The 103,030-nt window shown below is 73.1% G+C and carries 95 protein-coding genes, 4 tRNA genes, 1 pseudogene and 1 riboswitch; of the genes and pseudogenes, 43 read left to right on the top strand and 57 right to left on the bottom strand.

Annotated features, from left to right (window positions below; translation table 11 throughout):
- Window positions 1-316: 316 nt before the first annotated feature.
- The gene (locus IE265_RS32400) at window positions 317-1,372 is read right to left on the bottom strand and encodes a LacI family DNA-binding transcriptional regulator (protein WP_190039320.1); all 1,056 of its coding nucleotides are present in this window, start codon (window positions 1,370-1,372) and stop codon (window positions 317-319) included.
- A 428-nt stretch (window positions 1,373-1,800) separates the two neighbouring features.
- Here IE265_RS32400 and IE265_RS32395 point away from each other — a divergent pair, with 428 nt between their 5' ends.
- The 4 genes from IE265_RS32395 to IE265_RS32380 all read left to right on the top strand — a co-directional run bounded on the left by IE265_RS32395 (window position 1,801) and on the right by IE265_RS32380 (window position 6,692).
- Complete coding sequence (locus IE265_RS32395) at window positions 1,801-3,117, top strand: ABC transporter substrate-binding protein (protein WP_190039319.1); 1,317 nt, start codon at window positions 1,801-1,803, stop codon at window positions 3,115-3,117.
- Window positions 3,118-3,122: 5 nt separating this feature from the next.
- Window positions 3,123-4,136: a carbohydrate ABC transporter permease gene (locus IE265_RS32390; protein ID WP_190039330.1), complete on the top strand. Its 1,014-nt coding sequence runs from the start codon at window positions 3,123-3,125 to the stop codon at window positions 4,134-4,136.
- 12 nt (window positions 4,137-4,148) lie between these two features.
- Complete coding sequence (locus tag IE265_RS32385) at window positions 4,149-5,048, top strand: carbohydrate ABC transporter permease (RefSeq protein ID WP_190039318.1); 900 nt, start codon at window positions 4,149-4,151, stop codon at window positions 5,046-5,048.
- A gap of 222 nt (window positions 5,049-5,270) precedes the next feature.
- Window positions 5,271-6,692: a GH1 family beta-glucosidase gene (locus IE265_RS32380; protein WP_190039317.1), complete on the top strand. Its 1,422-nt coding sequence runs from the start codon at window positions 5,271-5,273 to the stop codon at window positions 6,690-6,692.
- A gap of 255 nt (window positions 6,693-6,947) precedes the next feature.
- Here IE265_RS32380 and IE265_RS32375 read toward each other — a convergent pair whose 3' ends face one another.
- The 3 genes from IE265_RS32375 to IE265_RS32365 form a co-directional block, all read right to left on the bottom strand.
- The gene (locus IE265_RS32375; RefSeq protein WP_190039316.1) at window positions 6,948-8,426 is read right to left on the bottom strand and encodes a glycoside hydrolase family 18 protein; all 1,479 of its coding nucleotides are present in this window, start codon (window positions 8,424-8,426) and stop codon (window positions 6,948-6,950) included.
- 126 nt (window positions 8,427-8,552) lie between these two features.
- Complete coding sequence (locus IE265_RS32370) at window positions 8,553-9,956, bottom strand: sensor histidine kinase (protein ID WP_190039315.1); 1,404 nt, start codon at window positions 9,954-9,956, stop codon at window positions 8,553-8,555.
- Window positions 9,953-10,675, bottom strand: coding sequence for a response regulator transcription factor (locus IE265_RS32365; protein WP_190039314.1), 723 nt, complete (start codon window positions 10,673-10,675; stop codon window positions 9,953-9,955). Before IE265_RS32365 ends, IE265_RS32370 begins: the two co-directional genes overlap by 4 nt.
- Window positions 10,676-10,806: 131 nt before the next feature.
- On the opposite strand from IE265_RS32365, the gene IE265_RS32360 reads away from it, so the two are divergent.
- On the top strand, window positions 10,807-11,352 hold the full coding sequence (locus IE265_RS32360) for a hypothetical protein (protein WP_190039313.1): 546 nt from the start codon (window positions 10,807-10,809) through the stop codon (window positions 11,350-11,352).
- A 92-nt stretch (window positions 11,353-11,444) separates the two neighbouring features.
- Here IE265_RS32360 and IE265_RS32355 read toward each other — a convergent pair whose 3' ends face one another.
- The gene (locus IE265_RS32355) at window positions 11,445-12,350 is read right to left on the bottom strand and encodes a spermidine synthase (RefSeq protein WP_229916767.1); all 906 of its coding nucleotides are present in this window, start codon (window positions 12,348-12,350) and stop codon (window positions 11,445-11,447) included.
- 168 nt (window positions 12,351-12,518) lie between these two features.
- Window positions 12,519-12,974: a hypothetical protein gene (locus IE265_RS32350; protein ID WP_373303077.1), complete on the bottom strand. Its 456-nt coding sequence runs from the start codon at window positions 12,972-12,974 to the stop codon at window positions 12,519-12,521.
- Between the two features lie 274 nt (window positions 12,975-13,248).
- Here IE265_RS32350 and IE265_RS32345 point away from each other — a divergent pair, with 274 nt between their 5' ends.
- Window positions 13,249-14,733 carry an NsdA family TPR-like regulatory protein gene (locus IE265_RS32345; RefSeq protein ID WP_190039311.1) on the top strand — a complete coding sequence of 495 codons (1,485 nt, stop codon included), beginning with the start codon at window positions 13,249-13,251 and terminating at the stop codon, window positions 14,731-14,733.
- Window positions 14,734-15,039: 306 nt separating this feature from the next.
- On the opposite strand, the gene IE265_RS32340 is transcribed toward IE265_RS32345, so the two are convergent.
- Window positions 15,040-15,636, bottom strand: a complete 597-nt coding sequence (locus IE265_RS32340) for a histidine phosphatase family protein (protein WP_190039310.1) — start codon at window positions 15,634-15,636, stop codon at window positions 15,040-15,042.
- Between the two features lie 323 nt (window positions 15,637-15,959).
- Between IE265_RS32340 and IE265_RS32335 the strand changes: the two genes are divergently transcribed.
- The 7 genes from IE265_RS32335 to IE265_RS32305 all read left to right on the top strand — a co-directional run bounded on the left by IE265_RS32335 (window position 15,960) and on the right by IE265_RS32305 (window position 22,653).
- Window positions 15,960-16,931 carry a phosphatase PAP2 family protein gene (locus IE265_RS32335; RefSeq protein WP_190039309.1) on the top strand — a complete coding sequence of 324 codons (972 nt, stop codon included), beginning with the start codon at window positions 15,960-15,962 and terminating at the stop codon, window positions 16,929-16,931.
- A gap of 1 nt (window position 16,932) precedes the next feature.
- Window positions 16,933-18,033 carry a hypothetical protein gene (locus IE265_RS32330; protein WP_190039328.1) on the top strand — a complete coding sequence of 367 codons (1,101 nt, stop codon included), beginning with the start codon at window positions 16,933-16,935 and terminating at the stop codon, window positions 18,031-18,033.
- Window positions 18,024-19,613, top strand: coding sequence for a hypothetical protein (locus tag IE265_RS32325; protein WP_190039308.1), 1,590 nt, complete (start codon window positions 18,024-18,026; stop codon window positions 19,611-19,613). Before IE265_RS32330 ends, IE265_RS32325 begins: the two co-directional genes overlap by 10 nt.
- Window positions 19,610-20,944, top strand: coding sequence for an AAA domain-containing protein (locus IE265_RS32320; RefSeq protein WP_190039307.1), 1,335 nt, complete (start codon window positions 19,610-19,612; stop codon window positions 20,942-20,944). Before IE265_RS32325 ends, IE265_RS32320 begins: the two co-directional genes overlap by 4 nt.
- A gap of 139 nt (window positions 20,945-21,083) precedes the next feature.
- Window positions 21,084-21,449, top strand: coding sequence for a DUF8844 domain-containing protein (locus IE265_RS32315; RefSeq protein ID WP_190039306.1), 366 nt, complete (start codon window positions 21,084-21,086; stop codon window positions 21,447-21,449).
- 441 nt (window positions 21,450-21,890) lie between these two features.
- Complete coding sequence (locus tag IE265_RS32310; protein ID WP_190039305.1) at window positions 21,891-22,589, top strand: bifunctional DNA primase/polymerase; 699 nt, start codon at window positions 21,891-21,893, stop codon at window positions 22,587-22,589.
- Window positions 22,580-22,653: transfer RNA gene (locus IE265_RS32305), tRNA-Lys, on the top strand. The genes IE265_RS32310 and IE265_RS32305 overlap by 10 nt, the downstream gene beginning before the upstream one ends.
- A gap of 134 nt (window positions 22,654-22,787) precedes the next feature.
- On the opposite strand, the gene IE265_RS32300 is transcribed toward IE265_RS32305, so the two are convergent.
- Entirely contained in the window at window positions 22,788-24,197 is a 1,410-nt protein-coding gene (locus IE265_RS32300; RefSeq protein ID WP_190039304.1) for a M6 family metalloprotease domain-containing protein, read from the bottom strand.
- A gap of 614 nt (window positions 24,198-24,811) precedes the next feature.
- Here IE265_RS32300 and IE265_RS32295 point away from each other — a divergent pair.
- Window positions 24,812-26,740 (top strand): putative bifunctional diguanylate cyclase/phosphodiesterase, encoded by a 1,929-nt coding sequence (locus IE265_RS32295; RefSeq protein ID WP_373303075.1) that lies wholly within the window; start codon window positions 24,812-24,814, stop codon window positions 26,738-26,740.
- A gap of 67 nt (window positions 26,741-26,807) precedes the next feature.
- Here the strand turns inward: IE265_RS32295 and IE265_RS32290 are convergent, their stop codons facing one another.
- The 3 genes from IE265_RS32290 to IE265_RS32280 form a co-directional block, all read right to left on the bottom strand.
- On the bottom strand, window positions 26,808-27,935 hold the full coding sequence (locus IE265_RS32290) for an LLM class flavin-dependent oxidoreductase (RefSeq protein ID WP_190039302.1): 1,128 nt from the start codon (window positions 27,933-27,935) through the stop codon (window positions 26,808-26,810).
- 93 nt (window positions 27,936-28,028) lie between these two features.
- A complete protein-coding gene (locus IE265_RS32285; protein ID WP_190039301.1) occupies window positions 28,029-28,760 on the bottom strand; it encodes a maleate cis-trans isomerase family protein in 732 nt (243 codons plus the stop codon).
- Window positions 28,757-29,545, bottom strand: a complete 789-nt coding sequence (locus IE265_RS32280; protein WP_190039327.1) for a maleate cis-trans isomerase family protein — start codon at window positions 29,543-29,545, stop codon at window positions 28,757-28,759. Before IE265_RS32280 ends, IE265_RS32285 begins: the two co-directional genes overlap by 4 nt.
- A 195-nt stretch (window positions 29,546-29,740) precedes the next feature.
- Here IE265_RS32280 and IE265_RS32275 point away from each other — a divergent pair, with 195 nt between their 5' ends.
- The gene (locus IE265_RS32275) at window positions 29,741-30,715 is read left to right on the top strand and encodes a D-2-hydroxyacid dehydrogenase (RefSeq protein ID WP_190039300.1); all 975 of its coding nucleotides are present in this window, start codon (window positions 29,741-29,743) and stop codon (window positions 30,713-30,715) included.
- Window positions 30,716-30,742: 27 nt separating this feature from the next.
- Window positions 30,743-32,146: an amidase gene (locus tag IE265_RS32270; protein ID WP_373303074.1), complete on the top strand. Its 1,404-nt coding sequence runs from the start codon at window positions 30,743-30,745 to the stop codon at window positions 32,144-32,146.
- A gap of 97 nt (window positions 32,147-32,243) precedes the next feature.
- On the opposite strand, the gene IE265_RS32265 is transcribed toward IE265_RS32270, so the two are convergent.
- Window positions 32,244-32,744 carry a DUF3830 family protein gene (locus tag IE265_RS32265; protein WP_190039298.1) on the bottom strand — a complete coding sequence of 167 codons (501 nt, stop codon included), beginning with the start codon at window positions 32,742-32,744 and terminating at the stop codon, window positions 32,244-32,246.
- A 97-nt stretch (window positions 32,745-32,841) separates the two neighbouring features.
- On the opposite strand from IE265_RS32265, the gene ehuB reads away from it, so the two are divergent.
- The 6 genes from ehuB (at window position 32,842) to IE265_RS32235 (ending at window position 37,490) form a co-directional block, all read left to right on the top strand.
- A complete protein-coding gene (gene ehuB / locus IE265_RS32260; protein ID WP_190039297.1) occupies window positions 32,842-33,747 on the top strand; it encodes an ectoine/hydroxyectoine ABC transporter substrate-binding protein EhuB in 906 nt (301 codons plus the stop codon).
- Window positions 33,744-34,463: an ectoine/hydroxyectoine ABC transporter permease subunit EhuC gene (ehuC, locus tag IE265_RS32255; RefSeq protein WP_190039296.1), complete on the top strand. Its 720-nt coding sequence runs from the start codon at window positions 33,744-33,746 to the stop codon at window positions 34,461-34,463. The genes ehuB and ehuC overlap by 4 nt, the downstream gene beginning before the upstream one ends.
- Entirely contained in the window at window positions 34,460-35,110 is a 651-nt protein-coding gene (gene ehuD / locus IE265_RS32250) for an ectoine/hydroxyectoine ABC transporter permease subunit EhuD (protein ID WP_190039295.1), read from the top strand. The genes ehuC and ehuD overlap by 4 nt, the downstream gene beginning before the upstream one ends.
- A 10-nt stretch (window positions 35,111-35,120) precedes the next feature.
- On the top strand, window positions 35,121-35,930 hold the full coding sequence (ehuA, locus tag IE265_RS32245; protein ID WP_190039326.1) for an ectoine/hydroxyectoine ABC transporter ATP-binding protein EhuA: 810 nt from the start codon (window positions 35,121-35,123) through the stop codon (window positions 35,928-35,930).
- A gap of 632 nt (window positions 35,931-36,562) precedes the next feature.
- Window positions 36,563-37,321 (top strand): IclR family transcriptional regulator, encoded by a 759-nt coding sequence (locus IE265_RS32240; protein ID WP_190039294.1) that lies wholly within the window; start codon window positions 36,563-36,565, stop codon window positions 37,319-37,321.
- Between the two features lie 95 nt (window positions 37,322-37,416).
- A tRNA-Lys gene (locus IE265_RS32235) sits at window positions 37,417-37,490 on the top strand.
- A 97-nt stretch (window positions 37,491-37,587) separates the two neighbouring features.
- Here the strand turns inward: IE265_RS32235 and IE265_RS32230 are convergent.
- From IE265_RS32230 to IE265_RS32200, 7 genes are all read right to left on the bottom strand, one after another.
- On the bottom strand, window positions 37,588-38,241 hold the full coding sequence (locus IE265_RS32230; RefSeq protein ID WP_190039293.1) for a response regulator: 654 nt from the start codon (window positions 38,239-38,241) through the stop codon (window positions 37,588-37,590).
- Window positions 38,226-39,491: a sensor histidine kinase gene (locus IE265_RS32225; protein WP_190039292.1), complete on the bottom strand. Its 1,266-nt coding sequence runs from the start codon at window positions 39,489-39,491 to the stop codon at window positions 38,226-38,228. The genes IE265_RS32230 and IE265_RS32225 overlap by 16 nt, the downstream gene beginning before the upstream one ends.
- Before the next feature lie 41 nt (window positions 39,492-39,532).
- Window positions 39,533-41,260, bottom strand: coding sequence for an AMP-binding protein (locus IE265_RS32220; RefSeq protein WP_190039291.1), 1,728 nt, complete (start codon window positions 41,258-41,260; stop codon window positions 39,533-39,535).
- A gap of 225 nt (window positions 41,261-41,485) precedes the next feature.
- A complete protein-coding gene (locus IE265_RS32215; protein ID WP_190039290.1) occupies window positions 41,486-42,088 on the bottom strand; it encodes a lytic polysaccharide monooxygenase auxiliary activity family 9 protein in 603 nt (200 codons plus the stop codon).
- A 96-nt stretch (window positions 42,089-42,184) separates the two neighbouring features.
- Window positions 42,185-43,054 carry a nucleoside/nucleotide kinase family protein gene (locus IE265_RS32210; RefSeq protein ID WP_229916765.1) on the bottom strand — a complete coding sequence of 290 codons (870 nt, stop codon included), beginning with the start codon at window positions 43,052-43,054 and terminating at the stop codon, window positions 42,185-42,187.
- A complete protein-coding gene (locus tag IE265_RS32205) occupies window positions 43,041-44,198 on the bottom strand; it encodes an SPFH domain-containing protein (protein WP_190039289.1) in 1,158 nt (385 codons plus the stop codon). The genes IE265_RS32210 and IE265_RS32205 overlap by 14 nt, the downstream gene beginning before the upstream one ends.
- Window positions 44,199-44,406: 208 nt before the next feature.
- Window positions 44,407-45,732 carry a peptidoglycan-binding protein gene (locus tag IE265_RS32200; protein ID WP_190039288.1) on the bottom strand — a complete coding sequence of 442 codons (1,326 nt, stop codon included), beginning with the start codon at window positions 45,730-45,732 and terminating at the stop codon, window positions 44,407-44,409.
- Between the two features lie 182 nt (window positions 45,733-45,914).
- On the opposite strand from IE265_RS32200, the gene IE265_RS32195 reads away from it, so the two are divergent.
- From IE265_RS32195 to glxA, 3 genes are all read left to right on the top strand, one after another.
- A tRNA-Lys gene (locus tag IE265_RS32195) sits at window positions 45,915-45,988 on the top strand.
- Between the two features lie 822 nt (window positions 45,989-46,810).
- Window positions 46,811-48,796, top strand: coding sequence for a glycosyltransferase family 2 protein (locus tag IE265_RS32190; protein WP_190039287.1), 1,986 nt, complete (start codon window positions 46,811-46,813; stop codon window positions 48,794-48,796).
- Between the two features lie 80 nt (window positions 48,797-48,876).
- The gene (glxA, locus tag IE265_RS32185; RefSeq protein WP_190039286.1) at window positions 48,877-50,814 is read left to right on the top strand and encodes a radical copper oxidase GlxA; all 1,938 of its coding nucleotides are present in this window, start codon (window positions 48,877-48,879) and stop codon (window positions 50,812-50,814) included.
- A 112-nt stretch (window positions 50,815-50,926) separates the two neighbouring features.
- On the opposite strand, the gene IE265_RS32180 is transcribed toward glxA, so the two are convergent.
- From IE265_RS32180 to IE265_RS32155, 6 genes are all read right to left on the bottom strand, one after another.
- Window positions 50,927-51,943: a glycoside hydrolase family 6 protein gene (locus IE265_RS32180; protein ID WP_190039285.1), complete on the bottom strand. Its 1,017-nt coding sequence runs from the start codon at window positions 51,941-51,943 to the stop codon at window positions 50,927-50,929.
- Between the two features lie 918 nt (window positions 51,944-52,861).
- On the bottom strand, window positions 52,862-53,545 hold the full coding sequence (locus IE265_RS32175; RefSeq protein ID WP_190039284.1) for a class F sortase: 684 nt from the start codon (window positions 53,543-53,545) through the stop codon (window positions 52,862-52,864).
- A 6-nt stretch (window positions 53,546-53,551) separates the two neighbouring features.
- A complete protein-coding gene (locus IE265_RS32170) occupies window positions 53,552-54,289 on the bottom strand; it encodes a hypothetical protein (protein ID WP_190039283.1) in 738 nt (245 codons plus the stop codon).
- A gap of 137 nt (window positions 54,290-54,426) precedes the next feature.
- Window positions 54,427-55,206, bottom strand: a complete 780-nt coding sequence (locus tag IE265_RS32165; RefSeq protein ID WP_190039282.1) for an HAD-IIA family hydrolase — start codon at window positions 55,204-55,206, stop codon at window positions 54,427-54,429.
- Between the two features lie 319 nt (window positions 55,207-55,525).
- A complete protein-coding gene (locus IE265_RS32160) occupies window positions 55,526-56,503 on the bottom strand; it encodes a hypothetical protein (protein WP_190039281.1) in 978 nt (325 codons plus the stop codon).
- A gap of 974 nt (window positions 56,504-57,477) precedes the next feature.
- The gene (locus IE265_RS32155) at window positions 57,478-58,746 is read right to left on the bottom strand and encodes an ROK family transcriptional regulator (RefSeq protein ID WP_190039280.1); all 1,269 of its coding nucleotides are present in this window, start codon (window positions 58,744-58,746) and stop codon (window positions 57,478-57,480) included.
- Between the two features lie 85 nt (window positions 58,747-58,831).
- Between IE265_RS32155 and IE265_RS32150 the strand changes: the two genes are divergently transcribed.
- The gene (locus IE265_RS32150; protein ID WP_190039279.1) at window positions 58,832-59,923 is read left to right on the top strand and encodes a Gfo/Idh/MocA family oxidoreductase; all 1,092 of its coding nucleotides are present in this window, start codon (window positions 58,832-58,834) and stop codon (window positions 59,921-59,923) included.
- Window positions 59,920-60,393 carry a heme-degrading domain-containing protein gene (locus IE265_RS32145; RefSeq protein ID WP_190039278.1) on the top strand — a complete coding sequence of 158 codons (474 nt, stop codon included), beginning with the start codon at window positions 59,920-59,922 and terminating at the stop codon, window positions 60,391-60,393. The genes IE265_RS32150 and IE265_RS32145 overlap by 4 nt, the downstream gene beginning before the upstream one ends.
- Window positions 60,394-60,591: 198 nt before the next feature.
- On the opposite strand, the gene IE265_RS32140 is transcribed toward IE265_RS32145, so the two are convergent.
- The 4 genes from IE265_RS32140 to IE265_RS32125 form a co-directional block, all read right to left on the bottom strand.
- On the bottom strand, window positions 60,592-61,449 hold the full coding sequence (locus tag IE265_RS32140; protein WP_190039277.1) for a fumarylacetoacetate hydrolase family protein: 858 nt from the start codon (window positions 61,447-61,449) through the stop codon (window positions 60,592-60,594).
- Window positions 61,450-61,646: 197 nt separating this feature from the next.
- On the bottom strand, window positions 61,647-62,423 hold the full coding sequence (locus IE265_RS32135; RefSeq protein WP_190039324.1) for a YidC/Oxa1 family membrane protein insertase: 777 nt from the start codon (window positions 62,421-62,423) through the stop codon (window positions 61,647-61,649).
- Between the two features lie 137 nt (window positions 62,424-62,560).
- Window positions 62,561-62,869, bottom strand: a complete 309-nt coding sequence (locus tag IE265_RS32130; protein ID WP_190039276.1) for a DUF6412 domain-containing protein — start codon at window positions 62,867-62,869, stop codon at window positions 62,561-62,563.
- Between the two features lie 157 nt (window positions 62,870-63,026).
- Window positions 63,027-63,593, bottom strand: coding sequence for a winged helix-turn-helix transcriptional regulator (locus tag IE265_RS32125; protein WP_190039275.1), 567 nt, complete (start codon window positions 63,591-63,593; stop codon window positions 63,027-63,029).
- A 205-nt stretch (window positions 63,594-63,798) separates the two neighbouring features.
- On the opposite strand from IE265_RS32125, the gene IE265_RS32120 reads away from it, so the two are divergent.
- Complete coding sequence (locus IE265_RS32120; RefSeq protein WP_190039274.1) at window positions 63,799-65,187, top strand: MFS transporter; 1,389 nt, start codon at window positions 63,799-63,801, stop codon at window positions 65,185-65,187.
- Window positions 65,188-65,322: 135 nt separating this feature from the next.
- Here the strand turns inward: IE265_RS32120 and IE265_RS32115 are convergent, their stop codons facing one another.
- The gene (locus IE265_RS32115; protein ID WP_190039273.1) at window positions 65,323-66,141 is read right to left on the bottom strand and encodes a class E sortase; all 819 of its coding nucleotides are present in this window, start codon (window positions 66,139-66,141) and stop codon (window positions 65,323-65,325) included.
- Between the two features lie 294 nt (window positions 66,142-66,435).
- Here IE265_RS32115 and IE265_RS32110 point away from each other — a divergent pair, with 294 nt between their 5' ends.
- Both IE265_RS32110 and IE265_RS32105 read left to right on the top strand, forming a co-directional pair.
- Window positions 66,436-67,455 carry an SEC-C domain-containing protein gene (locus IE265_RS32110; protein WP_190039272.1) on the top strand — a complete coding sequence of 340 codons (1,020 nt, stop codon included), beginning with the start codon at window positions 66,436-66,438 and terminating at the stop codon, window positions 67,453-67,455.
- 71 nt (window positions 67,456-67,526) lie between these two features.
- The gene (locus tag IE265_RS32105; protein ID WP_229916763.1) at window positions 67,527-67,973 is read left to right on the top strand and encodes a very short patch repair endonuclease; all 447 of its coding nucleotides are present in this window, start codon (window positions 67,527-67,529) and stop codon (window positions 67,971-67,973) included.
- Between the two features lie 93 nt (window positions 67,974-68,066).
- On the opposite strand, the gene IE265_RS32100 is transcribed toward IE265_RS32105, so the two are convergent.
- Window positions 68,067-68,339, bottom strand: coding sequence for a DUF1876 domain-containing protein (locus IE265_RS32100; RefSeq protein WP_190039271.1), 273 nt, complete (start codon window positions 68,337-68,339; stop codon window positions 68,067-68,069).
- 123 nt (window positions 68,340-68,462) lie between these two features.
- On the opposite strand from IE265_RS32100, the gene IE265_RS32095 reads away from it, so the two are divergent.
- Both IE265_RS32095 and IE265_RS32090 read left to right on the top strand, forming a co-directional pair.
- Window positions 68,463-69,188 carry a hypothetical protein gene (locus IE265_RS32095; protein WP_190039270.1) on the top strand — a complete coding sequence of 242 codons (726 nt, stop codon included), beginning with the start codon at window positions 68,463-68,465 and terminating at the stop codon, window positions 69,186-69,188.
- Between the two features lie 133 nt (window positions 69,189-69,321).
- Window positions 69,322-69,624, top strand: coding sequence for a hypothetical protein (locus tag IE265_RS32090; protein WP_190039269.1), 303 nt, complete (start codon window positions 69,322-69,324; stop codon window positions 69,622-69,624).
- A gap of 155 nt (window positions 69,625-69,779) precedes the next feature.
- Here the strand turns inward: IE265_RS32090 and IE265_RS32085 are convergent, their stop codons facing one another.
- The gene (locus IE265_RS32085) at window positions 69,780-70,733 is read right to left on the bottom strand and encodes a GlxA family transcriptional regulator (RefSeq protein ID WP_190039268.1); all 954 of its coding nucleotides are present in this window, start codon (window positions 70,731-70,733) and stop codon (window positions 69,780-69,782) included.
- A gap of 218 nt (window positions 70,734-70,951) precedes the next feature.
- Here IE265_RS32085 and IE265_RS32080 point away from each other — a divergent pair, with 218 nt between their 5' ends.
- The gene (locus IE265_RS32080; protein WP_190039267.1) at window positions 70,952-71,578 is read left to right on the top strand and encodes a protease; all 627 of its coding nucleotides are present in this window, start codon (window positions 70,952-70,954) and stop codon (window positions 71,576-71,578) included.
- A gap of 6 nt (window positions 71,579-71,584) precedes the next feature.
- On the opposite strand, the gene IE265_RS32075 is transcribed toward IE265_RS32080, so the two are convergent.
- From IE265_RS32075 to IE265_RS32065, 4 genes and pseudogenes are all read right to left on the bottom strand, one after another.
- Entirely contained in the window at window positions 71,585-71,944 is a 360-nt protein-coding gene (locus IE265_RS32075) for a VOC family protein (protein WP_190039266.1), read from the bottom strand.
- A complete protein-coding gene (locus IE265_RS32070; protein WP_190039265.1) occupies window positions 71,941-72,423 on the bottom strand; it encodes a hypothetical protein in 483 nt (160 codons plus the stop codon). The genes IE265_RS32075 and IE265_RS32070 overlap by 4 nt, the downstream gene beginning before the upstream one ends.
- 174 nt (window positions 72,424-72,597) lie before the next feature.
- Window positions 72,598-72,843, bottom strand: a pseudogene (locus IE265_RS38750) (MFS transporter); the annotation flags it as partial.
- Window positions 72,844-72,994: 151 nt separating this feature from the next.
- Window positions 72,995-74,362 carry a DUF445 domain-containing protein gene (locus tag IE265_RS32065; protein WP_190039264.1) on the bottom strand — a complete coding sequence of 456 codons (1,368 nt, stop codon included), beginning with the start codon at window positions 74,360-74,362 and terminating at the stop codon, window positions 72,995-72,997.
- A 208-nt stretch (window positions 74,363-74,570) separates the two neighbouring features.
- On the opposite strand from IE265_RS32065, the gene IE265_RS32060 reads away from it, so the two are divergent.
- Window positions 74,571-75,893: an SGNH/GDSL hydrolase family protein gene (locus IE265_RS32060; RefSeq protein ID WP_190039263.1), complete on the top strand. Its 1,323-nt coding sequence runs from the start codon at window positions 74,571-74,573 to the stop codon at window positions 75,891-75,893.
- A 185-nt stretch (window positions 75,894-76,078) separates the two neighbouring features.
- Here the strand turns inward: IE265_RS32060 and IE265_RS32055 are convergent, their stop codons facing one another.
- The 4 genes from IE265_RS32055 to IE265_RS32040 form a co-directional block, all read right to left on the bottom strand.
- On the bottom strand, window positions 76,079-77,005 hold the full coding sequence (locus IE265_RS32055) for a DUF1707 SHOCT-like domain-containing protein (RefSeq protein WP_190039262.1): 927 nt from the start codon (window positions 77,003-77,005) through the stop codon (window positions 76,079-76,081).
- A gap of 10 nt (window positions 77,006-77,015) precedes the next feature.
- The gene (locus tag IE265_RS32050) at window positions 77,016-77,966 is read right to left on the bottom strand and encodes an ABC transporter ATP-binding protein (RefSeq protein ID WP_190039322.1); all 951 of its coding nucleotides are present in this window, start codon (window positions 77,964-77,966) and stop codon (window positions 77,016-77,018) included.
- Window positions 77,967-78,090: 124 nt separating this feature from the next.
- Complete coding sequence (locus tag IE265_RS32045) at window positions 78,091-78,963, bottom strand: ABC transporter permease (protein WP_373303071.1); 873 nt, start codon at window positions 78,961-78,963, stop codon at window positions 78,091-78,093.
- Entirely contained in the window at window positions 78,956-79,765 is an 810-nt protein-coding gene (locus tag IE265_RS32040; RefSeq protein ID WP_190039261.1) for an ABC transporter permease, read from the bottom strand. Before IE265_RS32040 ends, IE265_RS32045 begins: the two co-directional genes overlap by 8 nt.
- A 197-nt stretch (window positions 79,766-79,962) precedes the next feature.
- Here IE265_RS32040 and IE265_RS32035 point away from each other — a divergent pair, with 197 nt between their 5' ends.
- Window positions 79,963-82,311: a transglycosylase domain-containing protein gene (locus IE265_RS32035; RefSeq protein ID WP_190039260.1), complete on the top strand. Its 2,349-nt coding sequence runs from the start codon at window positions 79,963-79,965 to the stop codon at window positions 82,309-82,311.
- 52 nt (window positions 82,312-82,363) lie between these two features.
- On the opposite strand, the gene IE265_RS32030 is transcribed toward IE265_RS32035, so the two are convergent.
- From IE265_RS32030 to IE265_RS32020, 3 genes are all read right to left on the bottom strand, one after another.
- Complete coding sequence (locus IE265_RS32030; RefSeq protein WP_190039259.1) at window positions 82,364-82,684, bottom strand: DMT family transporter; 321 nt, start codon at window positions 82,682-82,684, stop codon at window positions 82,364-82,366.
- A gap of 34 nt (window positions 82,685-82,718) precedes the next feature.
- Window positions 82,719-82,780, bottom strand: a riboswitch (guanidine-III (ykkC-III) riboswitch).
- Between the two features lie 56 nt (window positions 82,781-82,836).
- The gene (locus IE265_RS32025; RefSeq protein ID WP_051707732.1) at window positions 82,837-83,139 is read right to left on the bottom strand and encodes a GroES family chaperonin; all 303 of its coding nucleotides are present in this window, start codon (window positions 83,137-83,139) and stop codon (window positions 82,837-82,839) included.
- 107 nt (window positions 83,140-83,246) lie between these two features.
- A complete protein-coding gene (locus IE265_RS32020; RefSeq protein ID WP_190039257.1) occupies window positions 83,247-83,585 on the bottom strand; it encodes a DUF3618 domain-containing protein in 339 nt (112 codons plus the stop codon).
- Between the two features lie 156 nt (window positions 83,586-83,741).
- Here IE265_RS32020 and bcp point away from each other — a divergent pair, with 156 nt between their 5' ends.
- Both bcp and IE265_RS32010 read left to right on the top strand, forming a co-directional pair.
- Complete coding sequence (gene bcp / locus IE265_RS32015) at window positions 83,742-84,209, top strand: thioredoxin-dependent thiol peroxidase (protein ID WP_190039256.1); 468 nt, start codon at window positions 83,742-83,744, stop codon at window positions 84,207-84,209.
- A 176-nt stretch (window positions 84,210-84,385) separates the two neighbouring features.
- A tRNA-Leu gene (locus IE265_RS32010) sits at window positions 84,386-84,470 on the top strand.
- Between the two features lie 74 nt (window positions 84,471-84,544).
- Here IE265_RS32010 and rdgB read toward each other — a convergent pair.
- The 4 genes from rdgB to IE265_RS31990 all read right to left on the bottom strand — a co-directional run bounded on the left by rdgB (window position 84,545) and on the right by IE265_RS31990 (window position 87,117).
- Window positions 84,545-85,147, bottom strand: a complete 603-nt coding sequence (gene rdgB / locus IE265_RS32005) for an RdgB/HAM1 family non-canonical purine NTP pyrophosphatase (protein WP_190039255.1) — start codon at window positions 85,145-85,147, stop codon at window positions 84,545-84,547.
- A 305-nt stretch (window positions 85,148-85,452) separates the two neighbouring features.
- Window positions 85,453-85,854 (bottom strand): hypothetical protein, encoded by a 402-nt coding sequence (locus tag IE265_RS32000; protein WP_190039254.1) that lies wholly within the window; start codon window positions 85,852-85,854, stop codon window positions 85,453-85,455.
- Between the two features lie 143 nt (window positions 85,855-85,997).
- Window positions 85,998-86,735, bottom strand: coding sequence for a ribonuclease PH (rph, locus tag IE265_RS31995; RefSeq protein WP_190039253.1), 738 nt, complete (start codon window positions 86,733-86,735; stop codon window positions 85,998-86,000).
- A gap of 148 nt (window positions 86,736-86,883) precedes the next feature.
- Complete coding sequence (locus IE265_RS31990; protein ID WP_190039252.1) at window positions 86,884-87,117, bottom strand: PTS sugar transporter subunit IIB; 234 nt, start codon at window positions 87,115-87,117, stop codon at window positions 86,884-86,886.
- A gap of 204 nt (window positions 87,118-87,321) precedes the next feature.
- Between IE265_RS31990 and IE265_RS31985 the strand changes: the two genes are divergently transcribed.
- Window positions 87,322-88,608: a PTS transporter subunit EIIC gene (locus IE265_RS31985; RefSeq protein ID WP_190039251.1), complete on the top strand. Its 1,287-nt coding sequence runs from the start codon at window positions 87,322-87,324 to the stop codon at window positions 88,606-88,608.
- 301 nt (window positions 88,609-88,909) lie between these two features.
- Entirely contained in the window at window positions 88,910-90,157 is a 1,248-nt protein-coding gene (locus IE265_RS31980; RefSeq protein WP_190039250.1) for a PTS transporter subunit EIIC, read from the top strand.
- Window positions 90,158-90,240: 83 nt separating this feature from the next.
- Here the strand turns inward: IE265_RS31980 and IE265_RS31975 are convergent, their stop codons facing one another.
- Window positions 90,241-90,993 carry an MBL fold metallo-hydrolase gene (locus IE265_RS31975; protein WP_190039249.1) on the bottom strand — a complete coding sequence of 251 codons (753 nt, stop codon included), beginning with the start codon at window positions 90,991-90,993 and terminating at the stop codon, window positions 90,241-90,243.
- A 187-nt stretch (window positions 90,994-91,180) separates the two neighbouring features.
- Here IE265_RS31975 and IE265_RS31970 point away from each other — a divergent pair, with 187 nt between their 5' ends.
- Window positions 91,181-91,630 carry a type II toxin-antitoxin system PemK/MazF family toxin gene (locus tag IE265_RS31970; protein WP_190039248.1) on the top strand — a complete coding sequence of 150 codons (450 nt, stop codon included), beginning with the start codon at window positions 91,181-91,183 and terminating at the stop codon, window positions 91,628-91,630.
- Window positions 91,631-91,661: 31 nt separating this feature from the next.
- Here IE265_RS31970 and IE265_RS31965 read toward each other — a convergent pair whose 3' ends face one another.
- The 7 genes from IE265_RS31965 to clpS form a co-directional block, all read right to left on the bottom strand.
- The gene (locus IE265_RS31965; protein ID WP_190039247.1) at window positions 91,662-92,612 is read right to left on the bottom strand and encodes a PLP-dependent cysteine synthase family protein; all 951 of its coding nucleotides are present in this window, start codon (window positions 92,610-92,612) and stop codon (window positions 91,662-91,664) included.
- 17 nt (window positions 92,613-92,629) lie between these two features.
- Window positions 92,630-92,908 carry a MoaD/ThiS family protein gene (locus IE265_RS31960; protein ID WP_190039246.1) on the bottom strand — a complete coding sequence of 93 codons (279 nt, stop codon included), beginning with the start codon at window positions 92,906-92,908 and terminating at the stop codon, window positions 92,630-92,632.
- A gap of 124 nt (window positions 92,909-93,032) precedes the next feature.
- Entirely contained in the window at window positions 93,033-93,134 is a 102-nt protein-coding gene (locus tag IE265_RS39400; RefSeq protein ID WP_359310061.1) for a putative leader peptide, read from the bottom strand.
- A 230-nt stretch (window positions 93,135-93,364) separates the two neighbouring features.
- Complete coding sequence (locus IE265_RS31955; RefSeq protein WP_190039245.1) at window positions 93,365-93,787, bottom strand: M67 family metallopeptidase; 423 nt, start codon at window positions 93,785-93,787, stop codon at window positions 93,365-93,367.
- Window positions 93,788-93,896: 109 nt separating this feature from the next.
- The gene (locus tag IE265_RS31950) at window positions 93,897-95,348 is read right to left on the bottom strand and encodes an amino acid permease (RefSeq protein WP_190039244.1); all 1,452 of its coding nucleotides are present in this window, start codon (window positions 95,346-95,348) and stop codon (window positions 93,897-93,899) included.
- A gap of 312 nt (window positions 95,349-95,660) precedes the next feature.
- A complete protein-coding gene (locus IE265_RS31945) occupies window positions 95,661-96,266 on the bottom strand; it encodes a DUF2017 domain-containing protein (RefSeq protein ID WP_190039243.1) in 606 nt (201 codons plus the stop codon).
- Window positions 96,267-96,355: 89 nt separating this feature from the next.
- The gene (gene clpS / locus IE265_RS31940; protein ID WP_190039242.1) at window positions 96,356-96,673 is read right to left on the bottom strand and encodes an ATP-dependent Clp protease adapter ClpS; all 318 of its coding nucleotides are present in this window, start codon (window positions 96,671-96,673) and stop codon (window positions 96,356-96,358) included.
- Between the two features lie 81 nt (window positions 96,674-96,754).
- On the opposite strand from clpS, the gene IE265_RS31935 reads away from it, so the two are divergent.
- Window positions 96,755-98,083 carry a nicotinate phosphoribosyltransferase gene (locus IE265_RS31935; RefSeq protein WP_190039241.1) on the top strand — a complete coding sequence of 443 codons (1,329 nt, stop codon included), beginning with the start codon at window positions 96,755-96,757 and terminating at the stop codon, window positions 98,081-98,083.
- Window positions 98,084-98,336: 253 nt separating this feature from the next.
- Entirely contained in the window at window positions 98,337-98,921 is a 585-nt protein-coding gene (locus tag IE265_RS31930) for an isochorismatase family protein (RefSeq protein ID WP_190039240.1), read from the top strand.
- Between the two features lie 438 nt (window positions 98,922-99,359).
- Here the strand turns inward: IE265_RS31930 and IE265_RS31925 are convergent, their stop codons facing one another.
- Both IE265_RS31925 and IE265_RS31920 read right to left on the bottom strand, forming a co-directional pair.
- A complete protein-coding gene (locus tag IE265_RS31925) occupies window positions 99,360-99,692 on the bottom strand; it encodes a hypothetical protein (protein ID WP_190039239.1) in 333 nt (110 codons plus the stop codon).
- Window positions 99,693-99,814: 122 nt separating this feature from the next.
- On the bottom strand, window positions 99,815-102,163 hold the full coding sequence (locus tag IE265_RS31920; protein WP_190039238.1) for an immune inhibitor A domain-containing protein: 2,349 nt from the start codon (window positions 102,161-102,163) through the stop codon (window positions 99,815-99,817).
- 478 nt (window positions 102,164-102,641) lie between these two features.
- Between IE265_RS31920 and IE265_RS31915 the strand changes: the two genes are divergently transcribed.
- Entirely contained in the window at window positions 102,642-102,938 is a 297-nt protein-coding gene (locus tag IE265_RS31915) for a hypothetical protein (RefSeq protein WP_190039237.1), read from the top strand.
- Window positions 102,939-103,030: the final 92 nt, after the last annotated feature.

Below are 103,030 nucleotides of genomic sequence, written 5' to 3'. Positions count from 1 at the left end.
CCCCGCATCGTCGCAGGTCAAAAGTGGGTAACAGAAAGGGTTCAAGTCCCGTCACTCACCCTGATGGTCCGAGGGCCGGTCCGCTTAGAGCGGACCGGCCCTCGGTCGTTCCCGCGGTCCGCCCGGAAGCCGGCGCCGCTCCGGCGGGACTCCCCCTGACTCCACCGGCTCCCCGCCGGACCTCGCGGTGGGCTTGTGAAGCCGTGCGGGGCGGCCGCTTCGCACGGCCCGGAACACGGAAGCGGCCCCGTACGTCTCGTACGGGACCGCCGTGCGCGCTCCTCCGCCGGTCCGCGTCACCCGCGGGCCGGCGCGCCTACGACGAGGCGCGCGCGACCAACTCGGTCGGCAGGACCACCTGCCGCCTCTCCAGCCCCCGGGAGACCGCGGGACGCCGGTCCGCGATCTCGTCCATCAGCAGGTCCAGCATCGCCCGGCCCATCTCCTCTATCGGCTGGCGCACGCTGGTCAGCGGCGGGTCCATGTGCCGGGCGATGGCCGAGTCGTCGTACCCGACCAGCGCCACGTCCTCCGGTATGCGGCGGCCGGCCTCGCGCAGCACCTGCCGGGCACCGGCCGCCATGACGTCGGAGCCCGCGAAGACCGCGTCCAGGTTCGGGCAGCGTGCGAGCAGCTCCGCCATCCCGCGGCGCCCGCCCTCCTCGGTGAAGTCGCCCGGCACGATGAGGCGTTCGTCGACCTCGTGGCCCGCGTCGCGCAGCGCCGCCCGGTAGCCGTCGACCCGGCGCTGGGCGCCGAACACGTCCAGCCGGCCCGCGAGGTGGGCTATGGTGCGCCGGCCCTGGGAGAGGAGGTGTTCCACGGCGAACCTGCCGCCGCCGTAGTTGTCCGAGTCCACGGACGGCAGCGTCTCGTCGGCGGAGCGCCGGCCGCTGATCACGGCCGGGATCTCCAGCTGGGAGAGCAGGTCCGGCAGCGGGTCGTCCGCGTGGACCGAGACCAGCAGGACCCCGTCGACCCGGTGCGCCGCCAAGTACTGGGCCAGCCGCTGCCGCTCCCGGTCGCTGCCCGCGAAGATCAGCAGGAGCTGCATCTCCGTGTCGGAGAGCGCCGCGCCCACACCCCGCAGCATGTCGGAGAAGTAGGGCTCGGCGAAGAAGCGCGTCTCGGGCTCGGGGACGACCAGGGCGATGGCGTCCGTGCGGTTGGCCGCGAGGGCACGGGCCGCGGTGTTCGGCACGTAGCCCAGTTCCGCGACCGCCGCCTCCACGGCCGCCCGGGTGGCGTCGCTGACCCGCGGGGAGCCGTTGATCACGCGGGAGACCGTGCCGCGGCCCACACCGGCACGTGCGGCGACCTCTTCCAGGGTCGGCCGCCCGCCGCTCCGGCCCCGCACTCCGTGGACTGCCATGGTCCGCCTCCCGTCCGACGCGGTTCGCACCGCGTTTGGCCTGGAATCTAACAGCCGTGATCGGGGCGGGGCTCCCGCGCGGAGTGCCGCCGTGCCACGATCGCACCTCCCCGGCACCTCGTCACGGGACCCGCCGAGCCCCGTCCGGGAGCGCGCGGGACCCGTCCCGGGACGCCGGGGGACCCTCCTGCCCGATCCCCGCCGCCGTTAGCTAACGGCCCGATAACTGAAGACATATCTCTATGCCCTCTCCCTTGACACCCCCGCGCCGAGCGGCGAACCTTCAACACATCACCTGTGGGAGCGCTCCCACAGTACCTGACACATACACATCCCGCACGTTCCCCGCCCGAGCCGCAGCGTGAACTAACGGGCCCAACAATGCAGTTGGCCGGGGGGTCGGCACGTCAGGGCAACAGGAGGACGCAATGCGAGCACGTACCCGTTTCGCCCGCCGGACGGCGGTCGTCGCGGCCGTCACCGCGCTGGGCGCCGGGCTGCTGGCCGGCTGTGCCGACGACGGTGACGACGGCGACTCGACGGACACCGGCGGCGGAAAGACCAAGATCACCCTGGGTCTGTTCGGCAGCTTCGGCTTCGAGGAGGCAGGCCTCTACAAGGAGTACGAGAAGCTCAACCCGGACGTCGACGTCCAGCAGACGGTGATCGAGCGGAACGAGAACTACTACCCGCCGCTGCTGAACCACCTCACCACCAACAGCGGTCTGGCCGACATCCAGGGCGTCGAGGTCGGCAACATCAGCGAGATCGTCACCACCCAGGGCGACAAGCTGATGGACCTCTCCAAGGTCAAGGGCGTCAACAAGGGCGACTTCCTCGACTGGAAGTGGGCGCAGGCCACCTCGAAGAGCGGGCAGACCGTCGGACTCGGCACGGACGTCGGCCCGATGGCGATCTGCTACCGCAAGGACCTGTTCGAGAAGGCGGGCCTGCCCACCGACCGCGAGGAACTCGCGAAGCTGTGGGCCGGCGACTGGAACAAGCTCGTCGACGTCGGCGCGGACTACAAGAAGAAGGCGCCGAAGGGCACCACCTTCATGGACTCCCCCGGCGGCCTCCTGAACGCGGTCCTCGGCAGCGAGGCCACGCGCTTCTACGACGACAACGGCGAGGTCATCTACAAGACCAACCCTAAGGTGAAGGCGGCGTTCGACCTGACCGCGAAGGCGGCCAAGGACGGACTGGTCGGCAAGTACACCCAGTTCCAGCCCACCTGGGACCAGGCGTTCGCCAACGACAAGTTCGCCGCCGTCTCCTGCCCGCCCTGGATGCTCGGCTACATCGCCGAGAAGGCCAACAAGGACACCAAGGGCAAGTGGGACGTCGCGAAGGCGCCCGTCGGCGGAAACTGGGGCGGCTCGTTCCTCGTCGTCCCCAAGAGCGGCAAGAACGCCGAGGCAGCGGCCAAGCTCGCCGCCTGGCTGACCGCCCCGGCGCAGCAGGCGAAGCTCTTCGGTGAGCGGGGCAGTTTCCCGAGCGCGCAGGCCGCGTACAGTTCGTCCGAGGTGACCAGCGCCAAGAACGACTTCTTCGGTGACGCTCCGATCGGCACCATCTTCGCGGCGGCCGCCAAGGACAGCCCGGTGCAGGTGATCGGCCCGAAGGACCAGATCATCCAGCAGGGTCTGACCGACAACGGCGTCTTCCTGGTGACGAAGGGCAAGTCCGCGGCGGAGGCCTGGGAGACGGCCACCAAGACCATCGACAACAACCTGGAGAAGTGACCGGTATGGCAACCCGGCACGACACCGCCGTGCCCCCCACGAAAGAGGGGGGCACGGCCCCGGGCCGAGCACCGGCCGATGTCCCGCCGTCCGAGGCGGCCAAGCGCCGGGACCGGCTCTCACGCCGCTGGCAGCGGGACGTGCGCTGGAGCCCGTACGCCTTCGTCTCCCCGTTCTTCCTGCTGTTCGTCGCCTTCGGGCTCTTCCCGCTGATCTACACCGGCTGGGCGTCGCTCCACACCGTGGAGCTGACCGCGCCGACCGACATGGACTGGGTGGGGCTGCGCAACTACACGCGCATCTTCGACGACGAGTTCTTCTGGAACGCGGCGCAGAACACCCTGACCATCGGCATCATCTCGACGGTCCCGCAGCTCGTGATGGCGCTCGGTCTGGCGCACATCCTCAACTACAAGCTGCGCGGGTCGACCTTCTACCGGGTCGTGATGCTCGCGCCGTACGCCACCTCGATCGCCGCCGCGTCCCTCGTCTTCGTGCTCCTCTTCGGACGCGACTACGGAATGATCAACTGGGGCCTCGGCATGGTCGGTTTCGACCACGTCGACTGGCAGCTCGACAAGTGGCCCTCGCAGTTCGCGGTCTCCACGATCGTCATATGGCGCTGGACCGGCTACAACGCGCTCATCTACCTGGCGGCGATGCAGGCCATCCCCCAGGACCTGTACGAGTCCGCGGCCCTTGACGGGGCCTCGCGCTGGCGGCAGTTCATCCATGTGACGCTGCCCTCGCTGCGGCCGACGATCCTGTTCACGGTCGTCGTCTCGACCATCGGCGCCTCCCAGCTCTTCGGCGAGCCGCTGCTGTTCGACGAGAACAAGGGAGCGTCCGGCGGCGCCGAGCACCAGTTCCAGACGCTCGGGCTCTACCTGTACGAACAGGGCTGGATCAACCAGCACCTGGGCCGGGCCTCCGCCATCGCCTGGACGATGTTCCTGATCCTCATCGTGATCGGAGTCATCAACTACGTCATCTCGCGCCGGCTGCGCGCCAGTAGTTAAGGAGAACCGGCCGTGACGACGACACTGACGAAACCGACCGCACCGGAGGAAGCCCCTCCCAAGAGGCGGGCCAAGGCGCTGCGCGCCGGCGGGCAGCTGCACGCCGGACCGATCGCCTACGTGATCCTCGCCCTCTTCACCATCGGCTCGCTGTTCCCGCTGGTGTGGACGGCGATCGCCGCCTCGCGCGACAACAACCGCCTCGCGCAGACCCCGCCGCCGTTCTGGTTCGGCGGGAACCTGCTCGACAAGCTCGAACTCGCCTGGACCGACGCGAACCTGGGCGAGGCGTTCTTCAACACCACCCTCGTGGCGGGCATCTCGGCGATCACCATCGTGTTCCTGTCCACGATCGCCGGCTTCGCCTTCGCCAAGCTGCGCTTCAAGGGCCGGGGCGCGCTGATGCTGATCGTGATCGGCACGATGATGGTGCCGCCGCAGCTCAGCATCATCCCGCTGTACATGATGGTCGCCGAACTCGGCTGGACCGACCAGCTCCAGGCCGTGATCCTGCCCTCCCTGGTGAGCGCCTTCGGCGTGTTCTTCATGCGGCAGTACCTCATCCAGGCACTGCCCGACGAGATCATCGAGGCCGCCCGGGTGGACGGCGCGAGCAGTTGGCGCGTGATCTGGCACATCGTGTTCCCGGCGGCCCGGCCCGCGATGGCCGTGCTCGGGATGCTGATGTTCGTACAGACGTGGAACGACTTCCTGTGGCCGTTCCTCGTGCTCACGCAGACGGGCAGCCCGACCGTGCAGGTCGCGGTCGCGGGCCTCGGCCGGGGCTACACGCCCGACCAGGCGCTGATCATGGCCGGCGCGCTGCTCGGCACACTGCCGCTGCTGCTCGTCTTCGCCCTCTTCGGCAAGCAGATCGTCGGCGGCATCATGCAGGGCGCGGTCAAGGGCTGACCCTCCGGTGAGGGCCCGCGGACCGGGCCCTCCCTTCGGGGCCTGTCCGCGGGCGCCCCGCCCGCCGGCCCGCCGCGGGCCGGTGCGCGCCGCCGCCCGCAGCCGTCGCGGACCACCTTCTCGCGGACCCTTTCGCGGGCCGGGCCACCGTAGCCCCGGCCCCGGGCCCCTCCCCCTACTCGTCGGTCTCCACGACCCCTCGGCCCTTATGGGAGCGCTTCCATGCCTGAGCCTGTGACCTTCCCGCCCGCCTTCCTCTGGGGCGCGGCCACCTCCGCGTACCAGATCGAGGGGGCGGTGCGGGAAGACGGCCGCACACCCTCGATCTGGGACACCTTCAGCCATACGCCCGGCAGGACGGCCGGTGGCGAGAACGGCGACATCGCCAACGACCACTACCACCTCTACCGCGACGACGTGGCGCTCATGGCGGACCTCGGCCTGACCGCGTACCGCTTCTCGGTGTCCTGGTCGCGCGTGCAGCCCACGGGCCGCGGCCCCGCCGTCCAGCGCGGCCTGGACTTCTACCGGCGGCTGGTCGACGAGCTGCTGGCCAAGGGCATAAAGCCCGCGGTCACCCTCTACCACTGGGACCTCCCCCAGGAGCTGGAGGACGCGGGCGGCTGGCCCGAGCGCGACACCGCGCTGCGCTTCGCCGAGTACGCGCACATCGTCGGCGAGGCCCTCGGCGACCGCGTCGAGCAGTGGATCACCCTCAACGAGCCGTGGTGCAGCGCGTTCCTGGGCTACGCCTCCGGGGTGCACGCGCCGGGCCGCACCGACCCGGTGGCGTCCCTGCGGGCCGCGCACCACCTGAACCTGGCCCACGGACTGGGCACCTCCGCGCTGCGGTCGGCGATGCCCGCGCGCAACAGCGTCGCGGTGAGCCTCAACTCCTCGGTGGTCAGGCCGCTGACGCAGAGCCCGGGCGACCTTGCGGCGGCGCAGCGCATCGACGACCTCGCCAACGGGATCTTCCACGGCCCGATGCTGCACGGCGCGTACCCGCGGACGCTGTTCGCGGCGACGGCCGGACTGACGGACTGGTCGTACGTCGAGGACGGGGACCTCGCGCTGATCCACCAGCCGGTGGACGCGCTCGGCCTCAACTACTACACGCCGACCCTGGTCGGCGCCGCGGACCCGGCCGCCGACGGTCCGCGCGCCGACGGCCACGGGGCCAGCGAGCACTCGCCGTGGCCCGGCGCGGACGACGTGATGTTCCACCAGACGCCGGGCGACCGGACCGCGATGGGCTGGACCGTCGACCCGACGGGCCTGCACGAGCTGATCATGCGGTACACGCGGGAGTCGCCCGGGCTGCCCCTGTACATCACGGAGAACGGCGCCGCGTACGACGACAAGCCGGAGCCCGACGGCAGCGTGCACGACCCGGAGCGCGTCGCGTACCTGCACGGCCACCTCGCCGCCGTACGCCGTGCCATCACCGACGGCGCCGACGTCCGCGGGTACTACCTGTGGTCCCTGATGGACAACTTCGAGTGGGCGTACGGCTACGACAAGCGCTTCGGCGCGGTGTACGTGGACTACGCGACCCAGGCGCGTACGCCGAAGTCGAGCGCGCTCTGGTACGGGGAGGCGGCGCGCACGGGCGCGCTGCCGCCGACGACCGCGGCCGAGTAGGCCCGAGGGACGACCCGCGGGGGAAGCGGGCGGGGTGGGAGCGGGGGCGCGGCATCCGGAGGGGGGTGCCGCGCCCCCGTCCGTCCGGGCCGGGCCGTGTCCGGTGCGACACGTGCGCCCCGGCCGGGTGGGGGGGAAGGCCGGCCGGGGCGCGTGCCCCTCCGCGAGGGAGGGTCTTCCTGTGGGGGGCTGCGGGGCCGTCCGCCGGGGAGAGCCCGGACGCGGGGCGCCCGGCACGGACCGCCCGGTCGGCGGCTACTCGTAGGCGGCGAAGGCCTTCGTGAAGGCGTGCGTGCCCTGGAGGATCGAGCTGCAGGTCGCGTCGGCCGACGGCCTGGCGCCGCCGGGGCACTGCCTGTCGCGGGTCGCGGACCACATGGACAGCCAGCCGATCCCCTTCGACTCGGCGAAGTCCACGAGCTGGGTGGCGTCGTCCACCGTGAAGATCTCCGTCACGACGTCGTTGACACCGATCATCGGGGTGACGGCCACCGTCCTCCAGGCCGCGGAGTCGGAGAGCCCCAGCACACCCTTGATCTGGGCCTGGGTCGCCGTCGCGGCCTGCACGGCGTAGGTGCCCATGTCCCCGTCGTACGCGGGTCCGTAGTCCATCGCCATGATGTTGACGGCACTGACGGCGACACCGTTGGACCTCGCGTCGGACAGCAGGTCCACCCCGTCCTGGGTGAGTCCCTCCGGCATCACCGGCAGGGTGAACGAGACGTCCAGGCCCGGGTGCTGCTTCTGGAGCTTCGCGACGGCCCTCGCCCGGCGGGTGTTGGCGGCCGCGTCGGGAAGGGCGCCGCCCTCCACGTCGAAGTCGACCTTGGTGAGTCCGTACGCGTCCACCGCCCTGCCGTACGCGGCGGCGAGCGCGTCAACGGAGGCGCAGTTCAGGGCCAGTTCGGAGCCCGCCGCGCCGCCGAAGGAGACCCGCACGTCACCGCCCGCGGCACGCAGCGCGCCGATCTGCGCGGCCACCGCGTCGGTGCCGAGGTCCGTCACGCCGCCCCACTTGGGGGTGCAGCCGCCGCCGTCGGTGACGAAGGCGAGGTTGAAGTCCTTCACACCGGTGGCCGTGGCGGTGGCGAGCAGGTCGAAGGCGGGGTGCAGGGAGGTGTCGACGAAGGGCGCGAAGCCGGCCGCCGCGGGGCTTCCGGTGCCGGCGGACTCCGAGGGGGACGCGCCCGGGCTCCGCGTCGGGGCGGCGGTGGCGGTCGCCGTCGGTGCGGCGGTCGCGGTGGCCGTGGGGGAGGCCGTCGCTGCCGGGGTGTCCGCGGGGCGGCCGGTGGGCTCCGGGGTCGCCCCGTCGTCCACCGAGCACGAGGCTCCGTCGATGCGGCAACCGGTTGGGTCCCCCGCGCCGTTGACCACGAAGCCGACGGTGACCGACTCGCCCGCGGCCAGCCCGTCCTTGTCCCAGCCCGGCGGCTTCACCGTGACGTGCCGGCCGTCCACGCTCTGCTCGCCGTTCCAGAGGGAGCCGATCCGGGCACCGGACGGCAGGTCGAACTCCAGCGTCCAGTCCCCCTTGGCCGCGGCGCCGCCGTTCGTGACCACGTACTGGGCGGTGTAGCCCGTCGACCAGGCGCTGGTCAGGGCGTAGACGGCGCCGACACCGGCCGCCTGCGCCGACCCGGAGAACACGAGGGCGCCACCGCCGGCCACGGCCGCCGCGACCACGCCCGAGATCGCCCTGCTCCTGCCACTGATGCCGCGCCGGTGCGTGCTCATCACGTGCCTGCCTTCGCTGTTCACGGGGTTCACTGGGATCCCGAGGGGGGACGCGGCAGCACGCTAGCGATCCGGATTCGGGCAAAGCGCCGGATCCGGGCAGCGGGCGAGGATCTTAGGGCTCGCTTAAGGAAGGGATCGGGGACGGTTAAAGGTCGAGACCAATTTGCCGGGCCTGCGCCTTCGCACGGAGCCCCGGTGGCCCCGCCGCACCGGCTCCCGCCCGTCGAGCTGTATCCAGATCCGGACCTCGGTCCCGCCGAGCACCGAGCGCCCGATCCGCACGTCGCCGCCCGTCGCCTCCGCGAGCCGGCGCACGATGTCCAGACCGAGCCCCGTGGACCCGTCGCTGCCCGACCCCCGGCCACGCGCCATGGCGGACTCCGGGTCGGCTATCCCGGGCCCGGAGTCCGAGACCAGCACGATCACGGCGTCCTCGCCGTTGTGCACGTCGACCGCGAAGGCCGTGCCCTCGGCCGTGTGCCGGAACACGTTCCCCAGCAGTGCGTCGAGCGCCGCCACCAGGTCGGCCCGGGCCACGGGTATCCGCACCGGCCGGTCGACTCCGGCCACCCGCACCTTGCGCCCCTCGTCCTCCGCGAGCGCCGACCAGAAGTCCATCCGCTCCCGGACGACCTCGGCCGCGTCGCATCCGGCCCCGGCCCCGGGCGCCGCCGTCTGCGGCTTGGCGTCCCGGGCGGTGCGGATGATGGTGTCGACCTCGCGCTCCAGCTGCGCGACGGCGGCGCGGGTCTGCTCAGCGGCCGGCCCGTCGCCCAGCGAGGCCGCGTTGAGCCGCAGCACGGTCAGCGGCGTACGCAGCCGGTGCGAGAGATCGGCGGCCAGCTCCCTCTCGTTGGCGAGGAGTTGGACGACCTGGTCGGCCATGGAGTTGAATGCGACCGCGGCCAGACGCAGTTCGGCGGGGCCCTCCTCGGGCACCCGGGCGCCCAACTGCCCCTCCCCCAGCTCGTGCGCGCTCTCCACCAGCCGCTTCGCGGGCTGCACCATCCGTACGCCGAGCCGGTCGGCCACCGCGACCGAGCCGACGATGAGCGCGACACCGACGCCGGCGAGCACCGCCCAGGCCGTGCCCACGCCGTTGGTGACCTCCGCCTCGGGGACGTACACCTCGACGACCGCGATCTCGCCCGAGCTGAGCGCGACGGGCTGGAGCAGCGTGGAACCGCCGGACACCTCCGTGGTGGAGGCCCGGCCAAGCCTGCGGGTCGCCTCGATGTCCTCGGCGGCGGCGCGGCGGCGCCCGATGTCCGTCGCCCCCGCTCCGTCGCCCGCCGGTATGTGCACGGCCATCCCCGCGTCCGAGCCCGCGGAGGCGACGACCCGCTCCAACTCGTCCCGGTCGGTGGTGATGGACAGCGCGGGCGCGATCGCCGCCGCCTCCCGCTCGGCGTTGGAGAACGCCCGGTCCCTGGCCATCTCCCTGATGACGAGACCGAGCGGCACCGCGAACGCGACCACGACCATGGCGGTGACCGCCACGCACACCTTGACCAGCGCCCACCTCATCGCGACGGCTCCGCGCCCGCCGCCCCCGACTGCGCCGGGGGCTCCAGCTTGACGCCGACCCCGCGCAGGGTGTGCAGATAGCGGGGCCTGGCCGCGGTCTCGCCCAACTTCCTTCGCAGCCAGGAGAGATGGACGTCGATGGTCTGGTCGTCCCCGTACGACTGCTGCCACACCTCGGCGAGCAGCTCCTTGCGCGCCACGACCACACCGGGCCGCCCGGCGAGGAAGGCCAGCAGGTCGAACTCGCGCCGCGTCAGGTCGAGGCGCACACCGTCCAGCACGGCCTGCCTGCGCAGCGGGTCGATGGCGAGGCCGCCGACCCGGATCTCCGGCGAGGGAGCGGGCTCCCCGGCGGAGGAACGGGCGCGGCGCAGCACGGCGGCCATCCGGGCCGACAGGTGCTCGACCGAGAACGGCTTGGTCAGGTAGTCGTCCGCGCCGTCGTTGAGCAGCCGGACGATCTCCGTCTCGTCGTCGCGCGCGGTCGCGATGATGACGGGCACGTCCGTGATGCCGCGCAGCATCTTCAGCGCCTCCGACCCGTCCAGGTCGGGCAGGCCGAGATCCAGGATCACGACGTCGAAGCGGAAATGGGCGACCTCGCGCAGCGCCTCCAGGGCGGTGCCGACACTGCGCACGGTGTGCGCGGCCTCGGTCAGATGCCGGATGAGGGCCGAGCGTACGAACTGGTCGTCCTCGACGACGAGCACACTTGCCATGGCCCGCACCGTACGCCATCCGGGGGACGCCGGTCCGGGGCCTGTGGACAACTGCCCCGGCCGGGCCCGCGCGGGACTCCGTCCACCCGGACGGGCGACACGTGCGGGGCGCGTGAGGCAGTATGGCCGCGATGCGCAGAGGACTCGTACACGCTTTGGCCTGGTCGCTCGCCACGGGCGCGGCGGTCACGCTGTCGTGGTGGGGTGTCCACACCGTGATGACCGGGACCGCCTACGACCCGCCGCGCGCCCTGCCCGTCGCGGCCGGCGGGACGATCGCCCAGGGGGCCGGGCCGCTCACCACGCCGACCGGCCGGCCGCGGGCCGAGCCGGACCCCGGTGCCGCGTCCGGGTCACCGGAGCCGGCGCGGGACGAGCCGGAGGCGAGCGTCAGGCCGAGCGCGAGCCCGTCGCCGGCGAAGAAGCCGAACCCCCGTCCGAGGCCCACCGCGTCCGGCGATGTGCGGAGTTACGACACCGACGGCGGCCGGGTCGTCTTCGACCTGGGGCGGGTCTCCGCGTCGCTGGTGTCCGCGACGCCCGCGTCCGGATGGTCCATGCAGGTGTGGAAGACGGAGACATGGATCCGGGTGGAGTTCTCCTCCGGGGCGGACCGGGTGTCGGTGTTCTGCACCTGGCACGACTCCGCGCCGCGCGTGGAGATCAACGACTACTGAGACGACGGCTGGGACGACAGCTGGGACGACGGCTCGGGACGGCTGCGGGGCGTCCGCCGACGTGACCGCCGGCGTGACCGCCGGCGCGGCCGCTAGCGGAAGACCGAGGGCGGCGGCGCGGGTGAGGCCACCGCGGTCGCGTCCGTGACCGGTACCGCTCCCCCGGTGAAGTCCGTGAGCGCCCTGCCGTGTTCGACCCGGGCGGGGTGGGGGTCGGAGGCCGCCCGGCGGGTCAGTTCGGCGACCGGCAGCGGCTGCGCGGAGCCGACCAGCACGGCGTTGCCGAAGCGCTTGCCGCGCAGGACCGTCGGGTCCGCCACCAGGGCGAGTTCGGGGAAGACGCCCGCCGCCGTGGCGATCTGGCCCCGCAGATGGGCGAGCGGCGGGCCGTCGGCGAGGTTGGCGGCGTACAGGCCCTCCGGCCTCAGCACCCTGCGGACGTCTGTGAGGAACTCGGCGGAGGTCAGGTGCGCGGGGGTCCGCGCGCCGCTGAACACGTCGGCGACGACCAGGTCCGCCCAGCCGTCCGGCACCTTGGCGAGACCCTCGCGCGCGTCGGTGGACCGCACCCGGATACGGGCGTTCGGGTCCAACGGCAGCTCCCGCCGCACTAGTTGGACCAGGGCCGCGTCCCGCTCCACGACCTGCTGGGTGGACCGGGGGCGGGTGGCCGCCACGTACCGGGCGAGGGTGAGGGCCCCGCCGCCCAGGTGCACCGCGTGCACGGGCCTGCCGGGCGGGGCGACGAGGTCGATGACGTGGCCGAGTCTGCGCTGGTACTCGAAGCCGAGGTGGGCGGGGTCGTCCAGGTCCACGTGCGACTGCGGGGCGCCGTCGATGAGCAGGGTCCAGGCCCGTGCCCGGTCGCGGTCGGGGATCAGCTCGGCGAGGCCGCCGTCGACCGCCTCGACCACGGCCTCGGCCGCCGCACGCCTGTCGCCCGGCCTCCGGTCGTCCGCGCGTCCGTCGTCCGACCGTTTCTTCCGCGACCTCGCCATCCGCCCATTATCGGCCCCCGCACCGGTGTCGGCGCAGCGGCCGTGGGGCGGCTCCGGCACAGGCCGTGCAGGTGGGCACGGGGCCGCGCCCGCACCGCCGCGGCGGCCCCGTCCGGCCCCGGGTCCGGGCGGCCCGCGCGGGTGCCGGCGCACGACCCGCGCGCGGCCTCAACGGCAGTTGTCCGCCGCCTCGATGAGCCGCGCGGCCTCACCCAGCGCTGCCCTCAGGACCGCCGGATCGGTGGCCGGTTCGGCCTCCCCGGGCGGCAGGAGCCAGTCCGAGCCCTCGACCGGCGGCTCGGGCTCGAGGCTCACCAGGCTGATCCCGCGCCCGTCGGTCTGCGTGCACGTGCTGCCGGGGACGTCCCAGGCGTCGGCCGTGCCCGGCGGCACCAGGAAGCCGAGCGTGTCGCAGCTGTCGTCGTGCAGTACGGGCCCGACCGCCTCGGCCGAGGCCCCCCGGCGCAGGATGTCGACGGCCTCCAGGCCCTGCCTGGCCGGAACGGTGACGAGGTCGCAGCAGTCCCCGGCCCGCCCGCCGAGCACCGCTCCGGGGTCCGGGGCGACCCCCCGCGCCAACGCCGGGAGCGGCGCACGGGGATCGATGCTCTGCCCGGTCTCCATCCTGGCCTCCACCACGGAACCCTCCTCGGTCGGACTCACCGCATGGTTCAACGCCTCAGCGCGTCAAGGGCTACGGCGAAACTCGGCCGCAAAGGATGGCAGTTCATGGCAGATCAGGGATGAGATATCCGGTTTGTAGCCAAACTCCGCGTGCCGGGCTCGTCACAGCGGGTACGTTCATGCCCGCCGGAAACACCGGTGAGGACGATCGCTGACGTGATCAACTCGCCCTGGTTCCGGCGTGGTTCCACGGTTCGTGAGAGAGGGCCCGGCCATGGCGTCGTCACCGCTGACCTCGTCGTCCCAGTCACCCAGGCCACCGAGGCCGAATCTCGCCTTCCGGCGGCTGCGCGGACGGCGCTCGCCGGGCGAGTTCGCCGCGGCGGTGCGGCGGGCCGCCCGGGAGATCGGCGAGCGGGTCAGCTGCGACGCGCGCTACATCGGGCGGGTCGAGGCGGGCGAGATCCGTTGCCCCAACTACGCGTACGAGCGGGTGTTCCTGCACATGTTCCCCGGCCGGACACTGACCGACCTGGGGTTCGCGCCCCGCTCGGCGGTACGCGGCAGGGGGGCGCGCGCGGTTGACGGGGCGCCCGCCCCGCACGCCACGGGCCTGTCGCACGCCCCGCATGAGACGGACGGGGCGCATGAGCCGTATGAGACCACGCACGACCGGCACCACCCGCACGACCCGCACGACCCGTACGAGCACGACCATCAGAACCACAAGGAGAGCGACGTGCAGCGTCGCGCATTCATGGCGGGCGGCACGGCCACAGTGGCGGCCGCCTCGCTGAGCCCCCTGGGGCTCGCCCTGAGCGGTCCCGCCGTGGCGTCGGAGCGCTCCGTGCGCCGGGCCGGCGAGGCCGAGGCCGGGGCACTGGAAGAGGCCGTACGCAAGATCCGGCTGCTCGACGACCGGCACGGCGCCGACGGGCTCTACCGCAGGGCGGCGGCTCCACTGCGGACCGCGTACGCCCTGCTGGACGCGGGCACGACCCGGCGGACGACGGCGGAGCGCCTGCACACGGGGGCGGGCGAACTGGCCATCTCCGTGGGCTGGCTGGCCCATGACTCGGGGCGCTACGAGGACGCCCGCTCGCACTACGCGGAGGCCCTGGCGACCGCCAGAGTGGCCGGAGACCCGGCGCTGGAGGCGCACGCCTTCTGCAACACGTCGTTCCTCGCGCGGGACGCGGGGCGGCCGCGCGAGGCGGTCCGGGCGGCGCAGGCGGCCCAGTACGCGGCACGGCCGCTGGGCTCGGCCCGCCTGATGTCGCTCCTCTCGCTGCGAGAGGCGGGCGGCTGGGCGGGGCTCGCCGACCGCGCCGCCTGCGAGCACGCGCTGGCCCGCGCGCAGGCGCTGTACGGGCGCGGGCCGTGCGACGCCGACCCGGAGTGGATGAGCTTCTACGGCGACGCGGAACTCGCGGGCCTGGAGGCCCAGTGCTGGTCGACGCTGGGCGACTGGTCGCGTGCGGCCCACCAGGCACGGCGTGCCGCACGGCTCCAGGACCCGCACTTCACCCGCAACATCGCGCTCTACACGGCCGAGCTGGCCGACGACCTGGCCCGCGCCGGGCACCCCGACGAGGCGGCCGCGGCGGGGATGCGCGTGCTGGACCTGCTGGACGAGGTCCAGTCGTCCCGCGTGCAGAGGATGCTGGCGGGCACGGCGAGGGTGCTCATGCCTCACCGCCGCGCCTCGGGAGTGGCGGACTTCCTGGAGCGTCACGGGGCGCTGCCACGACCCGCCTAGCCCCACTGCCCGCCTGGCCCCACTGCCCGCCTGGCCCCACGACCCGTCCGGCCGCCTCCGGTGCGGTGCGGTCCGTCCGGGACGGCGGCCCGGCGGGCCCTCGGGGTCGCGGGACCGGCCGGACCTGCGGGCCGTTCGGCGGTGGTCCGGAAGGGAGCGGTGCCGTCGGCGGCCGTGATCCGTGCGGGGGACGACGGTCAGGCCGGGCACGGTCCGGTCGGCGCGACCGCGCGCCGGGGGGAGGCGGCGCTCCCGTCGGAATGTGCAGTCCTTCGCGGCGGGCGGGCACCCCGGGCGGCGGTCCCGCTACGCGGCGAGGTGACCGCAGTCGTTCCACGTCTCGATCGCGGGCTCCCCGTAGGCCCAGCCCAGCGCCGAGAGCGAGGTCGGGTTGAGGCGGATACGGGCCGCGAAGCCGAGGTCCAGACCGAGCCAGCGGGCGCCGATGGACCGCAGGATGTGGCCGTGGGCGAAGACCAGCACGTCCCGGTCTGCGGAGCGGGCCCACGCGACGACCTCGTCCGCACGCGCCGCGACCTCGGCGATCGTCTCGCCCCGCGGCACTCCGTCCCGCCAGATCAGCCAGTCCGGACGGTCCGTACGGATCTCCTCCGGGGTCATGCCCTCGTAGGCGCCGTAGTCCCACTCCATGAGCGTGTCCCAGAGCTCCACCCGGTCGCCGAACCCGGCGATCTCGCACGTCTCACGCGCGCGTGCCAGCGGACTGGTGCGCACCTCCACCCCGGGGAGCCCGTACAGAGGCGCCCGGCGCAGCCGCTCGCCCAGCAGCTCGGCACCGCGCCTGCCCTCCTTCAGCAGCGGCACGTCGGTCCTGCCGGTGTGCTTGCCGGACAGTGACCACTCCGTCTGTCCGTGCCGGGCCAGCAGGATGCGCGGTGCCATGGAGAGGGGCCTTTCCGGGAGAAGCGGGGAGGAACCGAAGTGCCGAAGGCTCGAAGAACCGGCGAACCGGCGAACCGGGGCGGGACGAGCAACCGAGGAGGATGGGGACGAGGACGGGGCCGGGGCCCGCGGGGGACAAGGGGCCCGGGGCGACGAGCGGACGACCGGGTGATCCCCCCATCATCTCTCACGTGCCGCCGGAGCAACCCGCCGGGCGATCTCTGCGTCTATGAGCACCGGGGGCGCCCCCGCAGGGGCGGCGCGAAGACCGTAAATTGGGCCCGGTCACGAACGGCCGGCGAGCTCGGAGGGGGAGGAATCGGATGCTGCGGACCGATGCACCGCGCACGGAGGCGCCGCCGAGCGCGCGCCTCCGCTGGTGGACCGAGCTGCCCCTGATCCTCCTGGTGTACGGGGCGTACTCGGGCGGCCGGCTCCTCGCGCGCGGGGACGTGAGCACCGCCGTCGACCACGGCCTGGCGATCCTGCGCGTCGAGAAGTTCCTGTTCCTCAACGCCGAGCACCCGCTGAACCGTCTCTTCACCCGTGAGCCCTGGATAGGGATACCGGCCGACTTCTGGTACGCCTCGCTCCACTACCTGGTGACGCCCGCCGTACTGGTGTGGCTCTTCCGTTCCCGGACCGTGCGCTACCGGGCCGCCAGGACCTGGCTGATGGCGTCCACCTTCATCGGCCTGATCGGCTTCACCCTGCTGCCGACCTGCCCGCCGCGGCTGCTGTCGGCGGGACACGGGTTCGTCGACACGATGGCCCAGTACAGCGACTACGGCTGGTGGGGCGGCGAGGCCAGCGCCCCGCGCGGCCTGGGCGGCATGACGAACCAGTACGCGGCGATGCCGAGCCTGCACTGCGGCTGGGCACTGTGGTGCGGTGTGATGCTCTGGATGTACGGGGGCACGCGGCTCACCAGGGTCGCGGCGGTCCTGTACCCGCTGATCACCACGATCGTGGTGATGGGCACGGCCAACCACTACTTCCTCGATGCCCTCGCCGGCTTCGCCGTGATGGGGGTCGGCCTGCTGCTGACCAGGCCGGTGCTGCGGCTCGCGGACAGCCTGCGGAGCCGGTTCGGCATCCGGCCGTTCGCAGCGGTCCCGGAGGCCCCGCCGGGCGCAGGTTCCTCAATTGTCAGTGCGGGGTGCCAGACTTCCCCGGGTGAGCGAATTCCCCGACAGCGCAAGGTCCCAGCCACCCCGGGTACCGCCGAGCCGGGAGCCGAACAGGGAGCCAGTCCCACCGACGCGGGGGACGGGGCTCCGGCAGCGGCTCGCTGAGCTGCGCGGCCCCTCGGTCGCGCCCCAGCCGCTCGACGCGCGCGCCCTGGCGGCGCTCGCCGCGAACCCCGGCTGCCGTCGGCGCGCGATCCTCGACGGGGCCGGGGTGAACAAGGCGACGCTGGCGAGCGCGCTCGGTTCGCCGTCGGCCTTCGGGCAGTCGCAGTTCGCGTTCATGCGGGGAAACGCCTTCGAGGCGCGGGTCAAGGCCGACGGCGGCGCGGAGCTGCTGCGGCTCGTGCACGAACGGCTGGACCCCGAGGCGCCGCCGCCGAAGGGCGGAGCGGTCCCCGACCTCGGCGCCTCCGGACCCGAGGGCCGCACGGCCCGCACGGCCCTCGCCCTGCGGGAGGCCACCGGGACGGGCGGCTGGACGCTGCTCGACCATCCGCTGCTCGCGCTGGACGTGGCCGGGTCGCCGGCGTTCCTGGAGCCGGACGCCGTGGTCGTCCACCCCGACGGCAGCTGGACGGTCGTGGAGATCAAGTCCTTCCCGATGCTCGACGGCTCCGCGGACGCGGCGAAGGTGGGCGCGGCGGCCCGCCAGTCCGCGGTGTACGTGCTGGCCCTGGAGCAGGTCGCCGCCCACGTGGACCCCGCGCCGCGGGTGCGGCACACGGTGCTGCTCGTCTGCCCGAAGGACTTCTCCAACCTGCCCACCGCGTCCGCGGTCGACGTCCGCAAGCAGCGCTCGGTGACCCGGCGGCAGCTGGAGCGCCTCACCCGCATCGAGGAGATCGCCGACTCACTCCCCGAGGGCACCTGCTTCGCACCCGACCTGCCCCCCGACCGGCTGACGGCCGCGGTGGAGTCGGTGCCCGCGACCTACGCCCCGGAGTGCCTGTCCGCGTGCGAACTCGCCTTCCACTGCCGCGACCGCGCCCGCGCGCAGGACGCGGTGACCTCGCTGGGCCGGTCCCTGCGGGCCGAGCTGGGCGGGCTGACCACCGTCGGGAGTGTGCTCGCGGCGGCCCGCGGCGAGTCGGGCGACCCGGACGACCCCGCCGTCGCCGCACTGCGCAGGGCGGCGGCCCTCCGGTCGGAGGCCCTCGGCGGCGTCGCCGCGCCGCGCGCCGCCGCGGAGGCCGTCCCGTGTCCCTGATCAGCACCCTGGCCCGGCTCGAGGCCGTCGAGACCGGCCGCGCGCAGCCCGTGGCCACCGTGCGGCACCGGCATCTGACCGGGCGGCCACTGGTCTGCGTGCCGCTCACGACCGCGGGAGAGGCCGGAGCGCCGCTCGGGGCGCTCGTCGGCACGGACCGCGACGCGCCCCGGCTGCTGGTCGTGCCGCAGCCCAGGGACCGTGACCTGCGGTTCGCGTTCCTCGCCGAGCTGGCGGACGTCGTCCTCCCGTACATCGACTCGTACGCGGCGGACGTCGAGGCGGCCGAGCGCAGCGAGACCGACCCGGAGACCGGCAAGCGGGTCAAGGTCGAGGTCGAGCTGTGCGCGGACGCCCCGCAGCTCATCGTGCCGAGCCGGGCGGGCATCGACTTCGTACGGCTGCTCGGGCGGTCCATGCGCTTCCGGCGCACCGCCGAGCAGGACCCGGAGGCCCCGCATCCGGCGCCCCCGCGCGTGCCCCTGCTCGGACGCTGGCTGACGCACTACGGGGAGCGGGCCAGGGTGCCCGGCTCCGCGCTGCTGCTGGCCCTGACGGACGTGCTGTCCCGGCACTGGGCGACCGGGCAGAGCAGTCTGGAGGACCAGCACCTCGGGGCGCTCCTCGCCTGGATCGATCCGCCGGAGGGCGAGTCGGGCGCCGGGGCCGCGCTCCGGGCGGAGCTGCTGCGGGACGGCAGGGGGCAGCTCGTCTGCCCGCCCGCCGGTCCGGCCACCGACCCGGCCTTCGACAACAAGCTCCTCGCCCCCGCGATCGAGCGGTACGACCGCGCGCGTACGGCCCTCGCGGCCGCCGAGGACGGCGTGGAGGCAGACGACCGGCTCGGTGAACTCACGGCGGCGGAGCAGCACATCCGCGAGCTGGTGGCGAGCCGCACGCGTCCGACCTGGGACGCGGTGTGGCAGGGCCTCGACCTGCTGCGGGCGCTGCCCGAGGGCGGGCACGCGGCCGACCGGTGGACGCGCGACCGCTGGTCGTTCACCGGCCACCGGGACCGGGTGCTGGCCGGCGAGCCCCCGCAGCCGCGCCGCGACGACGCGGTCACCGCCGCGAACAAGCTGGCGACGCGCGAGCGCGAGCAGGCCCGTCTGGAGGCCCAGGAGGCGCTCGACGACCCGCTGGTCATGGCCGGGCGCAGGCTCGCGGGCGAGGCCTTCGCGGGCGAGGTCACGGATGTCGTCATGGCGTACGGCGAGGGCAGGCGTCCCGTCCCGCGCCCGCTGGTGACCGTCCGCACCGACGACCGGCCGCAGCCGGCCGAGCGTGCCAGGGTCTACCGCTCGCTGGGCGGCAGGCCGCAGGCGGCCGAGTTCGTGGGGCACGAGGACGACGGCGCCCTGGTCGTGCTGCGCATCGTGGACAAGATGGGCCGCGGCAAGGAGCCCGAACCGGGGTCCCTGCCGGAGAAGGGCGACCGGGTCTGCTTCACGCTCTTCGAGCACGAGCAGCGCGGCGGCGCGAAGCTGCCCGATCCGGAGGAGACGCCGTGGACGCACGGCGGTCCGCCCGGGGACGGTTCCCCGCCGCCCGACGCCGTGACCGAAGAGGATGTGCTGTGACCGCCGTGTTCGATCCGGGCGCCGAGGCCGCCCGCGCCACCGACGCGATCCTGCGCGACACCCTGCGCGGCACGCACCGCGGTGTCGTCGTGGACTCGCCGCCGGGCGCCGGCAAGTCCACGCTCGTCGTGCGGGCCGCACTGGAACTGGCGGCCGCCGGGCGCCCCCTGATGGTCATCGCGCAGACCAACGCTCAGGTGGACGACCTGGTTCTGCGGCTCGCCGAGAAGAACCCGGACCTGCCGGTCGGCCGACTGCACAGCAGCGACGCCGACCCGTACGACAAGGCACTGGACGACCTGCCGAACGTCCGCAAGTCCGCCAAGGCCGGTGAGCTGGCCGGGCTCGACGTCGTCATCTCGACGGCCGCGAAGTGGGCGCACGTGAAGGGCGTCGAGCCCTGGGGGCACGCGATCGTCGACGAGGCGTACCAGATGCGCTCGGACGCGCTGCTCGCGGTCGCGAACCTCTTCGAGCGGGCCCTGTTCGTGGGTGACCCCGGCCAGCTGGACCCGTTCGCGATCGTCGGCTCGGAGCAGTGGGCGGGGCTGTCGTACGACCCGTCGGCCTCCGCCGTGACGACCCTGCTCGCCCACAACCCCGAGCTGCCCCAGCACCGGCTGCCCGTCTCGTGGCGGCTCCCCGCGTCGGCGGCGCCGCTGGTCTCGGACGCGTTCTACCCCTTCACCCCGTTCCGCAGCGGCACCGGTCACGGCGACCGCCGGCTCGCGTTCGCGGTCCCCTCGGACGGGTCGGGACCCGACCGGGTCATCGACGAGGCGGCGGAGTCCGGCTGGGGCCTGCTGGAGCTGCCCGCCCGGCACACGCCCCGCACGGACCCGGAGGTGGTCCGCGCGCTGGCCCTGGTCGTGCGCCGGCTGCTGGACCGGGGCGGGGCCGCGACCTCCGAGCGCTCGGACGGACCCGTCCCGCTCACCGCGGACCGGATCGCGGTCGGCACGGCCCACCGGGACCAGGCGGCGGCCGTCCGCGCGGCTCTCGCGGAGCTGGGCGTCCAGGAGGTGACGGTCGACACGGCGAACCGGCTCCAGGGCCGGGAGTTCGACGTGACGGTCGTGCTGCACCCGCTGTCGGGGCGCCCGGACGCCACCGCCTTCCACCTGGAGACCGGCCGGCTGTGCGTCCTGGCCTCGCGCCACCGGCACGCGTGCATCGTCGTGTGCCGTTCCGGTGTCGCCGACCTCCTGGACGACCATCCGTCCACGGAACCGGTCCAGCTCGGCGTGATGGTGAAGTTCCCGGACGGCTGGGAGGCGAATCACGCGGTGCTGTCCCACCTGTCCGAGCACCGGGTGCGCTGGGAGCCCTGAACAGCGGGCGCACGGGTGTGAAAGGGGCGCGTCCGGGCCGGTCACACGGGCTTTGGGGCCCTCTTGCGCGGCCGAGGGAGAATGGACGATGGCCCACCGGGTACGGACGGGTCGACCACTTTCACGAGGAGGAGAAGTCATGGCGGAGCCCTCGCCGCGTCGGAACGAGCCGCGGCTTCGCCCCGCGCCACTGCTCTTCGAGCCCGCGGAGGCCGTCGCCGATCCGGAGCACTTCTTCGACCTGGAGTCGATCGACGACCCCCGGGCGCTGCTGGACCGGGCCACGGAGCTGACGCTCGCGTTCCGCGCGGCCACGGACCGCGCGATCGAGTTCCAGGCGATGGCCGCCGCGCAGCTCGCCGACCCCCGGCGCTTCGACCGGCTCACCCCGGCCGCGATCGCGGAGCAGGCGGAGTGGACCGAGGACTACGCGAAGCGGATGGTGGAGTTCGGGCGCGAGCTGCTGCGCGGGGCCGACGCGGAGGGGTACGCGGACCCCGTCTGAGCCGGCCGCGGGGCGCGGAGGCGGTACGAACCGCCCCGCGACGGCCCGTCGCGGTCGACGCCCAGCGGCGCCCGGATCCCCCGCCTCGCAGCACCCCGGGCCCGGCGCCCTGCCGGGCACGGTCCCGCCGCCGCGCAGCACCCCCGTCCCGCCGCCCCGGGGCCGATGGCCCCGGCCCAGGCGACCACGCCGGCAACGGCGATGCCTCTGCGGCGGAGAACCTCCCCGGTGCGGGACACCCGTGAGGAACACCCCGTACGGGCACCCGGCCGCGGGAGCCGTTCCCCGGCGGCTTGCCGGGTCGGCCGCGCCGCCGTCGGCGCCCCGCACCCACGTTCTGGCATATGCCGGTCCGGCAAGATACTCCAGCGGGTACAACCTTGTCCCCAATTCCCGCAACCCTCAGGAACGGAACGCTCACAGCCGGTACACATGGGTGCCATGAAGAGCGACCGGAACCCGGCAGGCACCGTCCCGCACCGCGCCGTCGAGCCCCTCCCGTACCGGTTCGACGTCTCGGAAGTCGCTTTCGACGTCTCGGGGGTCACCTCCGAGGGTGCGACCTGGCTCGCCTCGGCGGGCGGGTATCCGCGCAGCACCCGGGCCCTCTGGGCGGACCGGCCCACGGCGCCGGTGGTGATCCCGTGCGGCTCCGCCTTCGACGTGGTCAGCGCACCGGCGATCTTCGGCCGCCGGATGCTGGACCGGCTGTGGGACGAGGGGCCGGGCTCCGGCCCGGTGGCCGCCCACCGCGGCCGGATCCTCCTGTTCGCCGCCCCGGGCACCGCGCAGCGCCTGCCCTCGCTCCTGGAGTGGGAGGAGTGGGGTTCGGGCGGCACCTCGGGGCGCGGCAGCGCGGTCCCGCCGCTCCTGTGCCACGGCACCGGCGACGCCGTGACGGTCCCGGCCCTCGCCGCCCCGCCCGCCGACGGGTCGCGCCAGGACTCCCGCTGGCTCGTCGCCCCGGACACCCGAGCGCCCTGGCTGCCCACCCCGGAGATCCTCGTGTGGGCGGCGGTCAGGGCAGACCGGCGGGCGGCCCTGCGGAAGATCGTCGAGCCCGTCCCCGGAGCCCCGATATCGATTTTTCCTCCCCCGGATCAGGATGCTAAGGTCTACGACGTCAGCAGGCGCCGCTAGCTCAGTTGGTTAGAGCAGCTGACTCTTAATCAGCGGGTCCGGGGTTCGAGTCCCTGGCGGCGCACAGCGACAATGGCGGGACTGGTCTGCGAAAGCCGACCGTCTCGCCATTTTCATTTGGCCGCCGCCCCTTCCTCGTGACGCCCCTCACGACGCCTCCGTGACGACGCCCGCCGCCCCGGGTGCACCGCCGGACGGTCAGCGGGTCGAGATGGACACCGTCCACGCGCCCGAGGCCGTCCGGTCCTCGACCGCGATCCGCACGTCCTCGCCGGGCACGCTGAAGCTCTCGCCGAGCGCGACCGGGGCGTCCGCGAGCGGCGGGTAGACGGAGTCGTCCCAGCAGGCCTCCGTCGCGGGGTGCGCGTCCACGACCTCGATCGGACCGCCCCCCGAGGGCGTCGTGCCGCGGATGCGGTAGACGAGCACACCCTGGGAGCACGCGGCCACGTCGTTCCCGACCGGCCCCCGCGCCTCGAAGGCGATCGCGCTGTCCCGTCCGGTGCGCACGACCGCGAGCTTCGTCCCGCCGCCCGAACCGAATCCGACCGCTCCGGCCTCCGGCGCCCACGAACCGGCCCCCGGCACCCCGGGGCGGGCGGCAGGCGCACCCGCCGCGTACGTGCCGGGTCCGACGGCCAGCGGCTCCAGCGTCAGCCGCATTCCCCCCGCGCCCGCGCCCCGCACGCACACCACCTGGCGCGGTTCCAGCCATCCGAGCTTCCACTTGTGCCAGCCGAACAGGTCCGGAGCGAGACCGAACTGACTGCCCATGAGGTCCCAGTCGCCGACATGGGTGTCCCACTCCCCCGCGCTGTCGTCGGGGCGGTGGTAGAGGTCCGGCAGGTCGAAGACGTGGCCGGTCTCGTGGGCGAGCACCAGCCGGTCCGGCGGGTGGTCCTCGAAGACCGTGACGACGCGGCGGATGTCCGTCCCGTCCGCCCGCAGCGGCGTGTCCAGGTTCACCACCTTCGTCGCGTCCGAGTCGACCCCGGGCGCGGTCGGGTCGGCGACGAAGTAGACGACGTCGTAGCGGGAGAAGTCGACGCTCGGGTCCGCCGCGGCCAGGGCGTCGCGCAGATACGTGGAGCGCTCCGCGGCCCCCCAGTCGCGCTGTATGGCGTACGCGGTGGAGGACTTCGGCATCCGGATCCACTCGCGGAGGGGATGCGCGCGCAGCCGGAACTTCCCGTACGAGGCCCGGTCGAAGTAGCGGCTGGTGGCCGGGAAGTGATCGGCGGTCAGCTCGGCGGGCGTGGTCATCGGTTCGGCGTCCGGGAAGGACAGGAAGACCATCACCGCGTCGAGCCGGCGGGTGGGGCGCGGGTAGGCGGCGTTCCAGGTGTCGAGTCCCTCCGAGTGGTGGGCCTGGGTCCGCTTCAGGGCGCACGGCGTCGACAGGGGGACGGCGACCGAGGGGTCGGCGAACAGCGAGGTGGCGGCCAGGGCGGACATCGAGGTGAACACGGCCGCGGGTGCACGCCAGTCCGTGCGCCGGGCCAGGCCCCGCCAACGGGGCCGGCCCCCGCCACGGGTGAGCCCCTTGAGGGGGAGCAGACGCGGCACGTCGACCTCCGGGTGCGGAATTCGGGATACCGCACCCAGCATGTGCCGGTTTAGTCATATAAGCGCTGTTTATCTGATCCAAAGGAGTGAGGAGGCCGACATCCGACCGAGACTCGGGGTGGGTACGAAGAGGGTGTCGGGGCACGCCGACACCCCGAGCACTCACGGAACGTCACAAGCGATCGGGTCGAGAAGGAACCCGTCCAGGTGCGGGCAGAAACGATCTGTCACAGAAGGGCGTTCATCCGGGACACTGGGCAGTAGCTGGAAGGCCCTACGGCCAGCCTCTATGATCGGCACACTTTCCTGCGCGGACACGGCTGGAGCGGCCGTCCACCACCGGCCGACCCCCGACGAGACCTGTACGACGAACGAGTGCACAGCGGGAGCGAACGGTGAGCGGAACGTCCGATGGGCCGGCGCCCGCGACAGATCTCGTCCGGCCGGCCCTCACAGAGAGTCACGCACCGACCCCTCCCCGGGCCGGGAACCCCCCTCACGAGGAACGGGCTCCCCACCTGGAGTCCCTGGTCGAACCCCCTGTCGACCTCGCGGCCGGGTTCCCCGCCGAACTCGCGGCGGGCCTTCCGGCGCTGCTCGCCCCCGACGTCCCGGCCACCCTGTTCCCGCTGTCATCCGGAACCCGGGGCGTGCCCGTGAACGGCGCCGCCGCCCCGAACGGGGACACGGTCCCGAACGGGGACACGGTCCCGAACGGGAGCGCGCCCGTCGACGGGAGCACCTCCGTGAACGGGAGCGCGGCCTCCCCGGGGAGCGCCGGCGTGCACGGGGACACGAGCGGGACGGACGACGCGCCCGGGGCCGAGGGGCCTGCCGGGGCCGGCACCCGTACGTTCCGCGCCATTTTCGCCGCCGCCCCGCTGGCGATGGCCGTGGTGGACCGGGAGGGCCGGGTGGTCACGGCCAACGACACGATGGCCGCGCTGCTCGGCACCGAACCCGCCGCACTCACCGGGCGGCCCGCTGCCGACCTGCTGGACCTCGGGTCGGACGCCCGCACCTGGCACGCGTACCGCGAAGTGCTCCGGGGCCGCCAGGCGAGACTGCGCTGCACCCGCCGCCTCAAGCACCCCGAAGGCCACTCCCTCTGGGCCCAGGTGACGGTCGGTCCGCTGCCCGAGGAGGAGCGGGCGGTGCTGCTCTCCGTGTCCGACATCAGCGCGCGCCGCGAACTGCAGGCGCGGCTGCGGCACTTGCAGATGCACGACCCGGTCACCCGGCTGCCCAACCGCACCCTGTTCTTCGAGCGGCTGTCGGCCGCGCTGGAGGCCGAGGCGAACGCGGAGTCCGGGACCGGCCGGATCGGCCTGTGCTATCTGGACCTCGACGGGTTCAAGGCCGTCAACGACACGCTCGGCCACCGCGTCGGCGACCGGCTGCTCGCCGCCGTCGCCGAGCGGCTGAGGCGCTGCGCCAACGAGGCGGGCTTCGGGAGGACGGTCACCCCGCTGGTCGCGCGGCTCGGCGGCGACGAGTTCGCCGTGCTGGTCGAGGAGTCGACGGGCACGGAACAGCTCGCGGAGCTGGCCGAATCCGTACTGGAGGCCCTTCAGGCGCCCTTCGACCTGTCCGGGCAGCGGCTGTCCGTGTCGGCGTCGATCGGAGTGGTCGAGCGGCGCGCCGCCGGGACCACCGCGACGGGGCTGATGCAGGCCGCCGACACCACGCTGTACTGGGCGAAGGCCGACGGGAAGTCCCGCTGGACCCTGTTCGACCCGGAGCGCAACGCCCATCGCATCACCCGCCAGGCCCTGTCCTCCACGCTGCGGCCAGCCGTCGAACGCGGCGAGTTCGCCCTGGAGTACCAGCCGCTGGTGTGCATGGAGGACGGCGGGGTGAGCGGGGTCGAGGCACTGGTGCGCTGGAACCACCCCCAGTTCGGCACCCTGACGCCGAATCGGTTCATCGGACTCGCCGAGGAGGACGGCTCGATCGTTCAGCTCGGCCGCTGGGTCCTGGCCACCGCCTGCCGGCAGGCCCGCCGCTGGCAGCTGGACCACCCGGACGCCGAGCCGATCTTCGTCAGCGTGAACGTGGCCGTGCGCCAGGTCTGGGACTCCGACCTGGTCGCCGACGTGGCGGCGACGCTCGCGGAGACCGGGCTGGCCCCGCACCTGCTCCAGCTGGAGCTGACCGAGTCCGCCGTGATGGGCTCGGCGGGCCGGCCGCTCCAGACCCTCCAGGCCCTCAGCGACATGGGCGTGCGCATCGCCATCGACGACTTCGGCACGGGCTACTCGAACCTCGCCTACCTGAGCCGGCTGCCGGTCTCGGTGCTGAAGCTGGACGGTTCGTTCGTGCGCGGCTTCCAGTTCGAGAGCGCCGAGAACGGAGCGGGTGCCGACGCCCGTTCCAACCCGGCCGACGAGGTCGTCGTCGAGGCGATGATCCAGCTCGCCCACCGGCTGGGCCTGACGGTCACCGCGGAGTGCGTGGAGACGGCCGGACAGGCCTCCCGCCTGCGCCGCATCGGCTGCGACACCGGCCAGGGGTGGCTGTACTCCCGGCCGGTGACGCCGGACCGCATCTCCGCGCTGCTGCGCTCCGCCTGCGCCCGGACCTGAGCACCCGCGCCGGGCGTCCGCCCGCCGGGACCCCGGAGCCCGCGGCGGGCCCCGCCGTGCCGGCCGGTCAGACGGCGTCGGCGGCGTCGGCCGCCCCCGTCGGCAGTCCGTAGGCGTCCGCGATCAGTTCGTACGAGCGCAGGCGCACCTCCCCGCTGTGCGCGTTGGCCGTGAGCATCAGCTCGTCGGCTCCGGTGCGCTTGTGCAGGTCGTCCAGACCGGCGCGGACCTCGTCCGCGGTGCCGTGGACGACGTTCTTGTTCCAGGAGTCGACGAACTCCCGCTCCATCGGGCTGAACTCGTACGCCTCCGCCTCCTCCGGGGTGGGGACGAGGCCGGGGCGGCCCGTGCGCAGGCGGACCATGCTCAGCGCGCCCGCCATGATCTGCCGGCGGGCCTCCCTCTCGTCGTCGGCCGCGAGGGCTGCCACGCCGATGAGCGCGTAAGGGGCGTCCAGGACCTCGGAGGGCCGGAAGGACTCCCGGTAGAGGTCCAGCGCCGGAATCGTGTTGTGGGCCGAGAAGTGGTGCGCGAAGGCGAAGGGCAGGCCGAGCGAGCCCGCGAGCCGGGCGCTGAAGCCGGAGGAGCCGAGCAGCCAGACGGGCGGGCGGTGCCGGGACTGCACGCCGCCGGGGGCGGTGGCCTGCACCGGCCCGGGGACGGCGTGGATGCGGGCGTACGGGTGCCCGTCCGGGAAGTCGTCGTCGAGGAAGCGGGTGAGTTCCGCGAGCTGCTGGGGGAAGTCGTCCGCCCCCTCGTTCAGGCGGTCCGTGCGGCGCAGGGCCGCGGCCGTGGCGCCGTCCGTGCCCGGGGCCCGGCCGAGGCCGAGGTCGACGCGGCCCGGGGCCAGTGCCTCCAGGGTGCCGAACTGCTCCGCGATGACCAGCGGCGCGTGGTTCGGGAGCATGACGCCGCCCGAGCCGAGGCGGACCCGGGTCGTGTGGGCGGCGATGTGGGCGAGGATCACGGCGGGGGACGACGAGGCCACGCCCGGCATGGAGTGGTGCTCCGCGACCCAGTAGCGGTGGAATCCGCGGTCCTCCGCGAGCCGGGACAGCTCGACGCCCGTCCGCAGCGCGTCGGACGCGGTGCGGCCCGCGCCGACGGTCGCCAGGTCCAGGACGGACAGCGGCACCGGGGCCGTGCCCCGCGCCGTGCCTCGGATGTCGTCGGGCGTGTGGTCCGCTGGCGCCACGGGGGCCTCCTGTTTCGTACGTCGTTCTCTCCGCCCCGTACTAACAGGAGGTCGACTCCGTTTGTTCCCGGTCGCGGGCCCGGGCGGCGGCGCTCAGACCTGCACGATCGGCTCCTTGGTGAAGAGCGCCCCCAGCTCCGGGGCGTTCACCCTGCGGTCGGTCAGGCGCAGCGCCTCCCAGACGGTGACCTGGTTCGCCGTGAGGACCGGCTTGCCCAGCTCCTTCTCCAGGGCCGGTACGTGGGAGGCGGTGTGGAGCGCGGTGTCGGGCAGCAGGACGACCTCCGCCTCGGGGTGGTCGCCCTCGCGCGCCAGGGCCAGCACCTGCTCCTCACCCCATGTGCCGGCCTCCGCGGCCGTGACGATGCCCGAGCCGCGCACGGAGAGCACCTCCGCGCCCGCGTCCCGCAGGAACGCGGCGAAGAGGGCCGCGATGTCCTCCGGGTAGGTGGCGGCGACGGCGACCCGCCGGGCGCCCAGCTCGCGCAGGGCGTGGGTGAAGGCGAACGACGTGGACGAGGCGGGCAGGCCCGCCGCCGTGGCCAGGGCGCGGACCTGGTCGTGGGCGCCCTGCCACCCGTGTACGAAACTGCCGCTCGTGCAGGCCCAGACCACCGCCTCCGCGCCGGCCAGCCGCAGCTCCCCGACCCCGGCGGCCAGCCGGTCGGGCGAACCCATCTCCACCAGCGCGTCCACGCGGTGGGCGTCCTCGCCGATGTCCGTGTGGACGACCTGGAGGCGGATGTCGCTGCCCAGGAGCTGCTCGATGCGCGGGTAGTCGTCCTCGGCCGAGTGGCCCGGGTAGAGGAATCCGAGAGCGGTCATGCCCAACCTTCCTGTTCTTCCGGCAGTGCCGGCGGTACGGGCCGCTGTCGCGCCGACGCGTCGATCAGCGCCTGGTACGGCCCTACAGCCCGAGTACCCAGATGGCGCAGGGCCGCCCACATCGTCACCTGGTTGGCCGAGATCACCGGGATGCGCAGCTCGGCCTCCAGCTGGGGTATGACGTCGTAGGTCGGAAGGTTGGTGCAGCTGATGAAGAGGGCTCCGGCACTGCCCCGTACCGCACCTCGGGCCATGTCCACGACATTGCGGTAGGGGACTTTCCAGATGTGCCGGGTCAGGCCCATGTGGGCGCGGCCGGTGACCGTGACACCGGCACCGGCGAGGTAGTCCTCCAGGGCCCGGGTGACCGAGACGGTGTACGGCGTCACCAGGGCGATCCGGCGGACTCCCAGTTCCTCCAGCGCCCGGAGGAGGGCGCCCGAGGTGGTCAGGGAGGGCACCGCCCCGGCCCGGGTCATCGCCTCGCACATCGCGCGTTCGCCCGGGATGCCGCCGACGAAGCTGCCGGAGGTGCAGGCGTAGGCGACGACCTCCGGCTCCACGGCGTTCAGCGCGCGCACCGCCTCGCGGAGCGTCTCGTGCTCGCTGACCAGCCGTGCCAGGTCGAGGCTCACCTCCACGGGGACGAACGGGGTGCGGGTGAGGTGCAGGGAGACCTCGTCGGGCACCCAGCGCCACAGCTCGCGGTCGAGGGCGAAGTCGAACGGGGCGACGACGCCGACACCGCGCTGCGGGTGCGGTCCACCGAGGAAGGAGACGTCCATGGCAGGCACCGGCCTCACTGTGGGAAGGGAGGGGGCAACGGACCGTACGTCCGGCCGTGTTGACGAAGGTAGGTTCGGGTGCGAGCGTGGTCAATCCGCGCATCTCAGACAGTTCCGGGAGCCGTGCGCGCCCCCCGGAAGCCCTGGCGACCCCCTCAGAGAAGCGGACCCGCGTTGCGAAACGGTTTCCCTCCGATGTCCGCGCCCCCGTCACCGGACCCGGCCGGGAGGACGACCCTGCTGGTGCTGGGGGCCGAGCCGCCGCCCCGGCTCGGCAGGCTCACCGGACGCATGCGGATCGAGTACGCGGACGAGGCGACGCTCGCCGGACTGCTGCCCGCCGCGGACGTGCTGCTGGTCTGGGACTTCGCGTCGCGCGCGGTGCCGCGGGCCTGGCCGGGCGAGGGGCCGCGGCCGCGCTGGGTACACACGGCGAGCGCCGGGGTGGACCACCTGATGTGCCCCGAACTCGCCGCCTCGGACACCGTGGTGACGAACGCCCGCGGTGTCTTCGAAGGGCCGATCGCCGAGTACGTGGCCGCGCTCGTCCTCGCCATGGCCAAGGACCTGCACCGCAGTTGGGAGCTCCAGCGGGCCCGGGAGTGGCGGCACCGCGAGTCGCAGCGGGTGGCGGGCACCCGCGCGTGCGTGGTGGGCTCCGGTCCGATCGGGCGCGCGATCGCGGGGACGCTCCGGGCCCTCGGCGTCACGGCCGCCCTGGTGGGGCGCTCGGCGCGGGCCGGGGTGCACGGCCCGGAGGACCTCGACCGGCTGATGGCCCGCGCCGACTGGGTGGTGTCCGCGGCACCGCTGACTCCCGCGACCCGCGGCATGTTCGACGAGCGGCGGTTCGGGCTGATGCAGCCCTCGGCGCGCTTCGTGAACGTCGGACGGGGGCAGCTCGTGGTCGAGGAGGCGCTCGCCCAGGCCCTGACGAACCGGTGGATCGCCGGAGCGGCGCTCGACGTCTTCGACCACGAACCGCTTGGCCGGGACAGCCCGTTGTGGGAGCTGCCCGGACTGGTCGTGTCGCCGCACATGAGCGGGGACACGGTGGGCTGGCGGGACGAACTCGGCGCCCAGTTCGTGGAGTTGTGCGAGCTGTGGCTGGCGGGTCGGCCGCTGCCGAACGTCGTCGACAAGCGGCGCGGATACGTACCTGGCCACTGACACACGCTGGAGGCGCGGATGACCGAGCTGACCGAGCAGGCCGAACTCACCGCCGTACGACTCGTCGAGGGGTACCGCAAGGGCGAATTCAGCCCCGTCGAGGTGACACGGGCCGCGTTGCGCCGCGCCGAGGAGGGCGGGGCCGCGGTGAACGCGTTCGTGCGGCTCTCCCCCGAGGAGGCACTCGCGCAGGCCGCGGAGTCGGCGGAGCGCTGGCGGCGCGGGGAGCCGGCGGGGCTGCTGGACGGCGTGCCGGTCACGGTCAAGGACATCCTGCTGATGCGGGGCGGACCGACCCTGCGCGGCTCCAGGACGGTCGCGGCGGAGGGGCGCTGGGACGAGGACGCGCCCTCGGTGGCGCGGCTGCGCGAGCACGGGGCCGTCTTCCTGGGGCGGACCACGACGCCCGAGTTCGGCTGGAAGGGCGTCACGGACTCGCCCCTGACGGGGATCACGCGCAATCCGTACGACCTGTCGCGGACGTCCGGCGGGTCGAGCGGCGGCAGCGCGGCGGCGGTGGCCCTGGGTGCCGGACCGCTGTCGCTCGGCACGGACGGGGGCGGCAGCGTCCGCATCCCCGCGGCGTTCTGCGGGATCTTCGCGCTGAAGCCCACGTACGGGCGGGTGCCGCTGTATCCCGCGAGCGCGTTCGGCACGCTGTCGCACGTCGGGCCGATGACCCGCGACGCGGCGGACGCGGCGCTGATGATGGACGTGATCAGCGCGCCCGACACGCGGGACTGGTCGGCGCTCGGTCCCGCCGCCGGCTCGTTCACCGACGGACTGGACGGCGGGGTAAGGGGGTTGAGGGTCGCGTTCTCGGCCTCGCTGGGCGGTCAGGTGGCCGTCCGGCCCCAGGTCGCGGCGGCGGTGCGGCGCGGGGTCGAGGGGCTCGCGGCGCTCGGCGCGTACGTCGAGGAGGCCGATCCGGACTTCACGGACCCCGTGGCGGCGTTCCACGTGCTGTGGTTCGGCGGGGCGGCCCGGGTCACGCAGCGGCTCGGCCCGCGCGGGCGCGCGCTGCTGGACCCCGGCCTGCGGGAGATCTGCGACGTCGGGGCCCGCTGCAGCGCGCTGGACCACCTGGCCGCCGTGGACGTGCGCATGGAGCTGGGGCGGCGCATGGGGCGCTTCCACGAGACCTACGACGTGCTGGTGACGCCGACGCTCCCGGTCACCGCCTTCGAGGCCGGGGCCGAGGTCCCGCGAGGGTCGGGTCATCGCAGGTGGACGGGGTGGACCCCGTTCACGTACCCCTTCAACATGACCCAGCAGCCCGCGGCGACCGTCCCCGTGGGGGTCGACGGGGACGGGCTGCCGGTCGGGCTCCAGATCGTGGCCGCCCGGCACCGGGACGACCTCGTCCTGCGGACGGCCCACGCGCTGTACACGGCGGGCATCGCGGGAATCGCGCCGCCGGTGACGCTCTGAGGCGCCCGCCGGAGACCGCCGCGGGGCAGTCCCCGGTCACGGGCCCGCGGATCTGCGGGTCCTGCGGGTTCTGCGGGTCCTGCGGTCGGCGCCGCGGCTACGCCCGGCGGAAGGCCAGCGACTCGCCCAGCGCTCCCGCGCGCCACAGGTCGTTGCACTCCCGGGCCATCGCGTCCAGGCCCTCCACGACCTGGCCCCAGACGATGCCGGGAACCCAGCCGACATCCCCGTTGAGCAGCAGGTTGTTCCGCTCGTAGAACAGGGCCAGGTCGATCACCGGCGCCCCGGCCCGCACCCCGGGTGCGTCGCCGTACCCGTACGCCCGCGTGGCCAGCTGCGTGCCGGAGAACGAGAAGTAGCAGAGGTCGCCCGGGACGGGGGTGACGGTGGGGTTCTCCAGGGGCGGCTCGGCCGGCGCGAACGCCGGGAAGAGGGCGTAGACCTCGTTGCGGGCGTACTTCGCGTGGTAGACGTCACCGCTCAGCGGCAGCGCGTCCCACACCGCCCCGCAGGTGATCGGCGCGCGGTCGTCGAGGAGCCTCGCCGTGCAGTGGACTCCGCGCTCGGACAGGGAGACGTCGATGTAGCGGTCGGCCATGCGTTCCATGGTCCACCCGGGGTCAAGGGCGCCCGCCGGGTCATCGGGGCGCGAATTGATCCGCATGACCGGCGTCGTCCGGGGTAGCCGCGCGGCCATGGCTCCACCACATGGGAACGACGCAGAGATACGCAGCCCGAGCCGCCGCTCGCTCCTCGCGGGCGTCGCGGCCCTCGGTGCGCTGGGCGCCGCCGGATGCAGCCGCGTCGCGTCGGCGTCGGGCGCGGAGGGCGGTGACCTCCTGGACCGGTTGAAGGCCCAGGGCGTCGTCCGCCTGGGCATCGCCGGAGAGATCCCCTTCGGCTACATCGACAGGGACGGCAGGCTGACCGGCGAGGCCCCGGAACTCGCGAGGGTGATCTTCGGGAGGCTGGGCGTCGACAGCGTCCAGCCGGTGCCGACGGAGTTCGGCTCGCTCATCCCCGGCCTGAACTCCCAGCAGTTCGACGTCGTCGCGGCCGGGATGTACATCAACGCCGAGCGCTGCCGGCAGGTGATCTTCTCCGATCCCGACTACCAGATGCTCGACTCGTTCATCGTGCGCAAGGGCAACCCGAAGAACCTGCGCGACTACGGGGACGTCGTGCGGTCGAAGGCGAGGTTCGCCACCGGCACGGGGTACGCCGAGATCCAGTACGCGGTCGACGCCGGGTACGACGAGAGCGACATCCTGATCGTCCCGGACCAGGTCGCGGGCCTCAACGCCGTCGAGGCCGGCCGTGTCGACGTCTTCGCCGGCACGGCCCTGACCACCCGTGAGGTCGTCAGGAAGTCCCGCAAGGCCGAGTCCACCGAGCCGTTCGCACCCCTCGTGGACGGCAGGCCGCACACCGACGGCGGCGGGTTCGCGTTCCGGCCGACGGAGACCGCGCTGCGGGACGCCTTCAACAAGGAGCTGCACTCGATGAAGAGGAGCGGCGAACTCCTGCGCGTGCTGCGGCCCTTCGGCTTCACCGAGAACGAGATGACGGACATGACCGCGAAGGAGCTCTGCCGCGGATGACGTCAGGACTCTGGGAACTCGTGCTCAAGGGGATCTGGACCACCGTCCAGCTCCTGGTGCTCAGCGGCCTGCTGGCCGCGGCCGTCTCCTTCACGGTCGGGATCGCGCGCACCCACCGGCTGCGGATCGTCCGCTTCCTCGCGGGCTTCTACACCGAGGTGTTCCGGGGCACCTCGGCCCTCATCATGATCTTCTGGGTGTTCTTCGTGCTGCCACCCGCCTTCGGCTGGCAGCTCGTCCCGCTCTGGGCGGGCACGCTCGCGCTGGGCCTGACCTACGGGGCGTACGGCTCCGAGATCGTGCGCGGCGCCCTGGACGCCGTGGACCCGGCCCAGGTCGAGGGTGGTGTCGCCCTGAGCTTCACCCCCTGGCAGCGGCTGCGGCTGATCCTGCTGCCGCAGGCGGTGCCCGAGATGATCCCGCCGTTCTCGAACCTGCTGGTCGAGCTGCTCAAGGGCACCGCCCTGGTGTCCGTGATGGGCATGGGCGACCTGGCCTTCAGCGGCAACCTGGTGCGGCTCGCGCTCCAGGAGAGCGCGGAGATCTACACGTACATCCTCCTGATCTACTTCGTGATCGCCTTCCTGCTCACGCGGCTCATGCGCGGTCTGGAGAAACGGCTGAAGGCCGGGGTCGGACGCGTGCCCGAGCCGGGTGTGTCGCAGCGGGAGCTGCGCCGCCCCGAGACCACCGGAGTCGGCGGAGGTGCCGCATGAACTGGGACTGGAGTGCCGTCGGCGACTTCATGCCGCACTTCTGGGACGGACTGCTGATCACCCTGCAGGCCCTGGTGCTCGGATCGCTGATCTCGTTCGCCCTCGGCCTGGTGTGGGCGCTGCTGATGCGGACGCCGAGCCGCTGGGTCCGCTGGCCGGTGGGGGTGGTCACGGAGTTCGTCCGGAACACCCCGCTGCTGGTGCAGCTCTTCTTCCTCTTCTACGTGCTGCCCGAGTGGGGACTGACGCTCTCCGCGATGACCACCGGGGTCGTCGCCATCGGACTGCACTACTCGACGTACACGATGCAGGTCTACCGGGCCGGCATCGAGGGCGTGCCGGCCGGCCAGTGGGAAGCGGCCACGGCACTCAACCTGCCCGTGACCCGGACCTGGACCGCGGTGATCCTGCCGCAGGCGATCCGCCGGGTGGTGCCCGCGCTGGGCAACTACGTCATCTCGATGCTCAAGGACACGCCCATGCTCATGGCGATCACCGTTCTGGAGATGCTCGGCGAGGCACGTCTGTTCTCGCAGCAGAACTTCCAGTTCACCGAGCCGCTCACGGTCATCGGCGTGGCCTTCATCCTCATTTCCTATCCCGCTTCCCTCCTCATGCGAGCCCTGGAGCGACGTCTTGTCCGCTGACACCCCCCTGATGAAAGAGCCCGGCGCCGACCCCTCCGCCAACCCGGCGGTCGACGGCAGCGAGCTGATCCGCTTCGACAGGGTCACCAAGCGCTTCGGCGCCAACACGGTCCTCGACGAGCTCGACTTCTCCGTCGCCTCCGGCAAGCACGTCACGCTGATCGGTCCGTCCGGCTCCGGCAAGACGACGATCCTGCGGCTGCTGATGACCCTGACCAAGCCCGACGAGGGCACGATCAAGGTCAACGGCGAATACCTCTCCCACGAGGAGAGGAACGGCCGGCTGGTCCCGGCCGGCGAGAAGCACGTCCGCGAGGTCCGCAAGAACATCGGGATGGTCTTCCAGCAGTTCAACCTCTTCCCCAACATGAAGGTGCTGCGCAACATCACGGAGGCCCCGGTCACCGTGCTGGGCCTGTCCAGGGACGCGGCCGAGGAGCGGGCCCGCGAACTGCTGGAACTGGTGGGGCTGTCCGAGCACGTGGACAAGTACCCGGGACAGCTCTCCGGCGGTCAGCAGCAGCGCGTCGCGATAGCCCGGGCGCTGGCGATGCGGCCGCAGGTGCTGCTGCTCGACGAGGTGACGTCCGCGCTCGACCCCGAGCTGGTCGCGGGCGTGCTGGACGTGCTGCGGGACATCGCCCGCACGACCGACATCACGATGGTGTGCGTGACCCACGAGATGAACTTCGCCCGGGACATCTCGGACCAGGTGCTGATGTTCGACGCGGGCCGCGTCCTGGAGTCCGGCCCGCCGGAGCAGATCTTCGGCGACCCGGAGCACGCACGGACCCGGGAGTTCCTCGGCGCGGTGCGGTGACCGGGCGAGGCCTGCCTCCGCGGTCAGGCCGGGGTCGGTTGGCCCGCCGTCGCTCCGGCTGACTTCGGTCCGGCCGACGCCGGTCCGGCCGACGCCGGTCCGGCCCGCGGCGACCCGTGACGGGCCCGTGCGCGACGGCCTGGACCCCGGCGGGGTCCGGGCCGGGGGCGGCACCGGCCGGTGACGGTCCGGGCCGGCGGCCGCCGCGGGCCGGTCCGACGGCGGGCGGTCCACGGCGGGGCGCCGACGCGTCGTCGTGGCACCGCGTGCCGAAGAAATCCGTGCGCCCGCGCCGAGGGGGCGCGGGCGCACGGTTCGCACGCGCCTGGGGAACGACCCCGCGCGCCCGCTCCTACGACACCCCGGCCGCGCATCGGGCCGGACCTCCCGCCGGGCGGTGGTGAGGGCGGCGGGGCCGCGCCGGGCGGTCCCGCCGGACCCGCCACGGAACGAATGGGTCATGACTTTGGCATATGCCAGGGCAATGCCCCGCTGCTGGGAGGGCTGCAACACCTCACCAATTCGGCCAACACCCCCTCCCCGCAGGCCTCTTGGCGGCTATCGTGGAAACAGCCCGGCCGTCCGGGCCGCCTTGTCGTGACAGCCGGGCCGAATAGCGCGAGGGGACGACCGTGGCGCTGAAGCACGAGCCGACCGTGCCGTACCACTCGGCCCAGGACGCCCTGCGCGTCCTGGAGACCGTGGCACGGCACGCCACCGGCGTCACCGACGCCGAACTCGCCGGCCACACCGGGCTCGGCACGCAGCGGCTCACCACGCTCCTGCGCATGCTGCGCCGCGAGGGGTACGTCGAGCAGACCGCCGACGGCGCTTACGTCACCGGGGACTCCTTCGGCAGGCTCGGTTCCACCCGCGACCGTGACGCGGCCCTGCGCGACCAGCTCCAGCGGACCCTCGACCGGCTGCGCGACTCGGTCGGCGCCGCCGTCTACATCAGCCGGTACGTGGACGGCGAGATCCGCGTGACGCAGTGCGCCGAGGGCCCGGCCACCCCGGCCGTCAACGAGTGGGTGGACTTCCGCTCCGCCGCCCACGCCAGCGCGATCGGCAAGAGCCTTCTCGGCCAGCTCGACCTCAATGGCCGGCGCGACCACCTCGCCCGCCACAAGATGGCCCGCCTCACCTCGCGCACGATCACGAACGAGCGGGTGCTGCTGTCCCGGCTCGACGCGCAGGCCCCCACCGTGCCCGTGCTCGACCTCCAGGAGTACGCGATCGGCACGGTGTGCGCGGCGGTGCCCATCACGGCCGGCTCCGCCGTGGGCTGCCTCGCCCTCTCCCTCCCGGTGGCCCACGCCCACCGGCTGCGCGAGGCGGCGGACACGCTGAACCGGGGCGCGGCACCGGTACTGCTCTCCCTCGCGATCTGAGTGGCCCGGCGCACACACGGGTGGTCCGCAGCACCCCCGCGGACCAGGTAGTATTTTCTCTGTCGCCGGCCGCGAAAGCGGACGGCGGGAGTCATGCGCCGCTAGCTCAGTTGGTTAGAGCAGCTGACTCTTAATCAGCGGGTCCGGGGTTCGAGTCCCTGGCGGCGCACAGACCGAAGGCCTTCGCTCGTTGAGCGGAGGCCTTCGAGCGTTGTGCGGCTCCCTCCCCGCGGGACGGCCCCCGCCACCGGGGCACGGCGCGCGGCTCAGGCCCGCAGATACGCGAGCACCGCCAGCACCCGCCGGTGGGTGTCCTGCGCCGGCGGCAGGTCGAGCTTCGCCAGGATGTTCCCGATGTGCTTGCCGACGGCGGCCTCGGTGACGACGAGTTCGCGGGCGATCGCCCCGTTCGAGCGGCCCTCGGCGACCAGGCCCAGCACCTCGCGCTCGCGCGGGGTCAGCGCGGCGAGCGGGTCGCGGCGCCTGCGCAGCAACTGGCGTACGACCTCGGGGTCGACGACCGTGCCGCCCGCGGCCACCCGCTCCACCGCCCGCGCGAACTGCTCGACCTGGCCGATCCGGTCCTTCAGCAGATAGCCGACGCCCGTGCCGTCCCCGGTGTCGAGCAGCTCGGCCGCGTAGGCGCGCTGGACGTACTGGCTGAGGACCAGCACCGGCAGCGCGGGCCGTTCGGCGCGCAGCGCGAGCGCCGCCCGCAGCCCCTCGTCGCGGAATCCCGGCGGCATCCGCACATCGGTGACCACCAGGCCGGGTTCGTGGACCGCGACGGCCCGGGTCAGCTCGTCGGCGTCCCCGACCGCCGCCACGACCTCGTGCCCGAAGCGCGCGAGCACGCCGACGAGGCCCTCGCGCAGCAGCACGCTGTCCTCGGCGAGGACGATCCTCAGCGAATCGGGCACGGGATCTCCAGACGCAGGACGGTCGGCCCGCCGGGCGGGCTGGTGACGCCGAGTGTGCCATCGAGCACGGCGAGCCGGTCGGCGAGCCCCGTGAGGCCGCCGCCCGCGGCCGGATCGGCCCCGCCACGGCCGTCGTCGCGCACCTCGATCCACAGCCGGCCGCCCTCACCCGCCCCCGCGCCACGATCTCCGCCGCCGGTGTCGTACGACCCGTCGATCCGCACCCGGGTGGCTCCGCTGTGTCTGCCCGCGTTGGCGAGGGCCTCCCGCACCGCGAAGTACGCGGCGGACTCGACCGACTCGGCGAAGCGGGGCAGGTCCAGGGCGACCTCCACGGGTACGGCGGACCGGTCGGCGGCGTCGGCGACCGCGTCCGCGAGCCCGTAGTCCGCGAGCACCTGGGGGTGGATGCCGTGGATCAGCTCCCGCAGTTCGCCGAGCACCAGGCCCGCCTCCTCGTGGGCGGCGGCGAGGCGTCCGGCGAGCGCCGGCGGGGCGTCGAGGCGGGCCAGTCCGAGCGTCATCGTCAGGGCGACCAGGCGCTGCTGCGCGCCGTCGTGCAGATCGCGCTCGATGCGCCGGCGTTCCGCGTCGAAGGCCGCGACCAGCCGGGCCCTGGAGCGGGTCACCTCGGCCAGCCGGTGCCCGTCCTCGGCCTCGCGCGGGGCGAGGAGCAGCCGGGCGAGCGCGGCGCGGGCTCCCGCGTACAGCACGAGGGGCCACAGCAGGGCGAGGAGGAGGGCCGCCCCGGCCGCTGCGCACAGGACGGCCTCGGGGTACCCGTCGATGCGCCAGAGCTTCACGAGCCGGGTGTCCCCGCCGGAGAGCGCGAGTTGCACCGGCGCGCCGGCCATCGCGCCGGGCACGACCAGGGTGAGCGTCAGGACCAGCAGGTCGAGGGGCCACAGCACGAGTGCGAGCAGCACGGCGTACGCCAGTTCGCGCCAGGTGGCCTGCTCGGTCAGCCGCAGCCCCGCCCAGGCGGCGAGGCCGGGCTCCGCCGGGGTGCGGTGCGGACCGGGCACGGGCCGCGGGTCGAGCAGTCGCAGCCGTCGCCGTTCGAGCGCGCCGACCGGTACGCCCGACAGGGCCAGCAGGACCAGCAGCGGCAGCCCCACGAGCACGACCGACAGGGCCGTGCCGACACCCCCGAGCACGAGCAGCCCGGCGAGCAGCGGGACGCCCACGAGCACTCCGGTGCCGAGATAGCCGGCGGCGCGCAGCGGGTTCCTCCCGCGGAAGTCGATCACGCGCCCACGGTAGGCGGACGCGCCGGGCCCGGACCATACGGTCAGCGGGGGTCCCGGGGTATGCCCAGCCCCACCCCTGCCGGCAGGTCCTCGCGTCCGCGGGCCCGGTACTCGGCCAGCAGTCCCGCGAGGTCCGCGTCGTCCAGCGGCCGGTACGCCGTCTCCCCCGGGGGCCGCCACCAGACGGGGTCGGCGCACCGGAAGCCGTCGCGGCGCAGCCCGACCCGGTGGATCTTGTTGGTGGCGGTGACGGGCATGCGCGGCACGATCCGTACGAACCTGGGTGCCATCTTCGTCCCGAGGTCGGCCTGTCCGGCCAGGAATCCGGCGAAGGCGCCGGGGTCGAAGGCGGCTCCCTCCCGCAGTGCCAGGGCCGCCATCACCTGGTCCCCGGCGACCGGATCGGGCACGGCGTAGACCGCCGCGGCGGTGGCGTCCCCGTACCGGGCGAGGATGTCCTCGATCATCGCGGCGGCCAGGTTCTCGCTGTCGACGCGGAGCCGGTCGTCCGTGCGCCCCGCGAAGTACAGGAACCCGTCGGCGTCACGGTAGAAGAGGTCGCCGGTCCAGTACCAGTCGCCGTCGGCCGCCGCGTCCGGGCGGGCCGGCCCGCGCCCGTGCCCGCGCCGCGCGGCCTCCGCCTCCGCGTTGCGCCAGTACCCCTCGAAGCGGTGCGGGCCGCGGTTCACCAACTCCCCTATGGCCGCGTGCCCGTTGAGGAGCCTGCCGTCGGCGGAGAAGAGCGCCGCGGGGCATTCCTCGCGGCTGACCGGGTCGACCACCGCCAGGTCGTCGCCGGGGGCCGCACGGCCGATCGCCGCTCTCGGCGTCCCGGGCGCCCGCTGGATCGCGGCGCCGCCCTCCGTCGATCCGTACCCCTCCACCAGCCGCACCCCGAACCGCGCCTCGAACGCGGCCGCGTCCACCGCTCCCGCCTCCGTGCCGAAGCCGACGCGCAGCGGGTTGTCCCGGTCGTCCGGGCGGGCGGGGGTCGCCAGGACGTACTGCACGGCCCGGCCGACGTAGGTGAAGTACGTGGCCCCGTAGGTCCGTACGTCCGTCAGGAACCCGGAGGCCGAGAAGCGGCGCCGCAGCGCGACACCGGCGCCCGCCGCGAGCGCGGGCGCCCAGTCGGCGATGACCGCGTTGCCGTGGAAGAGGGGCATGCAGATGTAGTGGACGTCGTCCGCGCGCACGCCGAAGTGATCGACGAGCGAGCGGCCGGCCTCCGCAAGCCGGCCCTGCGAGCAGATCGCGGCCTTGGGCGCGCCGGTGGAACCGGAGGTGAAGTAGAGGAGCAGCCTGCGCTCCGGGGCCGCGTCCGCCGTGTCGGGCGAGGCGCCCGCGTACGGCGCGAGGAGGTCCGTGTAGGCCGGGGTGTCGGTCACCAGCAGCCGGACGCCGGGCAGGTCGAGCCCGTCGAGGAGCGGCAGATGGGCCCGCTCGGTGACCAGGACGCGGCACTCGGTGTGCAGGATGTCGCGGGCCAGCTCGGCACCGCGGCGGGTGGGGTTGATGCCGGCGACGGCCGCGCCCGAGAGCGCGGCGGCACCCAGCCACATCGGGTACTCGGGGGTGTTGTCGAGCAGCACGCCCACGTGCGGCTCGGCGCCGGAGGGCAGCAGGTCGCGCAGCAGCGCCGCGCGCGCCGCCGCGCCGGCCGCCACCTCGTGGTGCGTCCGGCAGCGCCCCTCGAACCACAGTCCCGGCCGGTGGTCGTCCCACCTGAGCCGTACGAGTTCCGCGACGGTTCGGCTCGTGAACCCCATGGGGGCGCACCATAATTGACGCTGCATCAGATTGCGATGGCCGTGACGAGCTCGGCCGCGACAAGGCCGGCGGGGAGCAGCGGGGACCCCACCCGGCGTGGCGGAGTTCGGTTCCACGCACACCGTCGCCTCGATCACTCAGGCGTGCGTGGAACCTACCCGTGGGGGGTGTGCGATTGCCTCAAGGAGAACTCGGAACCGCCGGGCGGCGGGTTCCGCCGGGGCTCAGAAGGTGACGTCGGAGCAGGCGTAGAACGCGTTCGCCGTGTCCGCGATCGTCCACACCGCGAGGATGACGTGGTGACCGCTCTTGCCGGACGGCAGGGTGCCGCTGTGCGACAGCGTCGCCGGCGGCTGACCGCTGAACGGAACGGTCAGGAACGGTGCGGTGACCAGCGCGGACCGGGTGAGGGGAGCGTTCTGGTTCCAGCCGTCCTTGGTGATGTAGTACTTGAAGTCGGTCGTGGAGTGCCGTGCCGTGAACTGCCAGCGGAAGGTGTAGCTCTGCCCGCCGTTGACCCGTGTCGTCGGCCAGGCCCCGCCCGAGGGCGTCGTCGACTTGTCGAGCGCGCCGAAGTTGGTGTGGTTCGCGGAGCAGATCTGACCGTCCGCGGGCCCGCCCGCCGGGAAGCCCTTGGGCCCCTCGACGCTCTGGGGCTCCCACTGGATGGCACCGCAGTTGGCCACGGCGCCGTTCTGGCAGAGCTTCTGCCGGCTGATCGGGAGGTCTGTGTAGCCGTGGCCGGTGGCCCCACCGCTGGAGAGCACGAGTGCTCCCGTGGTGGCGAGGCCCACCACCGCGGCGTACCACTTCGTCTTTTTCCGCATGCTGCCGCTCCTGGAGAACGTGGGGGAGGTTCCGTGAGCCGTGCGTGCGCATCGCGATGCGTAAAGCGATGAATCAGGTCTAGACCAAGTCCCAGATTATTGCCGGTAGTTGAACATGTCCATACCAATCGTGGTGAGGATTCGGCGGCAGCGCTCCCGCGAGGCCTCGACCAGAAGCCCGTTGGGCCCGTCGTTCGTCTCCACCCACGCGCGGGCCGCCCCCTCGTCGCGTCCACCGGCCAACTGCCGCTCCACCAGGCGCGTCCGGCGTACTCCGGCGGGCGCCTCCACGTACCAGCACTCCCCCATCAGCCCGTACGCCTCCCGCCAACCCGGCAGATCGCAGGCGAGGTAGTTCCCCTCGGTGACGACGAGCCGGGCGGCCGCGGGCACCACGTGCCGTGCCGCGACGGGCTCGTGCAGCGTGCGGTCGTAGTCCGGTACGTAGACGTCGCGGGCGGTCTCGCCGAGGACCCGGCGCAGCAGGTCGACGTACCCCCACACGTCGAAGCTGGGCTCCGAGCCCTTTCGTGCGGTCAGGCCGAGCCTCTCCAACTGCGCGTTGGAGAGGTGGAACCCGTCGAGCGGGAGGTAGGCCGCCCTCGCGCCGAGGTGTGCGACCAAGGATCGGGCCAGCGTCGACTTGCCGGCACCGGGCGGTCCGGCGAGGCCCAGCACGGCACGCGGCGAACGGGCGGTCAGCCGCAGTGCCTCCGCGGCGAGCCGGTCGAGGCCCGGCGGGCGCCCGACCGGGGCGGGACCGGCATCGGGGTCGGGACCGAACCCGACCCCGGCGCCGGCGCCTGGGTCGGCATGGGAGTCGGGGTCGGCACGGGCGTCGGGGTCGGGGTGCGGGTCGGCGCGGGCGGACGGGTCCCCGGTGCGGGTCGGGGCCGGATGCTGCTTCGGGTTCGGGTTCGGGGGCCGGTGCGAGGGTCGGTGCTCGTGCGGGTCAGCGCTCTCCATGACCCGTATAGAACGCCACCGTCAGGTCCTTCACCAGGGCCTTGCGCTCGTAGTCGTCGAGCTCCACCAGCCCGCGCACGGTCAGCCGGGTCACGGTGTCCTCCACCGAGTCGACGACCGAGGTGAGGACCTTGTCCCGGTGCTGGGCGTCCAGCGCCGCGAGCCGGCGGCGCTGCATGACGGCGGCGACCTCGGGGGCGTACTCGACCCGCAGCGGCTGCGTGGAGAACACCTGGAGGCCGACCGCCGCCGCGTCCGCGGCCACCAGCCGGGTCAGCGCCTCGCCGACGGCCTCGGTGTTGCGCAGGGTCCCCGCCTCGGCGGTCCGGGCCGCGCCCGGCGGCAGGTCCGTCGGAAGCTGCGCCAGCACCCGGGCGAGCGCCGCCTCCACGCACTCGCGCAGGTACCGCTGGTGGTCCTCCACGCCGAGCGCGGCCCGCGCGGTGTCCCGCACCCGCCAGACCACGAGCACGACGACCCGCAGCGCGACACCGTTCGCGTCGACGGCCGGAATCGGATCGCTGCGCCAGTGGCGCAGCCGCACGTCGATCCTGCGGCGCAGCAGCAGCGGGTTCACCCACATCAGCCCGGTGCGCCTGACCGTGCCCCGGTAGCGCCCGAACAGGCCGAGCACCCAGGCGTGTCCGGTACGGCCGCGGGCCAGCCCGCCGAACCCGAACAGGCCGAGCGCCCCGGACCCGGCGAGCGCCGCCCACTGCGGCCCGCCGAGCCCCGCTCCCGCGTGCACGGGCAGCCCCAGCGTGTCCACGGCGAGCGGCGGCAGCGCGCCCGCCCACCACGACGCCAGGACGCAGCCGGCCACGCCCGCGGCACCCGCCAGCACCCCCGCCGCCCCGGGCAGTACGCGTGCGGGCCGCTCCTCCGGCTCGGCGTCGGTCCAGGGCGCCGGCCGCGGCCGCGCCGGCGCGGCCGCGCGCCGGGCGACGCGCGGCTGCTCGCCGGTGCCCCGCCGCCTGCCCACGACGGCGGGCGCGAGCGGCACGGACACCGGCTCGGTCTCGTCACGGAACAGCAGGTGGACCGGGATCTCGGTGGTCACCTCGTTGTGGATGAGCCGCGCCCCGCGGCCCGTCGACTCCGGAGCCCCCTCGGACTCCGGCGAGTGTGAAGTCGTCGTACTCATGCGTGCCTCCGTGCCTCCGCGCCGGGAAGAACTGTGGTGAGCGTCGTGGGAGCGGCCGTCGGCGGGCCCCGGCCGCGACCCTCCGGTCCCGGCGCCGCTCCGGGACCGCCGGACCGCCCGTGCGTGCCCGGGTCCCCCGAGGTGCCGGCACCCGGTGCCGTCCCGCGGTGCCCGGGACGCCGGGGGCCACGCAGGGCACCCGGTGCCGTCAGGAGAAGAGCCGTCGCCACGTCTCCGGCCCCGGGTAGCCGTCGGCCGCCGCGCCGCGCCACCCCTGCGCGCGCTGGAACGCCTCCACGTTGCGCCGGTCGCCCTCACCCCAGCGCGGCCCCGGCCCCCGTGTGTAGTGGGCGCCGAACCCCTTCCTCACGAGCTGCCTGCCGAGCCGGGTGACGTGTGCGCCGCTCGCGCCGGGCCGGAAGGCCGCCCGCCCGGGATAGGCCGGGGCGGGTTGCGCGTCCGGAGGCGCCGCGGGAGCGCCGGCACCGCCTCCACTCCGGGCCACGACGTCGCGGCCCTTGCCCTGCACCAGGTAGGACCAGGTGAACGGACCGGGCAGTCCGTCCGCGTCCGCGCCGGTCCAGCCCTGTGCCCGCTGGAACGCCCGGGTCGCCCGCCGGTCCGCCTCCGTCCAGCGCGGCCCCGGCCCCGTCGTGTAGTACGCGCCCGCTCCACGCGCCACGAGCATCCGCCCGAGCCGGGTCACGTGCGCGTTGTCGGCCCCCGGCCCGAAGGCCGCCGCGCCCGGGTGGCGGACCGAGGTGGGCGTCCCGGGGGCGCCGGGGAGCGTCGGGTCGGCGGGACCCGCCCCGCCGGCCCCCGTCGTGACCCCTTTGTAGCGGTAGGCCAGATAGCGGTCCGAATGGCTCCAGTAGGCGTAGGGGGTGGACTGCCTGCGCGCGTGCGGGCGGGTCTGCTCGTACGCCGTGTAATAGCTCCGCGTGGAATCCGTCCAGCCGCCGAAAATGACGACGTGCGAGCCTTTCTGGGGGTCCGCCGGATTGTGGAACAGCAGCATGTCGCCCGACTGGAGCTGGCTCTTGGAAATACGGACGCCGTATTTCCCGAGGCTGCCCGTCCATTCGTTCCCGCCGAGGTTCCAGGCCATCGACACGAAGCCGGAGCAGTCCTGCCGGTACCCGTCGGACCAGTACTCGCCCATGCTGTACGGCACCCGGGCGGCGACCCACTCCTTGGCGCGCTCGATGATCTCGGCCCGGGTGGTCGCGGGCGCCTCGACCTTCGCGGGCAGCCCGCCCGGGCCGTGCAGGGGGGCCTCCCCGCCCTGCGGTGTGTCGGGCTCGTCGGCCGCGGGCGCGGCCGGCCGGCTCGGGGCGTGGGCGGCGGCGGGCGCCGGATGCCCGGCGGCGAGCACCGTCCCCGCGGCGGCCGCCAGGACCAGGGCGCGGTGCGGCACCGGACTCCCGGCAGTCCCGCCGGGCGCGTACCGCGGGGGGACGGGTCGCCACTGGGCGCATCCTGGGCATTCACAGTCGCTCTCGGGATCGAATTCCTCGAATACCGGAGCCGCCATACGAATCCCCTCACAGTCCAGGTGGAAAAGCCCGCGCCGCTGCACATCCGTCAGCTTCTCAACTGTCCAGGGGTGCCGCATGTTGACGGTCCGAATGATGTACGGGGTGCCCGGCGACACCCCCTGCCCCGGCCCCGGTCCGGAGCACGGTCCGGGGTCGGGTAGAGTTCTCCCGTCAGCGCGCGCCGCTAGCTCAGTTGGTTAGAGCAGCTGACTCTTAATCAGCGGGTCCGGGGTTCGAGTCCCTGGCGGCGCACCGACCGGAGAGGCCCCTCGCAGCAGCGAGGGGCCTCTCCGCTGTACCCGGCGCTTCTCCGGATCGTCCGCCGGGGCGCGGTCGCGCCGGGCCGCCGCCGGCCCGGGCGCACGGGGTGCACGGGTGCCGCCACGGGCAAGGTGGCTGGGGCGCCGTGCGCGTCGGGCTCCGGAAGCGCGCCGCGCATCGGGCCGGCCCCGGAGCGCGGCACACGCGTCGGGGTCCGGGGGCGAACCGCGCGGCGGGCCGGCCGCGTCCCCCTCGCGGCCCTGGAAGGTCGCGGGCGCCGCCGGGGCCGGCCCCGCACCCGGCACCCCGGCGCGCAACCACCTGGCGTGCGCCCCCTAACGCTCCGGGGCGCCCCAGCGTGCCGGAGCGGATCGTGTGACCCTTCGGGGTACGGCGAGGGCCGGGGCGCGATATGAGAACACTTCCGCAACATTCGGGGACCGTCGGCCCCTGCCGCACCTCGCGGAACCAGCGGACTCCCCAATGAACGCGTATGACCGGTAAACACCGTGTTTCGCATCTTGCGATCATGATGAACGGCGTAGAACCCTGGGCTACAAGAGGCTGCGGTTACTGCGCAGTTGGGGGTTTGGGGCCGGTTGCGCCCGGAAGCGGGGAATGGGGGCCCCGTTCATGTGGTGATGTCGAGGGGGGCATCATGCAACCGGAAGGCCGGTGCGCCATGTCTATAGGGTATGTGGATGATGTGGCGACGGGGGCCGCTGTTGATACGCCTGCGGATGTCTAGGGGGACATGAGCCGGCGAACGGAACAACGAGCACGCGGTGGAACTCGCGTGTGGGGGGATGACTCATGACGTCGACGCCGACGGGCGCCCGGCAGAACTTCGATCCGACAGAGACCACACAGCTCAGGGTGGGGTCTCACCGGACCGGCAGCTTCCGGAGAATCAAGAAGACCTTGCCGAGATACGACTACGAGCACTACAGCCGGCTCGCCGGACCTCTCACGCAGCCCGACCCGAACAAGCCGTACAAGGTGCAGTACCGCTCGCTGCTCTCGCAGGAGCCGCACCGGCTGCGCGCCGCCCTCATGCTGGGCGCGGCCCCGCTGCTGTCGCTCGTCCTGCTGGGCTGGCTCCTCCAGCCGGAGCACTGGACGGAGCGGGACTACCCCGCCTACGACTTCCTCCCCGCACTCGACGTCGTGATGCTCGTCTCGATCGGCCTGATCGAGCTGTTCCGCTGCATGAACGTGCTGTCGAACGCGCACGCCACCCTGGTCGCGCGCGACCCCATCCCGGTGGTGCCCGAGACCGGCACCCGAGTCGCCTTCCTCACCTCCTTCGTTCCCGGCAAGGAACCGCTGGAGATGGTGACGAAGACCCTGGAGGCCGCGGTCCGCATCCGGCACCGGGGCCTCATGCACGTCTGGCTGCTCGACGAGGGCGACGACCCCGAGGTGAAGGCGGTCTGCGAGCGCCTCGGCGTGAACCACTTCTCCCGCAAGGGCATCGCGAAGTGGAACCAGGCCAAGGGCCCGCACCGTGCCAAAACCAAGCACGGCAACTACAACGCCTGGCTGGACGCGCACGGCGACAACTACGACTTCTTCGCGTCCGTGGACACCGACCACGTCCCGCTGCCCAACTACCTGGAGCGGATGCTCGGCTTCTTCCGCGACCCCGACATCGGCTTCGTCATCGGCCCGCAGGTCTACGGCAACTACGACAACCCGATCACCAAGGCGGCCGAGTCGCAGCAGTTCCTGTTCCACGCGCTGATCCAGCGCGCGGGCAACGCCTACGGCTCCCCGATGTTCGTGGGCACCTCCAACGCCGTACGCATCAGGGCGCTGAAGCAGATCGGCGGTCTGTACGACTCGATCACCGAGGACATGGCGACGGGCTTCGAGATCCACCGCCACAAGAACCCGGCGACGGGCCGCAAGTGGCGCTCGGTCTACACCCCGGACGTCCTCGCGGTCGGCGAGGGCCCCAACGCCTGGACGGACTTCTTCACCCAGCAGATGCGCTGGTCGCGGGGTACGTACGAGACGATCCTCAAGCAGTACTGGAAGGGCGCCTACTCGCTGCCGCCGAGCAAGTTCTTCAACTACACGATGATGATCATCTTCTACCCGATGTCGGCCCTCAACTGGCTGCTGGCGGCGCTGAGCTGTGCGCTGTTCCTGGGCCTGGGCGCCTCGGGTGTGAACATCGACCCGGCGATCTGGCTGATGCTCTACGGCAACGCCTCCGCGCTGCAGATCGGCCTGTACGTCTGGAACCGCCGCCACAACGTCTCGCCGCACGAGCCCGAGGGCTCCGGCGGTGTGGCCGGCATGATCATGTCCGCGCTCTCGGCGCCGTTGTACGCCAAGGCGCTGATCGACTCGATGCTGCGGCGCAAGAGCAAGTTCGTGGTGACCCCCAAGGGCGACTCGGCGAGCCCGGACACGCTGTTCGGGACCTTCCGGTACCACTGGTACTTCATCCTGATCTTCGCGGGCTCCATCGCCGCCGGCTTCGTCTTCGGGCACTCCCACCCGGCGATGATCATCTGGGCCACCTTCGCGCTGCTGATCACGGCGTCGCCGATCTTCGCCTGGCGCTGGATGATGCGGCAGGACCGGAAGAAGCCGCCGACGCCCGCCCCGGCCCACGAGCCGTCGGGACAGCCGCAGCCCCAGCCGCAGGACAGCATGATCCCGCACCAGCCCCAGACCTCGCCCAGCCCGCACGCGCCTCAGCAGAGGCCGACCTGGGCCGCCGACGGGGGCAACGACCAGACCATGCAGATCTCTCTCGGGGGCCGCCGGCACACGTCCGGGAACTGAGCCTCCACCGCGGGCCCGGGACGTCCGAGAGGGTGTCCCGGGCCTCGCACGCAACCACCACACGTTAGACGGGATTTGAAGTGAAAGACGGTTCCAGCCGCCGCCGTGCCCGCCGCATCGCGATAGGTGCGGCGGTGGTGCTCGCGCTGGCCGGGATGAACGGACCCGCGCTCTACCGCTTCGGGTCGGAGCAGTACCACGAGTACAAGATCAACCGCCCCGAGTACAAGGCCGAGAACGGCAAGTGGGACGTCGTGGAGTTCCCCGAGGAGTACCGGCTCAACACCATCCACGCCGCGCTCCTGCACACCGGCAAGATCCTGCTGATCGCCGGTTCGGGCAACAACCAGGACAACTTCGACGCGAAGAAGTTCGACACCCGCGTCTGGGACCCGGTCAAGAAGACGATCAAGAAGGTCCCCACTCCGGCCGACCTGTTCTGCACGGGGCACACGCAGCTTCCCAGCGGCAACCTGCTGATCGCGGGCGGCACCAAGCGCTACGAGAAGCTCAAGGGCGACGTCACCAAGGCCGGCGGCCTGATGATCGTCCACAACGAGAACCCGGACCGGCCGATCACCCTGCCCGCCGGAACACGCTTCTCGGGCAAGGAGAACGGCAAGACGTTCGTCTCCAAGGACCCGGTCAACATCGAGCGGGCGAAGAAGGTGTTCGACCCGGCGACCGGCAAGTTCCTGCGCAACGAGCCGGGCCTCGGCCGCATCTACGTCGAGGCGCAGAAGAGCGGCGCCAAGTACGAGACGGGCACCCAGGACAACTACCGGGTGCAGGGCCTGTCGGGCACGGACGCGCGCAACACGTACGGCATCGCCCAGAAGCTCGCCCTGGACAAGAAGGACTTCCAGGGCATCAGGGACGCCTACGAGTTCGACCCGGTCGCCGAGAAGTACATCAAGGTCGACCCGATGAACGAGGCGCGCTGGTACCCGACGCTGACCACGCTGTCCGACGGCAAGATCCTCAGCCTCTCCGGCCTCGACGAGATCGGCCAGCTGGTCCCGGGCAAGAACGAGGTCTACGACCCGAAGACCAAGAAGTGGACGTACACCGACGGCATCCGGCAGTTCCCGACGTACCCGGCGATCTCCCTGATGCAGAACGGCAAGCTGTTCTACTCGGGCGCCAACGCCGGCTACGGCCCCGACGACGTCGGCCGCGACCCGGGCGTCTGGGACGTGGAGACGAACAAGTTCACCAAGCTGAAGGGCATGTCCGACCAGAAGCTCCTTGAGACCGCCGGGACGGTGCTCCTGCCGCCCGCGCAGGACGAGAAGTACATGGTCATCGGCGGCGGCGGGGTCGGCGAGTCCAAGCAGTCGAGCAACAAGACCCGGATCATCGACCTGCTGGCGGACAACCCGAGGTTCGTGGACGGCCCGGAGCTGGAGAAGGGCACCCGCTACCCGCAGTACTCGATCCTGCCCGACGACAACGTGCTGGTGTCCGGCGGCTCCGAGGACTACCGCGGCCGCGGCGACTCGAACATCCTCCAGGCGCGGCTCTACGAGAAGGGCGCCGACTCCTTCAAGCGGGTCGCCGACCCGCTGGTGGGCCGCAACTACCACTCGGGCTCGATCCTGCTGCCCGACGGCCGCGTGATGTTCTTCGGCTCGGACTCGCTCTACGCCGACGCGGCCAACACCAAGCCCGGCAAGTTCGAGCAGCGCGTGGAGATCTACACGCCGCCGTACCTGTACCAGGGCTCGCGGCCCTCGCTCTCCGGCGGCCCGAAGACGGTGAAGCGCGGCGGCACGGCGAGCTTCACCTCGCAGCACGCCTCGTCCATCAAGACGGCCCGGCTGATCCGGCCGAGCGCCTCGACGCACGTCACCGACGTGGACCAGCGTTCCATCGCGCTGGAGCTGGAGAAGACGGCGGACGGCATCGAGGTCACGGTCCCCAAGAGCCGCAACCTCGTCGAGTCCGGCTGGTACATGCTGTTCGTGACGGACGACCAGGGCACGCCCAGCAAGGCCCAGTGGGTGAAGATCCCGTAGCGCTCCGCGCGCGGGACATGTGAGGAGGGGCCCGGCGCGATCGCGCCGGGCCCCTCCTCACATGTCCCGCCGCGTACGTCCGCGGGTCCGGCCCGAAGGCGCGGCCCCCGCGTCAGCCGGAGGCCTTGGCCAGCTTCAGGGCGTACTCGGGCCACCACTGCCCCGCCTTGGGCCCGCCCTTGCACGTGCCGTCGGACTCGCCCGGGCGCTTGACCCACAGGTAGGCGTCGACGAGTTCGTCGTCCGTCTTCGTGGTGGGCGCCTCACCGAGCGCGCGGCCCGGCGGGTTGCACCAGGTCTCCTTCGGGTCGCCCTCGGTGTAGGGCCCGTTGCCGTTGCGGCTGGTGTCGATCACGAACGGCTTGTTGCCGGCCTTCGCCGACAGCTCCTTGCCGTACTTGATGCTGTCCGCGGTCGGGTAGAAGTTGGACACGTTGACCGCGAAGCCGTCGGCCCGCTCCACCCCCGCCAGCTTCAGCGGCTCGAAGATCTCGTCGGTCCTGCCCCAGCCCGCGTTGCCCGCGTCCAGGTAGACCTTCGTGTTCTTCAGCGACTTGAACTTCTCCACGGCGCCCCGCAGAAGGTCGTACCGCTCCTCGTGGAACTCCTGGGGCGTGCAGCCGTCCACCATGTGCAGCACGGCGTCCGGCTCCAGGACCACCGTGGCGCGGCGGTCGCCGATGCCCGCGGCGACCTGGTCGATGAAGGCCCGGTAGGCGTTGCCGTCCGCCGCCCCGCCGCCGGAGAACTGACCGCAGTCGCGGTGCGGGATGTTGTAGACGACGAGCAGCGCGTCCCGATCGACCTTCGTGGCGGCCTCGGTGAAGCCGCGCGCCTCCTGCTCCGCGTTCTCCGGAGTGAGCCACTCGCCGGTCGGCTGCTCGGCGATCCGGCGGATCAGCTCGGCGTCGCCGTCCTTCCCGTCCTTCTCGTACGAGGCCAGCTGCTCGGCCGCGTTCCCGTCGGGGTTGACCCAGAACGGGTCCGTCCCCTTGGGCTGCTGGCTCACCTTGGCGCCCTGCGCGTCCTTGTCGCCGTCGCCCTCCGAGGAGGAACACCCCGCGAACAGCAGCACAGCTCCGGCCACCGCCACGGACGCCCTGGCCCCGGCCCCCCTGCTCCCGTACATCGAACTCCCCCTCGGGTGCACTGTCCTAAGCGTCAATCCTGACATACCCGTCGGGAGGCCAACGCGGCGAGGCGCCCTTGTCCGAGAGCTGTTACACCCGCCTCGCGGATGGGTGGGCGCTTCCCGGACGAGGGGCGCCGAGCGGCGCCGAGGGGCGCCGAGCGGCGACGAGCGGCGCCGGGACCATGTCCCGGGAGGCCTTCGACACGCACCGCGACAGCCGGGAGAGCCGGCTGGGGACCGACCCCCGCGGAGGCCCCCGACACGCCGGCCGACTCCTTCGACACGGCCCCGTACCTGCGGCGCGCCCGGACGACCACCGCGCGGCCCTCCTCGACGCCCGGGGCGTCGGCGTCATGCTCGTACGGACCGACGGATCGGTGACGCTCGCGACCGGGGGCCGCGCCCGGCGCAGGCGCTCGCCCTGCCGGCGGCGGCGTTCAGGTGCCGCGCGGGTGCGCCCGCGGCCGGCGGCCGCCGCTCGACGGGGCCGCCGCCGCGGTGGCGCAGCGCGCCGAGGGCGCCGGGGACCCGGACGGCACGCGTCCCGGCCGGTCCGGATCCGGTGACCACCAGGACGGATGACGCAGCGCCACCGCCCCGGGACTTGGCGTCATTCAGACCCTAGGCCGGAGCGCTCATCCGCTCTAGAGTCGTCTCGGACGGCCCCGGCCCCTGGCTGTCCGGCCTCAGCGCCATTCGAACGGGCCCCGTGAACCTCCCGTGCCGGTCGCCGGGTTACTCCCGCAGCCCGTGCGCGCACGGTCGAGGACCAGCCCGGTCGACGGCTCCCGGGGGGAGCGGGTCGTCGACCGGGCCGGGTGGAGTCCGGCACGGGCAGGAATCACGCGCGGGGGGAATCCAGGTGCGGGCGGGAATCCGGTGCCTGCCCGGATCCGGTGCGGCCGTGCGCGGGGCTCACCGGTCGGTGCCGCTGAGATAGGCCGAGACGACCACGTTCGCCGTGTAGGTGCGACTGGTCCGGTCGAAGGAGCCCCCGCAGGTGATCAGCCGCAGTTCGGACCGACCCGACTGCCGTGTCCCGTAGACCCGCTGCGCGTCGAACCGGTCGCGCGCGAAGACCTCGACGTCCTCGACGGTGAACTCGGCGACCGTGCCGTCGTCCCGGACCACGCGGACCGTCTCGCCCGGGCGCACCTCGCTGAGGTGGTAGAAGACCGCGGGCCTGGTCTCGGTGTCCACGTGCCCGACGAGCAGGGCGGTCCCGGCCGCGCCGGGCCGTACGCCTCCCCCGTACCAGCCCACGATCCCCGGCTGCCCGTACGGCGGCGGGTCGACCGCGCCCCGCGGGTCCAGCCCGCGTGCCACCACGGGGGCCTGCACGCCGAGCGCCGGGATGTCCACACGCTGTGGACGGGCGTCCGCCAGCGGCGCCACCGCGGGAGGCAGTTCGACCCCGAGCGGCCTTCCGACGGCCGCCACGTCACCCGTGGTGGGCGCGGATATCCCCCGGCGCACGTCGGTCACCTCTCGGCCCCACAGCCAGAGCCCGAGCAGCAGCATCGCCCAGGCCAGGCCCATCAGCAGGCGCCCGCTGCCGGTGGCGCGTTCCGGGTCGTCCCGGTGCTTCCGGTGCGACATGGCCGGTCAGTCCGTGCCGTCGCGTCCCCGGCGTGCCACGCCCCGCGCGACCACGGCGACGGCGGCCACACCGGCCAGCACAAGCCCGATCACCGCGTGCCGCGTGCCGGGTCCGTCCGAGCGGGCCTCGGCGGCGGCGAGCCTCGCGGTGCCGCCGCCGCCCGCGTGCACGGGGGCGACGGGTGACGCGGGCGCGCTCGGCACGACCGTGTCGTCCTGCTGCCCGCGCGGCTGCTTCCGCGGCTCCTCGGCCCGCTGCTCCTGCTTCTGCTGCTTCTGTTCCTGCTGCCTCCGGCTCTGCTGCTGGTTCTGCCGCTTCCGCTGCTCCTCGGCCTTCCTCAGCCGCTCCTTCTCGTCCTTGCGCTTCTGCTCCTGGCGCTGCTTCTCCTGCTGCTTCTTGCCGACGACGGTGAAGGTGCCCCTCACCTTGTCGTCGAAGCCGTCGCAGGTGACGCCCACGTGGTACGTGCCCGGTTCGAGGGTCGAGCGGACGCGGGTCTCGCCCAGCAGGACGCCCGCCTTCCCCACCAGCCGCGCGTCGGCGACGAACGCCTCCGACGCCGCGGTGCCCGTCGCTCCGGCGCAGCCCTGCACCCGCACCTGGATGTCGTTGCCCGGAGCCGGTGGCGTCGGCGTCACGGAGACGCCGCCGTCCCCCGCACGGGCGTCGGCCGGGGTGAACACCGGCGTGAGGGCGGCGGCGGCCACCGCCCCGGCACAGAGAGTGAGTCGCAGTGAACCCATCGTGAACCTCCAGATACCTGGAGCCTGCTCCCCGGGCTACGGGGCCGCATCCGGGGAGGGTGTCCACTGCTCCGTACGGGTGGCCCGGGCCGACGGGGCGAGGAGGGCCGGACGGGTGACCGGCGGACCGGCGTCGGTCAGATCCGCTCGACGAGGTCCGCGATGGAGTCGACGACCTTCGACGGGCGGTAGGGGTAGTTCTCGATCTCCGCGGGCGTGGTGAGACCGGTGAGGACGAGGAACGTCTGCATGCCCGCCTCCAGGCCGGCCAGCACGTCCGTGTCCATGCGGTCGCCGATCATCGCGCTGGTCTCGGAGTGCGCCCCGATGGCGTTGAGGCCCGTACGCATCATCAGCGGGTTGGGCTTGCCCGCGAAGTACGGCTGCTTGCCGGTCGCCTTGGTGATCAGCGCGGCCACGGCGCCGGTGGCGGGCAGCGGGCCCTCGGCGGACGGGCCGGTCTCGTCCGGGTTCGTGGCGATGAAACGGGCCCCGCCCTTGATCAGTCGGACCGCCTTGGTCATGGCCTCGAAGGAGTACGTGCGGGTCTCGCCCAGCACCACGTAGTCGGGGTCGTGGTCGGTCAGCACGTATCCGATGTCGTGCAGGGCCGTGGTCAGTCCGGCCTCGCCGATGACGTACGCCGTGCCGTCCGGGCGCTGGTCGTCCAGGAACTGGGCGGTGGCGAGCGCCGAGGTCCAGATGTTCTCCACGGGCACGTCCAGGCCCATCCGCCGGAGCCGGGCGTGCAGGTCGCGGGCCGTGTAGATCGAGTTGTTGGTGAGGACCAGGAACGGCCTTCCGGACTCCCTGAGCCTCCGTATGAAGGCGTCGGCGCCGGGAATGGGCACGCCCTCGTGGATGAGCACCCCGTCCATGTCGGTGAGCCACGATTCGATGGGCTTGCGCTCTGCCATGTGCCGTCTCCTGCCGTACGCGAGCTGCGTGAGCCGTGCGGGTGTGCCGGGTGTGGGGCGTGGGGGACGCCGTCACAGCGGTGTGCCGGCGTCCCCAGCGTAGCCATCCGCCCGATCTTGGCGGAGGGGCCTCGCGCGGCCGGGGAGAACGGCGGTCCGCACGGCGGGGTCCGGGAGCCGGGGTCGGGGACGGCGGGGTCCGGGAGCCGGGGTCCGGGACGGCGGGGCCCTGGGAGCCGGGGTCGGGGACGGCAGGGTCCGGGACGGCGGGGTCCGGGACGGCGGGGTCCGGGGCGGGCTCCCGGCCGCGGGCCCGACTTCAGCGTCGGCGGCGGACCAGGCGCAGTACGGCGGCTCCGGCGCCCAGCAGGAGGAGCGCTCCGGCCGTCGCCGCGAGAGCGCTCGGCATCCGCGAGCCCGTCCCGGCCAGTTGCTCGGCCAGGGGGAGCCCGCCGGGCGCGGTGGCGGAGGGGTCCTGGCCGTCCCGCCCGCCGGTCGCTCCCGCGGGGCTCTCCCCCGGCTCCCTCGGCTCCCTCGGCTCCCTCGGCTCCTTCCGCCCCCCGGGGTCCTGCGTCTCGCGTCCGTCGCCGCCGTCCTCGGCCTCTTCCCCGGCCTCTTCCCGGTCCTCGTCCTGGTCGGACCCACGGCTCGTGTCGTGCCCGTCGTGCGTGTCGTCCTGGACGATGCGGAAGCGGTAGTCGCCGGACTGGCCGATCCACTCGCCGTCGTCCTCGTTGCGCTGCACGACGGCGGCCTTGGCCACCACGTCGTTGGCCACCGCGTCCGAGGTGACCGACATCCGCAGCCTGACGGTGAGGGTCTCGCCGGGTCCCACGCTGAAGCCGGGGAACTCGTCCTCCGCGTCGTCGTCGCCGTCACCGCCCTCGGCGGACGCGCCGAGCACACCGACGTTCTCGTCCTGGTCGGTGCGCTCGAAGACGACGGGGCGCGGTCGGTCGCCCACGTAGAACTCCAGTCGCGGCTGCTCCGGCTTCAAGGCCCGTTCGTCGTCCACGAGCACGACGACCGGGTAGACGCTCCGGCAGGTGGAGTCGGTGGTGTTGGTGAGGTCGAGGTACCAGGTCCGGAATCCTCCGCCGGCCTCGTAGGAGGCGGGCCCGCCGTGGATCCGGGTACGGACGGGGAACTTGCGGTTCCCGGGATCGGCGCACGTCGGCCGGCCGGGCCGCTGGTCCGGCGCGGGCGCGGCGAGGGCCTGCGCGGGCGCGGTGGCGAGGACCGGGGTGAGGGCGGCTGCAGCGGTTACGGCAAGGGACACGGGCTTGCTCAGTCGCATGGACACGGGAGCTTGGCACGGGCGCGCGGCGTCCCGGGGTCGACACGCACGGGGTGGTCGCGTTCCGCCCCGGGGTCCGCCCCGACGGCCGACACCGGGGGCTGCGCGGGCGCCCGGCACGGGGTGCGCCCGGGGGACGGTGCCGGGTGCGTCCGCGTGAACGGCGCCGGGGTGCGTCCGGCTGCCGACACCGGGGTCCGTCCGGAGGGGGACCACACCGGGCCCGTTCGGGGCGCGACGGCACCAGGGTGCGTCCGGGGGACGGTGCCGGGGTGCGCACGGGGGACGGCTCCGGGGGTGCGTCCGGCTGCCGACACCGGGGTCCGTCCGAAGGGGGACCACACTGGGTCCGTCCGGGGCGCGACGCCACCAGGGGGTGCCCGGGGGGACGGTGCCGGGGTGCGCACGGGGGACGGCTCCGGAGGTGCGTCGGGCGGCACCCAGGGCTGTACGGGTGGACCGCGTTGGGGCCCGGGGGACGGCCCCACCCGTGCGCCGTACCCGGGTGAGTCCGTGTGTCCGCCCGGCGGGGCCGCCGCCCGGCCCGGTCGAGATGCCGGCGTCCGCCCCGGGGCAGCGGACGGCTCTGTGGCTCGGCCCGCCCGTCGCCACGGGACCCGGCCGGCGGTACGGCACGAGGGCGCGTCCCGCTGCCGTACCGCCGGGTGTGTCCAGGTGTCCGAGGCCCGCGGCGGGCCCACCTCCGACCCGGCCCCACCCGGCGCCCGCGCCGCCGACCGACAGCCACGTGAGTGCCGGCGCCCCCTGCCCGGAGGCCCACTGCCCCGGCCGGACCCGGCGTCAGCCGGGCCGCGGAGGCCGGTCGGACCGGGACGCGGCCGGGAACCCGGGCCGGGCCGGGGACCGTCCGCCCGTCCGCCCGACCGTCCGCCCACCCGGGCTCCCGCCCGGACGCGGGGCCGGACGCGGGGCCGGGCCCCGGGGGCCGCACGACCGGAGCGCGTCGGCCGGGGTCAGCCCTCCGCGCGGCCGAAGAGCGGGGCGAGCAGCAGCTGTGCCGCGCCCTCCGCCACCGCCCGGGCGCCGCCGGACGCGACCCGTACGGGTACGGGACTGCTCACGCCCTCGCGTTCGGCGAGCGCGTCCAGGACGGCACCGACACCGCGGACGAACCGCGCCGGGTCCGCGTCGACCGTGCGCCCGCCGAGCAGGACGAGGTCGATGTCGAGGAGCCCGACGAGGTTCGCGGCCCCCTCGCCGAGTACGCGCGCCGCCTCGTCGACGTCGCCCCGGGCCACCGCCGTGAGGCACAGCGCCTCGATGCAGCCCCGGTTGCCGCACGAGCAGGACGGCCCGTCGAGCTGTATGACCTGGTGCCCGAACTCGCCGGCCCCGGTACGGGCCCCCCGGTGCACGGCGCCGCCCAGCACGAGTCCGGCACCCAGACCCGTACCGAGGTGGAGGTACGCGAAGGCGCCGGCCTCGCCGCCGACCGCGAGGCCGAGGGCCGCCGCGTTCGTGTCCTTGTCCAGGACGACGGGCACCCCGAGGCGGCGCGCCAGCGCGTTCCGCAGCGGGAAGCCGTCCCACTCGGGGAACCCGGTGACCCGGTGGAGCACCCCGTGGGTGTGGTCGAGGGGCCCGGGCATCGCCACACCGACGCCGAGCACGGCCGGCCCCGGCCCGGGACCCGCGTACTCGGGCGAGGGTGAGGGCGCGGGCGCGGACGGAGGCACGGGCGGACGGGCATCCGGCACGGGGCCGGTCCCGGCGCCGTCCGTACGGCCCTCGCTCCCGCCCGGTTCCACCGCGTCCACGCCGGAACCCCCGCGGGGTCCGGCGCCCGCGCCGGCCACCAGCCGCCGCACCTCGGCCTCGACCACGTCGAGCACCGCGTCCGACCCGGCCCCCAGGTCGAGCCCCGTGCGCCCCTCCCCCACGACGGCTCCCGTGAGGTCGACGAGCACCGCCCGCAGTTCGTCCCGGTCGAGTTGGAGTCCCACCGCGTGGCCGGCCTCCGGCACGAGCCGCAGCACCGTGCGCGGCTTGCCGCCGGTCGAGGCCTGCCGCCCCGCCTCGGTCACCAGGCCGTCCTCCCGCAGACGCGCGGTGATCTTGCTGACGGCCTGCGGTGTCAGCCCCGTGCGCTCCGCGAGTTCGAGTCGGCTCACCCCCGCCCGCCCCGCCCGCCGCAGCAGTTCGAGCAGCAGCGCGGCATTGTGGCTGCGCAGCGCGACCAGGTTCACCCCGCTCGCACCGCCCCCGGCCCCGATCCCAGCCACTCAGATCCCCTTCGCGTCGCCGACGTCCAGCTTCCCATTGTCCCCTCTGCTTGCACTTTCGCAACAGCGTTGCTTAAGTGGAGGCATGACTGGCACAGGCTCTGGCACCCCTCTCCGCGTGGCCCTCGTCGGCTACGGCCTCGCGGGTTCCCTCTTCCACGCACCGCTGATCGCGGCCACCGAGGGGCTCGCCCTCGACACCGTCGTCACGACGAACCCGGACCGGCAGCAGCAGGCCCGCGACGAGTTCCCGGACGTCCGGATCGCGGCGACCGCCGACGAGTTGTGGCCGCGCGCCGACGAGCTGGACCTGATCGTCATCGCGTCCCCGAACAAGACGCACGTACCGATCGCGACGGCCGCCCTCCGGGCAGGCCTGCCGGTCGTCGTCGACAAGCCGATCGCCGGCACCGCCGCCGAGGCCCGCGAGCTGGCGGCCCTGGCCGAGGAGCGCGGACTGCTCCTGTCCGTCTTCCAGAACCGCCGCTGGGACAACGACTTCCTGACCCTGCGCAAGCTGATCGCCGACGGCGAGCTCGGTGACGTGCAGCGCTTCGAGTCCCGGTTCGAGCGCTGGCGCCCGCAGCTCAAGGGCGGCTGGCGCGAGTCCGGCGACCCGGCGGAGATCGGCGGTCTGCTGTACGACCTCGGCAGCCACCTGGTCGACCAGGCCCTGGTCCTCTTCGGCCCCGCGGCCACGGTGTACGCCGAGTCGGACGCGCGGCGCCCCGGCGCCGAGACCGACGACGACACGTTCATCGCGATCACGCACGCGAGCGGCGTCCGCTCCCACCTCTACGTCTCCGCGACGACCGCCCAGCTCGGTCCGCGCTTCCGGACGCTGGGCTCGAAGGCCGGATACGTGAAGTACGGCCTCGACCCGCAGGAGAGCGCGCTGCGCGACGGCGAACGCCCGGTCGCCGGCGGCGAGAAGGACTGGGGCGTCGAGCCCGAGGAGCTGTGGGGCCGCATCGGCTCCGGCGAGTCCCCCCTGACCGGCGGCGGCACCCCGGTGCCGTCCGTGCCGGGCACCTACCCCGCGTACTACGCGGCCGTCGCCGCCGCCGTGCGCGGCACCGGCGAGAACCCGGTCACCGCGCTGGAGGCCGCCGCCGCCCTGGACGTCCTGGAAGCCGCGCGCCGTTCGGCCCGCGAGAACGTGACGGTGACCCTGTGACCACCACCGCCCCCACCGCCGCCGAGCTGGAGGAGCAGGAGCGCCGCCTGACGCTCCGCCGGTTCACGTACGAGGACGCGTGGACCCTCGGCACGTACCTCGTCGAGAAGGCCCGTGAGAGCGGCGCGCCCGTCGCCGTCGACATCCGCCGCGGGGGACGACAGCTCTTCCGCGCGGCCCTGCCCGGCTCCACCGCCGACAACGACGCGTGGATCGACCGCAAGCGCCGCGTCGTGGAGCGCTACGAGGCCTCGTCGCTGCTCGTCGGCACCCGCTTCCGCGACAAGGGCACGACGTTCGAGGAATCGTCCCGCCTGGACCCGGACGTGTACGCGGCCCACGGCGGCGCCTTCCCCCTCGCCGTCGAGGGTGCCGGCGTGGTCGGCACCGTGGTGGTGTCCGGACTGCCGCAGCTGGAGGACCACGCGATGGTGGTGGAGGCCCTGGAGCGCCTCGTCGCCGGACAGTGACCGCGAACGCCGGGGGCCGGGCCGCCTCGCGGGCGGCCCGGCCCCCGGTGCGCACACGCGCCCGGCCCCCGGCGCCCTCGCGTGGACCCGGCCCCCGGCGCCCTCGCGTGGACCCGGCCCCCGGCGCCCTCGCGAGGGCCCGGCCGCCGGCGCCCTCGCGAGGGCCCGGCCGCCGGCGCCCTCGCGAGGGCCCGGCGCTCAGGCGTCCTTGAACTCCTGGCGCTGACGGCCCAGGCCCTCGACCTCCAGCTCGACCACGTCGCCCGCCCGCAGGAACGGCTTGGGCTCCGGCCGGCCGAGCGCCACGCCCGCCGGTGTGCCGGTGTTGACGACGTCGCCCGGGTACAGGGTCATGAACTGGCTGACGTACCGCACGACCTCGGCGACCGGGAAGATCTGGTCCGCGGTGGAGCCGTCCTGCTTCAGCTCCCCGTTGACCCACAGCTTCAGCGCGAGGGCCTGCGGGTCGGGCACCTCGTCCGCCGTCACGAGCCACGGCCCGAGCGGGTTGAACGTCTCGCAGTTCTTCCCCTTGTCCCAGGTGCCGCCCCGCTCGATCTGGAACTCGCGCTCGGAGACGTCGTGCGCCACGGCGTAGCCGGCGACGTGCGCGAGCGCCTCCTCGTGCGAGCCGAGGTAGCGGGCCGTGCGGCCGATGACGACCGCCAGCTCGACCTCCCAGTCCGTCTTGCGCGAGCCCCGGGGCACCAGCACCGTGTCGTGCGGTCCGACGACCGTGTCGGCCGCCTTGAGGAAGACCACCGGCTCGGAGGGCGGCTCGGCCCCGGTCTCCCTGGCGTGGTCGTGGTAGTTGAGGCCGATGCAGACGACCTTGCCGATCCGGGCGATCGGCGGGCCGACGCGCAGTCCCGTGGCGTCCAGCGCGGGCAGTTCCCCGGCCTCGGCGGCGGTCCGGATCCGGCCGAGCGCGGCGTCGTCGGCCAGCAGTGCCCCGTCGATGTCGGCCACGACGCCCGTCAGGTCCCGCAGGACGCCCTCGGCGTCGAGCAGCGCGGGGCGCTCCGCCCCGGCCGTTCCGACTCGCAGCAGCTTCATGATCGCAATCTCCCTTGATCGGGGGCAGTCCGCCGACGGGTGCAGCCGTCGGAGGACTGTTCGATCGTCCAAGTTCGGCGTCCAGTCCGCAAGACCCCGTTCACGGACCGGACCACGGGAGGACGCTGCGCCGGGAGGCCGGGACCCAGGGGGCGAGACTCCGGGACCGCAGGGCCGCCTCCCTCCGGCGGGAGCCGTCAGCCGAGCACGACGGTCGCCGGGGCCGCCCCCGGCATGTCCCGGTAGAGCACCGCGCGCTCCACGGCGCTCCAGGTCGTGGAGGTCACCACGTACAGCGCGGCCGCCAGGGGCACCACCGCCACGGTGACGAGGGTGAAGAACGACATCAGCGGCATGAACCGGGTGATCGCGCCCATCCCCGGCACCTGCGGGCCCTCCCCGCCGCCCGCGGCGCCCCGCGGACCCGCGGCGCTCGCCGCGCTCGCAGCCATCATCCGCTTCGTACGCCGGTAGTTGAAGGTGGCGACGACCGCGACGACCGCGAACAGCGCCGCGTACACGAGCCCCTGCGGCCCGAACGGCCCGCCGTCGGCGAGCGCGTCGGCCCAGCGCCCGCCGAGCGGCGCCGCGAGGAGCGTGTGGGCGAGCAGGGAGTTCGCCCCGCCGCCGATCTCCGCGTTGGAGAACAGGTGGTAGAGGAGGAAGAAGGCCGGGAGCTGGAAGAGGCTCGGCAGGCAGCCCGAGAGCGGCGACACCTTCTCCCGCGCGTGCAGTTCCAGCACGGCCTTCTGGAGCTTCTCCGGGTTCTTGCCGTGCTTCCTGCGCAGCTCGGCGATGCGCGGCTGGAGCGCGGCCCGTGCCCGCTGCCCGCGCGCCGAGGCCCGCGACAGGGGGTGCACGAGGAGGCGTACGAACGCGGTGAACAGGACGATCGCGGCAGCCGCGGCGGAGTCGTGGAACACCGGTCGGACCAGGTCCGCGAGCCCCTCCACGAGGCTCGCGAAGACGGACATGAAGTCGGACAGGACAGCGGACATGGATGAGCCCTCCGTGGGTCTCGTCGTGCCGGGAGATGACGTGCGTCGGCATGACGACCCGCGAGGGGACGGGAGAGGTGCTGCTGCTGGAGTCGCCGCTGCGCGGCGGTCCCCTACGCGGCCGTCGGGAGGGGACGGCCGGGTGCCCGGGGGCGCCTGCGCCCCTTGGCGTCGGGATCGCGCTGCGGCAGGAACGCCGTGCGGCGCTCCCGGTCGCGGATGGCCGTACGGACTCTCGTACGGGGCACGGCGGGGGCGAGGCGCGAGGCGATGACCGAGCAGGCGGAGAGCGCCGATCCGGCGGCGGCGGTCGCGGCGAAGGCGACGGCGCCCGCGAGGCTGCCCGCGTCGAGCAGCGCCACTTCCAGGAGGAGCACGAGCAGCACGGCGGTGGGCTTCAGCTGCGCCCAGGTCCGTGTCACCGGCCGTCCTCCCCTTCCTCCGTGTCGCCGCTTCCGACTGCCGCTCCGCGGTGCCTCCGGGCGCCCTCGGGACCTCCCGTGCGCCCGTCCGGCGCCGCGTCGGCGCCGTCCCGGGCGTGCCCGGGCTTCCGCGTCCGAGCCTCCCGGCCTCCTGCCGTTATACAGGACGCCCCTCGGCCGGATCGCTTCCGACGGGGTGGTCCGCCTCGACCACGAGGGGCTGGAGCAGCCGCCTCGGCGCGAGCAGCGCCCGGCTCACCGGGTCCTCCGGCGACAGGTCGAGTCCCGGTCCCGGTGTCATCTCGATGTCGCCCAGGGGGACGACGGTTCCGCAGGAGGGGCATTCGCCGTACGGGCCGAGTTCCGTGCCGCAGGGCGCGTGCCGGAAGTGGCGCAGTTGCCGCTCCGTGAAATGCACGCGCCCCCACAGCGCGAGCGAGCGCACGGTGGGCCACAGCGCCTGGCCGCGCTCGGTGAGGACGTACTCGTCGCGCGGCGGCGACTCCTGGTACCGGTGCCTGGCCAGGACTCCTGCCCCGGTGAGCGTCCGGAGGCGGGCGGCGAGCACGGCACGGGGGATGCCCAGGTGGACGAGGAAGTCGTTGTAGCGCCGCACGCCGTAGAACGCGTCGCGGATGACCAGCAGCGTCCACCGCTCGCCGATGATCTCCAGCGCGCGGGCCATCGAGCACTCCTGCGCGGCGTAGTCCTTGCCCAGAGCCATGGGACCCACTGTAGCCACTTCCCGAACCTGGGTTCATTCACTGAACCCGTGATGCTACGGTCGGTGCGGCCAGGTCGGTTCGTTCATTGAACTCGCGTCGGGTCGACGCCGGGCCCCAGCCGGCGCCGACCCATTCCGCCGCACCTCACCGCACCTCGCCGCACCTCATCCCGGAATCCAGCCGCTCGCTCCGAAGGGGCAGCCCATGACACCCCCCGACGTCACGACGCCCGCCGCGCGGCAGGCCGTGCCGCCCGCGCCCGTGCGCCCCGGCGCCACGCTCGCCGTCACCAGCGCGGCGACCGCCGTGGCCCTGATGACGTACACCGCGCCGATGGTCACGCTCCCCGCCACCGCCGCCTCCCTGCACACCCCGCTCTCCGCCCAGGCCTGGCTGCTCAACGGCACACCGCTCGGCCTCGCCGCACTGCTGCTGGTCGCGGGCAGCCTCGCCGACGACCACGGCCGCCGCCGGGTCTTCCTCGGCGGCACCCTCGCGCTCGGGCTGACCACCGCACTGGGCGCCCTGGCCTCCTCGACCTGGCTGTTCACCCTGTCCCGCATCGCGCAGGGCGCGGCGAGCGCGGCGGTGCTGGCCAGCAGTCTGGGCCTGCTCGTGCACGCGTACCCGACCGCAGCCGGACGCGTCCGCGCCACCGGCGTCTGGGGCGCCTTCGTCAGCGGCGGCATAGCGACCGGCCCTCTGGTCGCGGGCGCGCTCGCCACCTGGGACTGGCGGGCCGCCTACGCCGTCCTGGGCGCGGCCGCCCTGCTCGTCGCACTGCTCGGGACCCGTACGCTCTCGGAGTCCCGCGCCCCGCGCGGCGGACGCCCCGACATCGCGGGCGCGCTCACCTTCGGCGCGGCCCTGGTCTCGCTGGTGGCCGCCCTCACCCTGGGGCGCGACGGCTGGCTGCGCGCGCCGGTGGGCCTGCTGGTCGCCGCGGCCGCGCTGCTGGTCCTCGTGTTCGTCCTCGTCGAACGCCGTGCCGCGACCCCCATGATCGATCCGGGCCTGCTGCGCCGCGCGCCCTTCCTGGCCTCGTCCGCCGGCGGTCTCTTCACGGGACTCGCGGTGATCGGCCTGTTCAGCTTCCTGCCCGCGATCCTCCAGCAGTCGCTGGGCATGTCCGCGATGAACACGGCGTGGCTGTTCCTCCTGTGGTCCGGCCTCTCCTTCGCCGTCGCACTCCAGGCGCGGCGGCTGGCCGGCCGGGTCTCCCCCCGCCACCAGCTCGCCCTCGGTTTCGCCCTGCACGCGGCCGGGGTCCTCGCGATGCTCGGGGCGATCGGCGCCGGCTCCTGGACGCGGCTCCTGCCCGGCCTGGTCGTGGCGGGCGTCGGCAGCGGCCTGCTGAACGCGGCCCTGCCGCTGGTCGCCGTCGAGTCGGTGCCCGCGGCGCGCGCCGCGATGGGCTCGGGCGCCAACCAGACGTTCCGGTACATCGGTTCGTGCGCGGGGGTCGCCCTCACCATCGCGATCGTCACCTCGTCGGACACGCCCGCCCGGGGCACGGACCTGGCACTGGCCGTCTCGGCGGGTCTGGCGGCGGCGGGCGCGCTGGGGATGCTGGTGTTCCGCGAGCGGGCGTGAGCCGAGGCGCGGCGCGGCGGGACGGCCCCCGGACCGGTCCCGCCTTCCCGGGGCGGGGCGTCCGGGACCGGTCCGCCCCGGGAAGGCGGGACCGGGCGGGCCGGCCGGCGCACCCGGGACGGGTCACCGGGGCGCTCAGGACGTGTCCGGCCGCGGACGCGTGGCGGCGAGCCTCGCCCAGACCACGAGGCGGTACGCGGAGCTGTACTCCGGGGTGCAGGTGGTGAGCGTGAGGTAGTGGCCGGGCGCTCCGTAGCCGTACCCCGGGTGGACGGCGCTGCGGGGCACGGGCCCGATCACCCCGGTGTCCCCGGGCGAGGTGCGGGGCAGGGTGCGGTCGACGACGTACGTGTGGACGGCCGAGCGGGTCTCGACCCTCAGCTCGTCGCCCCTGCGGAGCCGGTCGATGTGCCGGAAGGGCTCGCCGTGGGTGTTCCGGTGCCCGGCGAGGGCGAAGTTGCCCGCGGCGCCCGGCCGGGCGGTGCCCGGGTAGTGCCCGGCGTACCCCTTGTTGAGGACGTCCGGCTTCCCGACGCCCTCCGCCACGGGGACGCGGACGGAGAGGCGGGGGATCGTGAGGACGGCGTAGGCCCGGTCCCGGCCGGGCGTCGCGGCGGGGTCCGGGACCGCGGTGCCGGCGCGGTCGCCGCTCCCCCCGCCGCCGGTGCCGCCGGTGCCGTCGGCGCCCTCGGTGCCCGGGCCGGTCCCCGGAAGGACCTCCGCGAGGGGGTCGCGGGTCCCCGGGGGGTCCTGTCCGTCCCACTGCCGCTCCAGGGCCCGGACCTCCCGTTCGGCGCCCTCCCTGGCCTGCCGGTTGGTCCACCACAGTTGATGGACCACCAGCAGGAGGAGTACGACGCCGACGGTGACGAGAGCCTCGGCGCCGGTCCGCAGCACCCGGGCCCAGCGGGCACGCCGCCGCCGGGCGCGCTGGTGCACGACGGGGACCCGCATGCGTACGCCTCCTTCCGAGCGGGAGCGGCGGCCCGCGACCGTGCCGCCGGGCAGCGGAGCGGCCGGGGTCGGAGGGCCGCACGATAAGGGCTGCCCCCTGAGGACACCATCCCTGTGCCCGCCTCGAACGGGGCAGGACGCGGGCGCGGAGGCACGGGATGCGGCGCGGAACCGGGGGTCACGGCGGCGCGGGACGGGCGGGTGCGGCGCGGTACCGGCCGCTCACGGCCACGATCTCCCCGCTGGCCTGCAGATACCTCTCCTCTGTCGGCCGTCGGCAGTACGGTGTCACCCATGCGCCCCGACACGTCTGCCGAGTACGTCGACCACAACGCCGAAGCAGCACGCCTCGAACGGACAGCCGGCCTCTATCCCGAGGACGCCGAGCACCTGCTGCTGCAGGCCGCGGCCCACCTCGAACTCGCCGACGACCGCCCCCGTGCCTCCACCCTCTACGACCGCCTGCTCGCCGGCGGCACGCCCTTGGAGAACCCCTTCCTGGTACGGGCGTTGAAGGCGGCGAACCTCTGGGAGTACGGCCACGAGGCGGAGGCACGGGCGATCATCGAGGGCGTCCGCGCGGGCGCGCCCCGCGACCCCGCGCCCTGGGTGATCGTGGCCGAGGCACTGGAGTCCCACGACGAACTGGAGTCCGCCCAGGCGGCGTTCACCGAGGGCGCGGTCCTCCTGCTGACGGACGTGGCCGAACCCCCCTACGCCACACGCCCGCTCGTCATCGGCCGCCACCGGGTGCGCCGCATGCTGGGCCTGCCCCACGACGACTGGGACACCCTGGCGGACACGCTCCACTCGTCCCCCGTCTCCCTCGACGAGCTCCACGACCCGAAGCGCGTGTGGTCGCTCGGCTCCGAGGACCCGGCGGAGCTGCGCGCCGAGATCTCCCGGCTGCGCGCGGAGCTGGGCTCCTACCGCGAGGCCCTGTCCAGGCCCTTCCCGGTGGCGGTCCTGCACTGGCCGGCCGACGAGCTCACGGAACTCCTCGCGGCGTACCCGTCCCTGTCCGCGGAGTACCCGTCCCACGGCGAGCACCTCGCGACGATAGAGGCCTCCCTGGCCGAACTGGCCGCCTCGGGAACCCCGAACCTGGGCATCGTCACGGGCACGGTCCCGTCGTACGAGGCGTTCTCCGCGTCGGAGGGCGCGTCCCCCACCGACGCCTCGCTCCTCCCCCAGTACGCGACCACGCTCGCGGCCCGCGGTCTCGCGGTGGCCTGGCCGCCGCAGCGGGGCTCGGCGTGCTGGTGCGGGTCGGGGCGGGTCTACGAGGAGTGCCACGGGGACGCGTCGGCCTGAGGGGGCGCGGGGGCGGGGCGCCGCCCCCACCCCGCCTGAGCGCGCACGGTCCGGTCCGGTCCGCCGGCACAATGCCTCTCGTGCCTGATGCCATCCCCTCCTCGGCCGCGGTGTCCGCCCGCATGAGCCGCCAGGGCTCCCGTGACACGGCTCCCGAGCTGGCGGTCCGCCGTCTGCTGCACGCGGCCGGCCGGCGCTACCGGGTGAACGTCCCGGTGCCCGGCATGCCCCGCCGCACCATCGACATCGTCTTCGGCAGGGCCAGGGTCGCGGTCTTCATGGACGGGTGCTTCTGGCACGGCTGCCCGACGCACGCGACACGGCCGAGGGCCAACGCCGAGTGGTGGCGGGCGAAGCTGGACAGGAACATCGCCCGTGACCGCGAGACGACCGAGCACCTGCGGGCCGCGGGGTGGACCGTCCTGCGGTTCTGGGAGCACGAGCCGGCCGAGGACGTCGCCCGCCGCATCACCGCCGCCGTGAGCCCGCCCGCCGGGCGGCCCGGCGTCGACCCGTGACGTCCTCCGCCGAAGCGGGACTCGCTTGAGCAGGCGCGGACGCGGTACGGCACGACCCTTGCGGCGCCCTACGGCCGGTGGCGTCCGCCTCCGTCACGCCAGCGGATGCGACCGCCTTCCCGAGGCCTCGTCGATCTCGTCGTGGGCCTTGGTCAGGAGCGTCATCGCCAGTTCGTTGAGGGCTCGGGCTCCGGCCACCTCCTCGCCCACCCGGGGCTGGTTCGAATCGGAGGGGTGGCGGCTGGCGTAGCCGTGGGCCCTGACCTCGCTCCCGTCGGGGAGCCGTACGAGGGCGGCCGCACGCGTGCGGTGCTCGTCCTCCTCGAATTCCAGTTCCACATGCCATCCGACAGTGGTCTTCATCATCACGATCACCTCCGGAAGTGCTCATTCCAGAGTGCGCCTGTTCCGGTGCCGTCGCACACCTTCCGGGCCCCGGAGGAAGGATCACCCTCGACCCGCCCGCCCGCTTCGGAGATCATCGGGCCCATGGGAGAGGTGGCGGGTGCGGCCGGGGACGGTACCCCTTCGTGGGACGAGCGACTGGGCTGGGCGTACGGGCTGATATCGGACGACCCCGACGAACGGGCGGCCGCGCTCCGGCGCCTGGACTCCGGACGGAAGGTCGCCGACGAGGCGCAGGCCCGGGCCAGTGACGCCTGGCACGCCGCGAGGGCCCTGGGCCTGGACTCCGCGGCGCACTGGCGCGAGCCCGGCTTCCGGCGCGCACGCGAGGAGTGCGACCGGCTCAAGGCCCTCGTGCTGCCGGACGCCTTGTGGGACGGCGGGCGGCGGGGCGACGGGGGCACGGCCGCGTGGGCGGGGCTGCCGTACGCGCTGCTCTTCCTGGAGTGGGAGGCCCGCTACCCGGCGGAGTGGACCCTGCACGCCAAGGCCTGGGGGACCAAGGAGGCACTCGTACGCGACCTGGCCGCGCCGTCCGTGGTGCGGGACCCGCTGGTCAGGGACAAGCTGATCGACCTGATCGAGATCGTCGTCAAGCGCGCCCACCGCTGCAAGGACCGCGTGTACGTGAGCGCCGCCCGGGCCGTCGACGGGGACGACCTGCGCGGGCGCCTCGACCGCGCCCGGCGGTCCGATGACCCGTGGGCCCGGCTGCACGCCGGCTATGTGCTGTGGCTCCTCGACCGCCCCGAACTGCCGAACACGCGCCACGTCTGGCGCACCTGGCTGGCCATGGACACCGCGCCCTGACCCGCACGACCGCGCCCCGGGCGGGCGTCGCGAGGGTGCCGGCGCCAGGGTGGTGCGCGGGCGTCCGCACGCGCGCGTTAGCCTCGGTCGGATCGGCGAACGCAGCGCCGGAACACAGCACCGGGAGGCAGTGATGGCGAAGGTACCGGCCGCGGCGGTGGCCGCCGGCGGGCTCATCGGCGGGTACGGGGTCGCCCGTTGGACCAGGAAGCGCCAGCTCGGCGGTGTGGTGCTCGCCGTGGCGGGCGCCACGGCCGCGAACCAGTGGCGGCAGCAGGCGGGCGGACTGGCCGCCGGCGCGCTGACCGCCACGTACGTCGCCGCCTTCGCCGGGTCCCACCCGCTCGCCAAGAAGGTCGGGGCGTGGCCCGCGGTCTTCGGCGTGGCCGGAGCCGTGGCCCTGGCGTCGTGGGCGGTCGCCGACCGGCGCGGCTGACAGCGCGCCCGGGTCGGTCCGCGCGACTCTCCGCGGCGGGCACCCCGGAGGGCCCCTGGACGCCCGTGGGGACCGCCGGGTACCACCGGCCGCGGAACCACGCCTGCCGCGGAACCCCGGCCGCCGGAGCGCCATCGAACCCCCGAGGGCAGGTCCTAGGCCGCCGGGGCTCCCCGGAACGCCTTCCGGTAGGCCTGCGGGCTCGTCCCGACCACCCTCCTGAACCGGTCCCGGAAGGCCGTCGGCGAGCCGAACCCCGCCTGGGCCGCGATGCGTTCCACGGAATGGGACGTGGACTCCAGGAGGTGCTGCGCCCGGCGCACCCGCGCCCGGTGCAGCCACTGCAGCGGGGTCGTACCGGTCTGCTCGCGGAAACGGCGGTTGAGGGTACGGGCGCTGGTGCCCGCCCGGGCGGCGATGTCCTCCAGCGTCAGATCGCGCCCGGCGTTCTCCTCCAGCCAGACCAGCAGGGGCTCCATCGTCGCGCCGACCGGGGCCGGGGGCTGGGCGTGGACGATGAACTGGGCCTGCCCGCCCTCCCGTTCGAGGGGCATGACGCACATCCGGGCCGCGTGCGCGGCGACCGCCGAGCCGTAGTCCCTGCGGATCATGTGCAGACACATGTCCATCGCCGCGGCGGCGCCGGCCGAGGTGAGGAACTGGCCGTTGTCGACGTAGAGGACGTTCGGGTCGACGCTCACCGCGGGGTGCAGTGCCGCCAGGTCGGCCGCGGCGATCCAGTGCGTGGTGGCCCGGCGCCCGTCCAGCAGCCCGGTGGCGGCGAGGAGGAACGCGCCGACGCAGATCGAGGCGATCCGGGTGCCGCTCGCGGCGGCCGAGCGCAGGGCCTCGGCCACACCGGGCGGCAACGGGAGGGTCGGCTCGGCCGTCCCCGGCACGATGATCGTGTCCGCCTCGGCCAGCGCCTCCAGGCCGTGCGGCGCCCGCACGGTGAACGCGCCCGCCGCCACCTCGCCGGCCACCGAGCAGACCTTGATCCGGTAGGGCGCCCGGCCGTCCGGCAGCCGTGCCCAGCCGAAGGTGTCGATCGGGGCGGAGAGGTCGAACGGGATGACCTGGTCGAGCGCCAGTACGGCCACGGTGTGCATGGCGAAAGACTAGGCAGGCCACGGGTTCCCGCCAACCCGTACGGCCCGGTCCTGCCCGTTCCTGCCGGGGCGGGCGGGGTGCGGCGGCGGCGTGTCGGCCGCGTGTCGAGGGGGTGCGGGGGGTTGCGGGGGTGTCTGCGGGGCCGTGGCGAGAATCCGTTGAACCCTGGCAGTAGCGCCACTTCCGCGAGGTCCCGCCCGCCGCCTACGGTCCCCGGGTGACCAAGTTTCTCCTCGCCCTCCACGTCCTCGTCGCGATCGTCGCCATCGGGCCCGTCACGGTGGCGGCCAGCATGTTCCCGCCCGCGGCGCGCCGCGCCCTGGCCGATCCGGGAGACCCACGGGCCGCGGAGACCGTGCGCCTGCTGCACCGGATCTGCCGGGTCTACGCGGGCATCGGCGTCGGTGTGCCCGTGCTCGGGTTCGCCACGGCCCAGAGCATGGGCGTCCTCGGCGACGCCTGGCTCATCGTGTCGATCGTGCTGACCACGTGCGCGGCCGCGGTACTCCTGGCGCTGGTCCTGCCGCGTCAGGAGGCGCTTCTCGACGCGGTCGACGGCGCGGGGCCCGGAGCCGCCTCGCACGCCGGCACGGCCGCAGGCGGCCCGGACGCCCCCACCGCCACCGCCGTCCCGGGCACAGGCGCAGCCACCGACACGGCCGCCCCGGACACGCGCACCGCCACCGGCACAGCGGGCTCGATGGACTCGCCGGACACCGCGGCCGTCGCCGCCGGTCCCCGGGCCACCGTCCGGCTCGCCATGTTCACCGGGATCTTCAACCTGCTCTGGGCGACGGTCACGGTCCTCATGATCGTCCGCCCGGGTTCCACGACGGGTGCCTGACCCGCCTCACGGCCGGTGCCCGAGCACGTTCACCACCCGCCCGTTCGGGTCCCGCACGAAGAAGCGCCGTACGCCCCACTCCTCGTCCCGCAGCTCGCGCAGGATCTCGGCGCCCGACGCGACCACGTCCGCGTACACGGCGTCGACGTCCTCCACCTCGACGCTCAGGTCGGGGACGACGGGGGCGGTGCGCTCCTCGGTGAGGAAGCTGATCTGGGCCGTGGGGTTCGACGGGGAGGCCAGGGTCATCACCCAGCCCTGGTGCATGACCTCCTCGAGGCCCATCAGCCCGTAGAAGTCACGGCTGCGGGCCATCGACTCGGCGGAGTCGGCGTGGATGTCGGGGACCACTCTGCGGACACTCACGGGGCTCCACACTCCTCACGGACGGCGGTGTACGTCAGCCCGTCCACCGGCTCCCCCGCATCCTGCCTGAACCGCCGCGCCACCGAGGTGGCGACGAGCACGCCCGCCCCGACCACGAGCGTGGCGAAGGCCCATGCCAGCGGCCACAGCGCCGCGTCGGGCGGCTCCGGGTGCCGGTGGAAGGCGGCGTACATGAGCGTGGCCGGCGGTCCCGCCACCAGCAGGAGGGGCCAGGCGAGCGCGTCGCGGCGGCCGAAGTACACCGCCAGCAGGAGCAGGCAGACGGCCAGGACCACCACGCCCGCGACGGACACCGGGGGCGGCGCGGCACTCGTGCCGGACGACGCGGGACGGGTGCGCAGATCTCCGGGAACGCAGAGGAGGTACGCCGCCGAGGACAGGGCGGCGCCCAGCAGGCGGGTCAGCCAGCGTTCCGTCCAGGGACGCTTCGACAGAGGGCCCAGCAGCTTCTCGGTCATGGGAACGAGAGTTCCGTGTCCGCACACCCGCCCGACAGAGTACGGATACTCAGTTCCCGCGGTCGGCGCTCCCGGAAGCCTCGCCCTTTGAGCCCACCCCACCGCACCCACCGCGCCCACCGCGCCCACCGCGCCCGGGGTGCCCGGGGTGCCCGGGGTGCCCGGGGTACCCGGGGCGCCAGGGATGCCCTTCGCACCCGGGGCGGCCTTCGGGTCCGCCGCGCCCGGGGCGACCGTGGAGAGGGGGGCCGCGATGTCCTCCAGCGAGCGCTGCTCCGCCCGCACCGCGAGGAACGCCGCGACCAGCCCCGCCGCGCACATCGGCGCCGCGCCGATCCGGAAGGCGAGCGCCGTGTCGCCGACCCGGCCGGTGCCGGTCAGCTCCGCGAGGATGAGCGGGCCGCTGCTTCCGCCGGCCGCGGGGTCCGGCCGTCCGGCCCCCCGCCACGCCCGTCCGGCCCTCGCGGCAGGACGGCCGGCACCGCCACGCGGGCGCACCGTACCGCCGCACGGCCGGATGGCACCGCCGTGCGTCCGGGCCGGCCCGGACGCCCCGCCCGTCCGGGCCGGCTCAGCCGCCCAGCGCCCGCGAGACCGTGTGGATCGCCAGGCCCGCGAGCGAGCCGACCACCGTGCCGTTGATCCGGATGAACTGCAGGTCACGCCCGATGTGGGCCTCGATCTTCCGGGAGGTGTGCTCGGCGTCCCAGCCCGCGACCGTGTCCGTGATGAGGGAGGTGATCTCGTCGCGGTAGGTCGTCACGACGTACACCGCGGCGCCCTCCACCCAGCCGTCGATCTTGGCCTGCAGCTTCGGGTCCGTCGCCGTCCGCGCGCCGAGCGAGAGCAGGGAGGCGCGCACGCGCAGCCGCAGTTCGCTCAGCTCGTCCTCGGCGGCGGCCACGATCATCTGCCGTACGGAGGACCAGGCGGAGGCGATCAGGTCCTGGACCTCGCCGCGGCCGAGGACCTCGCGCTTGAGGTTCTCCACGCGGGCGCGGGTGTCCGTGTCCGACTGGAGGTCGGAGGCGAAGTCGGTGAGGAAGCGGTCGAGGGCGCCCCTGGCCGGATGCCCGGGCATGTCGCGCATCTCGGTGACGAAGCGCAGCAGTTCCTTGTAGACCCGTTCGCCGACCCGCTTGTCGACGAACCGCGGGGTCCAGCCCGGGGCGCCGCCCTGCACGGCGTCCATCACCTGGTCGTTGTGGAGGACGAGCCAGTCGTGGGCGCGTACGCAGACCAGGTCGACGACCCTGCGGTGGCCGCCGTCCGCGACGACCCTCTCCAGCATCTTGCCGATGCCGGGGGCGATCTCCTGGGCGTCGGCCCGCCGGTTGATGGCCTCGCCCACGACGGCCTGGACGTCGGAGTCGCGCAGCACGGCGAGGGCTCCCCGCAGCGCGGTCGCCAGTTCGGCCGTCACCCGGTCGGCGTGCTCCGGACGGGCGAGCCACGCGCCGAGCCGGCTGCCGATGCCGACCGAGCGCAGCCGCTGCCGCACCACCGCCCCGGAGAGGAAGTTCTCCCCGACGAACTCGCCCAGGGAGACGCCTAGCTGGTCCTTCTTGGTCGGGATGATCGCCGTGTGCGGGATCGGCAGGCCGAGCGGGCGGCGGAACAGCGCGGTGACGGCGAACCAGTCGGCGAGCGCGCCGACCATGCCCGCCTCGGCGGCCGCCGCGACGTACCCCGTCCACGCGCCCGCGCCGGAGTTGCCCGCCCATGTGGCGAGCACGTAGACGACGGCGACCGCCAGCAGCAGGCCGGTGGCCGTGAGCTTCATCCTGCGGACGCCGCGGAACTTCTCCTCGTCGGCCGCGCTGAACGCGCCCATCGCCCGGTTGCCCGGGGCGCGGCCGGCCGCCGTGGGGTTGGCCACACCTCCGGGCCGGGCATGCCTGCCCCCGGGGTCGGTTTCGTCCTCTTTCGTGCGTTCCATCCACTCCACCCGTTCCCAGTCCCCCATACCCATTGTCCCAACCTGACCGACTCCTGGAACGGAACAGGAGTTCCCGGCGTCTGTACCCGCGGGGGAGATCTGTGGGGGCAATGGCGGTCCTGTCGGCCTCCTTCCGTGTCATGCCCCATCATGGGGTGATCACATCGGAGCCCCCGTGCTCCCCGCTGCCCTAGGAGACACGCACCGCATGACCAAGCGTCACGGTTATGCCTTGCTGGCCGCGCTCGTCGCCGTCGTCGTGGTCATCTCAGCCGCCATATACCTCGGCGTCGCCGCGGACGAGGGCGGCGACCGGCGCAACACGGTCGCCGGCGGCCGCGGCCAGCACAACCCGGCGGCCCCCGCCTCCGCGGGCACCTGGGTGGGCGCCTGGTCGGCGTCCCCGGCCGGAGCCGAACCGGGTACGGAGGAGAACGGCATGGCGGGCCGCTCGGTCCGCAACGTGGTCCACACGGGTGTCGGAGGCACCGCGGCCCGCGTCACCCTGTCGAACCTCTACGGGCAGCAGCCGCTCAGCGTCACGCACGCCTCGATCGCCGTGGCGGCCACCGCCAACAGCGCGGCCGCGGCCGGGGGCACCATGCGCCGCCTCACGTTCGGCGGCCGGACCTCGGTGGTCGTGCCCGCGGGCCGGCAGGTGACGAGCGACGCCGTGCGCCTGGCGATCCCGCACGACACGGACGTGCTGGTGACGACGTACTCGCCGATTCCGTCGGGACCGGTCACCTTCCACCCGCAGGCGCGCCAGATCTCGTACACGGCGGAGGGCGACCGTACGGAGGACCCCACCGGCACCCCGTACACCGGGCAGACGCCGTACTGGCGCTACCTGACCGCGGTGGACGTGCTGAGCAACGAGTCGGTCGGCTCGGTCGTCGTGATCGGCGACTCGCTCACCGACGGCGTGACCTCGACCGTCGGCGAGAACCGGCGCTGGACCGACGTCCTCTCCGACCGGCTGCGCGACAGCCGCGACGGGCCGCGCTACAGCGTGGTCAACCAGGGCATCAGCGGCAACCGCGTCCTGTCCAGCGGGCTCGGGCGCCCCGCGGAGAACCCGAGCGGCCTGATCCGCTTCGGCCGTGACGTGCTCGGCCGCACCAACGTCAAGGCGGTCGTGGTCGTCCTCGGCGTCAACGACATCCTCCGCACGCCGAACCAGACGGACCCGGACAGGATCGTCGCCGGGCTGCGCGAGCTGACGCGGCAGGCGCACGCCCGGGGGCTGCGGGTCGTGGGCGCCACCCTGATGCCCTTCCAGGGCCATCGCGGCTACCGCCCCCACCTGGAGGACACCCGCCAGGCCGTCAACGCCCGCATCCGCTCGGGGCGGGTCTACGACGCCTACGTCGACTTCGACGAGGCGCTGCGCGATCCGTACAACCCGCGGCGGCTGCGCTCGCACTACGACTCCGGCGACCATCTGCACCCGAGCGACCAGGGCTACGAGCGGATGGCGGAGGTCTTCGACCTGGACTCCCTGAAGGGGGCGGCTCCGGCGGAGCTGTGACGCGCCGTCGGGAGGGAGGGGCGGGGAACCGGCGGGCCCGGGTCCGCGCCCCGGACGACCCGGTCACCCGGTCGTCCCGTCACTCAGCCACCCGGCCACCTCGGGACCGGTAGCGGCCCGGCACGGGAGCGCATCCGGCGGCGGGCGCTTGCTCGGCGGCCCGGGCGGGGACCGGCCGAAAGGGCTCAGTCGCGGTCGCGGCGCTCCTCGCGGCGGTCCTGCCGCGCCCGGCGGCGCTCCTCGCGGTCGTCGCCGCGGCGCTCGTGGAGTTCCTCGTGCCGCCCGCTGTGCGTGTCCCGGTGCCCCTCCATGGCGGCCCGGTGGATCGAGCGGGCCTCCTCCAGGGAGTCGTCCAGGTCGTCCCTGGCACCGGAGCCCGCTCCCAGTTCCTGCCGGCGGGCGGCCCTGCGCTCCAGCCGCTCCCGGCGGCGGTCCTCCTTCTCCAGGCGGCGCTCCTCCTTCTGGCGCAGCCGCTCGGCCCTGGTCACCTTGCGCTCGACGCCGACGCCGCCCCAGAAGGCGAAGCCGGTCACGACGACGCGCGGGGCGCCCGGGTCGCCCGGGACGCCCTCCTCGCGGTGGTCGAAGCCGCCCATCAGACCGAAGCCGCGGACGACGACCTCGACACCGGGCGGCACGACCACGCTCATGCCGCCCATGATCGCGACGCAGTTGACGACGACCTCGCCGGCGGCGAAGTCTGCCTCGCGCAGGTCGATGACGCCGCCACCCCAGAAGGCGAACGCGTTGAAGCGGCGGGGCGCGGTCCAGCGCCCCTTGCGCTCGAACCCCGACATGACGGCGATGCCCCACTGGGACGTCCCGTCGCCCCCGCCGACGATCCGGTCCGCCCAACCCCGGCCGCCGTCGGGGCGCTTGACCATCGACACCGCAGGCGAGGGCGCGCTCACACCCGGCGCGGGCAGGTCGCGGGTGATGGGTTCCAGGGCCTTGTAGGTACGCGCCGCGTAGGTCGCCTCCAGCCGCTCCTCGAACTCCTCCATGTCGAGACGCCCCTCCGCGAGGGCGTCCCTCAGGACTTCGGCGACCTGTTCGCGGTCGGCGTCGGAGGCGCGCAGTTCGGGGAGTCCACCGGGGAGTTCGTCCGTCATGGACAGCAGCCTACGAGGTTGCTTTCTCCGCGTACATGCGGCTGATGACCGCCTCGATGTCGGGCTCGCGCACCGACAGGTCCATCAGCGGGTACGCGGCCGCGATCCGTGCCACCAGCGGCGCCGCCGACGCGGCCGCGGGGAAGGCGAGCCACTGCCGGGGCCCCTCCACACGCACCACCCGCGCCGACTCCACCTCGATGGGCGGGAGTTCGCGCTCCAGGTCCACCACCAGGGTCCGCTCGCTCCCGCCGATCGCGTGCAGCCCGGCCAGCGCCCCGTCGTACATGAGCCGTCCGTGGTCGATGACCATGACCCGCCGGCACAGCTGCTCGATGTCCGAGAGGTCGTGGGTGGTGAGCAGCACGGTCGTGCCCCGCTCGGTGTTGAGCTCCCGCAGGAACGTCCGCACCTTCGCCTTGCTGACCACGTCGAGTCCGATCGTCGGCTCGTCCAGGTACAGCACCTCCGGGTCGTGCAGCAGGGCCGCGGCGATGTCCCCGCGCATCCGCTGACCGAGCGAGAGCTGCCGCACGGGCACGTCCAACAGGGCGCCCAGTTCGAGGAGTTCGACGCACCGGTCGAGGTTCTCCGCGTACCGCGCGTCCGGGATGCGGTACATGCGGCGCATCAGGGCGTACGAGTCGATCAGCGGGAGGTCCCACCACAGGGTCGTGCGCTGCCCGAAGACGACCCCGATGCGCCGGGCGAGCCGCGTCCGTTCGCGGGAGGGGTCGATGCCCGCCACCCTGAGCCGGCCGCCGCTGGGCGTCAGGATTCCGGTGAGCATCTTGATCGTGGTGGACTTCCCGGCGCCGTTCGGCCCGATGTAGCCGACCATCTCGCCGCGCTCCACGGTGAAGGAGAGCGAGTCCACCGCCCGTACCCGCCGGCGCTCGCTGCGCAGGAAGCCGGTCTTCCTGCGGACGTCGAAGACCTTCTCCACCCGGTCGAGCCGGATGAACCCGCCCTCGCCGCCCGCGTCACCGCCACCGCCACCGCCACCGCCGGCCCCCTCGCCGCCGGGACCGCCGGAACCTCCGCCGGGACCGCCGTCACCACTGCCGAACTCCGTGTCCACGAAACTAACTCCCCGTACTCCGGTACGAACGAAGGCCCGCGCGCCAGGCGAGTCCGGCGAGCGCGCAGCAGACCGCGGCCACCGGCGGCGGCAGGAACGCGACCCACTGCGGCAGGTCGAGCGGATAGGGCCGACCGAGCACGTACAGCCCGGGCAGCCAGTTGACGAAGGCCAGCGGCAGCACGAAGGTCACCCCGCGCACCAGCTCTTTCGCGAAGACCGTCGGCGGGTACTGGAGGAGCGTGGTGCCCCCGTACGTGAACGAGTTCTGCACCTCGGACGCGTCCTGGGCCACGAACTGGAAGGCACCGCCCGCCACGAACACGGCGGCGAAGACGGCAGCCCCGCTGACCACCATCACCGGCATCAGCAGCACCTTCGCCGCGGTCCACTCGATGTCGAGCACGGCGAGCGCGTAGCCGAGGACCAGCAGTCCCTGGGTGACGCGGCCGAGCCGGCGCAGCGCGAAGCGGTCGGCGGCGACCTGCGCGAGCACCGGCACCGGTCGGACGAGCAGGGTGTCGAGGGTGCCGTCGCGCACCCGGCGCCCGAGCCGGTCCATCGACCCGATCGCGAGGTCGGTGAGGCCGAACGCGGTGCTGGAGAGCCCGTAGAGGAACGCCACCTCGCCCAGCGAGTAGCCGCCCAGCTCGTCGACCCGGGAGAACATCAGCAGGATCGCGACGAAGTCGAGGGCCGTCGCGGCGAAGTTGCCGAAGGCGGTCATCGCGAAGGAGGCGCGGTACGCCATGGTGGAGCGCACCCACATTCCCGCGATGAGCAGGTACGCGCGCAACCCGTCCCGCAGCGGCGTGACGTCGGCCCACGCGTCGGGGGCGGCGGCGCGCTCCTCGGTGCCCGTCGGCGGCTCAGCCACCCTGGACCACCACCCTGCGGGTCGCGACCGACTGGAGCAGCCGGCCCGCCGCGAGCAGCGCGAACGCCCAGGACGCCTGGAAGGCGTACGTGCCCAGCAGCCCGAATCCCGTGCGCTCGCCGAGCAGCACGTCCGCGGGCGCCTGCATCAGCGCCGACCAGGGCAGCACGCGGGCGACCTCGCCGAGCACGCCGGGGAACACGTTCAGCGGCAGCAGCAGCCCGGAGAAGAAGATGCCCGCGAGTCCCACCAGCTGCTGCACGCCCGCTCCGTCCATGAACCAGAACGCCGACAGGGCCACGAGGTAGCGGATCGCGAAGCTCACGAGCACGCCGAGCCAGACGGCGACGAGGAACGCCGCCCAGGTGCCCAGGTCGGACGGCAGCGCGAGGGTGAAGAAGAGCCCGCCGAACAGCATCGGCACCACTCCCCGCCCCAGCAGCTGGAAGGCCGCCCGTCCGGCGTCGGCCGCCAGCCACCACGCCTGGAGGTCGGCGGGCCGGTAGAGGTCGATCGCGATGTCACCCGTACGAATTCTGTCCGCAAGCTCGTCCTCGAAGCCGCCGCCCATCACCGCGACCGCCGAGTGCAGGCCCTGTCCGAGCCACACGTACGTGAGGGCCTGCGCCTGGTCGTAGCCCCCGAGCCCCGGCCTCTCGTCCCACAACGCGATGTACGTGTATGCCAGGATCAGCCCGAATACGGTGTTGGTGAACACGCCCGCGGCGGTGGCCACCCGGTAGGTCGCGTACCGCCGGAACCCGCTCACCGCGACGGCCGCGTACAACCGGCCTGTTCCCACCCCGGGCCCCCTTCAGGCGCTGTGAGCCAAAGCGCAGCAGCCTATCCGCGGGGCCGTGCCGCGTGCCAGGCAATTTCTCCGCGCGACACGTGCTCCGCGCGGGGAACGGATCGCCGGGTGCGACAGTCTTCAAAGGTGGCGCACCAGGCGTACGAGACGTACGAGACGTATGACGTGAAACGGGAGTCCGGCACATCATGAGCGACCAGCCGCACCGGCCGAGCGAGGGCTGGGCACCGAGGGAACCCGGGCCCGGGCAGGGGGATCCGGCAGCGCCCGGCAAGAAGCCGAGGCGCCCCAGGCGCACCGGCTGGCGGCGGCTGATCCCGACGTGGCGGATGGTGCTCGGGACGTTCGTCACCGTGCTCCTGCTGCTCATCGGCCTCTTCGCGCTCGGCTACTACCTGGTCGCGATCCCGTCGGCGAACGAGGCGGCGACCAAGCAGAGCAACGTCTACCTGTACGCGGACGGCGGCCAGCTCGCCCGCGACGGCGAGGTCAACCGGGAGAACGTCACGCTCGCGCTGGTCTCCAAGGACGCCCAGCACGCCGTGCTGGCCGCCGAGGACCGGGACTTCTACACGGAGTCCGCGGTCGACCCCAAGGCCATGATCCGGGCCGGCTGGAACACCGCGACGGGCAAGGGCAAGCAGTCGGGCTCGACGATCACCCAGCAGTACGTGAAGAACTACTACCTGGCGCAGGAGCAGACGATCACGCGCAAGGCCAAGGAGTTCTTCATCGCGATCAAGCTGGACCGCGAGAAGAGCAAGGACGACATCCTGGAGGGCTACCTCAACACCAGCTACTTCGGCCGCAACGCGTACGGCATCCAGGCCGCGGCCCAGGCCTACTACGGCGTGGACGCCAAGGACCTGACGGTCGGTCAGGGAGCCTACCTGGCGGCGCTGCTGAACGCGCCCAGCCAGTACGACGTGGTCGCCCACCCGGAGAACAGGCCCGCGGCGCTGGCACGTTGGAACTACGTCCTGGACGGCATGGTCAAGAAGGAGTGGATCACCGCGGTGGAACGCGCCGGGGTGAAGTTCCCCGAGCCCAGGCAGACGGTGATCGCGGCCGGGATGTCGGGGCAGCGCGGCTACATCGTGAAGGCCGTGAACGACTACCTGACCGACAACAGGATCGTCGACGAGGAGGAGTTGAACGCCGGCGGCTACCGCATCACGACGACCCTGCAGAAGTCCAAGCAGGACGCCTTCGTGAAGGCGGTCGACGACCAGGTGATGGACGAGCTCGACAGGAAGAACCGCAAGGTCGACACCTACGTCCGCGCGGGCGGCGCGTCCATCGACCCGAGGACCGGCCGGGTCCTCGCGATGTACGGCGGCATCGACTACACGAAGCAGTACTACAACAACGCCACGCGCCGGGACTACCAGGTCGGCTCCACGTTCAAGCCGTTCGTGTTCACCGCGGCCGTGCGGAACGACTCGGTCACCCAGGACGGCCGCGCGATCACGCCGAACACCATCTACGACGGCACGAACCAGCGTCCCGTGCAGGGCTGGAACGGCGGCCCGTACGCCCCGGAGAACGAGGACCAGGTCTCCTACGGGCCCATCTCGGTGCGCACGGCCACCGACAAGTCCGTGAACTCCGTGTACGCGCAGATGGCGGTGGACGTCGGCCCGGCCAGGGTGGAGCGGACCGCCGTCGACCTCGGCATCCCGGCCGACACCCCGGACCTGCACCCGTACCCCTCCATCGCGCTCGGCCCGGCCACGGCGAGCGTCCTCGACATGACGGAGGCGTACGCGACGCTCGCGAACCACGGCAGGCACGGCACGTACACGATGATCGCGAAGATCACCAAGGACGGCCGGGAGGAGGTGGAGCTGCCCGCGCGCAACACCCGGCAGGCCGTGAGCCGGCAGGCGGCCGACACCACGACCTCGATCCTGCGGAGCGTCGTCGAGGGCGGCACGGGCACGGCCGCCCAGGCCGCGGGGCGGCCCGCGGCGGGCAAGACGGGGACCGCCGAGGAGGACCAGGCGGCCTGGTTCGCGGGCTACACCCCGAACCTCGCCACGGTCGTCGCCGTGATGGGCCAGGACCCCGACACGGGCGCCCACAAGTCGCTCTACGGGGCGCTCGGGCAGCCGCGCATCAACGGCGGCGGGTACCCGGCGCGGATCTGGGCCCAGTACACGAAGGCAGCCCTGAAGGGCACCACGGTCCGGGACTTCGAACTCGACCTCCAGGCGGGCGCCGAGCCGCAGGAGCTGCCGCCGACCGCCCCGTCCGAGGAGGACCAGGACACCGGCGGCGAGGACGACGGCGGGGAGGACACCGGCGACGAGGACGCCCCCGCCACGCAGGGCGGGACGGACGGCGGCACCACGACGGACGGCGGGACCACCGCGGACGGCGGCACGACCGGCGGGGCGACGGACGGCGGCACCACGGGCGGCACCGCGGACGGCGGGACCACCGGCGGCACCACGGACGGCGGCGAGGGCGACGACGGGGCGGACGACGGAGGGAGTACCGGGACGACCCTCGGGGACGGACTCTTCTCGCCCTAGGCGCCCGGGCGCTCCGGGCATCCGGTGACCGCTCCCGGCGCGCCCGGAGCGGTCAGTGGCCCGAGGTCGCCTTCAGGCCCACCACGGCCACCAGCAGCAGGCAGACGAAGAAGATCCGGGCCGCGGTCGCCGGTTCGCCGAGCACGGCCATGCCGAGCACGGCGGCGCCGGCGGCGCCGATGCCCACCCAGACGCCGTAGGCGGTGCCGATGGGCAGCGTCTTCGCGGCCTGGGACAGCAGGACCATGCTGGCGACGATCCCCGCGCCGGTGAGCACGCTGGGAAGGGGACGGGTGAATCCGTCGGTGTACTTCATGCCGATCGACCAGCCGACCTCGAGCAGACCGGCGACGACGAGCAGGACCCATGCCATGGGAGACGACCTCCGAGGACGACGACGTGCGGGATGTGCGTCGTCTTTGCCAAGCCCGGTACGGCGCGTCTCGTCGGGTTCCTTCCAAAGGTAGCAAAGGGCAGACGGAAGGGGCCGGTGACGATGATCACCAGCCCCTTCCCGCCTTGCTTCTACAGGTACAGGCCCGTCGAGTCCTCGGAGCCCTCGAACCGGTCCGCGGCCACGGCGTGCAGGTCCCGCTCGCGCATGAGCACGTAGGCGGTCCCCCGCACCTCGACCTCGGCGCGGTCCTCGGGGTCGTAGAGGACCCGGTCGCCGGGCTCCACGGTCCGTACGTTCTGCCCGACCGCGACGACCTCGGCCCAGGCGAGCCGCCGGCCCACGGCCGCCGTCGCGGGGATCAGGATGCCGCCGCCCGAGCGGCGCTCGCCCTCGGCGGTGTCCTGCCGCACGAGCACACGGTCGTGCAGCATCCGGATGGGCAATTTGTCGTCGTGATGGCTCTTGTCGCTCACGCCTCGAACCTACCTGGCTTCGCCCCGCCCGTCCGGGGGCGGGTACGGGTGGGAAGTCTCCGCGGTCAGCGCCGGCGGCGGCGCGAGCCCACGGCGAGGAGGCCGACGAGGCCCACCACCACGAGGGCGACCGGCACGATGCGCTCCAGCCGCGGCGCGCCCTCGTCGGTGACGAACTGCCCCTTCACGTCTCCGACGACGCGGTTGACGCCGACGTAGGCGCGGCCGAGCGAGTGGTCCACGCTCGACACCACCTTGGCCCTGGCGTCCCCGACGATCGTCTTCGGGTGCACGCGCACACCGATCTCGTCGAGCGTCTCGGCGAGGGTTTCGCGGCGGCGTCTGATGTCCGCCTCGATCTGCGCCGGAGTTCTGGTGTCCGGCGTGCTCGACGTGTCCGACACGCGCTGCCTCCGTGGTCGTGGTCGTTTCTTCCGTGGCCTGTTCCCGACGGCCCGCTTCTCTGATCGACAGTCTGTCAGCTCCGCCCGCCGCGCACCGCCCGGCACCCCCATTACGCTCGGGTCCGTATCCACCACCCCGCAAGGAGACCGAACGAGATGAGCGAGCGACTCCAGCCCGGCGACACCGCCCCCGCCTTCACCCTGCCCGACGCCGACGGCAACGAGGTCTCCCTGGCCGACCACAAGGGCCGCAAGGTCATCGTCTACTTCTACCCGGCCGCCCTGACGCCCGGCTGCACCAAGCAGGCCTGCGACTTCACCGACAACCTGGACCTGCTGGCGGGCGCGGGCTACGACGTGATCGGCGTGTCCCCCGACAAGCCCGAGAAGCTCGCCAAGTTCCGTGAGAAGGAGGGCCTGAAGGTCACGCTGGTCGGCGACCCGGACAAGGCCGTCCTGGAGGCGTACGGGGCCTTCGGCGAGAAGAAGCTGTACGGCAAGACGGTCGTCGGCGTCATCCGCTCCACGATCGTCGTCGACGAGGACGGCAAGGTCGAACGGGCCCTCTACAACGTCAAGGCCACCGGCCACGTCGCCAAGATCATCAAGGATCTGGGCATCTGAGGACGGTCCGCCCGCCGGGTGCACGACGCCCCGCCCCGCTCCCGCGGGGCGGGCCGCGCCCGCCCCGCACGCGACGGTCCGCCGGTCGGGGCCCGTTGCTCCGTCCGGGCGTCGCGCGGTCCGGCCGAACTCCCGCCCGGGGCGATCCGCCCGGCCGGTACGATGACAGGCGACCTGCGGCGGTGGCGCAACAGGCGACGCAGCAGACTTAGGATCTGTGGCCCTTGATCGGGCTTGAGGGTTCGAATCCCTTCCGCCGCACGTGTGAGGCCTGCGCATCGGGCAGTCGGATGCGCAGGCCTTCCTCTGTGCCGGGGCCCCTGGCCGCGGGACCGTCAGCCCAGCAGTTCCCGGACGACCGGCACGAGGTCCCGGAACGCCTTTCCGCGGTGGCTGATCGCGTTCTTCTCGTCGGGGGTCAGCTCGGCGCAGGTGCGCGTGTCCCCCTCGGGCTGGAGGATCGGGTCGTAGCCGAAGCCGTTGGTGCCGGCGGGCTCGTGGCGCAGCGTGCCGCGCAGCCGTCCCTCGACGACACGCTCGGTGCCGTCGGGCAGCGCGAGTGCGGCGGCACAGGCGAAGTACGCCGCCCGGTGCCCGTCGGCGATGTCGCCCAACTGGGCAAGCAGCAGGCGGAGGTTGGCCTCGTCGTCGCCGTGGTTTCCGGACCAGCGGGCCGAGAAGATGCCGGGCGCGCCGCCGAGGACCTCCACGCACAGGCCGGAGTCGTCGGCGACCGCGGGAAGGCCGGTCGCCCGGGCCAGCGCGTGCGCCTTGAGCAGGGCGTTCTCGGCGAAGGTGACGCCGGTCTCCTTGACGTCGGGGATGTCCGGGTAGGCGTCCGCGCCGACGAGGTCGTGCGGCAGGTCTGCGGCGGCGAGGATCGCCCGCAGCTCGGTGATCTTTCCGGCGTTGCGGGTGGCGAGGATCAGGCGGGTCATGGCTCTCAGCCTAAGGGCTCTCCCGAGACCCCCGGCGGGCGCGCGGCGACGGCCACGGCGCCCCGCCGCGCCGCCGGACCGCCCGGGTACGCCCGGTACCGGGACGGCTCTGCGCGGCGCACCGCGTCCGACGCCGTGCGCGGATCCACCGGGGCTGTCGGGACAAGCCCTCAGCGCGTCCCGTTCCGCACGGGGCCGCCCCGGCCGGGGACGCGCGGGCGCCCACCGCACCCGGACCGCGCCGCCCGGACCGACCCGGCGTCCGCCCGGGGGCGGGCCCGCTCGCGCGGGCCCGCCCCTCCGGGTCACGACGGGGTGCAGACCTTGGTCAGCTCGCCGGCGGCGGCCGTCACGGGGCTGATGTCGGGCGTCTCGTCACCGTTCCTGATGGCGTCGCGGACGTTGGCGACGGCCGACTGGAGGTTGTCCACGGCCTTGCCGACGTCGGCGTCGTCGGTCTTGTCGCCGATGGTGTCGAGGTTCTTGTCGATCGAGTCGAGCGCCTCGCCCGCCTGGGTCGGGTCGTCCGCCGCGTTCTCGACGGCCTGCTGGAGGTCGGTGACGCTGTCGGCGATCGTGTCGGCCGTCTGGACGCAGTCCAGGGCCTTGTTGACGGCGTCGCAGCCGGTGGTCAGTCCGACCGTGAGGGCGACGGCCGCCACGGTTGCGGCGATGGCGGTGGTCCTGCGGCGTCGGCTCGCGGCCATGGAACGGTCCTCCCGTTGGTCAGGCCCCACGGGCCCCGTTGGTCAGCCGGGCGCACGGCGGTGTGCCGTACGCCCGTACTGGTAGGGACGCGCCCGCCGGTGCCGTGGTTGCTCGGGGCCGGGCAGCCGTCTTGGTGCGCCCTTTACTTTTCGAGGACCGTATCAAGGGCCGCCCGCTGAGCGACAGCGAGTTCCCCGCAGCCCAGAACCGCCAGGTCCAGAAGGGAGTTGAGCTCGTCGCGGGCGAACGGCTCGGCCTCGGCGGTGCCCTGGACCTCGATGAAGCGGCCGTCGCCGGTGCACACGACGTTCATGTCGGTGTCGGCGCGGGAGTCCTCCTCGTAGCGGAGGTCGAGGAGGGGGACGCCGCCGACGATGCCGACGGAGACGGCGCTCACCGTTCCGGTGAGGGGGCGGCGGCCGGCCCGGACCAGCTTCTTCTCCTGGGCCCACGAGACGGCGTCCGCGAGGGCCACGTACGCGCCGGTGATGGCGGCGGTGCGGGTGCCGCCGTCGGCCTGGAGGACGTCGCAGTCGAGGACGATCGTGTTCTCGCCGAGCGCCTTGAAGTCGATGACCGCGCGCAGCGAGCGGCCGATCAGACGGCTGATCTCGTGCGTGCGCCCACCGATCCGGCCGCGCACCGACTCGCGGTCGGTGCGGTCGTTGGTGGCCCGGGGCAGCATGGAGTACTCGGCGGTGATCCAGCCCTCGCCCTTGCCCTTGCGCCAGCGCGGGACGCCCTCGGTCACGGAGGCGGTGCAGAAGACCTTGGTGTCGCCGAAGGAGATGAGGACGGAGCCCTCGGCGTGCTTGCTCCAGCCGCGCTCGATGGTGATCGGGCGGAGCTGTTCGGGCGTGCGGCCGTCGATTCGAGACATGGCGCCGAGCCTAGTCGTATACGGGTGAGGGGCCGCCCCCGGCGGCGGGAGCGGCCCCTCGGCACGCTTCAGGCGGCCCGGGGGCCGACCGGGAGGCGGGCTCCGGGGGTCCCGGCGGTGCCTGGCGTCCCGCGGTGGGCCCGCCTGCTCACATCATGTCCTCGATGTCCGCGGCGATCGGGTCCGCGTCGGTGCCGATGACGACCTGGATGGCGTTGCCCATCTTGACCACCCCGTGGGCGCCCGCGGCCTTCAGGGCGGCCTCGTCGACCTTGCTCGCGTCGATGACCTCGGTGCGAAGGCGGGTGATGCAGCCCTCGACCTCTTCGATGTTCTCGATCCCGCCGAGTCCGGCAACGATCTTCTCAGCCTTGGTGGCCATGTCCTACTCCCTGATCCGAACCGCTTTGTCGCAGTAACCCACAGTTGGCCCATCTTCGCGAGCGGTCACGGCAGCCGTGCCGAAGGATGGCGATCACGACATCGCAACCGTTCGCGGACTGGTCTACACCAGTTTTCAACGGCCGCCAAACCCGGTCCCGTTCCAGCGGGCCCGGAAGGCTCCGGAGGACTCGGGAGGACACCCATGAGTGCCGACAGTGCGGCGGCGCCCGTACAGAACCGCTGGAACATCCTGTTCCAGGGTCTGCAGAAGATGGGCCGCAGCCTCCAGCTCCCCATCGCCGTGCTGCCTGCCGCGGGCATCCTCAACCGGCTCGGCCAACCGGACGTGTTCGGCGACGAGGGCCTGGGCTGGACGGACATCTCCAAGGTGATGGCGGGCGCCGGCGGCGCCCTGCTCGACGGCACGCTCGGCCTGCCCATGCTGTTCTGCGTCGGCGTGGCCATCGGCATGGCGAAGAAGTCCGACGGCTCGACCGCGCTGGCGGCGGTGGCGGGCTTCCTCGTCTACTACAACGTGCTGAGGCAGTTCCCGGACGACTGCGCCGAGGGGTCCAAGCCGGTGGCCACGGGCTGCCAGGTGACGGACGGGACGGTGACGACCTTCACCTACCAGAACCCGGGCGTGTTCGGCGGCATCATCGTCGGCCTGATGGCGGCGTACCTCTGGCAGCGCTACCACCGCACGAAACTCGTCGACTGGCTGGGCTTCTTCAACGGCCGCCGGCTCGTGCCCATCATCATGGCGTTCGCCGCCATCGCGTTCGCCGCGCTCTGCCTGTGGGTGTGGCCGCCGATCGGCCGCGGCCTGGAGGACTTCAGCGACTGGCTGTCCAGCCTGAGTTCATGGGGTGCCGGCATCTTCGGCATCGCCAACCGCGCGCTGCTCGTGATCGGGCTGCACCAGTTCCTGAACGTGCCCATCTGGTTCCAGTTCGGCACCTACACCAAGCCGGACGGGACGGAGGTGCACGGCGACATCAACATGTTCCTGGCGGGCGACCCGAACGCCGGACTGTTCACCTCGGGCTTCTTCCCCATCATGATGTTCGCGCTCCCGGCCGCCTGCCTCGCGATGACCCACTGCGCGAAACCCCATCGTCGCAAGGAGATCGGCGGTCTGATGCTGTCGATCGCCCTGACGTCCTTCGTCACGGGCATCACCGAACCGATCGAGTACTCCTTCGTGTTCATCGCGCCGGCGCTGTACGCGGTGCACGCGTTCCTCACGGGTGTGTCGATGGCGGTCACGTGGGGCCTCGGGGTGCACGACGGCTTCAGCTTCTCGGCCGGACTGATCGACTACGTCATCAACTGGAACCTCGCCACGAGACCCTGGCTCATCATCCCGATCGGCCTGGTCTTCGCGGCGGTCTACTACGTGATCTTCCGATTCGCGATCACCAAGTTCAACCTGCCGACCCCCGGCCGCGAGCCGGACGACAAGGTCGAGGACGTGACGAAGGCCTAGCACCCGCACGGGCCGGCCGCGGTCCCGGAGGCGCTCCGCCTCCGGGACCGCGGCCGGTTCGCGCCCCCCGGCCCCCGGCGCCGCGGGGCCCGAGCGGCTCAAGCGCCCCTTAGGGGGCGCTTTTTCGCGTTCTCGAACGGTTCGACCGATATGACACAGGCCACAAAATTGGCGGGTTCCTTATCCCACCCTCACGTGCTAGAAAACAGGTCTACACCACTCAGTGGTTTAGACCACGCGGATGCTGTCCATCCCTTTTCGCCCTTCCCGTCCCCGGCAGCACCCAGCACATGGAGGAACTATGAGCACCGCCACCACATCGGCGGCCCCCACGAAGAAGTGGGGATCCGGCCTGTTCCAAGGCCTGCAGAAGGTCGGACGCAGCCTTCAGCTCCCCATCGCCGTGCTGCCCGCGGCCGGCATCCTGCTCCGCCTGGGTCAGGCGGACGTGCAGGAGAAGCTGAACCTGCCCGACAAGGTCACGGCGGTGTTCGCGACTGCCGGCGGCGCGATCTTCGACAACCTGCCGCTGCTGTTCTGCATCGGTGTCGCGATCGGCTTCGCCAAGAAGTCCGACGGCTCCACCGCGCTGGCCGCCCTGGTCGGCTTCCTGGTCTACAGCAACGTCCTGAAGGCGTTCCCGGTCACCGAGGCCAAGGTCCAGGCCGGCGCCGACATAGCCGCGACCTACAACAACCCCGGTGTCCTCGGCGGCATCGTCATGGGTCTGCTGTCCGCCGTGCTGTGGCAGCGCTACCACCGCAAGAAGCTGGTGGACTGGCTCGGCTTCTTCAACGGCCGCCGCCTCGTCCCGATCGTCATGGCCTTCGTCGGCACCGCGATGGGCGTCTTCTTCGGCCTGGTCTGGGAGCCGATCGGCGAGGTCATCTCCGACGCCGGCGAGTGGATCACCGGTCTGGGCGCCGCGGGCGCCGGTCTGTTCGGCCTCATCAACCGCGCGCTGATCCCGATCGGCATGCACCAGTTCGTGAACACCGTCTCCTGGTTCCAGATCGGCGACTTCACCAACGCCGCCGGCGACGTCGTGCACGGTGACCTGAACCGCTTCTTCGCCGGGGACCCGGACGCCGGCCAGTTCATGTCGGGCTTCTTCCCGATCATGATGTTCGGCCTGCCGGCCGCCGCCATCGCCATCGCGCACGCCGCCCGCCCCGAGCGCCGCAAGGCCGTGATGGGCATGATGGTCTCGCTGGCTCTCACGTCCTTCGTGACCGGTGTGACCGAGCCGATCGAGTTCTCGTTCATGTTCATCGCGCCGCTGCTCTACGTGATCCACGCGGTGCTCACGGCCCTGTCCATGGCGATCACCTGGGCGCTCGGCGTGCACGCGGGCTTCACCTTCTCAGCGGGTGCCATCGACTACGGGCTCAACTGGAGCCTCGCGACCAAGCCCTGGCTGATCATCCCGATCGGCCTGGTCTTCGCGGCGATCTACTACACGGTCTTCCGCTTCGCGATCACCAAGTTCAACCTCCCCACCCCGGGCCGCGAGCCCGAGGAGGAGCTGGAGGACCTCACCAAGGCGTGAGCCCCCGGCCGTTGCGCGCACCACGGCATGAAGAGGCCCCCCGGATCGACTCCGGGGGGCCTCGTCGTGTCGTGGTGCGCGCCTCAGATCTCGTACGAGGTCCTCGGCGCCGCCAGCTCGACCGGGCCGCCGAACACCTCGCGGGCGTCGGACAGGTTCGCCTCGGGGTCCGTCCACGGCGGGATGTGGGTGAGGACGAGGCGGCGGGCACCGGCCCGGGCCGCCGTCTCACCCGCCTCACGGCCGTTGAGGTGCAGGTCCGGGATGCTCTCCTTGCCGTGGGTGAACGCGGCCTCGCAGAGGAACAGGTCGGTGTCCCGGGCGAGTTCGTCGAGCGCGTCGCACACGCCGGTGTCGCCGGAGTACGTCAGCGACCGCCCTCCGTGCTCGACGCGGATGCCGTACGCCTCCACCGGGTGGCTCACCTTCTCGGTGTGCACGGAGAACGGACCGATCTCGAAGGAGCCCGGCTTGACCGTGTGGAAGTCGAAGACCTCGCTCATGGAGGAGGCCGAGGGGGTGTCCGCGTACGCGGTGGTCAGTCGCTGCTCCGTGCCCTCGGGTCCGTAGACCGGGATCGGGTCGCAGCGGCCGCCGTCGTGCCGGTAGTAGCGCGCGACGAAGTACGCGCACATGTCGATGCAGTGGTCGGCGTGCAGATGGCTGAGGAAGATCGCGTCAAGGTCGTAGAGACCGCAGTGGCGCTGCAGCTCGCCGAGGGCACCATTGCCCATGTCGAGAAGCAGCCGGAAGCCGTCGGCCTCGACGAGGTAGCTCGAGCAGGCCGATTCCGCGGACGGGAACGACCCCGAGCAGCCGACGACGGTGAGCTTCATAAAGCAGAAACCTCCGCTGGCGGGGTGTGGAGACGGGGGTCGTGCGGTCCGTCGAGCGTAAGGCGCGAAAGGTCGGGTCGCTCCTCCGTCGCGGGCCGTTGTGGGAGAACTCACCTGCGGTGTCACCGGTTCGGGGGCCCCGGGGGCGGACAAGCGTGCGCACGGGCGCCCCGGTACCGTCGTACGCATGGACAGGTCGTGGTGGCTCGTGATCGCGGCCGTGGTGCTGCTCGCCGTCGTCGCGGCGCTCGTCGACGGATGGGGGCGGCGCCACCCCTCCGGTCGGCGCAGACCGCCGGGCCTTCCCACCGGGCCCCGCCGCGGCACGCGGCCCCGGCCCGCCGAGATCTGGTGGGCGACCGTGCCCTTCGAGGAGGGGCCTGGGGGCAAGGACCGCCCGTGCCTCGTCCTGGCCGTGGGCCGGCGTACCGCCCTCGTCGCCAAGATCACCAGCAAGTACCACGACGAGCGGGCCGGGGTGATCGCGCTGCCGTCCGGCAGCGTGGGCGACGCCCACGGGCGGACCAGCTACCTGGAGAGCGGCGAGCTGCGGGACGTGCGGCTGGGCGACTTCCGCAGGAGGGTGGGCACCGTGGACCCGTCGGTGTGGGACCGGGTGCGGCACCTGGCGGGGTAGGGCCCTCCCCCGCCGGCCCGCGCTCCGGGCGCTACGCCCAGAGCTGGCCCTGCAGGGTCTCGATGGCCTCTTCGGTGGTGGCCGCCGTGTAGACCCCGGTGGAGAGGTACTTCCAGCCCCCGTCGGCCACGACGAAGACGATGTCCGCGCTCTCGCCCGCAGCGACGGCCTTGCGGCCCACACCGATCGCGGCGTGCAGGGCGGCGCCCGTCGAGACCCCGGCGAAGATGCCCTCCTGCTGGAGCAGCTCGCGCGTGCGGGTCACGGCGTCGGCCGAGCCGACGGAGAAGCGCGTGGTCAGCACCGACGCGTCGTACAGCTCGGGCACGAAGCCCTCGTCCAGGTTGCGCAGCCCGTAGACGAGGTCGTCGTAGCGCGGCTCGGCGGCGACGATCCTGACGTCCGGCTTCTGCTCCCGCAGGAAGCGGCCCACGCCCATCAGCGTGCCCGTCGTGCCGAGACCCGCCACGAAGTGCGTGATCGACGGCAGGTCGGCGAGGATCTCCGGGCCGGTCGTCGCGTAGTGCGCGCCCGCGTTGTCGGGGTTGCCGTACTGGTAGAGCATCACCCAGTCGGGATGCTCGGCGGCCAGTTCCTTGGCCACGCGCACGGCCGTGTTGGAGCCTCCGGCCGCGGGGGACGGGACGATCTCGGCGCCCCACATGGCGAGCAGCTCACGCCGCTCCCGCGAGGTGTTCTCCGGCATGACGCACACCATGCGGTAGCCCTTGAGCCTGGCCGCCATGGCGAGCGAGATGCCGGTGTTGCCGGAGGTCGGTTCGAGGATCGTGCAGCCGGGGGTGAGCCGGCCGTCCTTCTCCGCCTGTTCGATCATGTGGAGCGCGGGCCGGTCCTTGACGGAACCCGTCGGGTTCCGGTCCTCGAGCTTGGCCCAGATCCGTACGTCCGCGGACGGCGAGAGCCGCGGCAGGCGCACCAGAGGGGTGTTGCCCACCGCGGCCAGCGGGGAGTCGTAGCGCATGGGTGATCAGGGCCCGGTCAGCTCATGCCGCCGGCGACGGCCGGCAGGATCGTGACGCTGTCTCCGTCGGCGAGCTTGGTGTTGATGCCGTCGAGGAAGCGGACGTCCTCGTCGTTCAGGTACACGTTGACGAAGCGGCGCAGTTCGCCGCCGTCCACGATGCGGCCCTGGATGCCCGTGTGCCGGGTGTCGAGGTCGGCGAACAGCTCGGCGAGGGTCTCCCCGCCGCCCTGCACGGCCTTCTCGCCGTCGGTGTAGGTGCGGAGGATGGTGGGGATGCGGACCTCGATGGCCATGGTTGCGGGCTCCTGTCGGAAGGAAAGTCAGGTCGGTGACGCGCGGCAGCGCGGGAGTGCAGGGGGTTCGGCGGTTGCGGCCCCGCGTGAGCCGCGGCTCACGGCCGTACGGCGACGGTGGGGGTCAGCGCGTACAGATGGCGCTCTGCAGCCTGCACAGGTCGACGTGCAGCCGCGCCACGAGCAGCATGCCCGGCGTCTTGTCGCTCACGTCGTGGGGAACCATGGGCTCATCGTATCGATTCCCGGTCCGGGTCCTGGAATGTGATCTCGAATGGTGGACGAATTCTGACCGGTATCCGGGATCGCCCGTGGTTCGGCGGCCCCGGGCACCCGCGACCGGCCCCGCCCCACGGCGGCCTCCGGGAGCCCGGCACCCGGGCGGCCCGGGTGCCGGAAGGAGCCGGCACCCCGGCATCCCGGCGTTCCTGGGTTCCGGGCGGCGCGGCCGGCCCGTCAGTACGACTCGACGATCACGACCTCTTCCTCGGTGACCTCGCCGTCCAGGATGCGGAACGAGCGGAACTGGAAGGGGCCCGCGTCGTCGGCGTCCGCGGTGGAGACGAGCACGTAGTGGGCGCCGGGCTCGTTCGCGTAGGTGATGTCGGTACGGGACGGGTAGGCCTCGGTCGCCGTGTGCGAGTGGTAGACGACGACCGGTTCCTCGTCGCGGTCGTCCATCTCGCGGTACAGCTTCAGCAGGTCGCCGGAGTCGAACTCGTAGAACGTGGGCGAGCCCGCGGCGTTGAGCATCGGGATGAACCGCTCGGGGCGGCCCGTGCCCTCCGGGCCCGCGACCACGCCGCACGCCTCGTCGGGGTGGTCCTGGCGCGCGTGCGCGACGATCCGGTCGACGAGGGCCTGTGTGATCGTAAGCATGCCGGTCAGGATACGCAGACGGGCCGCTCCGTACCGAGGCGTGGTACGGAGCGGCCCGCATGCTGGTCCGAAGGCCGTTGCGCCGGGCGCGGCGCGCATGCCGGGAGGGTCAGCCGACCTTGTCGAACTCCTGCGCGCGGCGCGTGGCGACCTCGGGGTTGCGCGCCTTCAGCACGGTCCAGCCGACGGCCAGCGCCGCCGCCCAGCCGGCCATCACGTACAGGCAGACCCGGGAGTCCTCGTCGTACGCGATGAGGCAGGTGACGAACAGCAGGAACACGACCGCGACCCAGCTGAACCGCGCACCGCCGGGCGCGGGGAACGACGAGGCGGGCAGGCGCCCGGCGTCGACCGCGCGGCGGTACAGGATGTGGCTGGCCAGGATCATCAGCCAGGTCCAGATGCCGGCCGCGGTGGCCACCGACATGACGTATCCGAAGGCCTTCTCCGGGACGACGTAGTTCAGGATCACGCCGATGCCCATGAAGAGCATGGAGACGGTGATGCCGAGCGCGGGCGTCTTGGTGGAGGACAGCCTGTTGAAGATCCTCGGCGCCTCTCCGTTGTCGGCCAGGGTGCGCAGCATGCGGCCCGTGGAGTACATGCCGGAGTTGCAGGAGGACAGGGCCGCGGTCAGCACGACGAAGTTCACGATGCCCGCGCCGGCCGGGATGCCGATCTTCGCGAAGGCCGCCACGAAGGGGCTGACCCCGGGCGCGAACTCGGTCCACTTCACGACGCAGAGGATGACCGTCAGGGCGCCGACGTAGAAGAGGGCGATGCGCCAGGGCAGGGTGTTGATCGCCTTGGGGAGGGTCTTCTCCGGGTTCTCGGACTCGCCGGCGGTGACGCCGACGAGTTCGACCGCCAGGTAGGCGAACATCACGCCCTGGAGGGTCATCAGGGACGAGCCGATGCCCTTGGGGAAGAAGCCGTCGAAGGCCCACAGGTTGGAGACGGCGGCGGTGTCGCCCGCGGAGCTGAAGCCGAAGGTCAGCACGCCGAGGCCGATCACGATCATGCCGATGAGGGCGGTGACCTTGACCATCGAGAACCAGAACTCGATCTCGCCGAAGAGCTTCACCGAGATGAGGTTGGCCGCGAAGAGCACGACCAGGAAGACCAGGGCCGTGACCCATTGCGGGATCTGCGGGAACCAGTAGTTGACGTAGATGGCGGCGGCGGTGAGTTCCGCCATGCCGGTGACCACCCACATCAGCCAGTACGTCCAGCCGGTGAAGTAGCCGAAGAACGGGCCGAGGAACTCGCGGGAGTACTCCGCGAAGGAGCCCGAGACGGGGCGGTAGAGCAGCAGCTCGCCGAGCGCCCGCATGATGAAGAAGATGATGACGCCCGCGAGGGCGTACATGAGGATGAGGCTGGGGCCCGCCTTGGCGATGTTCGCCCCGGCCCCCAGGAAGAGACCGACGCCGATGGCGCCGCCGATCGCGATCATCTGGACCTGTCGGCTGCCGAGGCCGCGCTCGTAACCCTCTTCGGGGGCCTCGCTGCCCACGGCCTCATTGCCGTCGTGATTCTTACCGACCCGCACTGAGGTCATGTCTTGTGCGCCTTTCTCCATGCCGGTCCGAGCCGTTCGTCGGCCTCGGATCGGGTCCCGATCCCCCCGGATTGATGGAGCGGGTGCCTGGCCGGCGGTCCGCCGGCTCGGTGGCGCACCCGTCGGGACATGGGTGGTGTCCCGCCGGGCGGTCGTGAAGATCTATCACGGCCGCGCCTTTGATCACCCGGGACACGTGTTGCGCACGCCACAGGAAGAAGGGGACATAAAAGGCCCGGAACTACATAGCTGGCCGCGCCGTTGATGCGATCGTTATCCGGATTTGAGCGTCCGCTGAGCGAACGGAACGCGTCACGGCATCAGCGTCTCGACGAGTGTTTCCTGGAGTCCGCCGAGCCACAGGTACGCCATCACCATCGGCTTGCGCGGGTCCTCGTCGGGCAGTTGGTAGAGGAGGTCGGTGTCCTCCTCGTCGATGACGTCCAGGCGCGCGCCGATCGCCAGCCGCAGGTCGTTGAGGGAGCCGAGCCACTGCCGGGACTCCTCGGCGGTCAGCTTGAGGACCGCGCCCCCCTCCCCCGCGGCGGAGACCGAGTCCAGGGAGCGGACGACCGCGAGCGCGTTCTCACGCTTGCCCGCACGCAGGTCGTTCTCGGTGAAGCGGCGGAACTCCGAGGAGTGCGCGCGCAGTTCCTCGGCCTGCCCGGGCGAGTCCGCCTCGCCGCCGGGGCCGCCGTAGGCGTCGGGGAACAGCCGGTGCAGGACCGGGTCGGAGGGCGGCTCGGTCGGCCCCTCCGCGAAGAGTTCGGCGAGCGGGTCGTCGGAGGCCGCACCGCCCGGCCCGGGCCCGATGAGCTCCAGGAGCTGTACGGCGAGGGAGCGGATGATCGAGATCTCGACCTCGTCGAGGGCGACGGCCGCGCCGCCGCCGGGGAGCGGTTCGAAGTGTCCTGGCATCAGGTTGCGTCGCTACTTCCGGTGCTGCGCGCTGCGGTCGGTTGTCTCCGGCTGCCGCGGTGCCGGCTGTCCCGGCCCCGCGGGTCCGGTCATTTCCGGTCCTGCTGGAGGGTCGCCCACAGGCCGTAGCCGTGCATGGCCTGGACGTCGCGCTCCATCTCCTCGCGACTGCCGCTGGAGACCACGGCCCGGCCCTTGTGGTGGACGTCCATCATCAGCTTGGTGGCCTTGTCCTTCGGATAGCCGAAGTACGTCTGGAAGACGTAGGTCACGTAGCTCATCAGGTTGACCGGGTCGTTGTGGACGATGGTCACCCAGGGGACGTCCGGCTCGGGTACGGCGAAGACCTCCTCCGCCGACTCGGTCTTCTCGATCTCTAGGGGTGCGGGAGCCGTCACACCGCCCATGCTGCCACCACAGACGGGTCTCCGGCCAAACGAGCCCCACAAATCGTCAGAGTGACGAGATTGGGGGTAGCATTCCTTGCCATGAACACTGCGGACCTGGGGCTGCCGGTGGACGTCCCGTCGACGGCTCTCTTCACGGACCACTACGAGCTGACCATGCTGCAGGCCGCCCTCAAGGGCGGTACCGCCGACCGCCGCTCGGTCTTCGAGGCCTTCACCCGACGACTGCCCGAGGGCCGCCGCTACGGCGTGGTCGCCGGCACCGGGCGGGTGCTGGACGCCATCGAGAACTTCCGGTTCGACGACGACGTCCTCGACTTCCTGCGGGCGAACGACGTCGTCGACGGGCCGACCCTGGAGTGGCTGGCCTCCTACCGCTTCAGCGGGGACGTCTGGGGCTACCCGGAGGGCGAGGTGTACTTCCCCGGCTCGCCGGTCCTGCGGGTCGAGGGCTCCTTCGCCGAGTGCGTGCTCCTGGAGACCGTGATCCTCTCCGTCCTCAACCACGACTCGGCGATCGCGGCCGCCGCCTCCCGGATGGCCTCGGCCGCCGGGGAGCGCCCGCTGATCGAGATGGGCGCCCGCCGCACGCACGAGCTGGCCGCGGTGGCCGCGTCCCGGGCGGCGTACATCGGCGGCTTCGCCAGCACCTCGGACCTGGCCGCGGGCTTCCGCTACGGCATCCCGACCGTCGGCACCAGCGCCCACGCCTTCACCCTGCTGCACGACAGCGAGCGGGACGCCTTCGAGGCCCAGGTCGTCTCGCTGGGCCGGGGCACCACGCTGCTGGTCGACACCTACGACGTCGCCGAGGCCGTGCGGCTGGCCGTGGAGGTGGCGGGACCCGAGCTGGGGGCCGTGCGCATCGACTCCGGCGACCTGCTGCTCGTCGCGCACCGGGTGCGCCGGCAGCTCGACGAGCTGGGCGCCACCGGCACCCGGATCGTCGTGACCTCCGACCTCGACGAGTACGCCATCGCCTCGCTGGCCGCGGCGCCCGTGGACGCCTACGGCGTGGGCACCCAGCTCGTGACGGGTTCCGGCCATCCGACCTGTTCGATGGTCTACAAGCTCGTCGCCCGGGCCGAGTCGGCGGACCCGAAGGCTCCGCTGGTACCGGTGGCGAAGAGGTCCACCGGCGGCAAGACGTCCATCGGCGGCCGCAAGTGGGCCGCGCGCCGGGTGGACGGCCAGGGCACCGCCGAGGCCGAGGTGATCGGCACCGGGGCCGTCCCGGCGGACCTCGCCGACCGCCAGTTGCTGGTGGAGCTGGTGAAGGGCGGCCGGGTCGTCGCACGCGAGCCGCTCGACGCCGTACGCGACCGGCACGCCGCGGCCCGTGCCGGCCTGCCCCTGTCGGCCACCCAGCTGTCCCGCGGGGAAGCCGTCATTCCGACCGAGTACGTCTAGCGGGTCCGGCGCCCTCCCCCGCCCGCCCCGGGGGTACGGCTCCGGCCACCCCCTCGTCCGGGCGCGAATGAACGGGGTGGGACGGGGAATGTCCTCTCCCACCCGCCCGTGAGGTCCCGGGGCCCGGTCCCGGCGTGCGTGCCCCGCGGGGGCGCGCACCGGACGCGACCGGTCCACCGCAGAACCGCAGATCACGCACCGCTCCCCGCGGAGCTCTCCGCGGGGAGCCACGCCAAGCCGAAGGACACCGACCATGCGCCGCGCCCTGATCGTCGTAGACGTGCAGAACGACTTCTGCGAGGGAGGCAGCCTCGCCGTGGCCGGAGGCGCCGACGTGGCCGCCGCGATCACGGAGCTGATCGGGCAGGCGCCCGCCGGCTACCGCCATGTCGTGGCGACCCGTGACCACCACATCGCCCCCGGCGGGCACTTCGCCGACAACCCCGACTTCGTCCACTCCTGGCCCGCGCACTGCGTGGCGGGCACCGAGGGGGTGGGCTTCCACCCGAACTTCGCGCCGGTGGTCGCCTCCGGGGCGATCGACGCCGTCTTCGACAAGGGCGCCTACGCGGCCGCGTACAGCGGCTTCGAGGGCGTCGACGAGAACGGCGTCCCGCTGGGCGAATGGCTGCGGGCCCGGGAGATCACCGAGGTCGACGTGGTCGGCATCGCCACCGACCACTGCGTCCGCGCCACCGCCCTGGACGCGGCCCGCGAGGGCTTCCGTACGCAGGTGCTGCTCGACCTGACCGCCGGAGTGGCCGCGGAGACCACCGGGCGGGCCCTGGACGAGCTGCGCGAGGCGGGCGTGGAACTGACCGGCAAGCCGGTCGTCTGACCCCCTGCCCGCCGACACCGGACCGACGGGCAGCCGGGTGCCCTGACTTCCGGGCCGCCGGGGCCGCGGGCCGGATCTCCATGCCTCCGGCGCTGCGGGCCACCAGGTCTCCGGGCTTCCGGGCCGCCGGGCTTCCGGAGCTGCGGATCACCCGGCCTCCGGGCTGCGGGCCCCGGATCTCCGGGCTTCCGGGCCGCCGGGTCTCTGGATCTCCGGGCATGCGGGCCGCCGGGCTTCTGGATCTCCGGGCCGCCGGACCACCCAGCCTCCGGACCTCCGAGGCTGCGGGCCTGCGGGCCCCGGATCTCCGGGCTTCCGGACCGCCGGGCATGCGGGCATGCGGGCCAGCGGGCCAGCGGGCCTCCCGGGCTCCCGGCCCCGCGATCCGAGACCGCGGCCGGCCTGCGGGGGCGCACGCCCGCACCGCCCGCCGCGGCGCTAGAGCCGCTGCGGGGTCGCCGTGCGCCGCATCAGGGCGCGGATCGGATGCCACAGCTCGGCGGCGCAGGCGTCCGCGCCGGGGGCCGTGCGCCATATGAGGCCGTCGGGGTGGTGCAGGACCGCGGTGACCTCGTCCGGTGTCGGGGGCGCCGCGTTGCCGCGCAGGTAGACCGCCCGCAGGCCCAGGTTGCGCAGCCGCGTCAGTGCGCGGGCCCGGTTGTGGGCGTGGACCAGCACGCGCACCGAGCCGCCGCTCGCGCCGGGGCTGGGCAGGTTCAGCGCCACCACCACCGTGCCGTTCGGCAGCTTGCAGAAACCTCCTGCGGCCATGCAGTCACATCCCCGTGAGAACCGGTGTCAATAAGAGAGCCACAGGACGCACCTAAACACGATCGGCCGCAACCCGCCAGAGGGGTTGCGGCCGATCATGTTCTGACCTGCTGAAACGCTACTTACTTCGTCGCGGCGGAGACCTTCACCGAGATCGTCGCACCGTCGCGCATCTCCTTGACGATGGTGATCTTGGTGTTGGTGTCAGTGATCTTGACACCGGCCGTCGGGGCGCTCGGGTCGTAGTAGGTGTTCGTGTGGTCGTTGAAGGTCGGGTTGCCCTTGAGCGACGGGACCTTCGTGAGGACGTCCGCCTTGTGCAGCCGCAGGGCGTCCGTCGGGTACTTGCTGAACGGCGAGTCGTAGGACTGGATGCGCGTGCGCATCAGCGTGCCGTCCGACCACTTCAGCGCCTTCGGGTGGGCGTCGACCGGCAGCAGCAGGCCGGCTCCGGCGTGCTGGCTGACGTTGTTGTCCTTCTGGGAGGTGTCCCACTTCCAGACCAGCAGGCCGTTCTGGTACGGGAAGTGCTCCACCCAGGACGGACGCGTGTTCGCGAAGCCGAAGTTGTACGGACCCGTCTTGAGGGTCTTGTCGTACGACACGTACTGGCGGTTCTCGGCGATGTAGTACTGCGCGTAGTCGTCCGTGATGGACGCGCCGATGCGCGAGAACCCGTTGGCCGTCCAGGCGGCGTCGGCGGTCTCGGCGTTGTCCGAGAACACCGCGGAGCCGTCGGCGGTGACCGTGATCCGGTCCGCCGCGAAGCCCTTCTGCGCCACTCCGCCGTCGGTGGAGTAGCGGAACCGCAGGTCGATCTTCTTGCCCGCGTAGGCGTCGAGCGGGAAGACCAGCGGCTTGTACGCGTCCACCGTGCCGGTCAGCGCGGGCTTGCCGCTGCCGTCGCGCGGGAGCGCGGCACCGTCGACCGTGCCGTCGACCGGCGTCCAGTTGGCGCCGCCGTCGGTCGACACCTCGGTGTAGAGGTAGTCGTAGTCGGCCTCGATGTCGTACCAGCCGTCGAGGGTCAGCGCGGCGGAGGACTTGCCGGTGAGGTCCACGGAACGGGTCAGCGTGTTCCGCAGGTCGTCGCCGCTGCCGCTCCACCACTGGGTCGCGCCCTGGGCCGGGGCGACCACCTCGGTGGTGACCTTCTTCTTCGGCAGCTCCACCACGAGCGCCTGCGCGTTCCTGGTGTTGTACTCCGCGAGGCCCAGCGTGTGGCTGGAGCTCTTCGCCGCCTTGGCCGTGTCGTACTTCAGCCAGCCGAGCTGGAGCTTGTCCCAGGCGGTCATGTCGCCGGGCAGGTCACCGATGCTGTCCTTGCCGGCGCCGAGCCAGGAGCCGGAGGACATCAGGGTCCAGAACCCGGTGGAGTTCTCGGCCGTGTTGGTGGTGTCGTAGTGGTCCGGCAGACCGAGGTCGTGGCCGTACTCGTGCGCGAAGACACCGAGTCCGCCGTTCTCCGGCTGGATGGTGTAGTCGCCGACCCAGATCCCGGAGTCGCCGATGGGCGCGCCGCCGAGCTTGTTGCCCGCGGGGCCCGTCGAGCCGGCGTCCGTGCCGAACGCGTACCAGCGGTGCGCCCAGATGGCGTCCTCGCCCTGGGCACCGCCGCCCGCGGACTCGTCCTCGCCCGCGTGCACGATCTGGAAGTGGTCGATGTAGCCGTCGGGCTCGTTGAAGTTGCCGTCGGCGTCGAAGTCGTAGCGGTCCCACTTGTCGTACGAGGACAGCTCGGCCTTGATGGCGGCGTCGGACTTGCCGGAGGCCTTCTGGTCGGCGACCCAGGCGGTCACACCGTCGGCGACGGCGTTCCACGCGCAGGTGTCGGGGTCGCACTTGTTGGAGCCGTAACGCGCCTCGTTGTAGGGCACCTTGACCCAGTCCGAGACGGCCCCGTCGATGGAGTAGCGGCCCGAGGACTGCTTCTCGTAGTACTTCTTCATCGACTGGACGCGCTTGCCGGTTCCGAAGTAGAGCTCTTCGAAGTGTTCCTTGTTGTAGTCCGCCTGCCAGGCCGTGCTGTTGTCCTGGGCGCGGTCCGGCTTGGCTATCTCGTTGTGCAGCGGTCCGGGGGTGCCGCCGTAGCGGCTGTCCACCTGGTCCCCGAACTCCACGAGGATCGTGAAGATCTGGTCGGTCTTCTCCCGGCCGAGTTCCACGTACTTGTTGTTCTGGAGCTTGACGACCTTGGAGCCGCCACGGCTCTTGACCGTGGCGTCACCGGATATGAGCTGCTTCAGCGCCTCTTCGCGCTGCGCTTCCTGACGTTCGGTCAGGGGGCCCTTGAGGTCGTGCTGCTTCTCGCCGGTCTCCTCGGCGCGAGCCGGGTCCTGCCGGTTCGCCGCCGCCTTCGACCTGTCTCCGCCGTCGGCCTGCGCCACCGCGAAGGTCGAGAAGGTGGCGGCCGCCGCGGCGAGCGCGACACCCACCGCCGCTGCTCTGAACGTCCATGGTCTGCTGGTCACTTGATGCAGTCCTCCCCCGCGCCCGGGCGCGCGGATGGAGGGGTGTCCAGGATCTGGATTCCGCGCGCGCTCTATGCGCGTCACAAGTGACGCCATTCGACCGGAGTTGAAGGAGAAAAGACAGACCTTGACTTGAACAGGTCAAGAGGCTATGCACCGCCCACCGTACGCGGCTCACCGCTGTCCGTTCACCCCCGGCGGTCGCGCGGGCGGTCGGCCCCGCGCTCGGCGGGCGCGTTCGAGCGGCCGGTCGGCCGGCGGCATGACTCCGTGCGCCCCCTGTGCACCGGCACCGTGGGTTAGGTCACGCTTACTGCTCGTTCCACTCGGGCAGACAGCCCAATAGAGTCGTTTGGCGGCGCGCCGGGTCTCCGGTGGTTCGCCAAGCGGACACCGTTGTCGCTCCCCTGATTCCCATCCATCCTCCCCCGTCGCGAGAGGTACGGGGGGAGACCCCCACCCCGAGGACGGAATAGCCATGCCTCGTCCGACCGCCGCACAGCTCGCCTACGGTTCCTTCACCGTGATCTTCTCCACGCTCGCCATGTTGCTGCTGTCACAGACGAGTTCCGGACCGGGAGTCGTGGTGATCGCGCTCGCGGCCCTCGTGCTCGGCCTCCTCGTGGCCGTGACGGTTCCCGCACCCAAACCCACCGCGTCCCGCGCCTCGGCCGTCGCGGCCGCGTCGCCCCGCCTCGCGGAGCGGCGTGTACCGGCACAGCGCGAGACCGTCGCCGTCGCCGGAGCGTCCGAGCCGGTCCGCGAACGCGCCTGACCCGGACCGCGCAGGGCCACGGGGCCGGCCGGCCCCCGGGCGTCCTCCGCGCCCCGCACCAACCGCGGACGTGAGCGGGCGGGTCCCCGATC

It is taken from the genome of Streptomyces fructofermentans, assembly GCF_014651055.1.
GTDB classification, from domain to species: domain Bacteria; phylum Actinomycetota; class Actinomycetes; order Streptomycetales; family Streptomycetaceae; genus Streptomyces; species Streptomyces fructofermentans.
The sequence above is the reverse complement of the archived record's forward strand: the minus strand, read 5'-3'. Positions and strand labels throughout refer to the sequence as shown.

Bases quoted from the DNA above. Each gene is read 5' to 3' on its own strand.
- IE265_RS32085 (WP_190039268.1), bottom strand. From the start codon at position 70,733: ATGCACACCGTGGCCGTACTGGCGCTCGACCAGGTCATCCCGTTCGAC.
- IE265_RS32160 (WP_190039281.1), bottom strand. From the start codon at position 56,503: ATGCGACTGAGCAAGCCCGTGTCCCTTGCCGTAACCGCTGCAGCCGCC.
- IE265_RS32190 (WP_190039287.1), top strand. From the start codon at position 46,811: ATGACGTCGACGCCGACGGGCGCCCGGCAGAACTTCGATCCGACAGAG.
- IE265_RS32115 (WP_190039273.1), bottom strand. From the start codon at position 66,141: ATGCGGGTCCCCGTCGTGCACCAGCGCGCCCGGCGGCGGCGTGCCCGC.
- IE265_RS32400 (WP_190039320.1), bottom strand. From the start codon at position 1,372: ATGGCAGTCCACGGAGTGCGGGGCCGGAGCGGCGGGCGGCCGACCCTG.
- IE265_RS32210 (WP_229916765.1), bottom strand. From the start codon at position 43,054: ATGGAGAGCGCTGACCCGCACGAGCACCGACCCTCGCACCGGCCCCCG.
- IE265_RS31950 (WP_190039244.1), bottom strand. From the start codon at position 95,348: ATGACCTCAGTGCGGGTCGGTAAGAATCACGACGGCAATGAGGCCGTG.
- IE265_RS32110 (WP_190039272.1), top strand. From the start codon at position 66,436: ATGCGCCCCGACACGTCTGCCGAGTACGTCGACCACAACGCCGAAGCA.
- ehuB (WP_190039297.1), top strand. From the start codon at position 32,842: ATGGCTCCACCACATGGGAACGACGCAGAGATACGCAGCCCGAGCCGC.
- IE265_RS31915 (WP_190039237.1), top strand. From the start codon at position 102,642: ATGCCTCGTCCGACCGCCGCACAGCTCGCCTACGGTTCCTTCACCGTG.
- IE265_RS32205 (WP_190039289.1), bottom strand. From the start codon at position 44,198: ATGAGTACGACGACTTCACACTCGCCGGAGTCCGAGGGGGCTCCGGAG.
- IE265_RS32055 (WP_190039262.1), bottom strand. From the start codon at position 77,005: ATGACGGACGAACTCCCCGGTGGACTCCCCGAACTGCGCGCCTCCGAC.
- IE265_RS31945 (WP_190039243.1), bottom strand. From the start codon at position 96,266: ATGCCAGGACACTTCGAACCGCTCCCCGGCGGCGGCGCGGCCGTCGCC.
- rph (WP_190039253.1), bottom strand. From the start codon at position 86,735: ATGTCTCGAATCGACGGCCGCACGCCCGAACAGCTCCGCCCGATCACC.
- IE265_RS32105 (WP_229916763.1), top strand. From the start codon at position 67,527: ATGCCTCTCGTGCCTGATGCCATCCCCTCCTCGGCCGCGGTGTCCGCC.
- IE265_RS31960 (WP_190039246.1), bottom strand. From the start codon at position 92,908: ATGGCCATCGAGGTCCGCATCCCCACCATCCTCCGCACCTACACCGAC.
- IE265_RS32360 (WP_190039313.1), top strand. From the start codon at position 10,807: ATGCGCAGAGGACTCGTACACGCTTTGGCCTGGTCGCTCGCCACGGGC.
- IE265_RS32165 (WP_190039282.1), bottom strand. From the start codon at position 55,206: ATGGCAGAGCGCAAGCCCATCGAATCGTGGCTCACCGACATGGACGGG.
- IE265_RS32285 (WP_190039301.1), bottom strand. From the start codon at position 28,760: ATGACCGCTCTCGGATTCCTCTACCCGGGCCACTCGGCCGAGGACGAC.
- IE265_RS32070 (WP_190039265.1), bottom strand. From the start codon at position 72,423: ATGACCGAGAAGCTGCTGGGCCCTCTGTCGAAGCGTCCCTGGACGGAA.
- IE265_RS32315 (WP_190039306.1), top strand. From the start codon at position 21,084: ATGGCGGAGCCCTCGCCGCGTCGGAACGAGCCGCGGCTTCGCCCCGCG.
- IE265_RS32220 (WP_190039291.1), bottom strand. From the start codon at position 41,260: ATGGGGTTCACGAGCCGAACCGTCGCGGAACTCGTACGGCTCAGGTGG.
- IE265_RS32380 (WP_190039317.1), top strand. From the start codon at position 5,271: ATGCCTGAGCCTGTGACCTTCCCGCCCGCCTTCCTCTGGGGCGCGGCC.
- IE265_RS31935 (WP_190039241.1), top strand. From the start codon at position 96,755: ATGAACACTGCGGACCTGGGGCTGCCGGTGGACGTCCCGTCGACGGCT.
- IE265_RS32135 (WP_190039324.1), bottom strand. From the start codon at position 62,423: ATGTCCGTCTTCGCGAGCCTCGTGGAGGGGCTCGCGGACCTGGTCCGA.
- IE265_RS32180 (WP_190039285.1), bottom strand. From the start codon at position 51,943: ATGTACGGGAGCAGGGGGGCCGGGGCCAGGGCGTCCGTGGCGGTGGCC.
- IE265_RS32345 (WP_190039311.1), top strand. From the start codon at position 13,249: ATGGCGTCGTCACCGCTGACCTCGTCGTCCCAGTCACCCAGGCCACCG.
- ehuA (WP_190039326.1), top strand. From the start codon at position 35,121: ATGAAAGAGCCCGGCGCCGACCCCTCCGCCAACCCGGCGGTCGACGGC.
- IE265_RS31965 (WP_190039247.1), bottom strand. From the start codon at position 92,612: ATGCGCTACGACTCCCCGCTGGCCGCGGTGGGCAACACCCCTCTGGTG.
- IE265_RS32175 (WP_190039284.1), bottom strand. From the start codon at position 53,545: ATGTCGCACCGGAAGCACCGGGACGACCCGGAACGCGCCACCGGCAGC.
- IE265_RS32335 (WP_190039309.1), top strand. From the start codon at position 15,960: ATGCTGCGGACCGATGCACCGCGCACGGAGGCGCCGCCGAGCGCGCGC.
- IE265_RS32280 (WP_190039327.1), bottom strand. From the start codon at position 29,545: ATGGACGTCTCCTTCCTCGGTGGACCGCACCCGCAGCGCGGTGTCGGC.
- IE265_RS32125 (WP_190039275.1), bottom strand. From the start codon at position 63,593: ATGGCTCTGGGCAAGGACTACGCCGCGCAGGAGTGCTCGATGGCCCGC.
- ehuC (WP_190039296.1), top strand. From the start codon at position 33,744: ATGACGTCAGGACTCTGGGAACTCGTGCTCAAGGGGATCTGGACCACC.
- IE265_RS32215 (WP_190039290.1), bottom strand. From the start codon at position 42,088: ATGCGGAAAAAGACGAAGTGGTACGCCGCGGTGGTGGGCCTCGCCACC.
- IE265_RS31980 (WP_190039250.1), top strand. From the start codon at position 88,910: ATGAGCACCGCCACCACATCGGCGGCCCCCACGAAGAAGTGGGGATCC.
- IE265_RS32395 (WP_190039319.1), top strand. From the start codon at position 1,801: ATGCGAGCACGTACCCGTTTCGCCCGCCGGACGGCGGTCGTCGCGGCC.
- clpS (WP_190039242.1), bottom strand. From the start codon at position 96,673: ATGGGCGGTGTGACGGCTCCCGCACCCCTAGAGATCGAGAAGACCGAG.
- IE265_RS32390 (WP_190039330.1), top strand. From the start codon at position 3,123: ATGGCAACCCGGCACGACACCGCCGTGCCCCCCACGAAAGAGGGGGGC.
- IE265_RS32030 (WP_190039259.1), bottom strand. From the start codon at position 82,684: ATGGCATGGGTCCTGCTCGTCGTCGCCGGTCTGCTCGAGGTCGGCTGG.
- IE265_RS32200 (WP_190039288.1), bottom strand. From the start codon at position 45,732: ATGGCGGCTCCGGTATTCGAGGAATTCGATCCCGAGAGCGACTGTGAA.
- IE265_RS32035 (WP_190039260.1), top strand. From the start codon at position 79,963: ATGAGCGACCAGCCGCACCGGCCGAGCGAGGGCTGGGCACCGAGGGAA.
- IE265_RS31975 (WP_190039249.1), bottom strand. From the start codon at position 90,993: ATGAAGCTCACCGTCGTCGGCTGCTCGGGGTCGTTCCCGTCCGCGGAA.
- IE265_RS31990 (WP_190039252.1), bottom strand. From the start codon at position 87,117: ATGGCCACCAAGGCTGAGAAGATCGTTGCCGGACTCGGCGGGATCGAG.
- IE265_RS32310 (WP_190039305.1), top strand. From the start codon at position 21,891: ATGAAGAGCGACCGGAACCCGGCAGGCACCGTCCCGCACCGCGCCGTC.
- IE265_RS32365 (WP_190039314.1), bottom strand. From the start codon at position 10,675: ATGGCAAGTGTGCTCGTCGTCGAGGACGACCAGTTCGTACGCTCGGCC.
- IE265_RS32095 (WP_190039270.1), top strand. From the start codon at position 68,463: ATGGGAGAGGTGGCGGGTGCGGCCGGGGACGGTACCCCTTCGTGGGAC.
- IE265_RS32355 (WP_229916767.1), bottom strand. From the start codon at position 12,350: ATGGCGAGGTCGCGGAAGAAACGGTCGGACGACGGACGCGCGGACGAC.
- IE265_RS32370 (WP_190039315.1), bottom strand. From the start codon at position 9,956: ATGAGGTGGGCGCTGGTCAAGGTGTGCGTGGCGGTCACCGCCATGGTC.
- IE265_RS31925 (WP_190039239.1), bottom strand. From the start codon at position 99,692: ATGGCCGCAGGAGGTTTCTGCAAGCTGCCGAACGGCACGGTGGTGGTG.
- IE265_RS32150 (WP_190039279.1), top strand. From the start codon at position 58,832: ATGACTGGCACAGGCTCTGGCACCCCTCTCCGCGTGGCCCTCGTCGGC.
- IE265_RS39400 (WP_359310061.1), bottom strand. From the start codon at position 93,134: ATGGTTCCCCACGACGTGAGCGACAAGACGCCGGGCATGCTGCTCGTG.
- IE265_RS31955 (WP_190039245.1), bottom strand. From the start codon at position 93,787: ATGCTTACGATCACACAGGCCCTCGTCGACCGGATCGTCGCGCACGCG.
- ehuD (WP_190039295.1), top strand. From the start codon at position 34,460: ATGAACTGGGACTGGAGTGCCGTCGGCGACTTCATGCCGCACTTCTGG.
- IE265_RS32000 (WP_190039254.1), bottom strand. From the start codon at position 85,854: ATGGCCGCGAGCCGACGCCGCAGGACCACCGCCATCGCCGCAACCGTG.
- IE265_RS32170 (WP_190039283.1), bottom strand. From the start codon at position 54,289: ATGGGTTCACTGCGACTCACTCTCTGTGCCGGGGCGGTGGCCGCCGCC.
- IE265_RS32065 (WP_190039264.1), bottom strand. From the start codon at position 74,362: ATGGAACGCACGAAAGAGGACGAAACCGACCCCGGGGGCAGGCATGCC.
- IE265_RS32090 (WP_190039269.1), top strand. From the start codon at position 69,322: ATGGCGAAGGTACCGGCCGCGGCGGTGGCCGCCGGCGGGCTCATCGGC.
- IE265_RS32100 (WP_190039271.1), bottom strand. From the start codon at position 68,339: ATGATGAAGACCACTGTCGGATGGCATGTGGAACTGGAATTCGAGGAG.
- IE265_RS32340 (WP_190039310.1), bottom strand. From the start codon at position 15,636: ATGGCACCGCGCATCCTGCTGGCCCGGCACGGACAGACGGAGTGGTCA.
- IE265_RS32265 (WP_190039298.1), bottom strand. From the start codon at position 32,744: ATGGCCGACCGCTACATCGACGTCTCCCTGTCCGAGCGCGGAGTCCAC.
- IE265_RS32375 (WP_190039316.1), bottom strand. From the start codon at position 8,426: ATGAGCACGCACCGGCGCGGCATCAGTGGCAGGAGCAGGGCGATCTCG.
- IE265_RS32060 (WP_190039263.1), top strand. From the start codon at position 74,571: ATGACCAAGCGTCACGGTTATGCCTTGCTGGCCGCGCTCGTCGCCGTC.
- IE265_RS32275 (WP_190039300.1), top strand. From the start codon at position 29,741: ATGTCCGCGCCCCCGTCACCGGACCCGGCCGGGAGGACGACCCTGCTG.
- IE265_RS32140 (WP_190039277.1), bottom strand. From the start codon at position 61,449: ATGAAGCTGCTGCGAGTCGGAACGGCCGGGGCGGAGCGCCCCGCGCTG.
- IE265_RS31970 (WP_190039248.1), top strand. From the start codon at position 91,181: ATGGACAGGTCGTGGTGGCTCGTGATCGCGGCCGTGGTGCTGCTCGCC.
- IE265_RS31930 (WP_190039240.1), top strand. From the start codon at position 98,337: ATGCGCCGCGCCCTGATCGTCGTAGACGTGCAGAACGACTTCTGCGAG.
- rdgB (WP_190039255.1), bottom strand. From the start codon at position 85,147: ATGACCCGCCTGATCCTCGCCACCCGCAACGCCGGAAAGATCACCGAG.
- IE265_RS32025 (WP_051707732.1), bottom strand. From the start codon at position 83,139: ATGCTGCACGACCGTGTGCTCGTGCGGCAGGACACCGCCGAGGGCGAG.
- IE265_RS32300 (WP_190039304.1), bottom strand. From the start codon at position 24,197: ATGCTGGGTGCGGTATCCCGAATTCCGCACCCGGAGGTCGACGTGCCG.
- IE265_RS31985 (WP_190039251.1), top strand. From the start codon at position 87,322: ATGAGTGCCGACAGTGCGGCGGCGCCCGTACAGAACCGCTGGAACATC.
- bcp (WP_190039256.1), top strand. From the start codon at position 83,742: ATGAGCGAGCGACTCCAGCCCGGCGACACCGCCCCCGCCTTCACCCTG.
- IE265_RS32350 (WP_373303077.1), bottom strand. From the start codon at position 12,974: ATGGAGACCGGGCAGAGCATCGATCCCCGTGCGCCGCTCCCGGCGTTG.
- IE265_RS32120 (WP_190039274.1), top strand. From the start codon at position 63,799: ATGACACCCCCCGACGTCACGACGCCCGCCGCGCGGCAGGCCGTGCCG.